The organism is Cupriavidus malaysiensis, from assembly GCF_001854325.1.
Lineage (GTDB): Bacteria > Pseudomonadota > Gammaproteobacteria > Burkholderiales > Burkholderiaceae > Cupriavidus > Cupriavidus malaysiensis.
In genome coordinates this window covers 3279676-3393882 of sequence record NZ_CP017754.1, presented here as the reverse complement: position 1 = coordinate 3393882, position 114207 = coordinate 3279676, and the positions used below count along the sequence as shown (strand labels likewise).

At 67.8% G+C, this 114207-nt stretch carries 91 protein-coding genes, 6 tRNA genes, 1 other RNA gene and 3 pseudogenes (1 of these 101 only partly in view); 72 read left to right on the top strand and 29 right to left on the bottom strand.

Going from position 1 to position 114207, the window contains the following annotated elements:
• Positions 1-127: 127 nt before the first annotated feature.
• Together BKK80_RS15295 and glpK are read right to left on the bottom strand one after the other, a co-directional pair.
• A complete protein-coding gene (locus BKK80_RS15295; RefSeq protein ID WP_418235862.1) occupies positions 128-1741 on the bottom strand; it encodes a glycerol-3-phosphate dehydrogenase/oxidase in 1614 nt (537 codons plus the stop codon).
• Positions 1742-1825: 84 nt separating this feature from the next.
• Positions 1826-3397, bottom strand: coding sequence for a glycerol kinase GlpK (gene glpK / locus BKK80_RS15290; RefSeq protein WP_071070133.1), 1572 nt, complete (start codon positions 3395-3397; stop codon positions 1826-1828).
• Between the two features lie 54 nt (positions 3398-3451).
• On the opposite strand from glpK, the gene BKK80_RS15285 reads away from it, so the two are divergent.
• Both BKK80_RS15285 and purU read left to right on the top strand, forming a co-directional pair.
• The gene (locus BKK80_RS15285) at positions 3452-4342 is read left to right on the top strand and encodes an NUDIX hydrolase (protein WP_071016477.1); all 891 of its coding nucleotides are present in this window, start codon (positions 3452-3454) and stop codon (positions 4340-4342) included.
• 50 nt (positions 4343-4392) lie between these two features.
• Positions 4393-5259 (top strand): formyltetrahydrofolate deformylase, encoded by an 867-nt coding sequence (purU, locus tag BKK80_RS15280; protein WP_071070872.1) that lies wholly within the window; start codon positions 4393-4395, stop codon positions 5257-5259.
• A gap of 109 nt (positions 5260-5368) precedes the next feature.
• On the opposite strand, the gene BKK80_RS15275 is transcribed toward purU, so the two are convergent.
• The gene (locus BKK80_RS15275; protein ID WP_071014158.1) at positions 5369-6139 is read right to left on the bottom strand and encodes a DeoR/GlpR family DNA-binding transcription regulator; all 771 of its coding nucleotides are present in this window, start codon (positions 6137-6139) and stop codon (positions 5369-5371) included.
• A gap of 181 nt (positions 6140-6320) precedes the next feature.
• Between BKK80_RS15275 and BKK80_RS15270 the strand changes: the two genes are divergently transcribed.
• The 6 genes from BKK80_RS15270 (at position 6321) to BKK80_RS15245 (ending at position 12470) form a co-directional block, all read left to right on the top strand.
• On the top strand, positions 6321-7436 hold the full coding sequence (locus tag BKK80_RS15270; protein ID WP_071014155.1) for an ABC transporter ATP-binding protein: 1116 nt from the start codon (positions 6321-6323) through the stop codon (positions 7434-7436).
• Position 7437: 1 nt separating this feature from the next.
• Positions 7438-8544 (top strand): ABC transporter ATP-binding protein, encoded by a 1107-nt coding sequence (locus tag BKK80_RS15265; protein WP_071070870.1) that lies wholly within the window; start codon positions 7438-7440, stop codon positions 8542-8544.
• Complete coding sequence (locus BKK80_RS15260; protein ID WP_071014153.1) at positions 8541-9434, top strand: carbohydrate ABC transporter permease; 894 nt, start codon at positions 8541-8543, stop codon at positions 9432-9434. The genes BKK80_RS15265 and BKK80_RS15260 overlap by 4 nt, the downstream gene beginning before the upstream one ends.
• Positions 9427-10248, top strand: coding sequence for a carbohydrate ABC transporter permease (locus tag BKK80_RS15255; protein ID WP_071014150.1), 822 nt, complete (start codon positions 9427-9429; stop codon positions 10246-10248). Before BKK80_RS15260 ends, BKK80_RS15255 begins: the two co-directional genes overlap by 8 nt.
• A gap of 15 nt (positions 10249-10263) precedes the next feature.
• Positions 10264-10572, top strand: coding sequence for a DUF2160 domain-containing protein (locus BKK80_RS15250; RefSeq protein ID WP_071014148.1), 309 nt, complete (start codon positions 10264-10266; stop codon positions 10570-10572).
• 167 nt (positions 10573-10739) lie between these two features.
• A complete protein-coding gene (locus tag BKK80_RS15245; RefSeq protein WP_071016473.1) occupies positions 10740-12470 on the top strand; it encodes an ABC transporter substrate-binding protein in 1731 nt (576 codons plus the stop codon).
• Between the two features lie 54 nt (positions 12471-12524).
• Here BKK80_RS15245 and BKK80_RS15240 read toward each other — a convergent pair whose 3' ends face one another.
• Both BKK80_RS15240 and BKK80_RS15235 read right to left on the bottom strand, forming a co-directional pair.
• Positions 12525-14504: a sensor domain-containing diguanylate cyclase gene (locus tag BKK80_RS15240; RefSeq protein WP_071070131.1), complete on the bottom strand. Its 1980-nt coding sequence runs from the start codon at positions 14502-14504 to the stop codon at positions 12525-12527.
• Between the two features lie 156 nt (positions 14505-14660).
• Entirely contained in the window at positions 14661-15533 is an 873-nt protein-coding gene (locus BKK80_RS15235; RefSeq protein ID WP_071070129.1) for a LysR family transcriptional regulator, read from the bottom strand.
• A 156-nt stretch (positions 15534-15689) separates the two neighbouring features.
• Here BKK80_RS15235 and BKK80_RS15230 point away from each other — a divergent pair, with 156 nt between their 5' ends.
• Entirely contained in the window at positions 15690-16292 is a 603-nt protein-coding gene (locus tag BKK80_RS15230) for a cysteine hydrolase family protein (protein ID WP_071070127.1), read from the top strand.
• 138 nt (positions 16293-16430) lie between these two features.
• On the opposite strand, the gene BKK80_RS15225 is transcribed toward BKK80_RS15230, so the two are convergent.
• From BKK80_RS15225 to BKK80_RS15210, 4 genes are all read right to left on the bottom strand, one after another.
• Positions 16431-16505 (bottom strand) — tRNA-Val (locus BKK80_RS15225).
• 126 nt (positions 16506-16631) lie between these two features.
• Complete coding sequence (gene dnaQ / locus BKK80_RS15220; protein ID WP_071014139.1) at positions 16632-17342, bottom strand: DNA polymerase III subunit epsilon; 711 nt, start codon at positions 17340-17342, stop codon at positions 16632-16634.
• A gap of 33 nt (positions 17343-17375) precedes the next feature.
• Entirely contained in the window at positions 17376-17813 is a 438-nt protein-coding gene (gene rnhA / locus BKK80_RS15215; RefSeq protein ID WP_071038566.1) for a ribonuclease HI, read from the bottom strand.
• A gap of 88 nt (positions 17814-17901) precedes the next feature.
• On the bottom strand, positions 17902-18708 hold the full coding sequence (locus BKK80_RS15210; protein ID WP_071014137.1) for a class I SAM-dependent methyltransferase: 807 nt from the start codon (positions 18706-18708) through the stop codon (positions 17902-17904).
• Positions 18709-18718: 10 nt separating this feature from the next.
• Between BKK80_RS15210 and gloB the strand changes: the two genes are divergently transcribed.
• The 15 genes from gloB to BKK80_RS15135 all read left to right on the top strand — a co-directional run bounded on the left by gloB (position 18719) and on the right by BKK80_RS15135 (position 38603).
• Positions 18719-19528: a hydroxyacylglutathione hydrolase gene (gloB, locus tag BKK80_RS15205; protein WP_071070126.1), complete on the top strand. Its 810-nt coding sequence runs from the start codon at positions 18719-18721 to the stop codon at positions 19526-19528.
• 142 nt (positions 19529-19670) lie between these two features.
• Positions 19671-21332: a transglycosylase SLT domain-containing protein gene (locus BKK80_RS15200; protein ID WP_071070124.1), complete on the top strand. Its 1662-nt coding sequence runs from the start codon at positions 19671-19673 to the stop codon at positions 21330-21332.
• Positions 21333-21461: 129 nt separating this feature from the next.
• Entirely contained in the window at positions 21462-23354 is a 1893-nt protein-coding gene (locus BKK80_RS15195) for a propionate--CoA ligase (protein WP_071070122.1), read from the top strand.
• A gap of 235 nt (positions 23355-23589) precedes the next feature.
• Entirely contained in the window at positions 23590-25953 is a 2364-nt protein-coding gene (locus tag BKK80_RS15190; protein WP_071070120.1) for a bifunctional salicylyl-CoA 5-hydroxylase/oxidoreductase, read from the top strand.
• Between the two features lie 2 nt (positions 25954-25955).
• The gene (locus BKK80_RS15185; protein ID WP_071070119.1) at positions 25956-26762 is read left to right on the top strand and encodes an SDR family NAD(P)-dependent oxidoreductase; all 807 of its coding nucleotides are present in this window, start codon (positions 25956-25958) and stop codon (positions 26760-26762) included.
• 103 nt (positions 26763-26865) lie between these two features.
• Positions 26866-27717 carry an enoyl-CoA hydratase family protein gene (locus BKK80_RS15180; RefSeq protein WP_071014120.1) on the top strand — a complete coding sequence of 284 codons (852 nt, stop codon included), beginning with the start codon at positions 26866-26868 and terminating at the stop codon, positions 27715-27717.
• 9 nt (positions 27718-27726) lie between these two features.
• On the top strand, positions 27727-28893 hold the full coding sequence (locus tag BKK80_RS15175; RefSeq protein WP_071070117.1) for an acyl-CoA dehydrogenase family protein: 1167 nt from the start codon (positions 27727-27729) through the stop codon (positions 28891-28893).
• Positions 28894-28997: 104 nt separating this feature from the next.
• Positions 28998-30671 (top strand): AMP-binding protein, encoded by a 1674-nt coding sequence (locus tag BKK80_RS15170; RefSeq protein WP_071070115.1) that lies wholly within the window; start codon positions 28998-29000, stop codon positions 30669-30671.
• Positions 30668-31087, top strand: coding sequence for an acyl-CoA thioesterase (locus BKK80_RS15165; protein ID WP_071014112.1), 420 nt, complete (start codon positions 30668-30670; stop codon positions 31085-31087). The genes BKK80_RS15170 and BKK80_RS15165 overlap by 4 nt, the downstream gene beginning before the upstream one ends.
• A gap of 138 nt (positions 31088-31225) precedes the next feature.
• Positions 31226-31639, top strand: a complete 414-nt coding sequence (locus BKK80_RS15160) for a RidA family protein (RefSeq protein ID WP_071070113.1) — start codon at positions 31226-31228, stop codon at positions 31637-31639.
• 428 nt (positions 31640-32067) lie between these two features.
• A complete protein-coding gene (gene carA, locus BKK80_RS15155; RefSeq protein WP_071014108.1) occupies positions 32068-33204 on the top strand; it encodes a glutamine-hydrolyzing carbamoyl-phosphate synthase small subunit in 1137 nt (378 codons plus the stop codon).
• Between the two features lie 47 nt (positions 33205-33251).
• Positions 33252-33932: a leucine efflux protein LeuE gene (gene leuE / locus BKK80_RS15150; protein WP_071014106.1), complete on the top strand. Its 681-nt coding sequence runs from the start codon at positions 33252-33254 to the stop codon at positions 33930-33932.
• Positions 33933-33988: 56 nt separating this feature from the next.
• Positions 33989-37246, top strand: coding sequence for a carbamoyl-phosphate synthase large subunit (gene carB / locus BKK80_RS15145; RefSeq protein ID WP_071038165.1), 3258 nt, complete (start codon positions 33989-33991; stop codon positions 37244-37246).
• 282 nt (positions 37247-37528) lie between these two features.
• Entirely contained in the window at positions 37529-38005 is a 477-nt protein-coding gene (greA, locus tag BKK80_RS15140; RefSeq protein WP_071016471.1) for a transcription elongation factor GreA, read from the top strand.
• A 94-nt stretch (positions 38006-38099) separates the two neighbouring features.
• Entirely contained in the window at positions 38100-38603 is a 504-nt protein-coding gene (locus BKK80_RS15135; RefSeq protein WP_071014102.1) for a DUF4149 domain-containing protein, read from the top strand.
• Positions 38604-38666: 63 nt separating this feature from the next.
• Here the strand turns inward: BKK80_RS15135 and BKK80_RS15130 are convergent, their stop codons facing one another.
• Positions 38667-39164 carry a YhbY family RNA-binding protein gene (locus BKK80_RS15130; protein ID WP_071014099.1) on the bottom strand — a complete coding sequence of 166 codons (498 nt, stop codon included), beginning with the start codon at positions 39162-39164 and terminating at the stop codon, positions 38667-38669.
• 175 nt (positions 39165-39339) lie between these two features.
• Between BKK80_RS15130 and BKK80_RS15125 the strand changes: the two genes are divergently transcribed.
• The 11 genes from BKK80_RS15125 to phoR all read left to right on the top strand — a co-directional run bounded on the left by BKK80_RS15125 (position 39340) and on the right by phoR (position 51601).
• Positions 39340-40005 (top strand): RlmE family RNA methyltransferase, encoded by a 666-nt coding sequence (locus tag BKK80_RS15125; protein ID WP_071014097.1) that lies wholly within the window; start codon positions 39340-39342, stop codon positions 40003-40005.
• 213 nt (positions 40006-40218) lie between these two features.
• Entirely contained in the window at positions 40219-42105 is a 1887-nt protein-coding gene (ftsH, locus tag BKK80_RS15120; protein ID WP_071014094.1) for an ATP-dependent zinc metalloprotease FtsH, read from the top strand.
• A 194-nt stretch (positions 42106-42299) separates the two neighbouring features.
• Positions 42300-43181 (top strand): dihydropteroate synthase, encoded by an 882-nt coding sequence (gene folP, locus BKK80_RS15115; protein WP_071070111.1) that lies wholly within the window; start codon positions 42300-42302, stop codon positions 43179-43181.
• Positions 43182-43230: 49 nt separating this feature from the next.
• A complete protein-coding gene (gene glmM / locus BKK80_RS15110) occupies positions 43231-44577 on the top strand; it encodes a phosphoglucosamine mutase (RefSeq protein ID WP_071014088.1) in 1347 nt (448 codons plus the stop codon).
• Positions 44578-44803: 226 nt separating this feature from the next.
• The gene (gene pstS, locus BKK80_RS15105) at positions 44804-45838 is read left to right on the top strand and encodes a phosphate ABC transporter substrate-binding protein PstS (protein ID WP_071070109.1); all 1035 of its coding nucleotides are present in this window, start codon (positions 44804-44806) and stop codon (positions 45836-45838) included.
• 119 nt (positions 45839-45957) lie between these two features.
• Entirely contained in the window at positions 45958-46923 is a 966-nt protein-coding gene (gene pstC, locus BKK80_RS15100; protein ID WP_071038168.1) for a phosphate ABC transporter permease PstC, read from the top strand.
• A complete protein-coding gene (gene pstA / locus BKK80_RS15095; protein WP_071014083.1) occupies positions 46920-47825 on the top strand; it encodes a phosphate ABC transporter permease PstA in 906 nt (301 codons plus the stop codon). The genes pstC and pstA overlap by 4 nt, the downstream gene beginning before the upstream one ends.
• 46 nt (positions 47826-47871) lie before the next feature.
• On the top strand, positions 47872-48660 hold the full coding sequence (gene pstB, locus BKK80_RS15090; protein WP_071014081.1) for a phosphate ABC transporter ATP-binding protein PstB: 789 nt from the start codon (positions 47872-47874) through the stop codon (positions 48658-48660).
• 70 nt (positions 48661-48730) lie between these two features.
• Positions 48731-49435, top strand: coding sequence for a phosphate signaling complex protein PhoU (gene phoU, locus BKK80_RS15085; RefSeq protein ID WP_071014078.1), 705 nt, complete (start codon positions 48731-48733; stop codon positions 49433-49435).
• Between the two features lie 17 nt (positions 49436-49452).
• Positions 49453-50163, top strand: coding sequence for a phosphate regulon transcriptional regulator PhoB (gene phoB, locus BKK80_RS15080; protein WP_071014076.1), 711 nt, complete (start codon positions 49453-49455; stop codon positions 50161-50163).
• Positions 50164-50260: 97 nt separating this feature from the next.
• Entirely contained in the window at positions 50261-51601 is a 1341-nt protein-coding gene (gene phoR, locus BKK80_RS15075) for a phosphate regulon sensor histidine kinase PhoR (RefSeq protein ID WP_071014073.1), read from the top strand.
• A gap of 136 nt (positions 51602-51737) precedes the next feature.
• Here phoR and ppk1 read toward each other — a convergent pair whose 3' ends face one another.
• Positions 51738-53816 (bottom strand): polyphosphate kinase 1, encoded by a 2079-nt coding sequence (gene ppk1 / locus BKK80_RS15070; RefSeq protein WP_071070107.1) that lies wholly within the window; start codon positions 53814-53816, stop codon positions 51738-51740.
• Positions 53817-54010: 194 nt separating this feature from the next.
• Here ppk1 and ppx point away from each other — a divergent pair, with 194 nt between their 5' ends.
• Complete coding sequence (gene ppx / locus BKK80_RS15065) at positions 54011-55543, top strand: exopolyphosphatase (RefSeq protein ID WP_071014068.1); 1533 nt, start codon at positions 54011-54013, stop codon at positions 55541-55543.
• Between the two features lie 102 nt (positions 55544-55645).
• Here ppx and BKK80_RS15060 read toward each other — a convergent pair whose 3' ends face one another.
• From BKK80_RS15060 to infA, 3 genes are all read right to left on the bottom strand, one after another.
• Positions 55646-56482, bottom strand: coding sequence for a GNAT family N-acetyltransferase (locus BKK80_RS15060; protein WP_083384115.1), 837 nt, complete (start codon positions 56480-56482; stop codon positions 55646-55648).
• Positions 56483-56648: 166 nt separating this feature from the next.
• Positions 56649-57122 (bottom strand): SixA phosphatase family protein, encoded by a 474-nt coding sequence (locus BKK80_RS15055; RefSeq protein ID WP_071014063.1) that lies wholly within the window; start codon positions 57120-57122, stop codon positions 56649-56651.
• Positions 57123-57291: 169 nt separating this feature from the next.
• A complete protein-coding gene (gene infA, locus BKK80_RS15050; protein WP_008641674.1) occupies positions 57292-57513 on the bottom strand; it encodes a translation initiation factor IF-1 in 222 nt (73 codons plus the stop codon).
• 549 nt (positions 57514-58062) lie between these two features.
• Here infA and BKK80_RS15045 point away from each other — a divergent pair.
• On the top strand, positions 58063-58578 hold the full coding sequence (locus BKK80_RS15045; protein ID WP_071014061.1) for a hypothetical protein: 516 nt from the start codon (positions 58063-58065) through the stop codon (positions 58576-58578).
• Positions 58579-58865: 287 nt separating this feature from the next.
• On the opposite strand, the gene BKK80_RS15040 is transcribed toward BKK80_RS15045, so the two are convergent.
• Positions 58866-58942: transfer RNA gene (locus BKK80_RS15040), tRNA-Pro, on the bottom strand.
• A 549-nt stretch (positions 58943-59491) separates the two neighbouring features.
• On the opposite strand from BKK80_RS15040, the gene BKK80_RS15035 reads away from it, so the two are divergent.
• Both BKK80_RS15035 and BKK80_RS15030 read left to right on the top strand, forming a co-directional pair.
• Positions 59492-60607, top strand: a complete 1116-nt coding sequence (locus tag BKK80_RS15035) for a GGDEF domain-containing protein (protein WP_236903687.1) — start codon at positions 59492-59494, stop codon at positions 60605-60607.
• 74 nt (positions 60608-60681) lie between these two features.
• A tRNA-Arg gene (locus tag BKK80_RS15030) sits at positions 60682-60758 on the top strand.
• 170 nt (positions 60759-60928) lie between these two features.
• On the opposite strand, the gene fabI is transcribed toward BKK80_RS15030, so the two are convergent.
• Positions 60929-61717 carry an enoyl-ACP reductase FabI gene (gene fabI, locus BKK80_RS15025; protein WP_071014056.1) on the bottom strand — a complete coding sequence of 263 codons (789 nt, stop codon included), beginning with the start codon at positions 61715-61717 and terminating at the stop codon, positions 60929-60931.
• Between the two features lie 246 nt (positions 61718-61963).
• Between fabI and BKK80_RS15020 the strand changes: the two genes are divergently transcribed.
• The 5 genes from BKK80_RS15020 (at position 61964) to BKK80_RS15000 (ending at position 68765) form a co-directional block, all read left to right on the top strand.
• A complete protein-coding gene (locus BKK80_RS15020) occupies positions 61964-63856 on the top strand; it encodes an extracellular solute-binding protein (protein WP_071038171.1) in 1893 nt (630 codons plus the stop codon).
• 26 nt (positions 63857-63882) lie between these two features.
• Positions 63883-64935, top strand: coding sequence for a microcin C ABC transporter permease YejB (locus BKK80_RS15015; protein ID WP_071014051.1), 1053 nt, complete (start codon positions 63883-63885; stop codon positions 64933-64935).
• A complete protein-coding gene (locus BKK80_RS15010; RefSeq protein ID WP_071014048.1) occupies positions 64932-66056 on the top strand; it encodes an ABC transporter permease in 1125 nt (374 codons plus the stop codon). The genes BKK80_RS15015 and BKK80_RS15010 overlap by 4 nt, the downstream gene beginning before the upstream one ends.
• Before the next feature lie 59 nt (positions 66057-66115).
• The gene (locus BKK80_RS15005) at positions 66116-67705 is read left to right on the top strand and encodes an ABC transporter ATP-binding protein (RefSeq protein WP_418235898.1); all 1590 of its coding nucleotides are present in this window, start codon (positions 66116-66118) and stop codon (positions 67703-67705) included.
• 364 nt (positions 67706-68069) lie between these two features.
• Positions 68070-68765, top strand: coding sequence for a C40 family peptidase (locus BKK80_RS15000; RefSeq protein ID WP_071014045.1), 696 nt, complete (start codon positions 68070-68072; stop codon positions 68763-68765).
• 91 nt (positions 68766-68856) lie between these two features.
• Here the strand turns inward: BKK80_RS15000 and BKK80_RS14995 are convergent, their stop codons facing one another.
• Positions 68857-69816, bottom strand: a complete 960-nt coding sequence (locus tag BKK80_RS14995; RefSeq protein WP_071070105.1) for a patatin-like phospholipase family protein — start codon at positions 69814-69816, stop codon at positions 68857-68859.
• Between the two features lie 257 nt (positions 69817-70073).
• On the opposite strand from BKK80_RS14995, the gene gltX reads away from it, so the two are divergent.
• The 4 genes from gltX (at position 70074) to BKK80_RS14975 (ending at position 72170) form a co-directional block, all read left to right on the top strand.
• Positions 70074-71480 carry a glutamate--tRNA ligase gene (gltX, locus tag BKK80_RS14990; protein ID WP_071070103.1) on the top strand — a complete coding sequence of 469 codons (1407 nt, stop codon included), beginning with the start codon at positions 70074-70076 and terminating at the stop codon, positions 71478-71480.
• A 299-nt stretch (positions 71481-71779) separates the two neighbouring features.
• A tRNA-Ala gene (locus tag BKK80_RS14985) sits at positions 71780-71855 on the top strand.
• 99 nt (positions 71856-71954) lie between these two features.
• Positions 71955-72030: transfer RNA gene (locus BKK80_RS14980), tRNA-Glu, on the top strand.
• A gap of 63 nt (positions 72031-72093) precedes the next feature.
• Positions 72094-72170, top strand: a tRNA-Asp gene (locus BKK80_RS14975).
• Between the two features lie 350 nt (positions 72171-72520).
• On the opposite strand, the gene BKK80_RS14970 is transcribed toward BKK80_RS14975, so the two are convergent.
• The 6 genes and pseudogenes from BKK80_RS14970 to trxA all read right to left on the bottom strand — a co-directional run.
• Positions 72521-73873 carry an MATE family efflux transporter gene (locus BKK80_RS14970; RefSeq protein ID WP_071014036.1) on the bottom strand — a complete coding sequence of 451 codons (1353 nt, stop codon included), beginning with the start codon at positions 73871-73873 and terminating at the stop codon, positions 72521-72523.
• Between the two features lie 84 nt (positions 73874-73957).
• Positions 73958-75745, bottom strand: a complete 1788-nt coding sequence (locus tag BKK80_RS14965) for an ArnT family glycosyltransferase (RefSeq protein ID WP_071038175.1) — start codon at positions 75743-75745, stop codon at positions 73958-73960.
• Between the two features lie 159 nt (positions 75746-75904).
• Entirely contained in the window at positions 75905-76168 is a 264-nt protein-coding gene (locus BKK80_RS14960) for a type B 50S ribosomal protein L31 (RefSeq protein ID WP_071014031.1), read from the bottom strand.
• 194 nt (positions 76169-76362) lie between these two features.
• A complete protein-coding gene (locus tag BKK80_RS14955; protein ID WP_071070101.1) occupies positions 76363-77214 on the bottom strand; it encodes a M90 family metallopeptidase in 852 nt (283 codons plus the stop codon).
• Between the two features lie 88 nt (positions 77215-77302).
• Positions 77303-78565: a transcription termination factor Rho gene (gene rho / locus BKK80_RS14950; RefSeq protein WP_071014025.1), complete on the bottom strand. Its 1263-nt coding sequence runs from the start codon at positions 78563-78565 to the stop codon at positions 77303-77305.
• 179 nt (positions 78566-78744) lie between these two features.
• Positions 78745-79089 (bottom strand): annotated as a pseudogene (trxA, locus tag BKK80_RS14945) (thioredoxin TrxA); the annotation flags it as partial.
• A 420-nt stretch (positions 79090-79509) separates the two neighbouring features.
• Here trxA and BKK80_RS14940 point away from each other — a divergent pair.
• The 3 genes from BKK80_RS14940 (at position 79510) to BKK80_RS14930 (ending at position 86469) form a co-directional block, all read left to right on the top strand.
• Entirely contained in the window at positions 79510-79779 is a 270-nt protein-coding gene (locus BKK80_RS14940) for a hypothetical protein (RefSeq protein WP_071014021.1), read from the top strand.
• A 124-nt stretch (positions 79780-79903) separates the two neighbouring features.
• Positions 79904-82843, top strand: a complete 2940-nt coding sequence (locus tag BKK80_RS14935) for a PD-(D/E)XK nuclease family protein (protein WP_071070098.1) — start codon at positions 79904-79906, stop codon at positions 82841-82843.
• On the top strand, positions 82840-86469 hold the full coding sequence (locus tag BKK80_RS14930; protein ID WP_071070096.1) for a UvrD-helicase domain-containing protein: 3630 nt from the start codon (positions 82840-82842) through the stop codon (positions 86467-86469). The genes BKK80_RS14935 and BKK80_RS14930 overlap by 4 nt, the downstream gene beginning before the upstream one ends.
• Before the next feature lie 239 nt (positions 86470-86708).
• Here BKK80_RS14930 and ffs read toward each other — a convergent pair.
• An RNA gene (gene ffs, locus BKK80_RS14925) (signal recognition particle sRNA small type) lies at positions 86709-86807 on the bottom strand.
• A gap of 177 nt (positions 86808-86984) precedes the next feature.
• On the opposite strand from ffs, the gene BKK80_RS14920 reads away from it, so the two are divergent.
• The 12 genes from BKK80_RS14920 (at position 86985) to BKK80_RS14865 (ending at position 101483) form a co-directional block, all read left to right on the top strand.
• Positions 86985-89486: an adenosylcobalamin-dependent ribonucleoside-diphosphate reductase gene (locus BKK80_RS14920; RefSeq protein ID WP_071014012.1), complete on the top strand. Its 2502-nt coding sequence runs from the start codon at positions 86985-86987 to the stop codon at positions 89484-89486.
• Positions 89487-89594: 108 nt separating this feature from the next.
• Positions 89595-91865, top strand: coding sequence for a DNA polymerase III subunit gamma/tau (locus BKK80_RS14915; protein ID WP_071038179.1), 2271 nt, complete (start codon positions 89595-89597; stop codon positions 91863-91865).
• Between the two features lie 76 nt (positions 91866-91941).
• Positions 91942-92274 (top strand): YbaB/EbfC family nucleoid-associated protein, encoded by a 333-nt coding sequence (locus BKK80_RS14910; protein WP_071014008.1) that lies wholly within the window; start codon positions 91942-91944, stop codon positions 92272-92274.
• A 61-nt stretch (positions 92275-92335) separates the two neighbouring features.
• A complete protein-coding gene (gene recR, locus BKK80_RS14905; RefSeq protein WP_071038180.1) occupies positions 92336-92950 on the top strand; it encodes a recombination mediator RecR in 615 nt (204 codons plus the stop codon).
• 55 nt (positions 92951-93005) lie between these two features.
• Complete coding sequence (locus BKK80_RS14900) at positions 93006-93911, top strand: LysR family transcriptional regulator (RefSeq protein ID WP_071014003.1); 906 nt, start codon at positions 93006-93008, stop codon at positions 93909-93911.
• 258 nt (positions 93912-94169) lie between these two features.
• Entirely contained in the window at positions 94170-95366 is a 1197-nt protein-coding gene (locus tag BKK80_RS14895) for a CaiB/BaiF CoA transferase family protein (RefSeq protein WP_071014000.1), read from the top strand.
• Entirely contained in the window at positions 95363-96337 is a 975-nt protein-coding gene (locus tag BKK80_RS14890; RefSeq protein WP_071070093.1) for a hydroxymethylglutaryl-CoA lyase, read from the top strand. Before BKK80_RS14895 ends, BKK80_RS14890 begins: the two co-directional genes overlap by 4 nt.
• Before the next feature lie 229 nt (positions 96338-96566).
• The gene (locus BKK80_RS14885) at positions 96567-97568 is read left to right on the top strand and encodes a Bug family tripartite tricarboxylate transporter substrate binding protein (protein ID WP_071016469.1); all 1002 of its coding nucleotides are present in this window, start codon (positions 96567-96569) and stop codon (positions 97566-97568) included.
• A gap of 213 nt (positions 97569-97781) precedes the next feature.
• The gene (locus tag BKK80_RS14880) at positions 97782-98825 is read left to right on the top strand and encodes an ABC transporter substrate-binding protein (protein WP_071013994.1); all 1044 of its coding nucleotides are present in this window, start codon (positions 97782-97784) and stop codon (positions 98823-98825) included.
• 127 nt (positions 98826-98952) lie between these two features.
• On the top strand, positions 98953-99765 hold the full coding sequence (locus BKK80_RS14875) for an ABC transporter ATP-binding protein (protein ID WP_071070091.1): 813 nt from the start codon (positions 98953-98955) through the stop codon (positions 99763-99765).
• Positions 99766-99795: 30 nt separating this feature from the next.
• Positions 99796-100587, top strand: a complete 792-nt coding sequence (locus tag BKK80_RS14870; RefSeq protein WP_071013989.1) for an ABC transporter permease — start codon at positions 99796-99798, stop codon at positions 100585-100587.
• A gap of 551 nt (positions 100588-101138) precedes the next feature.
• Complete coding sequence (locus BKK80_RS14865) at positions 101139-101483, top strand: hypothetical protein (RefSeq protein ID WP_157903242.1); 345 nt, start codon at positions 101139-101141, stop codon at positions 101481-101483.
• On the opposite strand, the gene BKK80_RS14860 is transcribed toward BKK80_RS14865, so the two are convergent.
• The gene (locus tag BKK80_RS14860; protein ID WP_071070088.1) at positions 101480-102901 is read right to left on the bottom strand and encodes a sensor histidine kinase; all 1422 of its coding nucleotides are present in this window, start codon (positions 102899-102901) and stop codon (positions 101480-101482) included. The two genes, BKK80_RS14865 and BKK80_RS14860, sit on opposite strands and share 4 nt — an antisense overlap.
• Positions 102898-103529 (bottom strand): annotated as a pseudogene (locus BKK80_RS14855) (winged helix-turn-helix domain-containing protein). Before BKK80_RS14855 ends, BKK80_RS14860 begins: the two are co-directional and overlap by 4 nt.
• On the opposite strand from BKK80_RS14855, the pseudogene BKK80_RS14850 reads away from it, so the two are divergent.
• A pseudogene (locus tag BKK80_RS14850) lies at positions 103458-104015 on the top strand (porin); the annotation flags it as partial. The pseudogenes BKK80_RS14855 and BKK80_RS14850 overlap by 72 nt on opposite strands.
• Positions 104016-104173: 158 nt before the next feature.
• Here BKK80_RS14850 and BKK80_RS14845 read toward each other — a convergent pair.
• Complete coding sequence (locus BKK80_RS14845; RefSeq protein ID WP_071013976.1) at positions 104174-105148, bottom strand: NADPH:quinone oxidoreductase family protein; 975 nt, start codon at positions 105146-105148, stop codon at positions 104174-104176.
• 187 nt (positions 105149-105335) lie between these two features.
• On the opposite strand from BKK80_RS14845, the gene surE reads away from it, so the two are divergent.
• The 5 genes from surE to BKK80_RS14820 are packed head-to-tail and all read left to right on the top strand — an operon-like array spanning position 105336 to position 109894.
• Complete coding sequence (gene surE, locus BKK80_RS14840; RefSeq protein ID WP_071013974.1) at positions 105336-106088, top strand: 5'/3'-nucleotidase SurE; 753 nt, start codon at positions 105336-105338, stop codon at positions 106086-106088.
• 37 nt (positions 106089-106125) lie between these two features.
• Positions 106126-107016, top strand: coding sequence for a protein-L-isoaspartate(D-aspartate) O-methyltransferase (locus tag BKK80_RS14835; protein WP_071013971.1), 891 nt, complete (start codon positions 106126-106128; stop codon positions 107014-107016).
• An 8-nt stretch (positions 107017-107024) separates the two neighbouring features.
• Positions 107025-107882 carry a peptidoglycan DD-metalloendopeptidase family protein gene (locus tag BKK80_RS14830; RefSeq protein ID WP_071038184.1) on the top strand — a complete coding sequence of 286 codons (858 nt, stop codon included), beginning with the start codon at positions 107025-107027 and terminating at the stop codon, positions 107880-107882.
• 6 nt (positions 107883-107888) lie between these two features.
• Entirely contained in the window at positions 107889-109052 is a 1164-nt protein-coding gene (gene rpoS, locus BKK80_RS14825; protein ID WP_071013966.1) for an RNA polymerase sigma factor RpoS, read from the top strand.
• The gene (locus BKK80_RS14820; RefSeq protein WP_071013963.1) at positions 109049-109894 is read left to right on the top strand and encodes a 3'-5' exonuclease; all 846 of its coding nucleotides are present in this window, start codon (positions 109049-109051) and stop codon (positions 109892-109894) included. The genes rpoS and BKK80_RS14820 overlap by 4 nt, the downstream gene beginning before the upstream one ends.
• Positions 109895-109951: 57 nt before the next feature.
• Here BKK80_RS14820 and BKK80_RS14815 read toward each other — a convergent pair whose 3' ends face one another.
• Positions 109952-110806, bottom strand: coding sequence for an endonuclease/exonuclease/phosphatase family protein (locus tag BKK80_RS14815; RefSeq protein ID WP_071038185.1), 855 nt, complete (start codon positions 110804-110806; stop codon positions 109952-109954).
• Between the two features lie 209 nt (positions 110807-111015).
• On the opposite strand from BKK80_RS14815, the gene rlmD reads away from it, so the two are divergent.
• Positions 111016-112320, top strand: a complete 1305-nt coding sequence (gene rlmD / locus BKK80_RS14810; protein ID WP_071070086.1) for a 23S rRNA (uracil(1939)-C(5))-methyltransferase RlmD — start codon at positions 111016-111018, stop codon at positions 112318-112320.
• A 109-nt stretch (positions 112321-112429) separates the two neighbouring features.
• Here rlmD and BKK80_RS14805 read toward each other — a convergent pair whose 3' ends face one another.
• Positions 112430-113131 carry a Bax inhibitor-1/YccA family protein gene (locus BKK80_RS14805; RefSeq protein WP_071013954.1) on the bottom strand — a complete coding sequence of 234 codons (702 nt, stop codon included), beginning with the start codon at positions 113129-113131 and terminating at the stop codon, positions 112430-112432.
• 341 nt (positions 113132-113472) lie between these two features.
• Between BKK80_RS14805 and ndk the strand changes: the two genes are divergently transcribed.
• On the top strand, positions 113473-113898 hold the full coding sequence (gene ndk, locus BKK80_RS14800; protein ID WP_071013952.1) for a nucleoside-diphosphate kinase: 426 nt from the start codon (positions 113473-113475) through the stop codon (positions 113896-113898).
• 88 nt (positions 113899-113986) lie between these two features.
• Positions 113987-114207: the 5' portion of a dual-specificity RNA methyltransferase RlmN gene (rlmN, locus tag BKK80_RS14795; RefSeq protein ID WP_071013949.1), read on the top strand. The gene runs 943 nt beyond the window's last position; the window shows 221 of its 1164 coding nt (coding positions 1-221); its start codon is at positions 113987-113989; the stop codon falls past the right edge of the window.

The following is a 114207-nucleotide window of genomic DNA, read 5'->3' as shown; positions in this document are numbered from 1 at the left end:
AGGGCACAGCGGAGCGGGCGCCGAAGGCTTTCCGCCGCCCGCTTCCCGCCGCCCGCTCCCCGGGGCGCTCGCGCAGTCGGGGCCTGCAGTCGGGGCGGCGCTGTCGGCGGCCGGGGAGGCGCGGTACTCAGTCGAGCATATAACCCGAGGCGAGCTTGCGGAAGTCCTCCACTTCGCGGGTTTGCCAGGCAGCATCGTGCTGCAGTTCCTCGGCCAGGATGGCCGCCACGCGCGGCGCGGCCGCGCTGGCGCCACGCGCATCGAGGAACAGGGCGCGATTGCGGCGCGCCAGCACGTCCTCGACGCGCCGCGCCATTTCGTGGCGCGCGGCGAAGCGGACGTGGGCGGCGGTCAGCCCGGAGCCCGCCATCAGCACCTCGTCCTGGCCAGGCAGTGCGCGCAAGGCTCCCAATTCGTTGCCGTAATAGCGATCGGGTGAGCCGCTGCCGGATGCCGGCAGGTCGGCCGGCAGGCCCTGTGCGCCATGCAACGCCAGTTCCGTCGTGATGCAGGGCGCAGCGCGCGCCACCAGCCCGCGCTGGATGGCGGTGTCCACCACGTCCTCCGCCATCTTGCGATAGGTGGTCCACTTGCCGCCGGTCACGGTGATCAGGCCGCCCTTGGAGACCAGGATGGTGTGCTCGCGCGACAGCGATGCGGTGGTGTTTTCCCCGGTCGCCTTGACCAGCGGGCGCAGCCCGGCCCAGACGCTGGTGACGTCGGCGCGAGTGGGCGAGCGGGACAGGTAGCGCGCCGCCGTTTCCAGGATGAAGTCGACGTCGTCGCCGGCGGCGCGCGGTTCGAGCGGCAGGTCCTGGCGCGGGGTGTCGGTGGTGCCGACGATGGTGTGGCCGTTCCAGGGCACCACGAACAGTACCCGGCCGTCGTCGGTGCGCGGGATCAGGATGGCGTCCTGGCCGGGCAGGAAGCTGCGCGGCAGCGTCAGGTGCACGCCCTGGCTGGGCGCCACCATGGTGCGGGCCTGGCCGTCCTCCATGCGGCGCACGGCATCCACCCAGACGCCGGTGGCGTTGATCACGCACTTCGCCTGCAGGGCGAAGCAGGCCTCGCCGAGCGCGTCCTGCACGGTGACGCCGGTGACGGCGCCGCCTTGCTGCAGCAGGCCGGTCACGCGCAGGTAGTTGACCGCGGTGCCGCCCACGTCGAAGAGGGTGCGCATCAGGGCGATCGCCAGCCGTGCGTCGTCGAACTGGCCGTCGAAGTACAGGTTGCCGCCGCGCAGCGGGCGTCCGCCCACGTGTTCGGCGAGCGTGGGCGCGGCGGCCAGCGTCTCGCGGTGGTTCAGCCAGCGGCTGCCGGCCAGCTTGAGGTTGCCCGCGAGCATGTCGTAGACCTTGAGGCCGATGCCGTAGAAGGGCTGGTCCAGCATCTGGTAGGCCGGCACGACGAAGCCGAGCGGCCACACCAGGTGCGGTGCGTTGCGGGCCAGCAGGCCGCGTTCGTGCAAGGCCTCACGCACCAGGCTGATATTGCCCTGCGCGAGGTAGCGCACGCCCCCGTGCACGAGCTTGGTGGCCTTGCTGGAGGTGCCTTTGGCGAAGTCCGCGGCCTCGACCAGCAGCGTGCGGTAGCCGCGCGAGGCTGCGTCGACGGCCGTGCCCAGGCCGGTGGCGCCGCCACCGATGACGATCACGTCCCAGCGCGGTTCGCGCGCGAGGCCGGCGAGCAGGTCGGCGCGGGCAGGGGGCAGGATCTGGGTGAAAGGCGTTGGCATGGTCACAGGTTCAAAACGGGTCAATCTTCGGGGAGTGCGGGTTGCTTCCCGGCCGCGCGCCGCAGGTGAGGGTGCGGTGCCGGGAGAGGGTCATGGCGCGCCGTCGGCCAAGTCCTCGCGGGCCCAGTCGCGGGCACGATCCACGGCGCGGTGCCAGCGCGCCAGGTGCTGCGCGCGCGCGTCGGCCGACAGGCGCGGCTCGAAGCGCTGCTCGACCTGCCATTGCCGGCTGATCTCGCCTTCGTCCTGCCAGTAGCCGGTGGCCAGGCCGGCCAGGTAGGCCGCGCCCAGCGCCGTGGTCTCGGTCACGCGCGGGCGCACCACGGTCGTGCCCAGCAGGTCGGCCTGCATCTGCATCAGCAGGTCGCTGCGCGAGGCGCCGCCGTCCACGCGCAGTTCGGCCAGGGAGATGCCGGCATCCTTCTGCATGGCGTCGAGCACGTCCACGCTCTGCAGGGCGATCGACTCCAGCGCGGCGCGCGCGATCTGCGGGCGTCCGGTGCCGCGCGTCATGCCGACCAGGGTGCCACGCGCGAACGCGTCCCAGTGCGGAGCCCCCAGGCCGGCGAAGGCCGGCACCAGCACGACGCCGCCGGTGTCTTCGCACTGGCGTGCCAGCGGTTCCACTTCCGCTGCGCTCCGGATGATCTGCAGGCCGTCGCGCAGCCACTGGATGGTGGCGCCGCCCATGAAGACCCCGCCTTCCAGGCAGTAGACGGTGCGCTCGCCGAAGCGCCAGCCCACCGTGGTCAGCAGGCGGTTGTGCGACGTCACCGGCTGGCTGCCGGTATTCATCAGCAGGAAACACCCGGTGCCATAGGTGTTCTTGGCCATGCCGGGCGACAGGCAGGCCTGGCCGAAGGTGGCGGCCTGCTGGTCGCCGGCGATGCCGGCGATCGGCACTTCGGCGCCAAACAGCCGGGATGCCGTACGCGCGACCTCGCCGCTCGAAGGTACCACCTCGGGCAGCACGCTGCGCGGGATGTCGAGCAGGGCGAGCAACTCGTCGTCCCAGGCGAAGCGATGGATATTGAACAGCATGGTGCGGGACGCATTCGACACGTCGGTGACGTGGCGCGCGCCGTCGGTGAGCTGCCAGACGAGCCAGGCGTCGACGGTGCCGAAGGCGAGTTCGCCGCGCTCGGCGCGTGCGCGCGCACCCTCGATGTGGTCGAGCATCCAGCGCAGCTTGGTGCCGGAGAAATAGGCGTCGACGATCAGGCCGGTACGCTCGCGGAACAATTCGCCGTGGCCCGAGGCCACCAGCGCCTCGCACATCGGCGCGGTGCGCCGGTCCTGCCAGACCAGCGCACGGCCGACCGGCTCGCCGGTGGCGCGGTCCCACAGCACGGTGGTTTCGCGCTGGTTGGTGATGCCGATGGCATGGAGCTGGCTGGCGGAGACGCCGGCGTCGTTCAGCACCTCATGCGCCACGGCGAGCTGCGATTGCCAGATCTCGTAGGGATCGTGCTCGACATGGCCGGGGTGTGGATAATACTGGCGGAATTCCCGCTGGGCCAGCCGCACCACGTTGCCGAAATGGTCGAACAGGATGGCGCGCGAACTGCTGGTGCCCTGGTCTAGCGCCAGCACGTAGCGTGGCTGTCCCTGCGGCAGGCCGGCGGGGTTCGGGGTTTGCGATGGCGTCGTGCTGTGCGTCATGCAAGCGGTCCTGTGAAGTCCTGAGCGTTCGCGCCAGTGCGCGGCGCGCGTTTCATGAAAGAGGCAGTCAATTTGTCCAAGCTTCCCGATTCCCCGGCCGGCACCGACGCGGTCGCCCGCATCGAGGCCGCGCTGGCGGCGCGCAGCCGCTTCGATGCCGCCGCCCACCTGCGGCTGATGGTGGGCGCCAGCCAGGTCGGCTGGCTGCCGCGCGCCCATGCCGAGATCCTGCTGGCCCAGCCGACCGTGCCCGCCGCGCTGGAGGCAAGGGGCGCGCACGAGGTCGCGCTGCTGCCGCGCTGCACGGATTTCGCCGCGCGCTCGGCGGCGCTGGCCGAACTGGCGCGCTGGCTGGCCGGCGCCGGCCACGTGCGCGGCTGGCGCGACGAACTGTTCGCCGTCACGCCGGCGTTGCAGGCGCCGGCGCTGGCCGTGGTCGAGCGCGCCGCGGCGCGTTTCTTCGGCCTGCTGACCTTCGCCTCGCACATGAACGGCATCGTCGGCGATGGCGATGGCCGGCGCCGCTTCTGGATCGCGCGCCGCAGCCCCGCCAAGGCGGTCGACCCTGGCATGTGGGATAACCTGGTGGCTGGCGGCATGCCCCATGGCAGCGACCCGCTGGCCACGCTGGTGCGCGAGTGCGAGGAGGAGTCGGGCATCCCGCCCGACCTGGCGGCGCAGGCGCAGGCCTGCGGGGTGATCGAGGTGCTGCGGGAATTACCTGAGGGGGTGCAGTGGGAGGCCGTCCATGCGTACGACCTGCTGCTGCCGGCCGGCTTCATTCCGGTCAATCGGGACGGCGAAGTGGCGGAGCACCGTCTTATCGAGCCGGGGCCATTGCTTGCTATCATGGCGGATGGCGCCATGACGGTCGACGCGACCCTGGTGACGCTGGATGCGCTCCGCCGCCGCGGCTGGGCGGCCTCCGGCACATCCCGCGCGTGAGCCGCGCGCTGCGCGGCCGGCCCGGCGGACATCCCAAAGAACAGAACACGATGAGCAACACCGGTTTCATTCTCACCATCTCCTGCCCTGACCAGCCCGGCATCGTGCATGCCGTGTCCGGCCTGCTGTTCCAGCATGGCTGCAATATCGTCGACTCCGCTCAGTACGGCGACGAGTACGCAGGCCGCTTCTTCATGCGCGTGCATTTCACCCCGCCCGCGGCCGGCCCCGACCTGGCGGCGCTGAAGGCGGCCTTCGCGTCGGTGGGCGAGCAGTTCGCCATGCAGTGGGACCTGTTCGACGCCAGCGTCAAGCCGCGCGTGATGATCATGGTGTCCAAGATCGGCCACTGCCTGAACGACCTGCTGTTCCGCGCCAAGGCCGGCGGACTGCCGGTAGAGATCGCCGCGATCGTGTCGAACCACCGCGACTTCTACCAGCTCGCCGCGTCCTACGACATTCCCTTCTTCCACCTGCCGCTGATGAACGCTTCGCGCGAGCAGAAGCTGGCCCAGGAGGGCAAGGTTTTCGAGGTGGTGCGCGAGCAGAACATCGACCTGGTGGTGCTGGCGCGCTACATGCAGGTGCTGTCCGACGACCTGTGCACCAAGCTGGCCGGCCGCGCGATCAACATCCACCACTCCTTCCTGCCCAGCTTCAAGGGCGCCAAGCCCTATTACCAGGCGCACGACCGCGGCGTGAAGCTGATCGGTGCCACGGCCCACTACGTGACGGCCGACCTGGACGAAGGCCCGATCATCGAGCAGGAGATCGAGCGTGTCGATCACAGCATGGATCCCGAGCAATTGACCGCGGTCGGCCGCGACGTGGAATGCGTGGCGCTGGCACGCGCGGTCAAGTGGCACGCCGAACACCGCATCCTGCTCAACGGCCACAAGACGGTGGTCTTCAAGTAAGCGGCAGGCGCCCGGACCATCCGTCCGGGACCGGACGGCGCGCCCTGCGCCGCCCGCATTGCCCGCGCGGCCGCCCGGCCGCGCCAGGCGGCCGGCGCCGGCCCGCGCCTCAAGGCTGGTCCGCGACCACACAGTTCACCTCGCTTTCGGCCAGCATCCGGTCGAAGGGCGCTTGCAGCGGCATGTCGGTGAAGAGCCGGTCGATCTGCGACAGGTGGGCCAGTTCCACCATGGCCTGGCGGTTGAACTTGCTGGCATCCGCCGCCAGCCATATCTCGCGCGCGTGCTCGATGATGGTCCGCGCCACCTTGACCTCGCGGAAGTCGTAGTCGCGCAGCGTGCCGTCGGCCTCGATGCCCGAGATGCCGATCAGGCCGATATCCACCTTGAACTGCCGGATGAAGTCGACCGTGGCTTCGCCGACGATGCCGCGATCGCGCGAGCGCAGCACGCCGCCGGCGACGATCACCTCGCAGTCGGGGTTATCGGCCAGGATGTTGGCCACGTTCAGGTTGTTGGTGATGACGCGCAGGCCCCGGTGGTGCAGCAGGGCGCGTGCCACCTCCTCGACCGTGGTGCCGATGTTCAGGATCAGCGAGCAGCCCTCCGGCACCGCAGCCGCGACCGCGCGCGCGATGCGCACCTTGCCTTCGGCGTTGAGCACCTGGCGCTGCCGGTAAGCGATGTTCTCGATGGTCGAGCCTTCGACCCGAACCCCGCCGTGGAAGCGCGCCAGCATGCCGTTTTCGGCCAGCAGGTTGACGTCGCGCCGCACGGTCTGCAGCGTCACGCCGAACTTGCGCGCGAGTTCTTCGATCGAGGCGAAGCCCTGGGTCCGGACTTCTTCGAGCAGGGCGGTTTGGCGTGGATTGAGCGTCATGCCCGCATTCTAGTTCAATCAGAAACGAAAACAAATGATGCGCTGCAAGATTGTTTTGCTTTCGTTTCTTTGCTAAAACGAGCGGGAAGCAGAAATACAAGAATCTTGCGCGAGCCCGACCGCGCAAACCGAGGCAGACATCAATGCCGCCAGCAGCGAGGCGGCGCGCGCAGGAGGCTGGATGCAGCTCAGACTGGAAGGCATTGCGCAGCAGGCAGGGTCGCAAGCCTATCTCTATCCGATGACAATTGCACCCGTGGCGGGTGCGGTCACGATTCTGCTGGGGGCCACCCAGGCCGGCAAGACCTCCTTGATGAGGGTGATGGCTGGACTTGACAGGCCGAGCGCCGGCAAGGTCCTGGTCGACGGCGTGGACGTGACCGGCGTGCCGGTGCGCCAGCGCAATGTGTCGATGGTCTACCAGCAATTCATCAACTACCCGTCGATGCGGGTATTCGACAACATCGCCTCGCCGCTGCGCTTGCGCGGCGGCGCCGATATCGCTGCGCGGGTCCGCTCGCTGGCGCAGCGCCTGCACATCGACCACCTGCTCGAGCGCTTTCCGTCCGAGCTGTCCGGCGGGCAGCAGCAGCGCGTGGCGCTGGCGCGCGCGCTCGCCAAGGACGCGCCGCTGATGCTGCTCGACGAGCCGCTGGTCAATCTCGACTACAAGCTGCGCGAGGAACTTCGCGAAGAGCTCAGCCAGCTGTTCGCCCACGGCGACGCCACCGTCATCTATGCCACCACGGAGCCGACCGAGGCCCTGCTGCTGGGCGGCCACACCGCCGTGCTCGATGCCGGCGAACTGCTGCAGTACGGGCCTACGCCGGAGGTGTTCCACTATCCCGACTCCCTGCGCGTGGCGCGCGCGTTCAGCGATCCGCCGATGAACCTGCTGCCCGGTGAACTGCATGGCGGGCGCGTGGCGCTGGGCGGCGACATCGTGCTGCCGCTGCCGGACGCGATGGCGCACGGCGGGCCGGTGACGGTCGGCGTGCGCGCCGGCGCGCTGCGGCTTGAAGCGGGGCCGGGTGCGGTCCGCGTGCCTGGCCGCGTCGCCCTGGCGGAACTGTCGGGCTCGGACACCTTCGTCCACGTCGATACCGCCGTCGGCAACCTGGTGGCGCAGTTCCCGGGCGTGGTCGATCTCGAACTGGGTGCCCAGCTCGCCCTGCATGTCGACCCGGACCAGGTCTACCTGTTCGACACGGCCGGGCGCCGCATCCATGCGCCGCGCCGGCCAGGCGGCCGGCCGGCACCGCTGGCGGCGGCGGTGGCCGCGGCGGGAGGATACTGACATGGCTCGCATCGATCTCGATCTCGCGCATTCCTACCTGGCGCAGCCGCATGCCGACGAAGACTACGCGCTGCTGCCGCTGCGCTTCACCTTCGAGGACGGTGGCGCGTACGCGCTGCTGGGTCCCTCGGGCTGCGGCAAGACCACGCTGCTGAACTGCATCTCCGGGCTGCTGCGGCCTTCGCACGGCACCATCGCCTTCGACGGGCGCGACGTCACCGCCGCCACGCCGCAGCAGCGCAATATCGCCCAGGTGTTCCAGTTCCCCGTCATCTACGACACCATGACGGTCGGCGAGAACCTCGCCTTCCCGCTGCGCAACCGCGGCGTGCCGCCGGACCAGGTGCGCGAGCGGGTCGGGCGCGTGGCCGAGATGCTGGACCTGTCGGCGTGGCTGGACCGGCGCGCCAGCGGGCTGGCTGCCGATGCCAAGCAGAAGATTTCGCTCGGCCGCGGCCTGGTGCGCAACGACGTCTCGGCGATCCTGTTCGACGAACCGCTGACGGTGATCGACCCGCACCTGAAGTGGCAGCTGCGGCGCAAGCTCAAGGAGATCCACCACGAGTTCAGGCTGACGCTGATCTACGTCACGCATGACCAGACCGAGGCCCTGACCTTTGCCGACCAGGTGCTGGTGATGTCGCGCGGCAAGACCGTGCAGGCGGGGCCGGCGGATGCCTTGTTCGAACGGCCGGCACACACCTTCGTCGGCCATTTCATCGGCTCGCCGGGCATGAACTTCCTGGCCGGGCAATGGCGCGACGGCGCCATCGAGATGGGCGGCCGCCGCTACACGCCGGAGCTGGCGCCGGCGCTGGGCCAGGCGCTGCAGGCGGCAGGCAGCTTCAAGGTCGGGGTGCGCCCCGAGTACCTGCGGCTGGCCGCGGCCAACGATCCGCAGGCGGTGCCGGTGGTGGTCGAGCGCGCCCAGGACATCGGCACCTACTGGCTGGTCACCGCCGCCGTGCACGAAGCCGGCGGCAAGGTCGCCACGCTGCGCGCCCGCATGGGCGGCGAAGCGGCGGCGCTGCGCGCGGGCGAGACCGCCTGGCTGTCGGCCTTCCATCGCCATACCTGCTACTACGTCAACGAGGAACTGGTGTCATGAGCACGCTCAAGCCCGTCAATCAGAAAGCCTGGCTGCTGGTGGTGCCGGTGGTGCTGTGCGTGGCCTTCTCGGCCATCCTGCCGCTGATGACCATCGTCAATTACTCTGTGCAGGACATCATCTCGCCCGAGCGCCGGGTCTTCGTCGGCACCGAGTGGTTCGCCACCGTGCTGCGCGACAGCGAGCTGCACGACGCGCTGCTGCGGCAGGTCGGATTCTCGCTGGCCGTGCTGCTGGTGGAGATCCCGCTGGGCATCCTGCTGGCGCTGTCGATGCCGGCCAGGGGCTGGCAGGCGTCGGCGGTACTGGTGGTCATCGCGCTGTCGCTGCTGATTCCGTGGAACGTGGTGGGTACTATCTGGCAGATCTTCGGGCGTACCGACATCGGCCTGCTGGGCGCCGCGCTCGACGCCATGGGCTTCGCCTACAACTACACCGGCAGTGCGCTCGACGCCTGGCTGACCGTGCTGGTGATGGACGTATGGCACTGGACACCTCTGGTCGCGCTGCTGTGCTACGCGGGACTGCGCGCCATCCCCGACGCCTACTACCAGGCAGCCAAGATCGACGGCGCCAGCCGCCTGGCCGTGTTCCGCTACATCCAGCTGCCCAAGCTGCGCGGCGTGCTGATGATCGCCGTGCTGCTGCGCTTCATGGACAGCTTCATGATCTATACCGAGCCCTTCGTGCTGACCGGCGGCGGGCCGGGCAACGCTACCACCTTCCTGTCGCAGTACCTGACGCAGAAGGCCGTCGGCCAGTTCGATCTCGGTCCCGCGGCCGCGTTCTCCATCGTCTACTTCCTGATCATCCTGCTCCTGTGCTTCGTCCTGTACAACTGGATGCAGCGCGCGGGCACCGCCGGTGCGGAGGACATGCCCAATGCCTGAAGCCAAGCAGCACGCCACCTGGTGGCGCAATGCCTTCCTGCTGGTCTACCTGCTGTTCGCCATCGTGCCGATCTACTGGATGGTGAACATGTCGTTCAAGACCAATGAGGAGATTCTCTCCACGCTGTCGTTATGGCCGGTGGACTTCACGCTGGAGCACTACCGGACCATCTTCACCGATGCCTCCTGGTATTCCGGCTACATCAACTCGCTGATCTACGTGGCGCTGAACACCGTGATCTCGATCACGGTCGCGCTGCCGGCGGCCTATGCGTTTTCGCGCTACCGCTTCATCGGCGACAAGCACGTGTTCTTCTGGCTGCTGACCAACCGCATGACGCCGCCCGCGGTGTTCCTGCTACCCTTCTTTCAGCTCTACTCGACCATCGGCCTGATGGATTCCCACCTGGGCGTGGCGCTCGCCCACCTGGTATTCAACGTGCCGCTGGCAGTGTGGATCCTGGAAGGCTTCATGTCCGGCGTGCCGCGCGAGATCGACGAGACGGCCTATGTCGACGGCTACTCCTTCCCGCGCTTCTTCCTCACCGTCTTCCTGCCGCTGATCAAGGCAGGCGTGGGCGTGGCCGCCTTCTTCTGCTTCATGTTCAGCTGGGTCGAGCTGCTGCTGGCACGCACGCTGACCTCGGTCAACGCCAAGCCCATCGTCGCCACCATGACGCGCACCGTGTCGGCATCCGGCATGGACTGGGGCGTGCTGGCCGCGGCCGGTGTGCTGACCATCGTGCCCGGCGGCATCGTGATCTGGTTCGTGCGGCACTACATCGCGAAGGGCTTCGCGATGGGTCGCGTCTGATGCGGAGGAAAGTCCATGTTCAGCTGGATGGTCTGGACCACGCCGGTGGCCGTCTTCTTTTCCTGCATCGTGGTGATGCTGGCCCTCATGACGCTGTGGGAGACGCGCGCGCCGTCGGTGCTGCGCAAGGGTTTCCTGCCCATCGCGACCACGCGCGGCGACCGTCTCTTCATCGGGCTGATGTGCGCCGCCTGGATCAACCTGGCCTGGGTCGGGCTGGGCGAGAAGATGGCGGGCTGGTTCTCGCTGGCCGATGAGCCGTCGGTATGGATCAGCTTCGTGGTGTCGATGCTGGTGCTGGCGCTGATCCTGCGCAAGGGCTGAGAGCCGCGGCAGCGGTCGCACGGCCGGCGCCGGAGCAGGGCGCGGCGGAGCAGGGTGGAGTAGAGATATCCGAGCCAATGGGCCTGGCGGCTTGTCCCTTCCCGGGGCCGCGGTCCAACGATACAGCGGGAAGGGGGAGTCACGAGGAGGCGTTCATGAAGGTGCAGATGAAGTTGGGCATGACGGCGTTCGCCTGCGCAGCGGCGCTGGCCTGCGGCCACGCGGCCTGGGCCGGCGAAGCCGATGCCAAGAAGTGGGTCGACAACGAGTTCCAGCCGTCCTCGCTGTCCAAGGACAAGCAGCTGGCCGAGATGAAATGGTTCATCGACGCTGCCGCCAAACTCAAGGCCAAGGGCGTCACGCAGATCAGCGTGGTATCGGAGACGCTGACGACCCACGAGTACGAATCGAAGACCCTGGCCAAGGCCTTCGAGGAGATCACCGGGATCAAGGTGACCCACGACATCATCCAGGAAGGCGACGTGGTCGAGAAGCTGCAGACCTCGATGCAGTCGGGCAAGTCCATCTATGACGGCTGGATCTCCGACTCCGACCTGATCGGCACGCACTACCGCTACGGCGCCATCCTGCCGCTGAGCGACTACATGAGCGGCGCGGGCAAGGAGTGGACCAACCCCGGACTCGACGTCAAGGACTTCATCGGCACCAAGTTCACCACTGCGCCCGACGGCAAGCTCTACCAGCTGCCCGACCAGCAGTTTGCCAACCTGTACTGGTTCCGCGCCGACTGGTTCGCGCGCCAGGACCTGAAGGACAAGTTCAAGGCCAAGTACGGCTACGAGCTGGGCGTGCCGACCAACTGGTCGGCCTACGAGGACATCGCCGAGTTCTTCACCAACGACGTCAAGGAGATCGACGGCAAGAAGGTCTTCGGCCACATGGACTACGGCAAGAAGGACCCGTCGCTCGGCTGGCGCTTCACCGACGCCTGGCTGTCGATGGCCGGTGCCGCCGACAAGGGCCTGCCCAACGGCTTGCCGGTCGACGAGTGGGGCATCCGCGTGGCCGCGGACAAGTGCACGCCGGTGGGCGCCTCGGTGGCGCGTGGCGGTGCCACCAACAGCCCGGCCGCGGTCTACGCGCTGACCAAGTACATCGACTGGATGAAGAAGTACGCGCCACCGCAGGCGATGGGCATGACCTTCTCGGAAGCGGGCCCGGTGCCGGCGCAGGGGCAGATCGCGCAGCAGGTGTTCTGGTACACCGCGTTCACGGCCGACATGACCAAGAAGGGCCTGCCGGTGGTCAATGCCGACGGCAGCCCGAAGTGGCGCATGGCGCCGTCGCCCTACGGCCCGTACTGGAAGCAGGGCATGCAGAACGGCTACCAGGACGTGGGCTCCTGGACCTTCTTCAAGAACACCGATCCCAACCGCCTCGCCGCGGCCTGGCTGTACGCGCAGTTCGTGACCTCGAAGACGGTGTCGCTGAAGAAATCGCTGACCGGGCTGACCTTCATCCGAGACAGCGATATCCACCACGAGTACCTGACCAAGAACGCGGCCAAGTACGGCGGCCTGATCGAGTTCTACCGCAGCCCGGCGCGGGTGGCATGGACGCCGACCGGCACCAACGTGCCCGACTATCCGAAGCTCGCGCAGCTCTGGTGGAAGAACGTGGCCACGGCTGTCACTGGCGAGAAGACGCCGCAGGCCGCGATGGACAACCTCGCCGACGAGATGGAGCAGGTGATGGGGCGGCTGCAGCGCGCCGGCATGGCGAACTGCGCGCCCAAGCTCAACCCGAAGGAGGATCCGGCCAAATGGCTGTCGAGCGAGCATGCGCCTTGGCAGAAGCTGTCCAACGAGAAGCCCAAGGGTGAAACCATCGCCTACGACAAGCTGCTGCAGGCATGGAAGGAAGGGCGGGTGCGCTGAGCCCCGGCCGGCGTGCCCCGCGCGGGGGCGCGCCGGCGGCGTGGCGGCCGGGCTTCAGGCCCGGTCGTGCACGACCTGCAAGGCGTAGCGCGCCTTGCCGCGCCGCTTGGCTTCGTAGAGCGCCATGTCCGCGCGCATGAACAGTTCGCTGGCAGTCTGGCCGTCGCCGGCCAGGTGCACGGCGGCGCCGACGCTGGCGGTGGCCATCAGTGTGCGGCCGGCGATCCGGTGCGCTTGCAGCGAACCCTGCACGATGCCCTGGGCGATCCGCTCGAGATCGGCCGGCGCGATCGCATTGCGCAGCACGATGGCGAATTCGTCGCCGCCGATGCGGGCGACTGCGTCGCCTTCGCGCACGCACGCCGACAGGCGCCTGCCGAACCCTGCCAGCAGTTCGTCGCCCACGGCGTGTCCGTGGCTGTCGTTGATGTGCTTGAAGTCGTCCAGGTCGACGAGCATCAGGGCGATGCTCTGGTCTGGCCCCTCGCCCGGGTTCATGGCTTCGGCCAGGCAGCGGTCGAAGCCTTTACGGTTGAGCAGGCCGGTCAGGTGGTCGCTGACGGTCTGCGCTTCCAGCGAGCGCAGCGCCTGGCGCTCGGCGGTCACGTTGCGGGCGAACATATAGAGGCCGACGACCGTATCGCGCGCGTCGTCCCAGGCAGGCTGGCAACTGACTTCCAGGCATTCGGTGCCGTCCGGGCTTTCCTGAGTGTAGGTCACGGCCCTGCCGGCGAACGCCTGCTCCAGGTGAGGCCGCACGGCCAGATAGGTCGGCATACCCCACAGTTCCCGCAGCTTGAGGCCGACGATCTGCTGCACCGGCAGCCCGAAATGGCGCGCATAGGCCTGGTTGACGAAGACGTAGCGCTCCTTCGCGTCGACCAGGGAGATGAAGTCCGGCACATGGTTGGCGATGGCCTCGATCCGCTTCTCGCTCTCGGCGGCCAGGTCCTTGGCAGCCTTGAGCGCGCTCTCGCGCTCATGAAGCTGGCGCACGACGCCGGCGAAGGCCGAGGCGAGCTGGCCGATCTCGTCCCGGCGCTGCGTCGGCAACTGGTTGAGCGCGTCGGCGTTGAGCGCCACGGCGTCGACGGCCCGATGGAAGTCTTCGAGCGGCTTGAGCAGGCGCCGCACCACCAGCCACATCAGGCCGGCAGCCCCCGCCAGCGTCAGCAGGCCGATCAGCAGCCACTTGTGACGCACGTCGATCAGCGGCAGGAAGGCTTGCTCGGCCGGCAGCACCGACACGACGGTCCAGCCGTTCAGGTCGAGACTGCGGCGCGTGACGACGGGGCGCGCGGGCCGCAGGAACTCCCAGGGTTTGGCCGCCGGTGTCGCCAGGCCACAGGCGTCGGCCGTGCCCTGCGCCGCCGGCAGCATGATCCTGGCCGGCTCGGCGTGCATCGCATAGCGCGGATTCTGCCCGGAGGACACCAGGCAATAGATGCCGCCGCTGCCGAGGCGGCCGTCGCGCAACTCGTGCAGGAAGTTGTCCTCGGCCAGGTTGAGCGCGCCGCCGACCACCGCTCGCAGCGTTCCGTCCGGCGCGCGCAGTGGCACGGCGAGCACCATGCCCGGTGCGCTGCTCATGCGCCCGTAGAGCAGGTCGGAGGTCGCCACGGAGGCGCCCGCCTCGAGTGCGCGGAAATAGTCGCGGTCCTTGACCTGCAGCCGTCGCTCCTGGGGCACGGCGGTGCTGAAGGCGACATCGCCGTCCGGCCAGGCCAGGAAGACAGCATTGAAGTCCTCCGGCGTGTCCACCATCCCGGAGGCGAAGACCCGCAGCGTCGCCGGCGGCTGGTCGAGCATCGGTTCGAGCTGGCGCGCCAGCCGGCGCAGCAGGTGGATGCGGCTGTCGAACTTGTCGTCCAGGTGCTGCGCGACGAGGTCGGTCTGCCGGGCCTGCTCGGTCTCCAGCAGCTGGCGCAGCGATGCATAGGCGTAATACTGGGAGGCCAGCACACGCACGCCGAGAATCAGCGTCACCACCAGCGCGGCGGCGAGAGCTACCCGGTATTTCAAAGAGTGCCGCATGCGTGCTTGCTTCGTGCTTCTTCTGGCCTGTGGGGACGCGGATCGAACGCGGCCGGTGCCGCGATCTGCCCATGCCTGCCGGCACGGAACCGACAGTCAAGATTAGCAGAAGCGAAGGAGCGCAGGTACAGGTGAAGGTCCGGCATCAAGGGCAGGTCAAGGGCAGGTGGCGAGCGTCTGCTGCAACCAGTCGATGACCGGACGGAAGCGCGAGTGGCCGCGGAATTCCGCCGGATAGGCGAGCCAGATCTCGCGCGTTACTTCCGGCACATCGTGCAGCTTCGCCAGGCTGACATCGTGAGCGGCCAGGTAGTGCGGCAGCAGGCCCGCACCCAGGCCGGCCCGCACCGCCTGCTGCACGGCATGCAGGCTGTTGGACTGGAAGGCGACCGGGCCGCCGCGCGCCTGCGGCCAGGCGCACTCGGGCAGGCCGAGGCCATCGTCCAGCAGCGCACAGCAGGGCAGGGCAGCGCTCGCGCTGGCATCCGGGCGGTGCATCGCCGCGTCGCGGGCGCGCACGTAGAAGCCGAATTGCACGGTGCCGGCACGCTGCGCCACGACATCCTCCTCCTGCGGGCGTGCCAGTCGCACCGCGATATGCGCGCGGCGGCGCGCCAGGCTGGCAACGCGGTTGTCCAGTTCGAGCCGTACCTGGATGGCTGGATGGGCGGCGTACAGGCCCGGCAGCCGCGGTGTGAGGAATTCGCTGCCGAGCGCGGCAGTGGCGGCCATCCGCACCTCGCCCGAGACGCCGGCTCCGGCGTGTTCGGTCTCCCGCAGCAGGCGATCCGCGCTGCGTTCCATCTGGCGCGCCGCCTCCAAGGCCGCGCGGCCGGTGCCGGTGAGGACGAAGGCGCCGTCGGTGCGCGTGGCGACCGCGCCGCCGAGCGCGGCTTCCAGGCGCCGTATGCGGCGGATCGCGGTGGCATGGGTGAGACCGAGTTCGCGTGCGCAGGCGGAATAGCTGCCGCAGCGTTGCAGTGCCGACAGGGTCAGCAGGTCATCCCAGCAGAGTGAACGTTTTTGCACAGCGATCGTGAGGGATTGGAGAATTGGCGTACAGCTTAGCGCAGCCTAAGATGGCTGCGAAGCGTCCCGGAAGGCGCCTGCCGCGCCTCTGGCCCGCGGTGGTGCGCGCCGCTATCCCTGGGCCGCCCCTGCCACCTGTACCAGGAGATCCTCGCTATGTCCCAAGCCTTCACCCTGCTCGATCTTGCCGGCGCCAGCCGCGCGCCGTCCGCCTGGGACGCCGCCGTGCTGCTGCTGATCGACCACCAGCGTGAATATGTCGATGGCCGGCTGCCGCTGAGTGGCATGCCGGCGGCGGTGGCCCGCTGCGCCGCGCTGCTGGCGCAGGCGCGCGAGCGGGGCGCACCGGTCGTCCACGTGGTCCACCATGGGCGCCCGGGTAGCGGGGCCTTCGATCCGAGCGGACCCTACGCGGCCATCATCGCCGACCTCGTTCCGGCTGCCGGCGAAGCCACCGTGGTCAAGGGGCTGCCGAACAGCTTCGCCGGCACCGACCTCGCCGCGGTGCTCGCGCGGGCCGGTCGCAAGGAACTGGTGGTGGCGGGTTTCCAGACGCATATGTGCGTCAGCGCGACGGTGCGCGCGGCGCTCGATCACGGCTATCGCAGCACCGTGGTGGCGGGCGCCTGCGCTACGCGCGACCTGCCGGATCCGCTCGGCGGGCCTGCGCTGCCGGCGGCGCAGGTGCATCGCGCCGCGCTGGCCGCGCTGCATGACCGTTTCGCCACCGTGGTGCCGGACGAGGAGGTCTGGCGGTAAGCGCGCAAGGTAGGGGGGGGCGCTTGCTCCTTCCTTCGCCAAAGCCGAAGCGCCCAGGCATGATGGCGCAAAACAAAAAACCCCGAGGCCTTCCGGCTTCGGGGTTTTTTGGCAACGTAAGGCGTTGCCAGCCAAATCTGGTGGGTGGTACAGGGATTGAACCTGTGACCCCTGCCGTGTGAAGGCAGTGCTCTACCGCTGAGCTAACCACCCCTGCTGCTGCGTTGTTGCTGTCGTGCAGCGGAGAAATGAGATTATGCAGAAGCCGCGGTATCTTGTAAAGCCCTTTCCGCAAAATTCTTGCGGCGCTGCGCCATTGGCACTTTGCCGCAGGTGGCTTCAGGCCGCCGGCACCTCCTGCCAGACGGTCTTGCCGCCGCTCGCTTTGTCGAGTTCCTTCAGCACTGCTGCATGGGCGGCCACCTCTTCCTCGCTGGCGCGCAGCACGGGCAGGTCGAGCGCGGACAGGTCCGCCGAGGCCACCGCGTGACCCGGTCCGTCGCCATCGTCGAGGGCATCGATGACCAGGGAGTCCTGGCCGCGCGTCATGGCGAGGTAGACCTCGGCCAGCAGTTCCGCATCCAGCAAGGCGCCGTGCAGCGTCCGGTGCGCGTTGCTGACGCCCAGCCGATCGCACAGCGCATCGAGCGAATTGCGCTTGCCGGGGAACATCTGGCGCGCTTCCTTGAGCGTATCGATCACGCCGCCGACGTGCTCGCGGAATGGCGGCAGGCCGAGCAGCTGGAATTCCATGTCGAGGAAGCCCAGGTCGAAGCTCGCGTTGTGGATGATCAACTCGGCATCGCGCACGAACTCGCGGATGGGCTCGACCACCTCGGCGAAGCGCGGCTTGTCCGAGAGGAACTCGAGCGTCAGCCCGTGCACGGCGATCGCGCCTTCGTCGATCTCGCGCTCGGGGTTGACGTAGAAATGCAGATTGCGCCCCGTCAGGCGCCGGTTGACCATCTCCACACAGCCGATTTCAATCAGGCGGTCGCCGGTGGCGGCATTCAGGCCGGTGGTTTCGGTATCGAGAACGATCTGTCGCATGGCGGGCATTCTACCGGAGCGCGCGGGCAGGCCTCAGGCCGCCAGCGAGGCGACGCCCCGGTTGGCCAGCGCGTCGGCGCGCTCGTTGCCGGGATGGCCGTTGTGGCCGCGCACCCAGTGCCAGCTGACCTGGTGGCGTGCGGCCTCGACGTCCAGCGACTGCCACAGGTCGGCATTCTTGACCGGTTTCTTGTCGGCGGTCTTCCAGCCACGCGCCTTCCACCCGGGCAGCCATTCGCTGATGCCCTTCTGCACATACTGGGAGTCGGTATAGACCTGGATGCGGCATGGGCGCTTGAGCGCCCGCAAGGCCTCGATCACCGCGGTCAGTTCCATGCGGTTGTTGGTGGTGCCGCGCTCGCCGCCGAACAGTTCCTTCTCGCTCGTGCCGGCCACCAGCAGCGCGCCCCAGCCGCCGGGGCCAGGATTGCCCTTGCAGGCGCCATCGGAATAGATCGTGACTTCTTGCAGTGCTTCCATGTGATTCAAGGTTCGTGCCGGCCCGCGCGCGGCCCGGCGATGTGGATTGGCGATAGGGATTGGCGTCAGGGCCGGGCGCCTAGGCGCCGCCGCGAGGCGTGCCGCCAGGGGCCTTGCCGTGGGTGCCGGTCGGGGTGGCCACCGGTGCCGCCACCGGCTTGAGGGACGCCTTGGCCGGCTTCCATGCCGGGCCGACCAGGCGCACGCCGCGCACCCGCTTGATCGCCGAGATCATGTAGACGGCGCCGAAGATCGGCCACCAGCGGTCGCCCGCCTTCTCCATGAAGGCCGCGCGCTGCAGCCAGCGCTCGGTGCGGTAGGGCGGGCAGTAGCAGCCGAAGCGGCCACGGATGATATCGAAGCCGAGCAGCTTGAGCCAATCCTTGATGCGCACGAAACCGATCGACTGCGCGTCGGTCGGAAGGAAGGGCTCGACGCCGATGCGGTTCAGGCCCTGGCGGGCCCCCCACAGGCTCATCGGGTTGAAGCAGGTGACGACCACGCGGCCCTCAGGCATCAGTACCCGCGCGACCTCGCGCAGCACCTCGTGCGGATACTCGCTGAACTCCAGCACATGGGGCAGGGTGACGAGGTCCAGGCTCTGTGTGTCGAAGGGCAGTTCGTCGAAACGGCACAACAGCTGACGCGCGTCGGGCTGGCCGCTGCGCGGACCGTGCGGACCGCCGTCCGCGTCCAGCGCAAGCGCCGAGAAGGGCATGCGGTTCTCGCGCAGGGTGTCGATCACCGGCAGGCCGAGCTGCACAGCGTGGTAGCCGAAGATGTCCGTCACCGTGCGATCGTACTGGCCCTGTTCCCAGCCGAGCATGTACTGCCCGGGTGGCGAGGCGAGCCAGCCTTCCCAATCTATAATCGGTCGGTCGGACATAGGAGCAAGTATGTTGAGAGTGGAGCCGATTCCTGCATTCCAGGATAACTATATCTGGGCGATCCACGATGGTCACTGCGCCGCCGTGGTGGATCCCGGCGAGGCGGGCCCGGTCGAGCGTTTCCTGGCACAGCATCGGCTGGCTCTGGGCGCTATTGTAATCACCCATCACCACGGCGATCACCAGGGCGGCGTCGCGGACCTGCTGCAGGCGCATCCGCTCGCGCCCGGCGGCGGCCCGCTGCCGGTCATCGGGCCGGCCGGCGAGCGCATCGGCGGCCGCACCCAGGCCGTGCGCGAAGGCGACGTGGTGGCACTGGCGGCGCCAGCGTTGCAGCTGCGCGTGCTGGACGTGCCCGGTCACACGGCTGGCCATGTGGCCTACGTGGCGGATGACTCCGCACTTGGCGACAGCGGTCCGGCCGTGTTCTGCGGCGATACCCTGTTCGCCAGCGGCTGCGGCCGGCTGTTCGAGGGCTCTCCGGCGCAGATGCTGGACTCGCTCGACAAGCTGGCGGCATTGCCGCCCGCCACCCGCGTCTACTGTGCGCATGAGTACACCGCCTCCAATGTGCGTTTCGCGCTGGCGGTGGAGCCGGCCAATGCGGCGCTGGCCGACTGGCAGGCACGCGTGCAGGATCTGCGCGGGCAGGGCCGGCCGACCGTGCCCACCACGATCGGGCTGGAGCGTGCGGTCAATCCTTTCCTGCGCTCGCGCGAGCCGGCGGTGCGTGCGGCGCTCGTTGCCCATGGGAGCCACCCCGGCAACGATGCGGCGGCTTTCGGCGCACTGCGCGGCTGGAAGGACGGCTTCCGCTAGGGTCCGCCCGGCCGCCATCGCGCCGGGCGCTTCCCGCGTCTCTCGACGGTTGCCCGGCTTTGCCGGGGGAGAATCTCATTGACGCCATAGCGCGTTTTTCATAGCATCAGGCAATTTTTTAGCGTCACGATTCGAGAAATTGATGAAAATTGGTCGATTCATGGCGGTGGTCGCCTGCGCTGCCTTGCTGGCAGCGTGCGCGGGCGCGCCGCCCGCCGCCGATACGGCCGGCACAGCGACCGCGCAGCGTGGCACGCCCGACCCGCTCAACAGCCTGACCACCGGCAAGGCAGCCGGCGGGCTGAACGCGGCCAGCGGCAAGCCGCCCGCAGGTGGCGAAGGCGGCGGCAGGGATTGGCTGAACGTCCAGCAGAACGATATCTGGGACCGTATCCGGCGCGGCTTCGCCATGCCCGACCTGGAAGGCACGCTGGTGGACGACCGCACGCAGTGGTATGCCCAGCGCCCCGAGTACATGGAGCGCATGATCAGCCGCTCGAGCCGCTACCTCTACCACATCGTCGAGGAACTCGAGCGTCGCAACATGCCGACCGAGCTGGCGTTGCTGCCCTTCGTCGAGAGCGCGTTCAACCCGCAGGCCGAGTCGAGCGCCAAGGCGGCCGGCATGTGGCAGTTCATCCCGAGCACGGGCAAGACCTACAAGCTCAAGCAGAACATGTTCCGCGACGAGCGCCGCGACGTGCTGGCCTCGACCGATGCCGCGCTCGACTACCTGGCGCGCCTGTACGACATGTTCGGCGACTGGCAGCTGGCGCTGGCGGCCTACAACTGGGGCGAAGGCGCCGTGTCGCGCGCGATCTCGCGCAACCAGGCGCGCGGGCTGCCGACCGACTACGCCAGCCTGAGCATGCCGAACGAAACGCGTTACTACGTGCCGAAGCTGCAGGCGGTCAAGAACATCATCAGCAACCCCGAGCTCTACGGCATCAAGCTGCCGGACATTCCCGACCATCCCTACTTCGTCACCGTCACTACCTCGCGCGACATCGACGTGGCGCTGGCCGCCAAGCTGGCCAACATGCCGCTGGAGGAGTTCAAGGCGCTCAACCCCTCCTTCAACCGCCCAGTGATCCTCGGCGCGGCCAACCCGCAGATCCTGCTGCCCTTCGACAACGCGGAGCGCTTCCAGTACAACCTCAATACCTATCGCGGCGGCCTGTCGAGCTGGACCGCCGTCACGGTGGACAACCGCGAGCGGGTGGAGGCGCTGGCGGCGCGGCTGAAGATCGATCCGGACACCCTGCGCGAGATCAACCGCATACCCAAGGGCATGCGGCTGAAGGCCGGCTCGACGGTGATGATCCCGCGTACCGAACGCAATGACGAGGACATCAGCGCCAGCGTGGCCGACAATGCCATGCTGGCCGTGGAGCCCGATCTCCCCGATGCCCGGCGCGTCGTGGTGCGCGCGGGGCGGCGCGACACGGTGGCGTCGATCGCGCGGCGCTACGGCGTCACCGCCAGCCAGCTGATGGGCTGGAACCACCTGCCCGGCACCAAGCTGGTGGCAGGCCAGAGCCTGGTGCTGATGGTGCCGGTGCGCGCCGGCGGCGCGCGTGCCGAGCCGGCGGCGCGGGGTGGTGCAGAGGTCGTGCGCGTGTCGGCGCACCCGCGTGCGGAAGCGCGGGCCGAGCCGCGCGGGCGCGCCACGGCGGCGCCGGCGCGCAAGGCCGCGCCGACGGCCAGGGGCGCCGCCGCCAAGGCTGCCCCCGCTCCCAGGGCCGCTACCGCCAAGGCGGCGCCGGCCAAGGCGTCGGCTGGCAAGGGCGGCAAGAAGCACTGACGGCCGCGGCTGGCGGCGCCTGCCTTGCGCTGGCGCAAGGAAGCGGCGGGTGCGGATCTTCCTGCGGTACGCGCGGCGGTGGCAAACTAGCGGCACAACCACAGCCGCCTACGCGCGGAGGAGACAGCCATGACCGCTAGCCGCGCCCTGCACGCGCGTTCCCTGGCCGACCCCGAGGGGTTCTGGGCCGAACAGGCCAGACGCATCGACTGGGAGACCCCCTTCGAACAGGTGCTGGACGACAGCCGAGCACCCTTCACGCGCTGGTTCGTCGGCGGGCGCACCAATCTCTGCCACAACGCGGTCGACCGCCACCTCGCCGAGCGCGCCGGCCAGACCGCGCTGATCCACGTTTCCACCGAAACCGGCGAGCGCCGCCGCTACACCTACGCGGAGCTGCACGACGAGGTCAACCGCATGGCCGCCATCCTGCAGGCTTTCGGCGTGGCCAAGGGCGACCGCGTGCTGATCTACCTGCCGATGATTCCCGAGGCGGCTTTCGCCATGCTGGCCTGTGCCCGCATCGGCGCCATCCATTCGGTGGTGTTCGGCGGCTTCGCCTCGGTCAGCCTCGCCGCTCGCATCGACGATGCGCAGCCGCGCGTGGTCATCAGTGCCGACGCCGGCTCGCGTGCCGGCAAGGTGGTGCCGTACAAGCCCCTGCTCGACGAGGCGCTGCGCCTGGCCTCGCACCAGCCCGAGCGCGTGTTGCTGGTCGACCGCGGGCTGGCGGCGATGGCGCGCACGCCGGGGCGCGACGAAGACTACGCCGCGTGGCGCGGGCACGTGGGCGCGGCGCGCGTGCCATGCGCCTGGCTCGAATCGAGCGAGCCGTCCTACGTGCTCTACACCTCAGGTACCACGGGCAAGCCGAAGGGCGTGCAGCGCGACACCGGTGGCTATGCGGTGGCGCTGGCGACGTCGATGGAGTACATCTTCTGCGGCAAGCCGGGCGATACCATGTTTACCTGCTCGGACATCGGCTGGGTGGTCGGGCACAGCTACATCATCTACGCGCCGCTGCTGGCCGGCCTGGCCACGCTGATGTACGAGGGTACGCCGGTGCGGCCAGACGGCGGCATCCTGTGGCAACTGGTGCAGGAGTACAAGGTGAACCTGATGTTCACCGCGCCCACCGCCATCCGCGTGCTGAAGAAGCAGGACCCGGCCTGGCTGAAGCGCTACGACCTGTCCAGCCTGCGCCTGCTGTTCCTGGCCGGCGAGCCGCTCGACGAACCCACCGCGGACTGGATCCAGCAGGGTATCGGCAAGCCGGTGGTGGACAACTACTGGCAGACCGAGACCGGCTGGCCGATCATCGCCATCCAGCGCGGCATCGAACCGCTGCCGGCCAAGCTGGGCTCGCCCGGCGTGCCCGCCTATGGTTACGACCTGAAGATCGTCGATGAGTCCACCGGCGAAGTCTGCGCGCCCGGGCAGAAGGGAGTGGTGGCCATCGACGGCCCGCTGCCGCCGGGCTGCATGAGCACGATCTGGGGAGATGACGAGCGCTTCGTCAAGACCTACTGGTCGTCGGTGCCAAACCGCCGCTGTTATTCCACCTTCGATTGGGGCGTGCAGGACGAAGACGGCTATGTCTTCATCCTCGGCCGTACCGACGATGTGATCAATGTGGCCGGCCACCGGCTTGGCACCCGCGAGATCGAGGAGAGCCTGTCCTCGCACGCGGGCGTGGCCGAGGTGGCCGTGGTCGGCGTGCAGGATGCGCTCAAGGGCCAGGTGGCGCTGGGAGTCTGCGTGGCGCGCGATCCGGCCAGGGTGGCTGACGCGCCCGGCCGGCAGGCATTCGAGACCGAGTTGATGAAGACTGTGGAGCAGCAGCTCGGTGCGGTGGCCAAGCCGGCGCGTGTGGTGTTCGTCAACGTGCTGCCCAAGACACGATCCGGCAAGCTGTTGCGACGCGCGATCCAGGCCGTGGCCGAAGGCCGGGCGACCGGCGACCTGACCACCATCGAGGATCCCGTCGCGCTTGAGATGCTGCAGGACGCCCTGAAGGCTTGAGCGGAGAGGGGCGCGGGCAGGGCTGACCGGCCTGCCCGCGCCGTCGCCTCCACATTGCGAGGGGGGCAGGCATCTGGCGATGGGGGCAAACAGGTCTTGCGTTTCCCGGTGATGCCTCCTAATATTTTAAACATGAAATATTTAGGCTTGATCTAGACGGTCAGGCTAGACGATCAAGGCGGGGTCGGCAGCCGGGCAAGCGGTATGCGGCGACCGGCGCACAAGGAGACAAGACATGCGTGTGCTGTGCATTGGTGGCGGTCCGGCGGGGCTCTATTTCGGCTTGCTGATGAAGCTGCAGGATCCGCGCAACGAGGTCATCGTGGTGGAGCGCAACCGCCCGTACGACACCTTCGGCTGGGGCGTGGTGTTTTCCGATGCCACCATGGACAACCTGAAGGAGGCCGATCCCGTCAGCGCGGCCCAGATCAACGAGGCCTTCAACCACTGGGACGATATCGACGTCCATATCGGCGGGCGCACCATCCGCTCGGGCGGCCATGGCTTCATCGGCATCGGCCGCAAGCGCCTCCTCAATATCCTGCAGGCGCGTTGCGAGGCGCTCGGCGTGCGCCTGGTGTTCGAGACCGACGTGACGGACGACCAGGCCCTGGCCGAGCAGTACGAAGCCGACCTGGTGATCGCCTCGGACGGCATCAACAGCCGCATCCGCACCCGCTACGCCGACGCCTTCCAGCCCGACATCGACACGCGCCGCTGCCGCTTCGTCTGGCTGGGCACCCGCAAGCTGTTCGACGCCTTCACCTTCGCCTTCGAGAAGACCGAGCACGGCTGGTTCCAGGCGCATGCCTACCGCTTCGACGACAACACCTCCACCTTCATCGTGGAGGCGCCCGAAGAGGTCTGGCAGGCCGCCGGCATCGAGCAGATGAGCCAGGAGGAGGGGGTGGCCTACTGCGAGCGGCTGTTCGCGCGCTACCTGGATGGCCACAAGCTGATCAGCAATGCCACCCACCTGCGCGGCTCGGCGATCTGGATCCGCTTCCCGCGCGTGATCTGCCAGCACTGGGTGCACTGGAACACGCTGGCTGGCGGGCGTCGCGTGCCGGTGGTGCTGATGGGCGATGCGGCACACACCGCGCATTTCTCCATCGGCTCCGGCACCAAGCTGGCGCTCGAGGATGCCATCGACCTGGCGGCCGAGATCGGTGACGCCGGTGCGGCTCGCCTGCCCGAGGCGCTGGCGCGCTACGAGGCCACGCGCAGCGTCGAAGTGCTGAAGATCCAGAATGCCGCGCGCAACTCCACCGAGTGGTTCGAGAATGTGGCGCGCTATGCGGAGCTGGCGCCCGAGCAGTTCGCCTATTCGCTGCTGACGCGTTCGCAGCGCATCTCGCACGAGAACCTGCGCCTGCGCGATGCCGGCTACGTGCAGGGCTTCGAGCACTGGCTGGCGCGCGCGGCAGGCATGCCGGCGGATGCCGCCGGCATGGGCGAAGGCAAGTCGCTGCCGCCGATGTTCACGCCCTACCGGGTGCGCGGCCTCACCTTGAAGAACCGCGTGGTGGTGTCGCCGATGGCCATGTACTCCTGCGTCGACGGCGTGCCAGGCGACTTCCACCTGGTGCACCTGGGCGCGCGCGCCATGGGGGGCGCCGGCATGGTGGTGGCCGAGATGACTTGCACCGCGCCGGATGCCCGCATCACCCCGGGCTGCCCGGGTTTGTGGAACGATGCCCAGCGCGATGCCTGGCGCCGCATCGTCGACTTCGTCCACGCCAACAGCGACGCGCGCATCGCCATGCAGCTCGGCCATGCCGGCCGCAAGGGCTCGACCCAGCTCGGCTGGCAGCAGATGGACCATCCGCTGCCCGAGGGCAACTGGCCGCTGCAGTCGGCCTCGCCGCTGCCTTATCTGCCGGGCATCTCGCAGGTGCCGCGCGAGATGACGGCGGACGACATGGCGCGCGTGCGCGATGACTTCGTCGCGGCCGCGCGGCGGGCGGCCGAGGCCGGTTTCGACTGGCTGGAACTGCACTGCGCGCACGGCTACCTGCTGTCCAGCTTCATCTCGCCGCTGACCAACCAGCGCGCCGATGCCTACGGCGGCTCGCTGGAGAACCGCCTGCGCTATCCGCTCGAAGTGTTCCGCGCGGTGCGCGCTGCATGGCCGCAGGAACGGCCGATGTCGGTGCGCATCTCGGCGCACGACTGGGTCGAGGGCGGTATCACGCCGGACGACGCGGTGGAGATCGCGCGTGCCTTCAAGGCCGCCGGCGCCGATATGATCGACTGCTCGTCCGGCCAGGTCAGCCCCGACCAGGCGCCGGTGTACGGCCGCATGTACCAGACGCCGTTCGCCGACCGCGTGCGCAACGAGGCAGGCATCGCCACCATCGCGGTGGGTGCCATCTTCGAGGCCGACCACGTCGACAGCATCATCGCCGCCGGCCGCGCCGATCTGTGTGCGATCGCGCGGCCGCACCTGGCCGACCCGGCCTGGACACTGCACGAGGCAGCGCGGCTGGGCTGGCGCGAGGCCGCCTGGCCCCGGCAGTACCTGGCGGGCAAGCGCCAGTACGAGACCAACCTGGAGCGCGCCGCGGCTTTCGAGGCGCAGGCGGCGGCGGGGAAATGACGATGGCAGCGGCACGGCAAGGCGGTGAACTGCAGGGGCGCCATGCGCTGGTGACGGGCGCCGGGCGCGGTATCGGCGCGGCGATCGCGCGCCGGCTGCTGGCCGATGGCGCCAGCGTGACCCTGCTCGGACGCAATGCCGGCGTCCTGCACGAGACGGCGGCCGCGCTGCGCGTGGAGTTGCCGGAGGCGGTGCTGGCGGTCGAAACGGCGGATATCGCCGACGCCGAGGCTGTCTCCCTTGCCTTCGCCGCGGCGAGCGGGCGCCTCGGCCCGGTGGCGGTACTGGTCAACAACGCCGGCCAGGCGCGCAGCGCCCCCTTCGGCAAGACCGACCTGGCCCTGTGGCAGTCCATGCTCGAGGTCAACCTGACCGGCACATTCCTGTGCGCCCAGGCGGCGCTGCCGGGCATGCTGGCTGCCGGCTGGGGGCGCATCGTCAACGTGGCCAGCACAGCGGGGCTGCGGGGCTATGGCTATGTCAGTGCCTATTGCGCCGCCAAGCATGGCGTGATCGGCCTGACGCGGGCGCTGGCGCTGGAGGTGGCAGCCAAGGGCGTCACCGTCAACGCGGTCTGCCCTGGCTACACCGAGACCGACATCGTGCGCGAGGCGGTCGCCAACATCGTGGCCAAGACCGGACGCAGCGAAGCCGAGGCGCGCGCCGAACTGGCGGCCGGCAATCCGCAGAAGCGGCTGGTGCAGCCGGAGGAGGTCGCCGACGCCGTGGCGTGGCTGTGCCGGCCATCGGCAGGCGCCATGACCGGACAGGCCATCGCGGTGGCCGGCGGCGAAGTGATGGCGGGCTGAGCGCCCTTGTGCGCCCAGAGCGCACGCCGCACCGGCCCCTTCCTTGCGGTGGGCCGGACCGACAGGACAAGCAGGACAGAACGGAACCACAGAGAGACCGCAAATGACCGATATCGCCCTCGACATGCGCCATCATAAGCGCCCCTTCGCCGACTACCAGCCGCGCCACTTCCTGTGGTCGGTGTCCGCCGACGGCAAGGTGGGCACGGTGACGCTGAACCGCCCGGAGCGCAAGAACCCGCTGACCTTCGATTCCTACGCCGAACTGCGCGATTTCTTCCGCGGCCTGTGCTACGCCAGTGACATCAAGACGGTGGTGGTTACCGGCGCCGGCGGCAATTTCTGCTCCGGCGGCGACGTGCACGAGATCATCGGCCCGCTGACACGCATGCGCATGCCCGAGCTGCTCGAGTTCACGCGCATGACCGGCGACCTGGTCAAGGCCATGCGGGCCTGCCCGCAGCCGGTCATCAGTGCCATCGACGGCATCTGTGCCGGGGCCGGCGCGATGATGGCGCTGGCTTCCGACATGCGCCTGGGCACCGAGGCGGCCAAGACTGCCTTCCTGTTCGTGCGGGTGGGCCTGGCCGGCGCCGACATGGGAGCGTGCTCGCTGCTGCCGCGCGTGATCGGGCAGGGGCGGGCCAGCGAATTGCTGTACACCGGCCGCAGCATGAGCGCGCAGGAAGGGCTGCAATGGGGCTTCTTCAATGCTCTGCACGCGCCGGAGCGGGTGCTGGCCGAAGCGCAGGCGCTGGCCGCCCAGCTTGCCGCGGGCCCGACCTTCGCCCACGGTGTGACCAAGAAGCTGCTGCACCAGGAGTGGAATATGGGCCTGGACGAAGCGATCGAAGCGGAAGCCGAGGCGCAGGCCATCTGCATGCAGACGCAGGATTTCCGCCGCGCCTACGAAGCTTTCGTGGCCAAGTCCAAGCCGGTGTTCGAAGGCGACTGAGGAGCATCCATGTCAGACAAGACCTATCTGGAACTGCCCTTCTTCGACGAGGCGCACCGTACGCTGGAGCGCGATCTCGATACCTGGTGCGAGGCTTCGCTGCACGTCGACCATGGCGATACCGATGCCGCCTGCCGCGCGCTGGTGCGTCAGCTCGGCGAGGCGGGCTGGCTGCGCTACTGCGTGCCGGCGGCGCACGGCGGGGCGCTGCCGGCGCTGGATTCGCGCGCGCTGTGCCTGCTGCGCGAGACGCTGGCGCGCCACGACGGCCTGGCTGATTTCGCCTTTGCCATGCAGGGCCTCGGTTCCGGCGCCATCACGCTGGCCGGCAGCGAAGCGCTGCGCGAGCGCTACCTGCCGCGCGTGGCGCGCGGCGAGGCCATCGCCGCCTTCGCGCTGTCAGAGCCGGAAGCCGGCTCCGACGTGGCCGCCATGCAGTGCAGCGCCCGGCTGTCGGAGGACGGCAGCCATTACGTGCTGGATGGCGCCAAGACCTGGATTTCGAATGGCGGCATCGCCGATTTCTACTGCGTGTTCGCCCGCACCGGCGAGGCGCCCGGCGCGCGCGGCATCAGCGCCTTCGTGGTCGACGCCGGCACACCCGGCCTGGAGATCGCCGAGCGCATCGAAGTGATGGCGCCGCATCCGCTCGCCACGCTGCGCTTCGACGGTTGCCGCGTGCCGGTGGCCAACCGCCTCGGCGAGGCGGGGCAGGGCTTCAAGGTGGCGATGATGACGCTCGATATCTTTCGCGCCTCGGTGGCTGCGGCGGCGCTGGGCTTCGGCCGTGCCGCGCTGGACGAGGCGCTGGCGCGCGCCGCATCGCGGCCCATGTTCGGCGGCGTGCTGGGCGACCTGCAACTGACGCAGGCGGCACTCGGCGAGATGGCCACCGCAGTGGATGCCGCCGCGCTGCTGACCTATCGCGCCGCCTGGCTGCGCGACGTGGCACAGCGCCGCACCACGCGCGAGGCGGCCATGGCCAAGATGGTGGCGACCGAGAACGCCCAGCAGGTGATCGACCGCGCCGTGCAGATGTTCGGCGGCGCGGGCGTCAAGGTGGGCTCGCGCGTGGAGGGCCTGTACCGCGAGATCCGCGCGCTGCGCATCTACGAGGGCGCCACCGAAGTGCAGAAGCTGATCATCGCGCGAGAAACGATGGCGCCACGCGGCTAGTGCCCTGAGTCAACGACTTTGTGATGCAGGGCGCCAGGCCGGCACCGCACATGGCGGCCCGGCCGGATACAGGATATCGATCGAGGAAAACGACGGAGACAAGCATGCCCACCAACGCCCCCAGCGATCCCTTCGCCCGCGACCGGCTGCCGCCGCGCGACGCCTGGCCCGAGTTCCTGTTCAACGACGACACCCAATATCCGCCGCGGCTGAACTGTGTGGCCGAACTGGTCGACCGCCATGTGCGCGAGGGACGGGGCGGGCGCATCGCCATCCGCTATCGCGGCGGCGACGGCCAGGTGCACTCGGTCAGCTATGCGGAACTGGCCGCGCTGGTCAACCGCATCGCGCACGTGCTGGTCGAGGACATGGGGCTGGTGCCGGGCAACCGCGTGCTGCTGCGCGGGCCCAACAACCTGATGATGGCGGCGAGCTGGCTCGCCACCGTCAAGGCCGGCTTGATCGCCGTGCCGACCATGCCCTTGCTGCGCGCGCGCGAACTCAAGCAGATCATCGACAAGGCCGAGGTCGGTGCCGCCCTGTGCGACGTGCGCCTGCGGGAGGAGCTGGAGGCCAACCTGGCGCCGGGCGAGCAGCATACGCCCAGCCTGCGGCAGGTGCGATGGTTCAACGCGGAGGCGGACGATCCGGCCTCCCTGGAAGCGGCCCTGGCGGGCAAGCCCGAAACCTTCGCGGCCTGTGACACGGCGGCCGACGACGTCTGCCTGATCGCCTTCACCAGCGGCACCACCGGCCAGCCCAAGGGCACCGTGCATTTCCACCGCGACGTGCTGGCCATGTGCGACCTGTTCCCGCGCCATGTGCTGAAGCCCGGGCCGGACGACATCTTCTGCGGCACGCCCCCGATCGCCTTCACCTTCGGCCTCGGCGGCATCCTCTGCTTTCCGTTGCGGGTCGGTGCCAGCACCGTGCTGGCCGAGCGGCTGACGCCGGAGTCGCTGCTGGAGCTGATCCAGGACTTCGGCGCCACCATCGTTTTCACCGCGCCGACCTTCTACCGGCAGATGGCGGTGCTGGCGCCGCGCTACCGCCTGGCCAGCCTGAAGAAGAGCGTATCGGCCGGCGAGGCGCTGCCGGACGCCACGCGCCAGAGCTGGAAGGCGGCAAGCGGCATCGAGATGACGGACGGCATCGGCGGTACCGAGATGATGCACATCTTCATCTCCAGCGCCGGCGCGGAAGTGCGCCCCGGCGCCATCGGCAAGGTGGTGCCGGGCTATGTGGCGCAGATCGTCGACGAGCAGATGCGACCGGTGCCGCCCGGCACCGTCGGGCGCCTGGCGGTGCGCGGCCCGACCGGCTGCCGCTACCTGGACGATCCGCGCCAGGCCAACTACGTCAAGGCGGGCTGGAACCTGCCCGGCGATACCTTCATGGCCGATGCCGATGGCTACTACTTCTACCAGGCGCGGTCGGACGACATGATCGTCTCGGCCGGCTACAACATCGCCGGCCCCGAGGTCGAGAGCGCGCTGATGCAGCACGAGGCAGTGGCCGAGTGCGGCGTCATCGGCACCGCCGATCCCGAGCGCGGGCAGGTGGTGACGGCCTTCGTGGTGCTGCGCCCCGGCGTGGCTGCGGACGAAGCGACGCGCACAGCCCTGCAGGAACACGTCAAGCGCGAGATCGCGCCGTACAAGTATCCGCGCCGCATCGAGTTCGTGGCGGCCCTGCCGCGTACCGAGACCGGCAAGCTGCAGCGCTTCCGCCTGCGGCAATTGGCCGAGCAGGGCGCCGGCGCGGCGGGGCGGCCGTGAGCGAGGTGTTCCGCAACACCGTGCGGGTGCGCTTCAAGGACTGCGACGCGGCCGGCATCGTGTTCTTCCCGCGCTACTTCGAGATGCTCAACGATTGCGTCGAGGACTGGTTCCGCGAAGCGCTGGCCTGGCCTTTCGAGGCGATGCACGGCAGCGATCGCTGCGGCGTGCCCACGGCGGAACTCAGCAGCCGTTTCGTCGCGCCGAGCCGGCTGGGCGAGACCCTGACGCGCGAGCTGCGCATCCGCCGGCTGGGTGGATCGAGCGCGCTGCTGGCGGTGCGCTTCGCGGGTCCTTCCGGGGACCTGCGCGTCGAGTTCGAGCAGCGCCTGGTCTGCGTGGACCTCGGGCGCGTGGCGCCGCGGCCATGGCCCGATGCGGTGCGGGCCGCGATGGGGTGCTATGTGAGCGCCTGAATCCGCTACGATCCGCGCCGCGCCGGCAAGCGCCGAGGCGCGTGCGGGCAGAAGCGGTCTCCATGCGGCCTCGGGCGCTGCGTTCAGATTCACCGAATACCGAAACCGAAAACCACACACCTGATACCTGGAAACGCTATGAAGATCCTGCAACCCCCCAACTGGGCCCCGCCGCGTGGGTACTCGAACGGCATCATGACGGAAATGCAGGTCGGCAGCCGGTTGCTGTTCGTCGGCGGCCAGATCGGCTGGAACGCGCAGTGCGAGTTCGAGACCGACGATTTCGCCGCGCAGACCGGACAGGCCCTGCGCAATGTCGTGGCGGTGCTGGCAGCCGGCGGCGCGCGTCCCGAGCACATCGTGCGCATGACATGGTATGTCAAGGACAAGGAGGAATACGTGGGTGCCTATCGCGGCATCGGCGAACACTACCGCGAGGTCATCGGCCGCCATTTCCCGGCCATGACGGCGGTCGAGGTCGCCGACCTGGTGGATTCGCGAGCCAAGGTGGAGATCGAGGTCACGGCGGTGGTGCCGCCGGGCGCAGGCTGAGGGCGCGCAGGCGGGGAGGGCGGGATGCCTGCGCGCGGTGCCGCATCGGGCATGCCGTCGGTTCGGGCGCCCGAACGGCGTGGCGGCTTTGCACTGATTTGGTGCGATCGGCCGCCGGCCTTTCTGCAAGTCCTTGAAAACTTGAGAAAATGGCCTGTCCGGGCTATAATTCGAAAGTTTCGCTTTCAGAACCCTTCACCCTAGCGCCTACCGCATTCCACCTTCCGCCGCCCCCTTCCCGCGTGGCCCGGATACACCTGCTTCGCCGTCGTCTTCCGCAAGATGGCGCTCGAGAAGAAGTGTTTCCAGGAGCATAGCGTGGCCGGTGCCGACTGCATGCCCGCTGGCCTGCCGTCAGGCCGGGATCCTCCGGGGGGCAGAGGCGTCGATCAGGTCGGTCACGGGGTGAATCCAGCAGGAGCCTACCCGTGTTACCGTCTTTCCCGTCCGCCATCCTCGCGCTTGCAGACGGCACGGTCTTTCGTGGCTATTCCATCGGCGCTTCCGGCCATACCATCGGTGAAGTGGTGTTCAATACCGCCATCACCGGTTACCAGGAAATCCTCACCGACCCCAGCTATTCCCGGCAGATCGTCACGCTGACGTATCCGCACATCGGCAATGTCGGGGTCAATGCCGAGGATGTCGAAGCCACGAAAGTCCATGCCGCCGGCCTCATCATCAAGGACCTGCCGCTGCAGGCCTCGAACTTCCGCAAGGAGCACACGCTCGGCCATTACCTGAAACAGGAAAAGGTCGTGGCGATCGCCGGCATCGACACGCGCAAGCTGACCCGCATCCTGCGCGAGAAGGGCGCCCAGAACGGCTGCATCCTCGCTGGCGAGGACAATGTGCAGAAGGCCATCGACCTGGCGCGCTCCTTCCCCGGCCTGGCCGGCATGGACCTGGCCAAGGTGGTCTCGGTCAAGGAATCGTACGAGTGGACCCAGAGCGAATGGGCGCTGGGCCGCGGTTACGGCAAGCAGGAAACGCCGCGTTTCCACGTGGTCGCCTATGACTTCGGCGTCAAGTTCAACATCCTGCGCATGCTGGCCGAGCGCGGCTGCAAGGTGACCGTGCTGCCGGCGCAGGCGAGCGCCGCCGACGCGCTGGCGCTGAACCCGGACGGCATCTTCCTGTCGAACGGCCCCGGCGATCCCGAGCCGTGCGACTATGCCATCGCCGCCACCCGTGAGTTCCTGGCGCGCGGCATCCCCACCTTCGGCATCTGCCTGGGCCACCAGATCATGGCGCTGGCAGTGGGTGCGAAGACGCTGAAGATGAAGACCGGCCACCACGGCGCCAATCACCCGGTCAAGGACCTGGATGACGGCCGTGTGGCGATCACGTCGCAGAACCACGGCTTCGCCGTCGATCCCGCCTCGCTGCCTGCCAATGCGCGTGTGACGCACGTGTCGCTGTTCGACGGCACCTTGCAAGGCTTCGCGCTGACCGACAAGCCGGCCTTCTGCTTCCAGGGGCACCCGGAAGCCTCGCCGGGTCCGCACGACGTGGCTTACCTGTTCGACCGCTTCATCCACCTGATGGAGAAGGCCCGCGCCTGAACGGCGGGGACGGGAAGCAAGGGACAAGGACGCAGGCAGGAACCACCATGAACGCATTCATGCACGCCACGCTCGGCATCACCGATTTCTGGACCTTTGTGCTCGGCACGGTATTCATCGTGCTGCTGCCGGGGCCGAACTCGATGTTCGTGCTGTCGGTGGCCGCGCAGCGCGGTGTGCGCGCCGGCTACAAGGGTGCCTGCGGTGTGTTCCTGGGCGATGCCATCCTGATGGTGTTGTCGGCCGCCGGCGTGGCCTCGCTGCTGAAGGCGAGTCCGGCGCTGTTCCACGTGGTCAAGTACGTGGGCGCCGCTTACCTGGGCTGGATCGGCCTGCAGATGCTGCGTGGCGCGCTGCGTGGCTGGCGCGCGCGCGGCGCGGCGGCGGCACGGCCGCAGGCAGCCGCGCCCACGCTGGCGCGCGAGGCCGATCCCTTCCGCAAGGCGCTGGTGATCAGCCTGCTGAATCCCAAGGCCATCCTGTTCTTCATTTCCTTCTTCATCCAGTTCGTGGACCCGGGCTTCGCCTTGCCGGCACTGTCCTTCGTCGTGCTGGGGCTGGTGTGCCAGGTATGCAGCTTCGCCTACCTGACCACCATCATCTTCATGGGCGCCCGGCTGGCCGAGGCCTTCCGTCGCCGGCAACGCCTGTCGGCCGGCATGGCGAGCGGCGTGGGCGCCATGTTCATCGGCTTCGGCGCCAAGCTGGCCACGGCCACCCTGAACTGAACACCTGACATCCGGCGCCGCGCGCAAGCGCGCCGCGCCTACAAAGAGAGCGTGCAATGCCAAAACGCACAGACATCAAAAGCATCCTGATCATCGGCGCGGGTCCCATCATCATCGGCCAGGCGTGCGAGTTCGACTACTCCGGCGCACAGGCCTGCAAGGCCCTGCGCGAGGAAGGCTTCAAGGTCATCCTGGTCAACTCGAACCCGGCGACCATCATGACGGACCCGAACACGGCGGACGTCACCTACATCGAGCCGATCACCTGGGAAGTGGTGGAGCGCATCATCGCCAAGGAGCGTCCGGATGCCATCCTGCCGACCATGGGTGGCCAGACCGCGCTGAACTGCGCGCTCGACCTGCACCGCAACGGCGTGCTGGAGAAGTACAAGGTCGAACTGATCGGCGCGTCGCCCGAGGCCATCGACAAGGCCGAGGACCGCCAGAAGTTCAAGGACGCGATGACCAAGATCGGCCTGGGTTCGGCCAAGTCTGGCATCGCCCATTCGATGGACGAGGCCGTGGCCGTGCAGGCGCAGATCGCCCGCGAGACCAGCACCAGCGGCTATCCGATCGTGATCCGCCCGTCTTTCACGCTGGGCGGCACCGGCGGCGGCATCGCCTACAACCGCGAAGAGTTCGAGGAGATCTGCAAGCGCGGTCTCGACCTGTCGCCGACCCGCGAACTGCTGATCGAAGAGTCGCTGCTGGGCTGGAAGGAGTACGAGATGGAAGTGGTCCGCGACAAGGCGGACAACTGCATCATCATCTGCTCGATCGAGAACCTGGACCCGATGGGCATCCACACCGGTGACTCGATCACCGTGGCGCCCGCGCAGACGCTGACCGACAAGGAATACCAGATCCTGCGCAATGCCTCGCTGGCCGTGCTGCGCGAGATCGGCGTCGATACCGGCGGCTCCAACGTGCAGTTCTCGATCAATCCGAAGGACGGTCGCATGATCGTCATCGAGATGAACCCGCGCGTGTCGCGTTCGTCGGCCCTGGCCTCGAAGGCCACCGGCTTCCCGATCGCCAAGGTCGCCGCCAAACTGGCGGTGGGCTATACGCTGGACGAACTGAAGAACGAGATCACCGGTGGCCTGACCCCGGCTTCGTTCGAGCCCTCGATCGACTACGTGGTCACCAAGGTGCCGCGCTTTGCCTTCGAGAAGTTCCCGCAGGCCGACAGCCACCTGACCACGCAGATGAAGTCGGTGGGCGAGGTGATGGCGATGGGCCGCACCTTCCAGGAGTCGTTCCAGAAGGCCCTGCGCGGCCTCGAAGTGGGCGTGGACGGCCTGGACGAGAAGTCGGCCGACCGCGACGAGATCGTCGAAGAGATCGGCGAGGCGGGTCCGGACCGCATCTGGTACGTGGGCGATGCCTTCCGTATCGGCATGTCGCTGGAAGAGGTCCATGCCGAGACCGATATCGATCCGTGGTTCCTGGCCCAGATCGAGGACATCGTCAAGACCGAGGGCCTGGTCAAGGCGCGCACGCTGGACAGCCTGTCCGCCGCCGAACTGCGCCTGCTCAAGCAGAAGGGCTTCTCCGACCGCCGCCTCTCCAGGCTGCTGAAGACGGATGCGAAGTCGGTGCGCGAAGCCCGCGTCGCCAAGAACGTGCGCCCGGTCTACAAGCGCGTCGACACCTGCGCGGCCGAGTTCGGCACCAACACCGCCTACATGTACTCGACCTACGAGGCCGAGCACGGCGAGTGCGAGGCCGACCCGACCGACCGCAAGAAGATCATGGTGCTGGGCGGCGGCCCGAACCGGATCGGGCAGGGCATCGAGTTCGACTATTGCTGCGTGCACGCAGCGCTCGCGCTGCGCGAGGATGGCTACGAGACCATCATGGTCAACTGCAACCCGGAGACCGTGTCGACCGATTACGACACCTCCGACCGCCTGTACTTCGAGCCGTTGACGCTGGAGGACGTGCTGGAGATCGTCGACAAGGAGAAGCCGGTCGGCGTGATCGTCCAGTACGGCGGCCAGACCCCGCTGAAGCTGGCGCTGGACCTGGAAGCCAACGGCGTGCCCATTATCGGCACCAGCCCCGACATGATCGACGCCGCCGAGGACCGCGAGCGTTTCCAGAAGCTGCTGCAGGAACTGGGCCTGCGCCAGCCGCCCAACCGCACCGCGCGTGCCGAGGACGAAGCGCTGCGCCTGGCCGAGGAGATCGGCTATCCGCTGGTGGTGCGCCCCTCCTACGTGCTGGGCGGCCGCGCCATGGAGATCGTGCATGAGCCGCGCGATCTCGAGCGCTACATGCGCGAGGCAGTCAAGGTGTCGAACGACTCCCCGGTGCTGCTCGACCGCTTCCTCAACGACGCCATCGAATGCGACGTGGACGCCCTGTGCGACGGCCAGCGCGTCTTCATCGGCGGCGTGATGGAACACATCGAGCAGGCCGGCGTGCACTCCGGCGACTCCGCCTGCTCGCTGCCGCCGTACTCGCTGGCGCAGGAGACGGTCGACGAGCTGAAGCGCCAGACCGCCGCCATGGCCAAGGCGCTGAACGTGGTCGGCCTGATGAACGTGCAGTTCGCCATCCAGCAGGCCGACGGCAAGGATACCGTCTACGTGCTGGAAGTGAACCCGCGCGCCTCGCGTACCGTGCCCTACGTGTCGAAGGCCACCGGCCTGTCGCTGGCCAAGATCGCGGCGCGCTGCATGGCGGGCCAGTCGCTGGACTCGCAGGGCGTCGCCGCCGAGGTGGTGCCGCCGTACTTCAGCGTCAAGGAAGCAGTGTTCCCCTTCAACAAGTTCCCCGGCGTCGACCCGGTGCTCGGACCCGAGATGCGCTCCACCGGCGAAGTGATGGGCGTGGGCAAGACCTTCGGTGAAGCGCTCTTCAAGAGCCAGCTCGCTGCCGGTTCGCGCCTGCCGGCCAAGGGCACGGTGCTGATCACCGTCAAGGACAGCGACAAGCCGCGCGCGGTCGGCGTGGCCCGCATGCTGCACGACCTGGGCTATCCGATCGTCGCCACCCGCGGCACCGCCTCGGCCATCGAGGCGGCGGGCATTCCGGTGCGCGTGGTGAACAAGGTCAAGGACGGTCGCCCGCATATCGTCGACATGCTCAAGAACGGTGAGCTGGCGCTGGTCTTCACCACGGTGGACGAGACCCGCACCGCCATCGCCGACTCGCGCTCGATCCGCATCTCGGCGCTGGCCCACCGCGTGCCGTACTACACCACCATCGCCGGCGCCCGCGCCGCGGTGGAAGGCCTGAAGCACATGCAGAGCCTGGAGGTCTACGACCTGCAGGGCCTGCACGCGGAACTCGCCGCCGGCGCCTGAGGTGCCTGCGCGGCTGCCCCGCAAGTCCTCGCCGGGAGCGGGGCGGGACGGGGAGGCCGTTGTGCCCCCCGTTCCGGGGGCCTGCCGGCAGCGATGGTTGCTGCCGGCAGGCGTCTTGGCCTAAACTAACGTGAAATTCGCTGATCGAACGGCGATGCCCGGCGTCGCCGGGTGTGCCGGTCGATCGAAACCGAAAGCCGCGGTTGAGCGGAAGTGCCCATGGCCAGCAGGCCGGGCACGGACCCCGCTCCGCTGCGGCTCATTTTTTTGCCGAACAAAGACATGAGCACCATTCCGATTACCAAGCGCGGCGCAGAACTGCTCAAGGAGGAACTGCACCGCCTGAAGGCCGTCGAACGTCCGGCCGTGATCAACGCGATCGCCGAGGCGCGTGCCCAGGGTGACCTGTCCGAAAACGCCGAGTACGACGCCGCCAAGGAAAAGCAGGCTTTTATCGAAGGCCGCATCCTCGAGGTGGAGTCGAAGCTGTCGGCTGCGCAGGTCATCGATCCGACCCAGCTCGACACCGACGGCCGCATCGTGTTCGGTGCCACGGTCGACCTCGAGGATCTCGAGTCGGGCAGTGCAGTGCGCTACCAGATCGTCGGCGACGATGAGGCCGATCTCGAGAGCGGCAAGATCTCGGTGAGCTCGCCGATCGCCCGTGCCCTGATCGGCAAGTTCGAGGGCGACGTGGCCACGGTGCTGGCACCGGGCGGCGAGCGCGAGTACGAAGTCATCACCGTCAGCTACGTCTGAGGCGCGGGCGGGCGCGGCCGGCTGCAATGCCGGCTGCTGCGCGCCACCGGGCCGACTACGATCACGCCACGCCGATAAACGCCGACACCCAGCCGTGTTCTCCGCCTCCTACGCCAGCCTGCCGCCATTGCCGCACCGCATCTTCCTGTTGCTGACCGTGATCTGGGCAGGCAGCCTGTGGACGGTGGGCTATATGGTGGCGCCGACGCTGTTCTCGATCCTGCCGAGCCGCGAGACCGCAGGCATGGTCGCAGGCCAGCTGTTCTACACCGAGGCCGTGCTCGGCGTGGTGGTCGGCGTGCTGCAGTTGGTGCTTTGCAATGTGATGATCCGGCGTGGCGCGGTCCGCTACCGTGCACTGCGCTGGCTGGTGCTGGCCATGTTGTGCTGCGTGCTGGCCGGCTATTTCGGTGTGCAGCCGTTCATGGAGGCGCTCAAGGCCAAGGCCCATGCACTGGGCGTGGGGGTTTCCGAATCGCCCTACCGTGGGGATTTCGGCATGCTGCACGGGATTTCCAGCGGTTTCTATCTGCTGCAGAGCGTGTTGGCCCTGGTGCTGGTCTGGCGCGCCGCGGCACCGCGTTCGGCCGGCGAGTGAGCGCAGTGTCCGTGCCGCCTGCGCGGCGCGGACGGCCGGGGCTGGCGCCCCGGCGGGCGGGCTTCAGCCCAGTGCCTTCTTCTTCTGGCTGGCCGGGCGCTGACGTGCGCGTTTGACGTTGCCGCCGGCGGTGACACGTTCATTGCCCAGTACCGTCACCTGCTTGCGCGTCGGGCGCCGGTTCGGCGCCGCGCTGGGCTTGCGGACCGTGACGGTGCGCGGGGCGGAGCCCTTGCGCTGAGCCTGGCGGGGCAGCTCGCCGGGCTGGTTTTCCTTCAGGCGTGCAGGACCCGGGCGCCACACCACCAGCAGCTTGCCGATGTGCTGGATCGGGGCGGCATCCAGCGCCTCGCAGATCGCCTCGTAGATGGCGATGCGGGCTTCGCGTTCGTCGCCGAACACGCGGATCTTGATCAGGTCGTGAGCCGCCAGGCTGCGGTCGATTTCCGCGAGCACCGCCGGCGTGAGGCCCTCGGCGCCGATCATCACGACCGGATTGAGGCCGTGGGCGCGGGAGCGGAGTTCGGAGCGCTGGGCGGGGATGAGTTGGAGTGCGGGCATAGGGTCAGGCGCCGGCGAGCGGCGCATACGGGGCCGGGGGCGGCCGGTCAAAGCGAATTGGCGCGTATTATCCGTCAAATCGGCCCGCATCGGCGGCAAAATCAGCAAAATTGAACGGGAAAGCCTGGGGCGGCCGGCCTCCGCGCGGTAGCTTTCCCGCTAATCGGTGTTTGGAATGGCCAAGAACAAGTTCAACCAGTCGTGGCTGCACGACCATATCAACGATCCCTATGTGAAGATGGCGCAACGGGAGGGCTATCGCGCCCGCGCTGCGTACAAGCTCAAGGAGATCGACGAGCAGGACAAGCTTATCCGTCCGGGTCAGGTCATCGTCGACCTGGGCGCGGCGCCGGGAAGCTGGAGCCAGTATGTGCGCAACAAGCTGGCGGCCTCGCCGCGCGCCAAGGATGGCCGTATCGACGGTGCTGTGGTGGCGATCGACCTGCTGCCGATGGAGCCGATCGCCGACGTGACCTTCATCCAGGGTGACTTCCGCGAGGAAGAAGTGTTCCTCCAGTTGGAAAAAGTGGTGCTCGATGCCTCCGGCGGTGCAAAAATCGACCTTGTATTGTCGGATATGGCCCCCAATCTGTCGGGAGTGGCTTCCGCCGATGCCGCCCGCATCGAGTACTTGTGCGATCTGGCATTGGATTTCGCCCAGGCGCACCTGAAGCCGGATGGCGCGCTGCTGGTAAAGTGTTTCCACGGCAGCGGCTACAGTCAGATCGTGGAGAAGTTCAAGCAGGTGTTCAAGGTGGTCGCGCGGCGCAAGCCGAAGGCTTCCCGCGACAAATCGTCCGAGACCTTCATCCTCGGGCGCTACCTGAAGACAGCCGCTTGATGCCAGATGCCTGCCGCCTGGCTTGGCCGCCAGGTGGATGCGGAGGCATCTCCGCAGCGCCGCGCCCGGCGCTGGCGGCATGGGACGGCGGCAAGCGAACGGGCGCTGGCCGCGAGGCTATGGGTGTCATAAATTCAGTGTTTCCCCCCGGGGGCGAGCGCTGCATTACAATGCAGCTATCCGTTGGCAAGGCAATCGCAAAGGAGTTCGGCCTTGAATAACAACCTGTTTCAAAAGGCGGCAATCTGGCTGGTGATCGCACTGGTCCTGTTTACCGTCTTCAAGCAGTTCGACAAGCCCCGCACTCAGGAGGGCGTCACCTACTCGCAGTTCATGGATGACGCCAAGAATGGCAAGGTGGGCCGGGTCGACGTGCAAGGCCGCAACCTGGTCGTGACTCCCAAGGAGGGCGCCAAGTACACCATCATCTCGCCGGGCGACATCTGGATGGTCGGCGACCTGATGAAGTATGGCGTCCAGGTGACGGGCAAGGCCGATGACGAGCCGAACGTGCTGGTACAGGCCCTGTACTACCTCGGGCCGACCTTGCTGATCATCGTCTTCTGGTTCTACATGATGCGGCAGATGCAGGGCGGCGGGAAAGGCGGTGCCTTCTCCTTCGGCAAGTCCCGCGCGCGCCTGATCGACGAGAACCAGAACGCGGTCACCTTCCAGGACGTCGCCGGCTGCGACGAGGCCAAGGAAGAAGTGGTCGAACTGGTCGACTTCCTGAAGGACCCGCAGAAATTCCAGAAGCTGGGCGGCCGCATTCCGCGCGGCGTGTTGCTGGTCGGCCCCCCGGGTACCGGCAAGACGCTGCTGGCGCGTGCCATCGCCGGCGAAGCCAAGGTGCCGTTCTTCAGCATTTCCGGCTCGGACTTCGTCGAGATGTTCGTCGGCGTGGGCGCGGCCCGCGTGCGCGACATGTTCGAGAATGCCAAGAAGCAGGCGCCTTGCATCGTGTTCATCGATGAAATCGATGCGGTCGGCCGCCATCGCGGCGCCGGCATGGGCGGCGGCAACGACGAGCGCGAGCAGACCCTGAACCAGATGCTGGTGGAAATGGATGGCTTCGAGGCCAACTCGGGCGTGATCGTGATCGCCGCCACCAACCGGGCCGACGTGCTGGACAAGGCGCTGCTGCGTCCGGGCCGTTTCGACCGCCAGGTCTACGTGGGCCTTCCGGACATCCGCGGCCGCGAGCAGATCCTGCGCGTCCATATGCGCAAGGTGCCGATCGGCAACGACGTCGACGCTTCGGTGATCGCGCGCGGCACGCCGGGCTTCTCCGGCGCCGACCTGGCCAACCTCGTCAACGAGGCCGCGCTGTTCGCCGCCCGCCGCAACAAGCGCGTGGTCGACATGCAGGACTTCGAGGATGCCAAGGACAAGATCTTCATGGGTCCGGAGCGCAAGTCGACCGTGATGCGCGAGGAAGAGCGCAAGGCCACGGCCTACCACGAGTCCGGCCACGCGGTGGTGGCGAAGCTGCTGCCCAAGGCGGATCCGGTGCACAAGGTCACCATCATGCCGCGCGGCTGGGCGCTGGGTGTGACCTGGCAACTGCCCGAGCATGACAAGTACTCGAAGTACAAGGACAACATGCTCGAAGAGATCGCCATCCTGTTCGGCGGTCGCGCGGCGGAAGAGGTCTTCCTCAATGCGATGAGCACCGGCGCGTCCAACGACTTCGAGCGCGCCACCAAGATCGCCCGCGACATGGTGACCCGCTTCGGCATGAGCGATTCGCTCGGCGCCATGGTCTATGTGGATACCGAGCAGGATGGCATGTTCGGCAAGATGTCCGCCAAGAGCGTGTCGGAAGCCACGCAGCAGAAGGTCGACGCCGAGATCCGCCACATCATCGACGACCAGTACGCGCTGGCCAAGCGACTGCTGGAAGAGAACCGCGACAAGGTCGAGGCCATGACGGCCGCGCTGATGGAGTGGGAAACCATCGACGCCGACCAGGTCAACGACATCATGGCCGGCAAGCCGCCGCGCCCGCCGCGCGGTGCTACGGGTACCAGCGGTGGCGGTGGCAGCACGCCCTCGGGCGGCTCGCCGGTGGCACCGTCCAACGCACCGGCGACGGCCTGAACGCCGCCTGACCGGTTCGTGCAGTACCGATGACCTGGAAGCCGGTGCCATGCGCACCGGCTTCTTGCATTCCGGCGGCCGCGCGCCTTGCACTTGTTGACTTGCTCGCGTGCCGCTTTCCCAACCGGCTACGGCCCGTGCGCTCGGTGCGCAGGGCGGCGGTCCGGCCCCCATCACAACCGCTTTGCCTTCCGATGTCGTCCAATCCGCTTCCCCCGGCTCCGTCGCACTTCCAGTGCGGACGATTCCGTTTCGACCTGGCCCGCCGCCCCTTGGTGATGGGCATCCTCAATGTCACGCCGGACTCCTTCTCGGATGGTGGCCAGCATGCCGGCCTCGATGCGGCGCGGCGTCACGCCGAACGCATGATCGCCGAGGGCGTCGATATCATCGATATCGGCGGGGAATCGAGCCGGCCGGGCTCGGCCGCGCTGCCGCTGGAGCAGGAACTGGAACGGGTGCTGCCGGTGGTGGAGGCGCTGCGCGATTGCGGCGTACCGCTCTCCATCGATACCTATAAGCCGGAGGTCATGCGTGCCGCACAGGACGCAGGCGCCGACCTGATCAACGACATCTGGGGCTTCCGCATGCCCGGCGCGGTCGAGGCGGTCGCCGGTGGCCAAACCGGACTGTGCGTGATGCATATGCAGCGCGATCCGCAGACCATGCAGGAGGATCCCGTTTATACCGATGTGGTGGCGGAGGTGCGCGATTTTCTCGCCGGGCGCGTCGCGGTCTTGCGCGCGGCCGGCGTCGAAACTTCCCGCATATCCCTCGATCCGGGGTATGGCTTCGGCAAGACACCGGATCATAATCTGCGTCTGCTCGCACAACAGCCCCGCCTGGCGGCGGACGGGCTGCCTCTGCTGGTGGGGCTGTCGCGCAAATCGACGCTCGGCGCCATCCTGGGCGGCCGACCCCCGCAGCAGCGCGTGGCCGCGAGCATTGCCGCTGCGGTCTGCGCGGCGGAACGCGGTGCATTCATCGTGCGCGTGCACGATGTGGAACAGACGGTGGACGCCCTCAAGGTCTGGTGGGCGGTCCGCCATGAGACGGTCGCCGGTGCGAACGGCTGAGGCGACCGGATCGACCGATAGCGAACACAGAATCCTGGAGATTGAGCCAATGACTCGCAAATACTTCGGCACCGACGGCGTGCGCGGCAAGGTAGGAGAACTGCCGATCACCCCGGACCTGGTGATGCGCCTCGGCCATGCCGCAGGCAAGGTGCTGGCCCATGGCGCGCGCCAGCATGCGCAGGGCCGCCCGACGGTGCTGATCGGCAAGGACACCCGTATCTCGGGCTATATGCTGGAGGCCGCGCTCGAGGCCGGTTTCACCTCGGCCGGCGTCAACGTGCTGCTGACCGGCCCGCTGCCGACTCCCGGCATCGCCTACCTGACGCGGGCGCTGCGCCTGTCGGCCGGCGTGGTGATCTCGGCCAGCCACAATCCTTACTATGACAACGGCATCAAGTTCTTCTCGGCGGATGGCGACAAACTGCCCGACGCGGTGGAGCTGGAGATCGAGGCCGAGCTGGAACAGCCGATGGGCTGCGTGCCTTCGGACGAACTGGGCCGAGCGCGGCGCATCGACGACGCGGCAGGCCGCTATATCGAGTTCTGCAAGAGCAGCTTCCCGTACGAACAGGACCTGCACGGCCTGAAGCTGGTGGTCGACTGTGCCCATGGCGCCGCCTACCATATCGCGCCGCACGTCTTCCATGAACTGGGCGCCGAGGTGATCGCCATCGGCAACCAGCCGGACGGACGCAACATCAACGCGGGCTATGGCGCGACCGCGCCGGAGAAACTTGTGGCCGAGGTCAAGGCGCGCGGCGCCGACCTGGGCCTTGCCTTCGATGGCGACGCGGACCGCCTGCAGGTGGTCGATGCCGACGGCCGTCTCTACAACGGCGACGAACTGCTGTACCTGATCGCGCGCGACCGCATCGCGTCCGGGCAGAAGGTGGAAGGCGTGGTCGGTACCCTGATGACGAACATGGCAGTGGAGCTGGCCTTCCAGCGCATGGGCATCGGCTTCGTGCGCGCCAAAGTGGGCGACCGCTATGTGCTGGAGGAACTGCACAAGCGCGGCTGGACACTGGGAGGCGAGGGCTCAGGCCACCTGCTGTGCCTCGATCGCCATAGCACGGGCGATGGCATTGTCTCGGCCTTGCAGGTGCTGGCAGCGCTGCGCCGCAGCGGCCGCCCGCTGGCGGAGCTGCTTGGTGGCGTGGCGCTGTTTCCCCAGACCCTGATCAACGTGCGCGTGGAGAAGGGCTTCGACTGGCAGAGCCACGCCGGCCTGCAGGCCGCCCGTGCCCGGGTGGAGCCGGAACTGGAGGGCCGCGGGCGGGTGTTGATCCGTGCATCGGGGACCGAGCCTGTGGTTCGCGTGATGGTCGAGGCCGAGCAGGCCGATGCCGCGGAACGCGCGGCCCAGACCTTGGCGCAGGCGCTTCGTTCCTGAAGCGGAGGCTGGTGGATGTGACGAAATGCCGGGTGCACCTGGCATTTCTTTTTTCCTATTTTAGCAATTAACCGTCAGAAAATAAGGGGTGAAACGGGGTGGCAGACTCGGCTGGGCAATACGTTTCAAGAAGATTTGATGCTGTCATGGAATTGTCATCTACGGGGCATAGAGTTCGACTTGTCAAAAATTTGTCATTCCCAACCCCCTGTTCTCTGGAGGACATATGAAGCTGGTCAAGACTGCCGTGGCAGGCATCGCATCGTTGTTGGTGGTGGGCACTGCGTTCGCGGCGGAAATTACCGGTGCTGGCGCGTCCTTCCCCGCGCCCGTCTATTCCAAGTGGGCCGACGCATACCAAAAAGCAACGGGTAACAAGGTCAACTACCAGTCCATCGGTTCGTCGGGCGGCATCAAGCAGATCGGCGCCAAGACCGTGGACTTCGGCGCATCGGATGCACCGCTGAAGGACGAAGAACTCGCCAAGCACGGCCTGGTGCAGTTCCCGACGGTGATCGGCGGCGTGGTGCCCGTGATCAACCTGCCGGGCATCAAGCCGGGTGAACTGGTCATCACCGGCGACGTGCTGGCCAACATCTACCTGGGCAAGATCAAGAAGTGGGACGATCCTGCCATCAAGGCGCTGAACCCGCACGCCAAGCTGCCGAGCCAGGACATCCTGCCGGTGCGCCGTGCCGACGGTTCGGGCACCACCTTCATCTTCACCAACTACCTGTCCAAGGTCAGCGCCGACTGGAAGGGCTCCGTGGGTGAGGGCACCACGGTCAACTGGCCGGGCGGCGGTACCGGTGGCAAGGGCAACGAAGGCGTGGCCGCCTTCGTACAGCGCCTGAACGGTGCCATCGGCTACGTCGAGTACGCCTACGCCAAGCAGAACAAGATGACCTACCTGAGCATGAAGAATGCCGCGGGTACGGTGGTGCAGCCGAGCGACGATGGTTTCAAGGCCGCCGCCGCCGGTGCCGACTGGAGCAAGACCTATTACCAGATCCTGACCAACGAGCCGGGCAAGACCGCGTGGCCGATCGCCGGCGCAACCTTCATCCTGGTCCATAAGAACCAGGAGAAGCCGGCACAGGGCACCGAAGTGCTGAAGTTCTTCGACTGGGCATACAAGAGCGGCGGCCATCTGGCCACCGAGCTGGACTACGTGCCGCTGCCGGAGTCGGTCGTGAACCAGATCCGCAATACCTGGAAGACCAGCGTCAAGGACGGCTCGGGCAAGGCGCTGTACAACTGATCAACGGATCGCGATCGGTTGAACGACGCCTGACCTCCCGGGACGCCCGCGCGTCCTGACGAGCCGGCCCGGTGCGCCGGGCCGGCTTCCCAACGAATTCACTGTTTCCACTCGACAACATGGCGACCTCGTCCGACCTCCCCGCCGTGCGCCCCCCAAGCCGGGCTGGCGACCTCCTGTTCGGCGGCCTGACCCGGGCAGCAGCCATCGTGACGCTGCTGCTGCTGGGCGGCATCATCGTCTCGCTGGCGATCAGCGCCTGGCCGTCGATCCAGACGTTCGGACTGCGCTTTCTCTGGGCTGCCGAGTGGGATCCCCCCGCGGATGTCTATGGCGCGCTGGTGCCCATCTACGGCACCATCGTGACCTCGATCATCGCGCTGATCATCGCCGTGCCGGTCAGCTTCGGCATTGCCCTGTTCCTGACCGAACTGTCGCCGGCCTGGCTGCGCCGCCCGCTGGGAACCGCGATCGAACTGCTCGCCGCGGTGCCGTCGATCGTCTACGGCATGTGGGGCCTGCTGGTGTTCGCGCCGATCTTTGGCGAGTATTTCCAGAAGCCGCTGGCCGCCACGATCGGGCAGGTGCCGGTGATCGGCAAGCTGTTCCAGGGCGCTCCGCTGGGCATCGGCCTGCTGTGTGCCGGCGTGATCCTGGCCATCATGATCATTCCCTACATCGCCTCCGTGATGCGCGATGTGTTCGAAGTGACGCCGGTCCTGCTGAAGGAGTCGGCATACGGTGTAGGCTGCACCACCTGGGAGGTGATGTGGCGCGTCGTGCTGCCCTACACCCGCGCTGGCGTGATCGGCGGCGTGATGCTCGGCCTGGGCCGGGCTCTGGGCGAGACCATGGCCGTGACCTTCGTGATCGGCAACACCAACCTGCTCGACAACGTTTCGCTGTTCTCGCCGGGCAACAGCATCACCTCGGCGCTGGCCAACGAGTTCGCCGAGGCGGGCGCAGGCCTGCACACGGCCGCGCTGATGGAGCTGGGCCTGATCCTCTTCTTCATCACCTTCGTCGTGCTCGCGCTGTCCAAGCTGCTGCTGCTGCGCCTGGCCAAGAATGAGGGGGCAAAATGAGCCAAACCAGCCAAGCCACGATTTCGACTTCCTCGATCCCGGCCGTCCACCAGGACGCCGACGCGGTACGTGCCCGCTTGCAGGCGCGCCGCCGCCGCACCAACCTGTTTGCGCTGGCCGCGTCGCTGGGGGCCATGGCCTTCGGCCTGTTCTGGCTCGCATGGATACTGTGGACCACCGTCACGCTCGGCGTGGGCGGCCTGTCGATGGACCTGTTCACGCAGATGACGCCGGCGCCGAACACGGCCGGCGGCGGCCTCGCCAACGCCATCTTCGGCAGCTTCGCCATGGTCGGGCTTGCCACGCTGTTCGGCACGCCGCTGGGCATCCTGGCCGGCATCTACCTGGCCGAGTACGGCAAGGCCGGTCCGCTGGCCAGCGTGGTCCGTTTCATCAACGACATCCTGCTGTCGGCGCCTTCGATCGTCATCGGCCTGTTCGTCTATGCGCTGGTGGTCACCCGCATGGGGCACTTCTCCGGCTGGGCCGGGGTCTGCGCGCTGGCCCTGCTGCAGGTGCCGATCGTGGTGCGCACCACCGAGAACATGCTGAACCTGGTGCCCAACGCCTTGCGCGAGGCCGCCTTCGCCCTGGGTACGCCCAAGTGGAAGATGGTGCTGTCGATCACGGTGAAGTCGTCCTATGCGGGCATCATCACCGGCGTGCTGCTGGCGGTTGCGCGTATCGCCGGCGAAACCGCGCCGCTGCTGTTCACCGCGCTGTCGAACCAGTTCTGGAGCTCCGACCTGAACAAGCCGATGGCCAACCTGCCGGTGACCATCTTCCGCTTTGCCATGAGCCCGTTCACCGAATGGCAGCAGCTGGCCTGGGCGGGCGTGTTCCTGATCACCATCGGTGTGCTCGCGCTGAATATCCTGGCGCGCATGATGTTCAAGAAGTAAGGCGCCAGCCGCGCCGATTGCCAACGAATTTCCGCGAGACAAGAGCATGACTTCGACCGTCATCGACATCCCCGACACCGTCCGTGCCAAGATCGACGTGCGCAACCTGAACTTCTTCTATGGTCAGTTCCATGCGCTGAAGAACATCAATATGTCGATTCCCGACCGCAAGGTGACGGCCTTCATCGGCCCGTCCGGCTGCGGCAAGTCGACGCTGCTGCGTACCTTCAACAAGATGTACGCGCTCTATCCGGAGCAGCGTGCCGAGGGCGAGATCAACATGGACGGCGAGAACCTGCTGACCAGCCGCCAGGACATCGCCCTGCTGCGCGCCAAGGTCGGCATGGTGTTCCAGAAGCCGACGCCGTTCCCGATGTCCATCTACGACAACATCGCCTTCGGCGTGCGCCTGTTCGAGAAGCTGTCGCGCTCGGAAATGGACGACCGCGTGGAGTGGGCCCTGACCAAGGCGGCGCTGTGGAACGAAGCCAAGGACAAGCTGCACCAGTCGGGCTATGGTCTGTCGGGTGGCCAGCAGCAGCGCCTGTGCATCGCGCGCGGCATCGCCATCCGCCCCGAAGTCCTGCTGCTCGACGAGCCGTGCTCGGCGCTCGACCCGATCTCGACCGGCCGCATCGAGGAACTGATCGCCGAGCTGAAGGACGAGTACACCGTCGTCATCGTGACGCACAATATGCAACAGGCGGCGCGCTGCTCGGACTACACCGCCTACATGTACCTGGGCGAGCTGATCGAGTTCGGCGAGACCGAGAAGATCTTCATCAAGCCGCATCGCAAGGAAACGGAAGACTACATCACCGGCCGTTTCGGCTGATCGCCATCGGCCCGTTCGATTCCGGTCCATGCCGCACGTGCGGCGACCGGTTCGCGGCCAGGAGGACACCATGACCGACAAGCACCTGTCTACCCAATTCGACGCCGACCTCAACGCCATCAACACCAAGCTGCTGCAGATGGGCGGGCTGGTCGAGTCGCAGATCGAGCGCGCCATGCGCGCGCTGGCCGACTTCGATGCCGACCAGGCCGACCAGGTCATCGCGCGCGAGCAGCAGGTCAATGCGATGGAAGTCGAGATCGACGCCGACTGCGGCAATATCATCGCGCGCCGCCAGCCGACCGCGCGCGACCTGCGCCTGGTGATGGCCATCTCCAAGACCATCACCAACCTCGAGCGCGCGGGCGACGAGGCGGACAAGATCGCCAAGCGCACCAAGCACATCATGGAGGATGCGGCGGGGCACAATATCAACTACTCCGAGGTCAAGCTGTCCGGCGACATGGCCATCGCGCTGTTGCGCCAGGCGCTGGATGCCTTCGCCCGCCTCGACACGGTAGCCGCCGCCCGCATCGTCAAGGAAGACAAGGCGATCGACGACGAATTCCGTGCCTTCGTGCGCAAGTTGATCACCTATATGATGGAAGATCCGCGCACCATCTCGGTGGCGCTGGATTTCCTCTTCGTGGCCAAGGCCGTCGAGCGCATCGGCGACCACGCCAAGAACATCGCAGAATTCATTATCTACATCGTCAAGGGAACCGACGTGCGCCATGCCTCGCGTGAGGACATGGAGCGCGAAGCGTTGAGCTGATCGGGAGAACATCGCATATGCCTAGCAGTATTCTTGTCGTCGAGGATGAACCGGCCATCGCCGAACTGATCGCGGTCAACCTCCAGCACGCCGGCCACTATCCGATTCGCGCGTATAACGCCGAGCAGGCGTTGTCGCTGATGAGTGACGTGCTGCCGGATCTCGTGCTGCTCGACTGGATGCTTCCGGGCAAGTCGGGCGTCAATTTCGCGAAGGAACTGCGCAACAACGATCGCACCAAGCAGATCCCCATCATCATGCTGACCGCGCGCAGCGAGGAGCAGGACAAGGTGATGGGTCTGGAGGCGGGCGCCGACGACTACGTCACCAAGCCGTTCTCGCCGAAGGAGCTGCTGGCGCGGATCAAGGCGGTGCTGCGCCGCCGCGCGCCGCAGCTGACCGACGACGTGGTCGCCATCAATGGCCTGCGCCTCGATCCAGCCACCCATCGCGTCACGGGCCAGGATACCGGCGGCGAGGCGATCAAGCTGGATCTTGGGCCGACGGAGTTCCGCCTGCTGCACTTTCTGATGACCCATCCGGAGCGCGTCCACAGCCGCTCGCAGTTGCTGGATCAGGTGTGGGGCGACCACGTGTTCGTCGAAGAGCGCACGGTGGACGTCCATATCAAGCGCTTGCGCGCGGCCCTGACGCCGGGCGGATACAGCAATATGATCGAGACGGTGCGCGGCAGCGGCTACCGCCTCGCGCGCGCTCCCGGCGCCTGACGGCCGAGGCCCGGCGGCTGCGCCGGCGCTCCGTTCATGGCACACTCCTGCGCAACTATCGTTTGGCGCGGCTGTCCGGCCGCGCCTTGAATGTCCGATGAACGTCATCTGGGCCCGTTCGGCGGCCATCCTGATCAGCGTGGCCGTCGCGTCGGCCGGGCTCTACCTCTGGCGCGGCCCGGTCTGGGCGCTGTCGCTGGGCTGCCTGGCCCTGCTCGGGCAACTGGGTTACTACCTCTATCAGATCAACCGCCTGTGGAAGGTGCTGGATGCGCCCGCCTACGGCGAGATCCCCAGCGCGCTCGGCCTGTGGGGCGAGGTGTATTACCGGCTGCACCGGCTGGTCAAACGCTGGCGCTTGCAGGTGCTGCAGGTGGAGCAGCAGCACCTGCGCTTCATCCAGGCCATCCAGGCCTCGCCCAATGGCGTGCTGATGCTCGATGATGCCGACCAGATCGAATGGTGCAACGACGTGGCTGAGCACCACCTCGGCCTGAACGCGCGGCGCGACGTGCGCCAGCGCATCACCCACCTGATCCGGCGCCCGGAGTTCGTCCAGTACCTGATGCGCCAGCGCTTCGATGACCCCCTGGTCATGCGAGACATGGGTTCGCACAAGCACGGCGTGATCGCCGTGCAGATCCTGCCGTATGGCGAGAATCGCAAGCTGGTGCTGACGCAGGACATCACCAAGCTGGAGAACACCGAGGCCATGCGGCGCGACTTCGTCGCCAACGTCTCGCACGAACTGAAGACGCCGCTGACCGTGCTGACCGGTTTCCTGGAGACCGTGCGCGACCTGCCCGTGTCGGAGGAGGACCGCCGCCGCTACGTGGACCTGATGCTGGTGCAGTCGATGCGCATGCAGCATATCGTCGAGGACCTGCTGGCGCTGGCCAAGCTGGAAAGCGACGCCCAGGCGCCGGGCTACGAGCCGATCCCCGTCAACGGTATGATCGCGCACCTGCTGCACGACGCCGAGGCATTGTCCCAGGGGCGCCACCGCATCACCAGCGACGTGGATGCCGGAGTGATCCTGCGCGGCTCGGAAACGGAACTGTTCTCGGCGCTGGCCAACCTGGTATCGAACGCCGTGCGCTACACGCCCGACGGCGGCCAGATCGGTATCCGCCTGGCCATGGACGAGGGCCATGCGGTATTTTCCGTCAGCGATACGGGCCTGGGCATCGCGCCCGAGCACATCCCGCGCCTGACCGAGCGCTTCTACCGCGTCGACCGCAGCCGTTCGCGCGATACCGGCGGGACCGGTCTCGGTCTGGCCATCGTCAAGCACGTGCTGTCGCGCCACCATGCCGACCTGCGTATCAGCAGCGAAGTGGGCCGGGGCAGCGTGTTCCGCGTCGTATTCCCGCTCGACCGCAGCGGGCATGAGGCCCAGCAGGTGCGTGGCGGCGATATGCCGCAGCGCGCAGCCTGAGGCTGGCGCGCCGATACGAGTCGACCGGCCGCGTCAGGAAGCGTGAGGCACGGGGGGCTGGGGCTGTAGAGGCTGACCAGGCGCCAGCAGGCAAGCGGGCCGCTCGCGCCTGCGGCCCGTCCGGGTTCAGCTGGGGTCAGCGATTGCCGAACAGCGCCAGCAGGTCGGTCTGGCTGACGTGCTGCAGCTTGGCCTTGGATTGCTTGTGCACGTATTCGCCATCACCCTGCATGATCCAGGCCGAGGCATTGTCGCGCAGGTGCACGCGCAGGCTTTCCTGGATCACGCGCTGCTTGAGCGCCTTGTTCTTGACAGGGAAAGCGACTTCGACACGGCGGAACAGGTTGCGGTCCATCCAGTCGGCGCTGGACAGGTAGACCACCTCCTCGCCGTCGGCCAGGAAGTAATAGACGCGGTGGTGCTCGAGGAAGCGGCCGACGATCGAGCGTACGCTGATATTCTCGGACAGCCCCGGCACCCCGGGCCGCAGCGCGCACACGCCGCGCACGATCAGATCGATCTTCACGCCGGCGCGCGACGCCTTGTACAGCTCGTCGATGATCGATGGCTCCAGCAGCGCATTCATCTTCGCCATGATGCGGGCACGCTTGCCGGCGCGGGCATTGCGGGCTTCGGCGCGGATGTGTTCCACCAGCTGGTCGTGCATGGTGAAAGGCGACTGCCAGAGCTCGTTGAGGCGGATGCTGCCAGCGGTGCCGGTCAGCAGCTGGAAGACGTGATGGACATCCTCGCAGATGGTCTCGTCGGCCGTCAGCAGGCCGAAGTCGGTGTAGAGACGGGCCGTGCGCGGGTGATAGTTTCCGGTGCCCAGGTGCACGTAGCGGCGCAGCTTATGGTCCTTGGACTTGATGCGCTCGCGGCGCACGATCAGCAGCATCTTGGCGTGGCACTTATGTCCGACCACGCCGTAGACCACGTGGGCGCCGGCATTCTCCAGCTGTTCCGCCCAGTTGATATTGGTCTCCTCGTCGAAGCGCGCCAGCAGCTCCACCACCACCGTGACTTCCTTGCCGTTGCGAGCGGCAGTCATCAGGGCTTCCATCACCAGCGACTCGTTGCCGGTACGGTAAACCGTCTGCTTGATCGCCACCACGTCGGGATCGTTGGCCGCAAGCTGCAACAGGTCGAGCACCGAACTGAAGCTCTCGTATGGATGGTGCAGCAGCACGTCCTGCTGGCGGATGGCGTCGAACATCGAGACGCCACCGGAGAAGGCCTTGACGGCGGCCGGTACGTGAGGAGGGAACTTGAGCGCGGGGCGGTCGACCAGGTCGGGGATCTGCATCAGCCGTACCAGGTTGACCGGGCCACTGACGCGGTACAGGTCCTGCTCGCCCAGGCCGGACTCCAGCAGCAGGCGGCGTGCCAGTTGCGGCGGGGTGTCGGATGAGACTTCCAGCCGCACCGTGTCGCCGAAGTGCCGTGTCGGCAGCTCGCCCTGCAGCGCTTCGCGCAGGTCGGTGATCTCGTCTTCCGAGACGAACAGGTCCGAGTTGCGGGTCACCCGGAACTGGTAGCAGCCGTGCACCTCGATGGCGGGAAACAGCTCGTGCACGAAGCCTTGCATGAAGGACGACAGCAGCACGAAGCCAAAGGGGTAGCCGGACAGCGATTCCGGCATCTTGACCACGCGCGGCAGGGCGCGCGGCGCCTGCACGATGGCCAGCTCGGCCTCCCGGCCGAAGGCGTCGGTGCCCGACAGTTCGACCACGAAATTCAGGCTCTTGTTGAGCACGCGCGGGAACGGGTGGGCGGGGTCGAGGGCGATCGGCGTCAGCACCGGGCCGAGTTCGCGCAGGAAGAAATCGCGCGCCCAAGTCCTCTGGGCGTCATTCCACGAGCCGGTCAGGTGGAAGAAGACACCTTCCTTTTCCAACAGTGGGAAAATCACGCTCTGCAGCATGTCATACTGCATGCCGACGAGCCGCTGGGTGCGTTCGGTGACGAGCTGGTAGGTCTGCTGGAAGGAGAGGCCGTCGGGCGTCATGCCGGACGGGTTGTCGCGCAACTGTTCCTTGAGGCCCGCCATGCGGATCTCGAAGAACTCGTCGAGATTGCTGGATACGATGCAGATGAACTTCAGTCTTTCCAGCAGCGGGACCTTGGGATCTGCTGCCTGCGCCAGGACACGTGCGTTGAATTCCAGGATGCCGAGCTCACGGTTGAGCAGCGTACCGGGCGGCGTCGTCGACATTGGCATGACCTTATTTTGGTAATGCTGCGACTTTTTCATAGAATCATGTCAGTTTGATGACATTGTGATTTTGTCATGCTCCGGTCATGAGCAAGACATATTTTGAGGGATTGGGCCATGGACAGGGAAGGTGCCGCAAGTGCCGCCGGTTGCCGGGCCACCGAGAATCCCACATCTGAGTTCCGCACACAACGATGAATGAATCCCCACGCTTGCTGGCCGCAGTCGACATGGGTTCGAACAGCTTCCGATTGATGATCGGGCGGGTGGACGAGACCATGACCGCATCGGGTCCGGCGAGTCAGATCTTCCAGGTCGACGCGCTGCGCGAGCCTGTCCGGCTGGCAGCCGGCCTGACCCCTGACAAGTATCTCGACCAGCCCGCGCGGCGACGCGGCGTCGATGCGTTGCGGCGCTTCGGTGACCGCTTGCGCGATTTCGCGCCCGGGCAGGTGCGCGCGGTGGCGACCAATACGCTGCGGGTGGCGAAGAATGCGCCGGAATTCCTGATCGAGGCAGAGGCGGCGCTGGGCTTCCCGATCGAAGTCATCGCCGGCCGCGAAGAGGCGCGCCTGATCTACCTCGGTGCCTCGCACGATGCCCCGGCGTGCCAGGGCAACCGGCTGGTGGTCGATATCGGCGGCGGCTCGACCGAGTTCATCATCGGCAGCGGCTTCCAGCCCAAGCTGATGGAGAGCCTGTACATCGGCTGCGTGTCGCACAGCCGGCAGTTCTTCCCCAGCGGCAATGTCGACGACTACGCGATGAAGCAGGCCGAGCTGGCCGCGCGGCGCGAGATCCAGGTGCTGGTGCGCCAGTATCGCGGCGCCGGCTGGCAGCAGGCGGTCGGTTCCTCGGGGACGGCGCGCGCGCTGGCAGAACTGATCGAGCTCAACGGCATGAACGACAACCCGGGCGAGCACGGCATCACCCGCGAGGGACTGGAGCGGCTCAAGCGCGCACTGGTCAAGGCGGAGAACGCCAACCGGGTCAAGCTGGCCGGGCTCAAGCCGGACCGCATCCCGGTGCTGCCGGGCGGGCTGGCGATCATGCTGGGCGTGTTCGCCGAACTGGACATCGAGCGCATGGATGTCACCGACGGGGCGCTGCGCCTCGGGGTGCTCTACGACCTGCTGGGCCGCAGTCATCACGAGGACATGCGCACCGTCACGGTCGACCAGTTCATGCGCCGTTATGCGGTGGACCGCGCGCAGGCCCAACGCGTGCGCAATGCCGCGCTGAGCCTGCTGGCGCAATTCCCCGAGCCGCCCGACGAACTCCGCGAGGACAATCTCGCCCTGCTCGGCTGGGCGGCAAGCCTGCACGAGATCGGCATGTCGATCTCGCACAGTGGCTATCACAAGCACTCGGCCTACATCGCCACGCACGCCGATATGCCCGGCTTCTCGAAGACCGACCAGGCGCGGCTGGCCGCGCTGCTGCTCGGGCACGCGGGCAAGCTCGGCAAGCTCTCCGGCAGCGGACGCTTCCTCGACTGGCGCATGCTGTTCAGCCTGCGCCTGGCCTTCGTGCTGTGCCGCCGGCGTACCGACTCGCCGCTGCCGCAGATCCGCGTGCGCCAGCGCGCCGATGCGCTCGACGAAGGTTTCGAGGTGCGGTTGCCGCGCGACTGGATCGATGGCAATCCGCTGATCGAATACAGCCTCGCCCAGGAGGCCGATGAGTGGGAGCGGGTGGGCAAGCGCTACAAGGTGGTCTACGCCTGAGCACGGCACCCGCCGCCGGGGCAGGGTGCCGGGGCCCGCAACGGGCCCGTTTCAGGCTCGTCCGGAGTCCATTGCCGAATGCGCAGGCCGGCCGTGCGCGGCTCAGCGGCTCAGGCCGAGGAAGTGGCGGGCGTAGCGCGGATTCATGTCGGCCACGCGCAGCAGGGTCAGGAAGTCCGCGACGTTGAAGTCGGGATCCCAGGCAGGCAGGCCGCAGATACGCGCGCCCAGGCGCAGGTAGCCCTTGATCAGCGCGGGCGGCTCGACGTCCAGATCCTGGTTCAGGTCGTCCACCGGCAGCGGGAGGCGCGGGAAGGCATGGTACTCGATCGGTGCCAGCGAGCGCTCGGCGAAGCGCCGGTACAAGCTGGCGGCATAGTGGCCGCCATCGCTCATCGGCACGCTCGCACAACCCAGCATCGACTCGATTCCCCAGCGCTGCAGGTACTCGCCGAGCCCGCCCCACAGCGCCATGATGACGCTGCCGGAGCGATAGTCGCGATGCACGCAGGAGCGGCCGAGTTCCAGCATCTTCGGGCGCAGGTGGGCCAGGCGCACCAGGTCGAATTCCGATTCCGCGTACAGGCAGCCGATGCGCTTGGCCTGGTGCGGCGGCAGCACGCGATAGGTGCCTACCACCTTGAGCGTGGTCTGGTCGCGCACGATCAGGTGATCGCAATAGGCGTCGAACATGTCGACGTCCAGCTCGGGCACGGTGGAGGTCAGGCGCGCGCCCATTTCCTCCGCAAAAACCTTGTAGCGCAGCCGTTGGGCTTCGACTACCTCGTCCTGGTGGCGCGCCCACGCCACGCTGAAAGCAGCCGGCTCATGCGCTGGTGCATCCGGTTGGCGATGAAGACGCCTCCGCGCCGTCTGGCCGTTCAGGCCATTGGGCAAGGCGTCGAAGAGCGGCTGGGTCGGCGTCGGCAGATCTCGCATCAGTATGTCCTTTCGATGACGTAACTGTTGCGAAGCAATGTAGAGAGGCCGGGTGACAGCGCCGTGAAGAGGTAATGACGGTTGCGTGACGCGGCGCCGGCCGAAGGCAATTCCGGTGCACGGGAGTGCATCGCGCGGCGGGCGATGCACTCGCCCTGGTGCCGGGTCAGAGGAATTCGGGGTTGACCACGGCGCGTAACACGACCTGCGCCTCGTTTTCGCGGGTCCGGCTTGCGAGCCACCAGATGCCGCTCTTGCGTACGCTCCAGTCCATCTCGCTGCCGGCCAGCAGCAGGCTGGCCACGCGGCCGAGCCAGGGCTGGTGCCCTACCACGATGGTGTCTGGGCCTTCCGGCCAGCCGACCGCGGCAAGCACGGTGCTGACGTCGGCGCCGGGCACCAGTTCGCGCACGATCTCGGGCTGTGGGGTCAGTGCGGCGGCAGTTTCGCGCGCGCGCACTGCCGGGCTGCAGAGCACGCGGATGCCGGGTGCGGCATGCGCGCGCAGCCATTTCGCACAGGCTTGCGCCTGCTGGTGGCCCCGCCGCGTCAGTGCGCGCTGCAGGTCGCCGTTACGGGTGAGGCCCAGCGGGCCGGCGGCCTCTTCGGCCTCGGCATGGCGCCACAGGATCAGGTTCATGACGTGACAGGCGTGCGCTGTGATCGTAACGGCCGAGTATGGCGAAACCGCCGCTCATGCGCAAGGCGCACGACCGCTTTCCCGCGGCCGGCAAGCCCCGCGGCTGAACCTGACGGCTGGCGGGCGCTGCTCCGGCGACGTGCCGGACGAAGCGCCCGCCGGCGAAGGATCAGGACTTGTGACGGAAGTTGATGCGACCCTTGGTCAGGTCGTATGGCGACATTTCCAGGGTCACGCGATCGCCGGCGAGAATACGGATGCGGTGCTTCTGCATCTTGCCGGACGCATAGGCCCAGATCTCGACGCCGTTTTCCAGCGTGACGCGATAGCGGTTGTCGGGGAGGGCTTCCGACACCACGCCGCCAAATTCAATCAGTTCTTCCTTAGCCAATCTGTCTTTCCTTTTCCGCAGCCTCAATGGGGCCGCATGAGTTGAGAGAAATGCATTCTATGCCGCGATTTCCCGATCGGCACGAGCCGCCGCATCGCGGCGCAACGCCCGCATGCAGCGCGGAGTGTCGTGAAATCGAGAAAAGGGCGGAATTGCCCCAGCCTGCAGGCCGGGTCCAGTACCGACGCGGCCGTGAAATGCGCACGGTGCTGCTGGGCAAGAAACAAAGCTGGCTCGCCGCAGCCGCGCCGTGGGGATGATGTCGTTTTCAGCGGGGGCGCCCGGTGACAGGGCACGCTGCGCCTGATGCTGGCGCCATTCAACATTGTATCACGAAGCCGGAGACTGGCTCGATAGGACTGGTGCGCGGCAACAAGCAGCTGCCGGGCGCCGGCCGGGCGTGCTGCCGGGGTGCGGTGGCGGCCGCTTGGCATTTTCCCGCGGCGACCTATATGTATCTATGAGGGCGGCGCGTTTGCCGAGCCGGGTTGGTGTGGCAGGTGCGCACGCTGTGCTGTCCCCGGGGGGATGCCGAGCAAGGAGGTTCATATGGAACTGCACCTGCATTCGCACCGCTTCGTCCACCGTATGCCGGACTGGCGGGCAGCGGCCTTTGCGGGGCTTGCCGCTGGCGTGGTCTATGTCGTGATGGAATTGCTGGCGGCGCGCTTTGTGCTCTATCGAGGGGCCTGGGACACGGTCAAGATGGTCGCGGCGATCATGCTCGGCAGCGGCGCGCTGAGTTCGCCCGATGCGTTCAGTTGGATCGTGGTGCTGGCTGCCGCCATCGTGCACTTCGGCCTGTCGATCGTGCTGGCGCTGGTGCTCGCCATGCTGATCGCCGCCTTCCGGCTGGATTCCGGTCAGGGCCTGGTCGCGCTGTCCGGCGCGCTGTTCGGCGTGGGAGCCTACCTGCTGAACTTCTATGTCTTTACCCGCTACTTCAACTGGTTCGATCAGGCGCGCGGCTTGGAGAGCTTGCTGGCGCATGCGGTGTTCGGGCTGGTTGCCGCCCTGGCGTACTGGCACCTCGAGCGCCGAGAGCCATTGACGTCATTGCCCTGAAGGTGGGCCGGCCTGAAAAGAGGTCGTGTAGGAGGGTGACGCCTCCTACACGCCAAACGGCAACGGGAGTGTGAGTGTGTTGCCGAGCGTCATTCTGCGATGCGAGCGGTGCAAATGTACCCCTACCGACGTTGGGGTTACTCCTTTTGGGGGTATGGGTCGAGCAAGTTGCTCAAGGGCAATGTCTTCCCGGGCGCCATGTCGTGTTTGGTAACGACCAAACATGGTGGCGGCCAAACAAAAACGGCTTGTACCAGCAGGTACAAGCCGTTGATTTGCAATAAAACTGGTCGGGGCGACATGATTCGAACATGCGACCCTCTGATCCCAAATCAGATGCGCTACCAGGCTGCGCTACGCCCCGAAGCCGGCAATTGTAGCCTCCGGCTCGGCTGGCGGTCAATTGCCATGTCGCTGGTGAGCACGGGACACTTGCCGGGAATCTCGACGGCATCGCGTGGGCAGCCGTTACGAGGCCGCCGCCGGCATGGCTTGACTTGGGCCCCGGCGCTGACATAATCCGCACACCGCTGCGCCGGCGATGCGATGTCCTGCTGCGCGGAGAGCGGAAAAGCTGGCGAAGGGACCAAGATAGAGAGAGTTCCACGACAACGCCAGGCGTCCGACACATCGTATCGTCGCGACTCGGACCAACCAGACGAACCGGCGCGCCATGACGCGCCGGCACGCCACCCACCCGGTGCGGCTTACCCGGGGGAAGGTGGCGGCATTGCGGTGCAGAGGCTCACGCCGGTAGCGGCGTCCGGCGGGGGGGGCGGGCGTCGCCGGAAGCGTGGCAGCTTCGCACTTGGAACGGGAAAACATGTCTCAGTCACAGTGGATCGTGCTCATTGCCGGCCTGTTCGGCCTGCAGATGGGCGTCGTGTGCCTGGCGTTGCTGCGCACGCCCGGCATGGGCGGTATCGGCCTGAAGCCCTGGGCGGCCGCCGGTCTTGCCGTGTGTGCGGCGGCCGTGGCCCTGGTTTCTCGCCAGTGGCTGCCGGGAGGGAGCCCGCAGGGCCTGGCCGAACTGATGCTGGTGCTGGCGCTGTCTGCCATGCTGTACGGGACCCGGCGCTTTTTCGGCAAGCGCGGCCATGGCTGGATCTGGGTGGCCCTGAACGCGGTCATCCTGGCGGCCGTGGGCTGGATGACGTTATCACGTGCTCCGGAGTATGTGGTGCTGCTCGGGCTCGCGGCGGCTGGCGCCGTTTACGCGCTGGGCCTGGCGCTGATCGTGCTTGCGCGCGTGGCCGGGAGGCGTGGTATCGGCCGGCTGGCGGCCTTGTCCTTGCTACTGATCGCACTGGCATCGACACTGGTCAGCTTGCTGCAAGCGTATGCCGCCGCGCAGGATGGCCGCCTGTTCTTGCCGGTCGAGGCGGGCAGTCTTGGCGTGCTGCATGTCTTTGCCGCCGCGGGCCTGTCCATCAGCTTTGCGCTGATGGCATACGATCGCCTGCGTCGCTTGCTGGAGCAGCGCGCGCGCCATGATGACCTGACCCAGGTACTCACGCGCGGCGCTTTCTGGGAGGACTTCGAGGCGGCCTGCGAGCAGGCTGAGCGCAAGGGGCAGCCGCTGACGGTCGCCTTTGTCGATCTCGATCACTTCAAGGCGATCAACGATCTCTACGGTCATCTCGCCGGCGACGGCGTCCTGCGGCATTTTGCCGGCTTGCTGTCGCGCAGCGTGCGCGCCGAGGACGTGGTCGGCAGGCTGGACGGAGAGGAGTTCGGTATCGTGATGCCGAACACCTCACTGGATCGCGGCCGGGCGGCAACCTTGAAACTGAGCACGCTGGTGCGCGGCACGCCTTGTCCTTCCGAGCCGGATGCCATCCATTACACGGTCAGCGTCGGTATGGCCGAGCGGCGGCCGGGGGAGGGCCCCGATGCCCTGATGCGGCGCGCCGACAGCGCACTCTACGAGGCCAAGACAATGGGGCGCAATTGCGTGGCGTCCGACGCCGGCCGGCCGCAGGACTCGCTGCCGCGTTTCGTGCGCGCTCGCGACAAGGCGCCGCACTGAGCGCTGCAACTGGTTTCCGCCATGCGTGCATCGCGCGCATGGCGACGTATCTCTGGGGTAGAATGCTGCCCTTCGCGTCCTTAGCTCAGTTGGATAGAGCACTCGCCTTCTAAGCGAGCGGTCAGAGGTTCGAATCCTCTAGGACGCGCCACCGATCATCATCCTTCGCCATTCGCGCCGCGTCTGCCGTGCAGGACGCGTGCGCATACTTCCGGCAAGCATTCCCGACGCAAGAGCCTTCCGGGGCAAGGAAAAAAGGCACCGGCTTGCGCGCGGTGCCCTCATGGTGGCTTGGCCGGCCCGCCAGGGCGGGCCGCGGCCTCATTCTTCGGCAGGCAGGCTTGCGCCCATCACGTTGAAGCCGCCGTCCACATAGGTGATCTCGCCGGTCACGCCACTGGCCAGGTCGGACAGCAGGAAGGCGGCCACATTGCCGACTTCCTCGATGGTCACGTTGCGGCGCAGCGGTGCCGCATCCTCGAAATGGCTCAGCAGCTTGCCGAAGCCCTTGATGCCGGAAGCCGCCAGGGTCTTGATCGGCCCGGCCGAGATGCCGTTGGCGCGGATCCCGCGCGGGCCGACCGAGGCCGCCAGATAGCGCACGCTCGCTTCCAGCGAGGCCTTGGCCAGCCCCATCGTGTTGTAATTGGGCACCACGCGTTCCGCGCCGAGGTAGCTCAGCGTCAGCAGCGAGGCCTTGTCCGACAGCAGCGGCAGCGCGGCCTTCGCCAGTGCCGGAAAGCTGTACGCGGAGATGTCGTGCGCGACGCGGAAGCCCTCGCGCGACAGGCCTTCCAGGAAGTCGCCGGCGATCGCCTCGCGCGGCGCGAAGCCGATCGAGTGGACCAGCCCGTCGAAGGTCGGCCAGTGCTGGCCGAGCGCGGCGAAGGTGGCCGCGATCTGCTCGTCGCTGCCGACGTCGCATTCAAACACCAGTTCGCTGCCGAATTCCTTGGCGAAATCGGTGATGCGGTCCTTGAAGCGTTCGCCGACATAGGTGAACGCCAGCTCGGCGCCTTCGCGCTTGCAGGCCGACGCGATGCCGTAGGCGATCGAGCGGTTCGACAGCAAGCCGGTGATCAGGATCCGCTTACCTGCCAGAAATCCCATAGATTCTCCATGATGGTGTCTCGGCCGGGCACGCTTTGTGCTGTACTCTTTGCACGGTACGCGCCGCGCGGCGACCGGGGCGGTGCGCGCGGACCGGCCGGCCCGAGTGTGGGGGGGCGGCCTGTACGGCCGCGTACTGGAATGTCCGGATGGCTGGGCGCCAGCCGAACGCATGTAAAATTGTCTCATAACTGGCGGGGCCGAAGATGCCCTGCCGCAGCGATCCTAGTGGAGGACCCCAGCGGGATGCCTATTCGTGCACCTTGGCCGTTCGATGCGGCGGGACGACGTTTCCTCGGCCGTACGGTCAAACGATGCGGGCTGGCGCTCCTGCTGGCAGTGCAGGCGGTGCCGGTGCTGGCGGCGCATGGCTATGCTCAGTACGGGGACCTCAAGTACGGTCCGGATTTCACTCATTTCGACTACGCCAATCCCGCGGCGCCGCGGGGCGGCACGCTGACGCTGGCCAACCCGGACCGGCGTACCAGCTTTGACAAGTTCAATCCGTTCACGCTGAAGGGCACGGCAGCGCCAGGGCTGAATGCCTTGATGTTCGAGTCGCTGTTGATCGCCAGCGCCGATGAAACCGCGAGCGCCTACGGGCTGCTGGCCGACGACGTGACGATGGCACCCGACCAGCTCTCGGTCACCTTCCACCTGCGGCCCCAGGCGCGTTTCTCGAACGGCGACCCGGTGCTCGCCTCCGACGTGAAGTACTCCTACGACATGCTGATGAGCAAGTCCGCCAGCCCGGGCTACCGCAGCATGTGCGAAGACGTGAAGGGCGTGGTGGTGCTCGGGCCGAGCACCGTGCGCTTCGACTTCAAGCAGCACAACCAGGAGTTGCCGCTGATCGTCGGGTCGCTGCCGGTGTTCTCGAAGAAGTGGACTGAAAAGGCGTCTTTTGCCGACATCACCTTCGAGGCCCCCGTCACCAGCGGTCCCTACCTGATCGAGCGCTACGATGCCGGACGCGGCATCATCTACCGGCGCGATCCCAGTTACTGGGGCAAGGATCTTGCCGTGCGCCGCGGCACCTTCAACTTCGACCGCGTGGTCTACCGCCTCTACAAGGACGAGACGGCCCGCCTGGAGGCATTCAAGGCCGGCGAGTTCGATGCCATCGTCGAGTATCGCGCCAAGAACTGGGCCAAGAGCTACGTGGGCAAGCGCTTCGACAACGGCGAACTGGCGAAGACCGAATTCCCGCACCACAATGGCGCCGGCATGCAGGGCTTCGTCATGAACATGCGCAAGCCGATGTTCCAGGATGTGCGGGTGCGCCAGGCGCTGTCGCTGGCGCTGGACTTCGAATGGCTGAACCGCCAGTTGTTCTACGGCGCCTACCGCCGGCTCGACAGCTGGTTCTCCAATACCGACCTGGCTGCCGCCTCGACCTTCGACGGGCGTCCCACGCCCGGAGAGCTCGGTCTGCTGGATCCGCTGCGCAGGCAGCTGGGGCCGGAAGTCTTCGGCCAGATCGTGGCCCAGCCGACCACCAACCCGCCGCGTTCGCTGCGCGACAACCTGCGCCTGGCGCAGCGCCTGCTGGCCCAGGCCGGCTGGACCTATTCCGATGGTGCGCTGCGCAATGCCAAGGGCGAGGCCTTCTCCTTCGAGTTCCTCGACGACGGCGGCGCCATGAGCCGCGTCATCACGGCCTACGTGCGCAATCTGGAGAAGCTCGGCATCCAGGTCGACCAGCGCACCACGGACTTCGCGCTCTACCAGAAGCGGCTGGAAGACTTCGACTTCGACATGGTGTCGATCCGCTATCCGGATTCGCAGAGCCCGGGCAACGAGTTGCGCGACCGCTTTTCCAGTGAGGCAGCCGGCACGCCGGGCTCGGACAACCTGTTCGGCCTGAAGTCGCCCCCGGTCGACAAGCTGGTCGACAACGTGCTGCATGCGCGCACGCGCGAGGAACTGATCAACGCCTGCCGTGCGCTGGACCGCGTGCTGATGCACGGCTACTACATCATTCCGCACTGGTTCAGCGCCTACCATCGTGTGGCCTACCGCAAGGAATTGTCATACCCCCAGCGCCTGCCGGCGTACTATACGGCGGAAGGCTGGATCCTCAGCAACTGGTGGCGCAATGACCTGGCGCCCGCGAAAGCCCAGGCGCAGACGAAGTAGGCGACCCGGAAGCGACAAGGAGACGTATGCTCGCCTATCTGTTCAAGCGCATCCTGCTGATGATCCCGACGCTGATCGGGGTGGTGACCCTGACCTTCGTCGTCGTCCAGTTCGTGCCGGGCGGCCCGGTCGAGCAGATGATGCTGGAGATGAAGGGGCGGGCCGGCGGTAGTGGCGAAGCCAGCGGCGGGGGGGCGGAATACCGCGGCCGGCACGGCCTGGGCCCCGAGCGGATCAAGGAGATCCAGGCGCTGTACGGCTTCGACAAGCCGCCACTGGAGCGCTACTTCCTGATGCTCAAGCGCTTCGCCCGCTTCGATCTGGGCCAGAGTTACTACCAGCACCGCAGCGTCTGGGAACTGGTCAAATCCAAGCTGCCGGTGTCGATCAGCATCGGTCTGTGGACGTTTTTCCTGACCTACCTGATATCGGTGCCGCTCGGCATCTCGAAGGCGATCCGGGCGGGCAGCCGCTTCGACGTGGTGACCACCATGATCGTGCTGGTCGGCTATGCCATCCCCGGTTTCGTGCTGGGGGTGCTGCTGCTGGTACTGTTCGGTGGCGGCACTTTCGTGCAGTGGTTCCCGCTGCGCGGCCTGACCTCGGACAACTGGGACCAGCTTTCGCTGCTGGGCAAGGTGACGGACTACCTGTGGCACCTGGTGCTGCCGATCACGGCCTCGGTGGTCGGCAGCTTCGCCGTGGTGACCATGCTGACCAAGAACGCCTTCCTGGAGGAAATCCGCAAGCAGTATGTGTTGACGGCGCGCGCCAAGGGCCTGGCCGAGGGCAGGGTGCTGTGGAAGCATATCTTCCGTAACGCCTTGATCCCGCTGGTGACGGGTTTCCCGGCCGCCTTCATCGGCGCCTTCTTCACCGGCTCCCTGCTGATCGAGACCCTGTTCTCGCTGGACGGCCTCGGCCTGCTGTCCTACGAGGCCGTGCTGCGCCGCGACTACCCGGTGGTGCTGGGCACGCTCTACCTGTTCACCCTGATCGGCCTGGTCACGCGGCTGATCTCGGATGTCTGCTACGTGATGGTCGACCCGCGCATCCACTTCGAGGCGATGCACCGATGATGTCTCTCTCCCGCATGCCGGCCAGCGGCCTGCCGCATTCCCTGTCGCCGCGCCAGCGCGCGTGGCAACGCTTCCGGCGCAACCGCCTGGGCTACTGGAGCCTGATCCTGTTCCTGCTGATGGTGGCGGTCAGCCTGGGCGCGGAGTTGCTGTCCAATGACCGGCCGCTGGTGGTGCGCTACCAGGGTCAGTGGTATTTCCCCATCGTCAAGACTTATCCCGAGACCACCTTCGGCGGCAATTTCCCCACGCCAGCGGACTATCTCGATCCCTATATCCTGGACAAGCTGACCAGCGGCGACAACTTCGCCGTCTTCCCGCCCAACCGGTATTCGCACGAGACGCTCAACTACTTCGCCAAGGAGCCGAATCCCGCGCCGCCCTCGGCCGAGAACTGGCTGGGTACCGACGACCGCGGGCGCGACGTGCTGGCGCGGCTGCTGTACGGTTTCCGCGTGTCGGTGCTGTTCGGTGTGGCGCTGACCGTCATCGGCGTGCTGGTCGGCACCCTGACCGGCGCCCTGATGGGGTTCTTCGGCGGGCGCTTCGACCTGGTCTCGCAGCGTCTGATCGAGATCTGGAGCTCGATGCCGGAACTCTACCTGCTGATCATCTTCGCCTCGATCTTCCAGCCAAGCCTGGCGCTGCTGATCATCCTGCTGTCGCTGTTCGGCTGGATGGGGCTGTCGGACTACGTGCGCGCCGAGTTCTACCGCAACCGCTCGCTCGACTATGTCAAGTCGGCGCGCGCGCTGGGTTTGTCGAACGTGCAGATCATGTGGCGCCACATCTTGCCCAACAGCCTGACGCCGGTGATCACTTTCCTGCCATTCCGCATGAGCGCGGCCATCCTGGCGCTGACCAGCCTCGACTTCCTCGGGCTGGGAGTGCCGCCGAGCACCCCCAGCCTTGGCGAGCTGCTGGCGCAGGGCAAGGCAAATCTCGACGCCTGGTGGATCTCTCTGTTCACCTTCGCCGTGCTGGTGGTGACGCTGCTGCTGCTGACCTTCATGGGCGATGCGCTGCGCGACGCCTTCGATCAGCGCCTGGGCATGGCCGCCTTGCGCGGCCGTGTCCAGCCCAAGGTGCCGGCTCCCGTCACCGCGGAGGTGGCACGATGAGCGTGGTGATGGAGAAGAAGCAGCGTCCGGCCCGGACCACGGCTGAGGGTTCCACGCTGATGTGCGTGGACCGCCTTTCGGTGACCTTCGGTCATGGCGAGCACGCCACGCGCGCGGTGCGCGAGGTCAGCTTCGACCTGCGTGCCGGCGAGCGCTTCGCACTGGTGGGCGAGTCGGGCTCGGGCAAGACGGTAACCGCGCTGGCCATGCTGCGGCTGGTCGAGGATGCCTACTACGACGGTGCCATCCGCTTCGAAGGACGGGACCTGCTGAGCATGTCGGACCGCGAAGTGCGCGCGATCCGCGGCGCCGAGATCGCCATGATCTTCCAGGAGCCGATGACGGCCCTGAACCCGCTCTATACGATCGGCAACCAGATCGTGGAGACCTTGACGCTGCACGAGGGACTGGATCGCCGCGCGGCGCGCCAGCGCGCGATCGCCCTGCTCGAGCGGACCGGCATTGCCGATGCGGAGCACAAGTTCAACAGCTTCCCGCACCAGCTGTCGGGCGGCCAGCGGCAGCGCGCGATGATCGCCATGGCGCTGGCATGCCGGCCCAAGCTGTTGCTGGCCGACGAGCCGACCACGGCGCTTGACGTGACCATCCGCGCCCAGATCCTGGAGTTGCTGCGCGATCTGCAGGCCGAGTTCGGCATGACGGTGGTGCTGATCACGCACGACCTGAACCTGGTGCGCTCGTTCGCGCAGCGGGTCGGCGTGATGGAAAAGGGCGTGCTGGTCGAACTGGGGGAGACGGCAACGGTGTTCGCAGCCCCGCAGCACCCCTACACCCGCCGGCTGATCGACAGCCGGCCCCGCCGCGACGTGATGCCGCTGGTGCCGCTGGCGCCGGTCCTGCTCGAGGCGCGCGGGCTTAGCGTGGACTATGCGCGCAAGCGTGCCGGATTCAAGGGCTGGTTCGGCAAGGAGCGCTTCTCGGCGGTCAAGCACGTCGATTTCCAGTTGCGCGAAGGCGAGACCCTCGGCATCGTCGGCGAGTCGGGCTCCGGCAAGACCACGCTGGTTCATTCGGTGCTGGCCTTGCAAGGCAAGAGCGGGGGGGATATCGAATTCCTTGGGCGCGGCCTCGAGCGGATGACCCGCCGCGAGCGCAGCCAGATGCGTTCGCGCCTGCAGGTGGTGTTCCAGGATCCCTTCGGCTCGCTGTCGCCACGCATGACCATCGAACAGATCGTCGGCGAGGGGTTGAGCCTGCACCAGCCGGGCTTGTCGGCGGAGGCGACGCGCCAGCAGGTGATCGAGGCCTTGCGCGAAGTCGGGCTCGAGCGCACCGCGCTGGGGCGCTATCCGCACGAATTCTCCGGCGGTCAGCGCCAGCGCATCGCCATTGCGCGGGTGCTGATCCTGAAGCCGCAGGTGCTGGTGCTGGATGAGCCGACTTCGGCACTCGATGTGTCGATCCAGCAGCAGGTGCTGACGCTGCTGGCGCAGCTGCAGCATAAATACAACCTCAGCTATCTCTTTATCAGCCACGACCTTGCCGTGATCCGCGCGATGGCGCATCGCGTGCTGGTGATGAAGGCGGGGGAGGTGGTCGAGTCGGGCGAAACCGAGGCTGTGCTTGGTGCGCCACAGCATCCCTACACCTGCAAGCTGATGGCGGCAGCGGCGATCGGCGGGATGTGATCTGTTGCGGTGCGGCGATTATCCGGGCGCGTTGTCTGGTTTCATACGCACGTCATGAAATTTCCGAGAAAGTAGATGCGAGTCTTGTCTTATCATCTTGATTCGCAAGGAAAAACCGGGGAATTTGTAACGAACTTTGACATGTCAATGACAACCTTATACCATCCCGCGAGAGGTTTTTTCGGGGGTGGCCTGCTGGCGGTTGTCTGACATCCGGGCCTGCGTTCCTGCACAGAGTTGGTGCCTGGTAACGGGCCCGCTTCTTGCGTCAGCTTCGTTTTCGCATTAGAGCCATCCCGGGTCAAATGGGGGTCTGGCGGCGTTTTTCGGCGCTGCCCGACGAATAATCAATTCAGGAGAACCAATGCAGCGAACGGTACTTCATTCCCTGGCGCGCGCCGCCGTTGGAATTGCCATTGCCTGCGGTGCGACTCTGTCGAATGGAGTGCTGGCGGACACCGTGTTCAAGGACCCGGATGCCCGCATCGACGCACGCGCCGAGTTGAGCGCAGACCAGCCGGCGGAAGGTAAGCGCAGCCTGCTGTCCTCTGTCATGAACTCCACCAGCAACGTCGCCAGCAAGGCCGGCGACCTGGTGATGAATGCGCTGGGCCTGATCGGCGTGCGCTACCGCTTCGGCGGCAACAGCCCCGAGTCCGGCCTGGACTGCAGCGGTTTCGTGCGCTACGTCTTCAACGACACCTTCGGCTTCATGCTGCCGCGCCGTTCGGTGGAGATGAGCCAGGTCGGTACCACTGTGGCGGCCAACGACCTGCGGCCGGGCGACCTGGTGTTCTTCAACACCATGCGCCACACCTTCTCGCATGTCGGCATCTACATCGGTGACAACAAGTTTGTCCATGCGCCGTCCACCGGCAGCAAGATCCGTGTCGACGACATGCGCGCCAGCTACTGGGTGACGCGCTACAACGGCGCGCGCCGCATCGACGACGTCAGCGTGCTGCGCACATCGGGCGGGGCTGACAACCTTGGCAATATGGTCGAGACGCTCAAGCGCTTCGATCCTAATGCCAGTGGACGCTCGCTCTACGGCGGCTGACCTGCACGCGCCACCATGAAAAAGGACTGCTCCGGCAGTCCTTTTTTGTTGGTCCGGCCGGTTGGCCGGGAAGGCGAGGCCAGCGTGGTGGCTATTGTGCTGCCACCGTTCCCGATGCGTGGTTTCGCGCTTGCTCGAGCTTGGCGCGCAGGGTCGGCATGGCGGCAGCTGCAGCCTGTTCCCCGGCCAGGATCGCGCGGTTGCGCGCGGCGAAATCGCTGCCGCTCATATCGGGAAGGTTGGGGCGGATGACGATGTCGGCGCGCGCCAGGGCCTGGCGGTTGATGGTCTGGCCCATGATGGCCGTGGTCTGCAGCAGCACGCCGCTCTGGCCGTCGCTGTTCTGGCTGGACGGGTCGGCGGAGATGTTCACGGCGATGACGAAGTCGGCCCCCATGCTGCGCACGGAGTCCACCGGTACCGGTTCGACGAGCCCGCCGTCGACATAGTCATGACCCTGGATCGTCACCGGCCGGAACACACCCGGCACACTGCTCGAGGCGCGCACGGCCTGGCCGGTGTTGCCGCGTCGGAACAGGATTGGCTGGCCGGTCTTCAGGTCCGTGGCCACGATGCCGAGCGGAACCTTCATCGCCTCGATGGGGCGATTGCCGACCAGCCGGTTGACGTAGTTCTGCAGGGCTTCGCCCTTGATCCACCCTCCGAAGCGGGTGCCGAAGGGCAGGGCCCAGTCGGCAATGGTCGCTTCGTCCATGTGCAGGGCCAGCTTGTTCAGTTCGAAGCCGCTCATGCCGGTGGCATAAAGGGCGGCCACCACGGCGCCGGCACTGGTGCCTGCGATCAGGTCGGCGCGGATGCCCTGCGCTTCCAGCGCCTTGATCACGCCGATATGGGCGAAGCCGCGTGCGGCGCCGCCGCCGAGGGCCAGTCCGATGCGCAGGGGGCGCGGCGGCACGGCTGGCGGTGTCGAGGTGGCCTGGCCGGCGGGAGCGGGACTACTGACCGAGGGCATGGTCGAGGGCTTGGGCCCGAAGGAGCAGGCGGCCAGCAGGGCGGCCGCACCGGCGCCGAGAAAACTGCGTCTTTGCATGAAACGGATGCGGATAGAAGGGCGGCGAGCACGTCCAGCGCTACGCAACGCGGATCGTGTGGTGCATCGGGCACCGCCAGCGGCTGCCGGCCGCCGGTTCCAGATTGAGACCGGCGCTAGCATAAATGATTCCTTGTGGGAGCGCCGTGCCGGCGGTCGGCGCCGGGGAGGGCGCAAGGCCTGCTTGCTATAATGCGGGCTTCCCTCCGATAGCCCGTTCGCCCGCGCGTGCGGGCGTTTCCGTCTTTTTCTCCCACATGACACAACGCGTCCGCACCCGCTTCGCGCCGAGCCCGACCGGTTTCATCCATCTCGGCAACATCCGCTCCGCGCTCTACCCCTGGGCCTTTGCCCGTCGTATGAAAGGGGACTTCATCCTGCGCATCGAGGATACGGACGTCGAGCGCTCCTCGCAGGAGGCGGTCGACGTGATCCTGGAGAGCATGGAGTGGCTGAGCCTGGACATCGACGAAGGCCCGTTCTACCAGATGCAGCGGATGGACCGCTACCGCGAGGTGCTCAAGCAGATGGTCGACGCAGGACTGGCCTATCCCTGTTATATGAGCACCGCCGAACTCGACGCACTGCGTGAGGCGCAGCGCGAGCGTGGGGAGAAGCCGCGCTACAACGGCTTCTGGCGTCCCGAACCGGGCAAGGTGCTGCCCGACCCCCCGGCCGGCGTGCAACCGGTGCTGCGCTTCCGCAATCCGCTGGAAGGGGCGGTCTGCTGGGACGATGCGGTCAAGGGGCGGATCGAGATCTCGAACGAGGAGCTTGACGACCTCGTGATCGCGCGCCCGGACGGTACGCCGACCTACAACTTCTGCGTGGTGGTGGACGATCTCGATATGCGTATCACCCACGTGATCCGCGGCGACGACCATGTCAACAACACGCCGCGGCAGATCAACATCATCCGCGCCCTCGGCGGCACGCCGCCGGTCTATGCGCACCTGCCTACCGTGCTCAACGAGCAGGGTGAGAAGATGAGCAAGCGTCATGGTGCAATGAGCGTGACCGGCTACCGCGACGAGGGCTACTTGCCGGAAGCCGTGTTGAACTACCTGGCACGCCTGGGCTGGGCGCACGGCGACGCGGAGATCTTCTCGCGCGACCAGTTCGTCGAGTGGTTCGACCTCGAGCATCTTGGCAAGTCGCCGGCGCAGTACAACCCGGAGAAGCTGGCCTGGCTGAACAATCACTACATCAAGGTGGGTGACAATGCGCGTCTGGCCGAACTGACCCGCCCCTTCATCGAGGCGATGGGCGCTACGGTCGAAGGTGCCGACCTGGCGGCTGTGGTGGCCCTGGTCAAGGATCGCGCCAACACGCTGAAGGAGGTCGCCCAGACCGCGCTGTTGTTCTATCGGGGCGAGCCGCAGCCGGACGCGGCACTCAAGGCCGAACACCTGAGCGCCGAAACCATCCCCGCCCTGCAGGCCCTTGCCACGCACCTGGCGGCGCTGCCGGAGTGGAAGCGCGAAGCGATCGGCGCGGCGTTCAAGGCGGTGCTGGCTGAATTCAGCCTGAAGATGCCGAAACTGGCGATGCCGGTGCGCCTGCTGGTGGCCGGGCAGCTGCAGACGCCCAGTATCGACGCGGTGCTGGAATTGTTCGGGCGCGAGACGGTACTGCGCCGGATCGGCGCCGGCCTGGCCGCCTGATCTGGCCGCTCAAGGTATTGAGAAAAAAGTCCCGGCAGGGGCTTGCATTCCTGCCTGGACTTGCGCATAATCTCGTTCTCCCTGCAGCGCGGTTCAAAACCAAGCGGGCTGACTGATTCGGTAAAACGGGTCTTCGTGATAGGGTGCTGAGCAGTATGGCAGCAAACACCGCAAAATGCAGATCACGAAAAAAGTTAAAAAAGGGGCTTGCAAAAAAGCGAGATTGATATAAAATGTTGTCTTCGCTGGAAACGATGAAACAAAAGCGAAGCGCAGCAAGCAGTAAATAGCAGTACCATGGGGCTATAGCTCAGCTGGGAGAGCGCTTGCATGGCATGCAAGAGGTCAGCGGTTCGATCCCGCTTAGCTCCACCAAAATGCCGATCCACACGTTGCGAGATGGGTGGATCAAAAAGATGGATAATCGGAAGGTTGATTATCTGTCGGACGAAACGAGTAACTAAACGAGTTTCTGTCCCCTTCGTCTAGAGGCCTAGGACATCACCCTTTCACGGTGAGTACAGGGGTTCGAATCCCCTAGGGGACGCCAAAAAATGGGCGTAATCAAACGCCTAGTTTATCGAAGCCAGTAAAGCTTCGATGAGCCGACTAAGGAGTGGTAGTTCAGTCGGTTAGAATACCGGCCTGTCACGCCGGGGGTCGCGGGTTCGAGTCCCGTCCACTCCGCCAAATCTGAACCCGCATGGTCATGCCATGCGGGTTTTTCTTTTTCTATCGTCCGCTTTTCCTCTCCCTGCCGCGTTTGTCGCCGGCTTCCTTTCCCCCTCTCTTTCTCCCCTCTCTTTCTCCTCACGTATTCCCGTTGCTGTCAGCTGGAGTCCATCAGGACATACGGGCCGGCCGCGCCTGGCCGGTGGCGTACGGCCGGCATTCGTCGTTTGGTCCGGCGCATTGCGCCGAGCGAGAGAGTGGTCGATCCTCCGTGACCGCTCGCCAGGAGGTGCCTACTGGACTGGCGTGTCCTTGCCGCAAGCCGGGAGGGGCATGGGCGGGCGCGTGCTCAGGAGGGGGGATCGGTGTCAGCGCGATTCGACGCGGCTGATGTGCATGAAGTAGCGCACCAGCAGCATCGCGGCGAGAGCCAGGCTGATGCTGTTGGCCATCCAGAAGCCTGCCGGTCCGCGCGTGAAGTCCGGTAACCCGTCGATCATTCCGAATCCCAGCAGGTAGCCGCCGCCGAGTCCCACGCCCCACAGCGACGCGGCATAGATGACGGTCGGGATCAGCGCGATCTTGTAGGCGCGCAGGATGAAGGCGGTCATTACCTGCACGGCGTCGAACGCTTGGTAAAGGGCGATCAGCGCGACCAGTGGCAGGGCTGCGGCAATGACGCCCGGATCTTCGGTATAGGCGTGGAGCACGCTCCTGCGCAGCAGCCAGAGCAGTGTGCCGCAAAGCAGCGCGAGCGTGGCGGCGAGGCGGATGCCGCTCCAGGCAAGCTGGCGCGCGCCGGCCCGGTCGCGTGCACCGATCGCCTGCGCGACGAGGGTGGAAGTGGCGATGGCCAGGGACAGCGGCACCATGTAGGCGACCGCGCTCAGGTTGGCGATGATCTGGTGTCCGGCCAGCATCACCGTGCCCATGCGGGTGATGAAGATCGACATCAGCGTGAATGACGTGATCTCGATCAGGTAGGTCAGGCCCATCGGAATGCCGAGACGAAGCAGCGCGCGGATATGATGCGCCGAGGGCCAGCTCCAGTGGCGGAAGATCTCGATCGGCCGGTAGGTGGCGTCCGCGTAGAGGATGCCGAGCGCGGCCAGGCACCAGGCCCAGGTGATCAGCGTCGATGCCAGCGAACAGCCCGGGCCCCCCATGGCCGGCACGCCGAGGCCGCCATGGATGAACCAGGCGTTCAACGGCACCTTGAGCAGAAGTCCGCCAAGCTGGAGCACGGTCACCATGATCGGGCGGGACAGGGCGTTGTTGAGGGCCGAATAGATGCGGAAGGCGAGCGCGGCAGGCAGGCCGAAGGCGGCGATGCGCAGGTAAGCGGTCGCCTTGTCCACGAGTTCCGGAGGTGCCTTGGCGAGCGCCAGCAGTGGCTCGGGGTGCAGCAGCAACAGTATCCCCGGAATGGCAAGGGCCAGGCCCAGCCAGGCCGCCTGGCGCACTTCCATGCCGATCTCCTGCGTGCGCCCACCGCCATAGAGCTGGGCGGCGATCGGCGCCAGCGCCTGCAGTACACCCATCAGGCTGATATAGATCGTGATGTAGATCGAGCCGCCCAAGCCGACCGCAGCGAGATCGGCGGCCGAAGCGCGGCCGGACATGACCGTGTCGGTCACGCCGAAGGCGATCACGGCAAGCTGGCCGACCAGCAGCGGGGCTGCGAGATGGGCGATTCTGCGGCTGTCCTGGAGCAGGCTCATCGGCGTGGCGCAGCGAGGCGAAGGTTAAGGCGATGGGGGGCGGCCGGAGGGGGCGGAGCCCCGACGCAGGGCCGGGCTGCCCGATCAGCGTGGCAGGCGCCGGGTACCAGGGGGCAGTGCCGGCCGGGGCGGTTGTGCCTGGCTGAGATCCACCAGCCGGTACATGCGGAAGCGTTCGTCGCGGTCGGCGGGGCGGCGGCCTTCCCAGATCAGGCGCCACTCGAAATGCGAGATGCTGGTCGGCTCGCCGAAGTCCATGGGATCGTAGCGCAGCAGGATATCGCAGCCATCGCCGGGCCCGCCGAAGCGCAGGTGGCCGAAGTAGGCAAACGAGGCGAGCTGGGCATCGCCCATACGGATCGGCTGCACGCAGCGGTAGGTGCTGGGCAGGGCCATCGAGGCGGCCTGCGCGACGTCCCGATAGGTCTTGCCGTAATTGATCGATGGTAGCCACAAGGTCATCGCCAGCACCCACATCAGGGTGGTGCCGGCGGCAGAGATCACCACCGGGCGCCAGATCTGCTTCGGCGCGCGCGACAGACGCCAGCGCACGATCAGGATCCAGGCCAGCGTCACCAGCAGCGCACAGAGGACCGCGCTGACTGTGAACTGGTGCTGGAAGCCGGGCAGCAGGCGGAACACGTTGGCGGCGACGCGTGGGGGCCAGCCGGTCGTCTTGGCGACCCACATGAACCAGACGAAGCTGCCGAAGATAGTGAAGAACAGCAGCGAGAACCAGTCGATTGCGTTGATCACGGCGCGCGTCAGCGTCGGCAGCGCAAAGGCGGCGAGCACCGCCATCGGCGGCAGCACCAGGATGAACTGGATATCGCCTGCCGAGCGCAGCAGCAACAGCAGGAACAGCAGCGGCAGCAGCAGCGTCAGCGGGATGGCGACGTGGGGTGCGCGGCGCATGCCCGACCAGGCCAGCCAGGACCAGGCCGCGATCGGCCATACTGGCCAGGTGTAGAGGAACAGGTTGCGGCCGAGGAAGCTCAGGACCGGCACGCTGGGCAGGCCGTAGGTGCGCCGGTCGTAGCGTGCCCATTCCCGGATGAAGGCGACCGCATCGTCGCGCGCGGCTGCCCCGAGGTAGGTGGCGGCCAGCCACGCCGCCACCAGCGCCAGGGCCAGCGGCAGGCCGATCGTCACCAGGCGCTTGAGCGGCAGCGGCTGGCAGGCCAGTCCGCCGGCCGCGATGGCCGCCAGCAGGACCAGCGGCAGCACCGGGCCGCTCGCCAGCGTCAGCGCGCCGAGTCCAAGGCCGAGCCAGAGGCTGCCCTGGACCGGCTTATCCAGGCTGCGCACGAGGCCGTAGAGGCTCATCGCGATGAAGCTGAGTTGACCCACCTGGGGCGTGGTCTCGTGGCCGCGCATGGCGAGGCCGACGCAGGCCAGGAAGATCAGCAGGGCCCCGTCCGCCAAGGTCCGGCCGTAGTCGCGCGCGTCCGGTTGCCCGCCGAAGGCGTAGGCGAAAGGCTGGACTTCGCTGCGGCGTCCGAGCAGGTAGGTGGCGTACCAGGTGAAGGCGCAGGTGGCGAAGTAGAAGAGGGCAGTGGCCAGGCGCGAGGCGTCGGCTGCGCCAAGCCAGCCGCCGAACAGGCGGATCATGGTGGCGCCCACCCAGAACACCAGCGGGCCGTCCTCGCTGTAGGGCCGGCCCACGATATTGGGCATCAGCCAGTCCTGCGTACTCCCCGTGGCCAGCTGCCACATCACGCCGAACCCCGCGGCATCCTCGTTCTTCCACGGATCGCGGCCGAACAGGCCGGTCAGGCCGTAGATGATGCAGATCGCCAGCAGCAAGGCGCGCGGCAGCGTGCCGGTGGCTGCTGCGGTCAGTTGGACGCGTGAGGTCTTGGCTTGGCTCATCAAGGGGTCATGCTCGCGGCGGGCTCGATCGACGTGGGGCCAGGAAAGCAAAAAGGCAGCCGACGCTGCCTTTTTGTCTGCGTTGCCCGGCGCCGGGACATGATGCGGTCCGAGACGGCGAAGCGCCTTGCTGCCGGGAACGTGAGCGGAAGCGCAGTTTTACTTCGCTGCCTTGCCCAGCTTGCTGCCGAACTTCTGGCGGAACTTTTCCACGCGGCCGGCGGTGTCCATGATCTTCTGGGTGCCGGTGTAGAACGGGTGCGATTCCGACGACACTTCGATCTTGGCCAGCGGATATTCCTTGCCGTCCTTCCAGGTGATGGTGTCCTTGGTCTGGATGGTCGAGCGGGTCACGAAGCTGAAGTCGTTCGACACGTCGAGGAAGACGACTTCGCGGTAATTGGGGTGAATGCCTTCTTTCATGGTGATTCCTTTCAGTTTGGGTAGCCAGTCCGTCTTGCCGTGCGCTGCCTGGCGCGCGTTGCCAAGCGCTTGCGGCGAACGAACCACTTGCCGATAACGGGCAAACCGTGATTATGGCAGAAAAACAAGAGCCGGGGCAAGGAATCCATGATAGTGCCGGCGCGTTGCCGCCGCCAGGGCGAAGGTATCTTGCATCAGGCGCCAGCGGGGTTTTGCCGGTAGAAGGCGGCCAACTGCGCGTAGACCCGGGGCCAGTACCGCAGCAGCCCCGCGGGGTCTACAAAAAATGCCTCGGACGCTACAGCGAAGAACTCCCCTGGCGCTTCGCAGCCGTAGGGGTCTATCGCGCGCAGCGCGGCGGGCAGGCGCTCCGGCCGTTTCCAGGCCCGCGCCGGCTGGGCGTCGCAGGCTTCGGCGAAGCGTTCATACTCGTCGAGAAAGACTTCCGCCCAGGCCTCGCGGTCGATGCCCGGGTGCAGCATCCGCGAGAACGGCGGTACGCCGTCCGCTTCGCCGTCGAGCATGTCGAGCTTGTGGGCGAACTCATGGATGACCACGTTGTAGCTGTCGTCCAGTTCGTCGCCGGCTGCCGCGCTGCCGGCGCCGGGGCTGCTCACGTCCGGCCAGGAGAGGATCACCGGGCCGTGTTCCCAGGCCTCGCCGGCAGCCTCCTCGACCACGCCGTGCACCAGTCCGATCTCGTCCTCCACGGTCTTGCGGATGACGAACTCGCCGGGGTACAGCACGATGCCGTGCCAGCCGCGGTACCACTCGATACCGAGGTGCAGGATGGGCACGCAGGCCTGCGTGGCGACGCTGGCCACCATCTCGTCGCTCAGCTGCAGTTCGTGAGCGGTGGAGAACTCCTTCTCGGCGATGAACAGCGTGGCCAGCTCGCGCAGCGCTGCCAGGTCCTCCGGGCGGTAGCGCCGCACGAAGGGCAGGGCCGCCACCGTCTGTACCCAGAGTGCGTCGGGGATGGCGTAGTGCGCGAGCTTGCGTTCGCGCGAGCGCGAGCGCAGGAAGCGGGTCAGTCGGTCGAGCATGGCGGAGCGTCAGGGTTGGCAGGCCGGCGGCCCAAAAAGAAAAAGCGTGCCGGAGCACGCTTCTTTTGGGCACGGCATCGGCTGAAGCTTAGCCGCCCCGGCGCATCATGTCGAAGAACTCGGCGTTGTTCTTGGTCGCCTTGAGCTTGTCGAGGATGAACTCCATCGACTGGACTTCGTCCATGTCCGAGATGAACTTGCGCAGCACCCAGATCTTCTGCAGGATTTCCGGCTTGATCAGCAGCTCTTCACGGCGCGTGCCGGACTTGTTGAGGTTGATCGACGGGTAGACGCGCTTCTCGGCGAGGCGGCGCTCCAGGTGCACTTCCATATTGCCGGTGCCCTTGAACTCTTCGTAGATCACGTCGTCCATGCGGCTGCCGGTCTCGATCAGCGCGGTGGCGATGATGGTCAGCGAACCGCCTTCCTCGAGATTGCGCGCGGCGCCGAAGAAGCGCTTCGGGCGCTGCAGCGCGTTGGCGTCGACACCGCCGGTCAGCACCTTGCCGGAGGCCGGCACCACGGTGTTGTAGGCGCGCGCCAGGCGCGTGATCGAATCCAGCAGGATCACTACGTCGCGCTTCAGTTCGACCAGGCGCTTGGCTTTCTCGATCACCATTTCCGCAACCTGCACGTGGCGGATGGCCGGTTCGTCGAAGGTCGACGCCACCACCTCGCCGCGCACCGAGCGCTGCATCTCGGTCACTTCCTCGGGACGCTCGTCGATCAGCAGCACGAACAGGTCGGTCTCGGGGTGGTTGTTGGCGATGGCGTGGGCGATATGCTGCAGCATCACGGTCTTGCCGGACTTCGGCGAGGCCACCAGCAGGGCACGCTGGCCGCGGCCGATCGGCGCGATCATGTCGATGATGCGGCCGGTGATGTTTTCTTCCGCCTTGATGTCGCGTTCGAGCGTGAGCGGCCGGTTCGGGTGCAGCGGCGTCAGGTTCTCGAACATGATGCGGTTCTTCACCGCTTCCGGAGGCTGGCCGTTGACCTTGTCCACCTTCACCAGCGCGAAATAGCGCTCGCCGTCCTTGGGCGTGCGTACCTCGCCTTCGATCGAGTCACCCGTGTGGAGGTTGAAGCGGCGGATCTGCGAGGGGCTGATGTAGATGTCGTCCGTGCTCGCGAGGTAGGAGGTCTCGGGCGAGCGCAGGAAGCCGAAGCCGTCCGGCAGGACTTCCAGGGTGCCGTCTCCGTAGATGGTTTCGCCCATCTTGGCGCGCTTCTTCAGGATCGCAAACATCAGTTCTTGTTTGCGCATCCGCTGTGCGTTGTCGATCTCGAGGGTCGCGGCCATCTCGAGAAGGGCAGACACGTGAAGCGATTTGAGTTCTGTCAGGTGCATAGACAAGGGGTTACACGGGTGCCCGGACGGGCAGGAACCAGAAGGGGGGAGGAAATGAGCGAACGCTCGGGGAAGTTGTTGGCGCCATCTTAGCACAAAGCTGCCGGCGCGCCAGACAGGCGCGCGCACGCAGGCAGATGGCCGCGGCCGGAACGCTTACGCGTCGGCCGCCACGTATGTCAGAGGTTGCCGTCCAGGAAGGCGGTCAGCTGAGACTTGGACAGGGCGCCGACCTTCTGCGCGGCCACCGAGCCGTTCTTGAACAGGATCAGCGTGGGGATGCCGCGGATGCCGAACTTGGCCGGCACCTGCTGGTTCTCGTCGACGTTGATCTTGGCGACCTGCAGCTTGTCGCCATAGTCCTTGGCCACTTCGTCCAGGATCGGGGCGATCATCTTGCAGGGGCCGCACCATTCGGCCCAGAAGTCGAGCAGCACGGGCTTGTCGGACTTGAGGACGTCGGCATCGAAGGAGGCGTCGCTCACATACTTGATTTGTTCACTCATGGCGGAAAACCTCTGGTTTCGCTCTTGTTTATGTCGATGGCTGGATGAGCCGAACCGCTACCTTACACGAGAATGCCACGGCGCGTTGCGCGCGGAGCGCATTACGCACGAAGGCTGGCCCGTTGCCGGCACCGTCGCGGGGGGCCGCTAGCGCCAATATGTTACCAGTTGGCGCGAATTCAAGACCTGCCTGCAGCGGCCACCGCCACGCACGGCCGTGCGTGGCGGCATGCTGCGCATTTTGCCCCCGATATGGCAGATCGTGCCAAACATTATCGCTATGGGCGTGACAGATTCTCTCAATCGACCTGAGGCTGCAGTGCCGGCGCGGTGGTGTACCCGGCACGCGCGGGCAGGCCGCCGCAGCGTAGAATGGTGAAATGGGCACTGCGCCGATTGCCGCCGTGCCGCTTTCCGGCAACTGACAAGGTCATCACCATGAACACCGATTCCCGCAAGCCCTCCGAGTCCGAATCGCGCGAGGCGCCTGCCGTCGAGCAGATGAGCGACGCGCTGGCGCACATCGATCGTGCGGTGGAGGCCGAGAGCATTGCCGCGGGCGCCGCCAGGGGCCTGATCTACAGCATCATCGAGACGCTGGGCGCCCTGGTCGGCGACCCCGACCTCCCCGAGCATGCGCGCAGCGGCTACCAGGGCCTGCTCGAGACTGCACGCGAGATCCGCGCGCGCGTCGAGGACGGTCGCTGAGGCGCTGCGGCACCGCCCGCTCCTGTTCCGTTCGCATCCGCCGCCGCCTGCGGGCCGCGGCGGTTGAACCGTTTGTCGACACCGCCCCTGCTCCCTCCGCCCGTGCGCGGGAGCGCCCGAGCCGATGATTTCCCTGCATTTCCGCCCCGGTCCCGACTTCCTGGCGCAGGCCGGCGCCTCGGTATGGCACTTCCTCGACCATTGCGGACAGGCCGCCGGCGCCCACGTGCTGGTGCCGACGGCCGCGCAGATTCCTGGCGTGAGGGCCGCGCTGGACGCCGCGGCGCGGGCCGCGGGCGCGCCGCGGCTGCTGCCGCGCGTGCTGACGCTCGGGCACTGGCTGCTCGACCTGCCGCCGGAGGCCCAGCCCGTGCGCAGCGCGGCCGCGCGGCTGCTCGCCGTACAGCAGGCATTGCGCGGCCAGGAATGGTTGCGGCGCGCCTTCGGCGCGCAGACCGAGGGGGCGGCCTGGGGGCTGGCGCAGACATTGCTGTCCATCTGCGACGAATTGAGCGCGCGCTGGCTCGAAGACGAAGCGGTGCGCGACGATGACGACATCCTGGGCGACGACCGCGCGCAATTGCTGCAGGGCGCGCTGGAACGGACCTACGCGCACCTGAGCGATCGTTTCCTGGGGGAGGAGGCGCGCATCGTGCTGGCCTTCTGGCAGGCGCTGTCGGGGCCGGACGATCCGCTGCCGGCGCGCCGGCGGGCGCTGCGCAACCTGGCCGAGCACGTGCCCGGCCCGGTGGTGTGGCTGGGGCCGACACCGCCGCAGCCGATCGAGGCGGCGTTCCTGCGCGAGGCGGGCGAGCTGGTGCCGGTGATGGAGATCGGCTACGACTGGTCGGGGCGCGCGCTGGCGTCCGGGGAGGAGGGCATCACCGGCTGGTACGAGACCCTGCTGGCACTCTGGCCCGAAGCCGTGCTGGTGCCGCGCGCACCGCGTGCCGATGGGGAAGACGAGGCAGCGGACGAGGCGGTCGGCGTCCCGGCCACCGGGGACGCGGGCCTGCCCTGGCGCATGCCGGGCGAGCTTCCCCCATTGCCGCCGCAACGTCCCAACCTGCGCGTGATCGGCAGCGCGCGCTTCGAAGACGAAGCCACGGCCGCGGCGGAGCAACTGGTGGCCTGGCTCAATGCCGGTCGGCGCCAGGTGGCCCTGGTGGCGCACGATCGCGTGGTGGCACGCCGCACGCGCGCGCTGCTGGCGCGCGCCGGCGCGCCGGTGCGCGACGAGACCGGATGGAAATTGTCCACCACGCGCGCCGCCGCAGCGCTGATGCGCTGGTTCGACCTGCTTTCCGGCGAAGGGGATACCGCAGCCCTGCTCGACCTGCTCAAGAGCCCGTTCTGCCTGCCGGAGTTTCCATCGCGAGGCGCGGCCATCGCGGTGCTGGAGCGGCAGATCCGGCGCGATGCCATCTCGGGAGGATGGCACCGGCTTACCCAGCTGTTCGCCGGCGCGGCGCGGCACGACCCGGCTACCGGCGACGACCTTGCCGAAGCAGAGCTGGCGGCGCGCCAGGGCGCACGCGCCCTGGTTGCCGCGCTCTCGGGCGAGGCGGCGCAGTGGCCGCGCGGCCGCGCCCAGCGGCCGGTCGCGCACTGGCTGGAGCGGCTGGACGCCATGCTCGACGCGCTTGGCATGCGGGCAGCGCTGGCTGGCGACGACGCCGGCCAGCAGTTGCTCGACGCCCTGGCGCGCCTGGACGAACTGCCGCAGGACGAGGCGGGCGCGCAAGCCTCGCTGGACCTGGGCGAGTTCCGCGCAATGCTGTCCGCGCTGCTGGAGGCAGTCGCCTACAAGGAGCCCTCGGCGAGCAGCGCGGCACGGATCACCATCCTGCCGTTGAACGGTGCGCGCATGCGGCGTTTCGAGGGGGTGGTGATCGTCGGCTGCGACGACGGCCAGCTGCCGTCGAGCGCGGCCGAGCTGATGTTCTTCTCCAACCAGATGCGGCGCGAGCTTGGGCTGGAGGACCGCGAGGTGCGCTTCGCCCAGCAGGCACGCGACCTGGCCGAAGTGCTGCTCAACAACGACGAGGTCGTGATGACCTGGCAGCGCCTGGGCGGGCGTGGCGAACCGAAGCATGTGTCGGGCTGGATCGAGCGGCTCTCGGCCTGCTGCCGGCGCGCAGGCGAGCCGATCGAAGCCGTTGCCGCGGCCCCGGTCCACGAGACGCGTGCCTTGCCGTCGGGCATGCCGGCGCCGGCGGCGCCGGCGCTGGTGCCGGCGCGCTGGAGTGCCCAGGCCTACAACATGCTGCGGCGCTGTCCCTATCAGTTCTTTGCCGGCCGCATGCTCGGGCTGTCGGGGCTCGACGCGGTCAGCGACGAACTGGAGAAGCGCGATATCGGCGATCTGCTGCACCGCGTCCTGCTGCGCTACCACACCGAGCTGCAGGACAGCGGCGGGCAGCCGCGCGACGCGCAAGGCCGGCTCGCGCTGCTGCGGCAGTGCACCGATGCCGTGTTCGGGCCGCTGGTGGCCGAGGACGGCAATGCGATCGGCTACTACCGGCGCTGGTGCGAGGTGCAGCCCTCCTATATCGAATGGCAGGCCGGCCGCGAGGCCGAGGGCTGGCGGTGGCGCGCCGGTGAACTCGATGCCGGCATCGACCTGGCCATGCCGGATGGTGAGCCGCTGCGCCTGAACGGACGCATCGACCGCCTAGACCAGCACCGGGATGGCGGCCATGCCGTGCTCGACTACAAGACGCAGAGCGCGGCGCGCCTGCGCAAGAAGGTGGGGGACGTGGAAGAAGACTGCCAGTTGCCGTTCTACGGCCTGCTGCGTGCCGATGCGGTCAGCGGTAGCTGGGTGTCGCTGGAGGGCGTGCAGGACGGGGCCGCGGCCGCCCAGCGCGAAGTGGCGCTGCCCGATTTCGACGCCGCCGTCGCCTGGCTGGAGCGGCAGTTGCGCCACGACGTGGTGCGCCTGCGCGGCGGCGCGCCGCTGCCCGCCATCGGGGATACGGCCGCCTGCACCTGGTGCGAGGCGCGCGGCCTTTGCCGCAAGGGCTTCTGGGAGTCGACCGCGCTGCCGGAGGCGATCCGATGAGCGTGCATGCCTATCTGCGTGACGGCCTACCGGTCGGCGAAGCCGAGTTCACCGCCGCTGCCTGCGATCCCGCCCGTTCGGTGGTGGTCGAGGCCTGCGCCGGCAGCGGCAAGACCTGGCTGCTGGTGGCGCGCCTGCTGCGCCTGCTGCTGGCCGGCGCGGCGCCGCACGAGATCCTCGCCATCACCTTCACGCGCAAGGCGGCGGAGGAGATGCGAGATCGCCTGCTGGAGATCCTTGCCCAGCTCGCGCAGGGGGCGGACGACGAGGTACTGGCGGCATTGCGGCTGCGCGGCCTGAGCGACGCCGAGGCGCGCGCCGCGCTGCCGCGCGCGCGCACCTTGCACGCACGCGTGCTGGCGGCGCCGGGACGCATGGCGATCGATACCTTCCACGGCTGGTTCGGTACCCTGCTGCGCGGCGCGCCGCTGTCCTCCGGCATCGTGCCGGGAGCGTCGTTGCGCGAGGATGCGCTGCGGCTCAGGCGCGAGGCCTGGGCGCCGTTCTGGCGCTCGCTCGGCGCGCCGCAGTATGCGGAGCTGCGCCAGGCCTACGAGACGCTGGTCGACGCCATCGGCGAATTCCAGGCGCGCGCCTGGCTCGATGCCATGTTCCACGCACGCAGCGAATGGTGGGCGCTGCAGGAGGCCGGTCCGCCCGAGCTGGCGCTGGCGGAGCAGCTCGGCGACGACGCGCGCCTCGACGTGGTGGCGCAGGCGCTGCTGGAAGACGGCTGGCTGGCCGACGGCCAGGCGTTGGCCACGCGCCTGGGCGGCGGCGGCAAGACCGAGCAGAACCATGCCGCGCGCCTCGAGGAGGGGCTCAGCGCGGTACGCGCCTGGCGCGAGGGCGGCGCGCACGAAGGCGAGCCGGCCGCCCAGGCCTTCGCGCGCCTGCGCGCCGCTTTCTTCACCGCGGCCGGCGCGCCGCGCGCGCTGCGCCGGACCAGCGGCCTGGCCAAGGCCGCCGGCGGCGAAGCGATGGTGGATGCCTTGCTGCAGGCGCATGCGGGACTGTGCGAACAGCTCGACGAACTGGCCGCGCGCCGCTGCGAGGCGGCCGTGCTGGCCTTGAACCTGGCCGTCTACCGCTTGGGCGATGCCTTGCTGCAGCGCTACCAGCAGCTCAAGCACGAGCAGCGCGCGATGGACTTTGCCGATCTCGAATGGCTGGCGGCGCGCCTGATGGCGGACGAGGAAACCGCCACCTACCTGCAGGTCCGCCTCGACGCGCGCTACCGCCATCTGCTGCTCGACGAGTTCCAGGACACCAATCCTCTGCAGTGGCGCATCCTGCAAGGCTGGCTGGCCGGCTACGCCGGCACCGGGCAGCGCCCGTCGATTTTCCTGGTCGGGGATCCGAAACAGTCCATCTACCGCTTCCGCCGTGCGGATGCGCGCTTGTTCGAGAGTGCGCGCGAGATGCTGCAGCGCGAGTTCGGCGCCACCGTGCTGCGCACCAATCGCACGCGCCGTAACCGTCCGGCGGTGCTGGACTGGGTCAATGCGGTGTTCGATGCCGCGCGCGAGCAGGGGCGTTACCCCCTCTACGAAACGCAGACCACAGCCTTGCCGGGCCAGGGCGGTCCGCTGTGGCTGCTGCCGCTGGTGGAGCCCGAGGCGGCTCCAGGCAAGGCGGAGACGGGCGAAGACGGAAGCTCGGAAACCGGCACGCAGGCCGGTGAGCCGCCCGATGCGCAGGCCGATGCCGGCGGGCATCGCGATACGCTGCGCGAGCCGCGCAGTGCCGGTGGCGACTCCCTGCGCCTCGAGGAAGGCAGGCGCGTGGCCGCCTGGTTGCAGCGCCTGCGCGCGACCGTGATGGTGCAGGACCACGCGGGTGAGCGCCCGGTGCGCTGGAGCGACATCTACCTGCTGGTCCGGCGCAAGAGCTATCTGCCCGACTACGAGCGGGCCCTGCGCGAGGCCGGCATTCCCTGCCTGAGCCCGCGCCGCGGCGGCCTGCTGGCCACGTTGGAAGCGCTCGACCTGTCGGCGCTGCTGGCTTTCCTGATGACGCCCGAATCGGACCTCGACCTGGCGCACGTTCTGAAAAGCCCGCTGGTCGGCGCCTCCGACGACGACCTGGTCGCACTCGCGCAGCAGCCGGGCGAGGGCGGCTGGTGGGCGCGCCTGCAGGCCGGTGGCGTACCCGAGGGTGCCTCCGCCGCGCTGGGCGAGGGCGTGGCGAGGCTGCGCGGGTGGCTGGCGATCGCGCCGCAGCGGCCGGTGCACGACCTGATCGACCACATCTACCACAGCGGCGAGGTGCGGCGCCGCTACGCCGAGGCCGCGCCGGCCAGCATCCGCGAGCAGGTGCTGGCCAACCTGGACGCTTTCCTGAAGCTGTCGCTCGATCTCGATGGCGGCCGCTATCCGAGCCTGCCGAAGTTCATCGATGAACTGCACGAGATCCGGCGTGGCGACGAGACGGAGAGCCCGGACGAGGGCGGCATGAGCGACGATCCCGAACAGGACGCGGCCGACGCCGCCGACGGCCGGGGGCTGGACGCCGTGCACATCCTGACCGTGCATGCCGCCAAGGGGCTGGAGGCGCCCTTCGTGGTGCTGCTCGATGCCAATCACAGCGAGCCCGCGGCCGACCGCAGTGGCATTCTGGTCGACTGGCCGCCACAGGCGCAGGTGCCGCGGCATTTCTCGGCCTACGGCAAGCGCAGCGAGCGCGGCCGCGCCCGCGCGCCGCTGTTCGAGACGGAAGCCGCGCTGGCCGAGCGCGAAAACTGGAACCTGCTCTATGTGGCCATGACGCGCGCGCAGCAGGGGCTGCTGGTCAGCGGTGTCAAGGGGCGCGCGGCGCGCGCCGCGGAGGAAGGCAACGATGCCGAGATCGCGGGCAGCTGGTACGTACGGCTGCAGGCGGCCGGCGTGGCCGAGGCGGTCGCGGCGCGTCCGGGCGAAGGCGCCTCGCCTGCCGGCGAAGGCGCGCGCGCGGCGCCGCAAGCCGTGCGCTACACGGACTTCCGCACGCGCTACCGCGATGCCGAGCGGCTGGCGGCACGGGCCGGGACCGCGGAGGCGGCAGAGGGCGCGGAAGGTGCGGAAGACGTAGTGCAGGAGGAGGCCATCGTCTTCGATGCCGCCGCCGCGCGGCATGGCGAACTGCTGCATGCGCTGCTGGAACGGCTGACGCGTTATCCGCATGCGTTCGGCGCGGTTCCCGCGGTGGAGACGGTGCTGCGCTGGTTCCCGCTGGCCGGCGTGGGCAGCGCGCAGGCGCGCGAGCTGTGGCGCCGGCAGGCGCAGGCCGCGGTGGATGCCGCGCGCGCGATGCTGGACGCGCCGGCGCTGGCGGCGCTGCTGTCGGGGCGCGGCGCGCTGAGCGCGCGCAATGAGGTCGAACTGTACGATGCGCGCGGCAGGCTGCTGCGCATCGACCGGCTGGTCGAATACCCGGAGCGCGTGGTCATCATCGACTACAAGCTGCGCCTGCTGCCCCAGGAGCATGCGGACTATGCCGCCCAGCTCGGGCGCTATGCGGCCGCACTCGGCCCGATGTTCCCGGGGCGGCGCATCGAAGCCGGAGTGGCCACGGCCGACGGCGAGTGGATTCCGCTCGAGCGCCTGCGCGCCGGCGCACGCCAGCCGCAGCAGGGCTCGCTGTTCTGAGGCGGTCGGCTGAGCCGCTTGGGCAGCCGCCTTGCAAACGGCGCTGGAAGTGCCATAGTGCTGTTGGGGCGGCTTGCCGGATACGCCAGGTGGCGAGAGCGGCGCTGCGAACGTGCGGAGCCCGCCGCGGCGATATCCGATGGACGTGCGGACGGCACAGCGCGACTTCGGGCGGGCAGGCTTGGAATGTGTTACGGGGGAGGTTGCCGGAAGGCGGGACTGCGGGAGGGACGGGGAAGGTGGACGAGCCTGGCCCTCGGCACTGGCGGAAAACGGCTATGGCTGCTTCGTTCCCGACCTGACCAGGTTGACCGCGCCGCCATGCGAGGAGGCCCGTCCGAGCGGCATTGTAACCCAGCGCGGCGGACTTGGGCCCCTTTGCAATGAAATTCTTGCCTGGCGCGGGGGGATCGGGCCGCGCCAGCGGCGCAGCATGAGAGGGGGCGGCGCGCCGAAGCGCCGGCCCGGTTGCGGCCGGCACGGTCACGGACGGCAGACGAGCTAGCGAGCGAACCATGAACGCCAACGAACAGATACTGCACGCGGCGCTGCCGCCGCAGGAGATCTCGGAACAGGTGCTGCGGGAAAAGTACGCCAAGGGGGAGGAGGACAGCGTCGGGCAGGTACGCCGCCGCGTGGCGCGTGCGCTTGCCGAGGCCGAGCCGCCTGCGCGGCGCGAGGCCTGGGCCGAGCGCTTCCTGTGGGCGCAGGAGAACGGCTTCGTCCCTGCCGGGCGCATCAATTCGGCAGCGGGGACCGGGATCCAGGCGACGCTGATCAACTGCTTCGTGCAGCCGGTGGGCGATTCGGTGTCGGATCCCGTCGCCGGCCCGGACGGGGTCAAGCCCGGCATCTACACGGCGGTGGCGCAGGCCGCCGAGACCATGCGGCGCGGCGGTGGGGTCGGCTACGACTTCTCCGCGATCCGGCCGTCCGGCGCGCTGGTGCGCGGCACGCATTCGCGCGCCTCGGGGCCGGTCTCGTTCATGAAGGTCTTCGATGCGTCCTGCGCCACGGTGGAGTCCGCCGGCGCGCGGCGCGGCGCGCAGATGGGCGTGCTGCGCTGCGACCATCCGGACATCGAGATCTTCATCCATGCCAAGGACCGCGGCGAGCTGAGCAACTTCAACCTCTCGATCGGCGTCAGCGATGACTTCATGCGCGCGGTCGAGGCCGATGCCCAGGTTGAGCTGGTACACGAGGCCGAGCCCGGCGCCGAGCAGATCGCCGCCGGCGCCTACCGCCGCGCCGACGGCCAGTGGGTCTACCGGCGCGTGCCGGCGCGCGCGCTGTGGGAGCAGGTCATGCATGCGACCTACGACCATGCCGAACCCGGCATCCTGTTCCTGTCGCATATCAATGCCGACAACAATCTCTATTACTGCGAGCGCATCGAGGCGACCAATCCCTGTGCGGAACAGCCGCTGCCAGCCTACGGCTGCTGCGATCTCGGTTCGATCGACCTGACCGCCTTCGTCGAGCGGCCGTTCGCGGCGGACAGCGCCTTCGATTTCGCGCGCTTCGCCGAGGTCGTGCAGGTGGCAGTGCGCATGCTCGATAACGTGCTCGATATCACCTACTGGCCGCTGCCGGAGCAGCAGGCGGAGGCGCGCGCCAAGCGCCGCGTGGGGCTGGGCTTCCTCGGCCTGGGCAGCGCGCTGGTGATGCTCGGCCTGCGCTACGACACCGAGCCGGCACGGGCGCTGGCCGCGCGCATCGCCGAAGTGCTGCGCGACGAGGCCTACCGGGCTTCGGCCGCGCTGGCCGGGGAGAAGGGCGCCTTCCCGCTGTTCGATGCCGATGCCTACCTGGCTGGCGGCTTCGTGGCGCGCCTGCCCGAACCGCTGCGCGCCGCCATCCGGGCCGGCGGCCTGCGCAATTCGCACCTGCTGTCGATCGCGCCGACCGGCACTATCACGCTGGCTTTTGCCGACAACGCGTCCAACGGCATCGAGCCGGCCTTCTCCTGGACCTACCAGCGGCGCAAGCGCATGCCGGACGGTGGTTACCAGTCGTTCGAGGTGGCCGACCATGCCTGGCGGCTGTACCGGCACCTGGGTGGCGACGTGGCGTGCTTGCCGGACAGCTTCGTCACGGCGCTGCAGATGTCGGCGCTGGACCACATGCGCATGCTGCAGGCCGTGCAGCCCTATATCGACACCAGCATCAGCAAGACGGTCAACGTGCCGGAGGACTATCCTTACGATGCCTTCCGCGACCTCTACCTGGAAGCCTGGAAGGCAGGCCTCAAGGGGCTGGCGACCTATCGCCCCAACCGTGTGCTGGGGGCGGTGCTGTCGGTCACGCCGCCGGCCGCGGCCGCCCCCCCGGCGCCGGCGGGCGGCGACGACCTGCTGCGCAGGCCCTTCTCGAGCCGGCCGGTCGGTGACCTGGAGGGGGTGACCTCGAAGATCGAGTACATGACCTATGAGGGGCGCAGGACCGTCTACCTGACCGTCAATTTCATGCGGGTGACCGGCACCGTAGGCGGCAGGCCCGCCACCATCGAGCGTCCGGTGGAATTCTTCATGCCGGCAGGCCAGCGCAGCGAGGGGCAGCAGTGGATCACTTCCACCATGCGGCTGCTGTCGATGGTGGCGCGCTCCGGGGGCTCGGTGGCCAAGGCCCTGGCCGATATGCGCAACGTGGTCTGGGACAAGGGCACGGTGCGCTATGGCGTGCTGGTGCGGCAGGACGGCAGCGAAGTGCCGCGCTTCCACGATTCCGAGGTGGCGGCGATCGGCTATGCGCTGCAACGCATCCTGATCCAGCGCGGCTTCCTCGATGAGGAGGGGCGTCAGGTGCCGGTGGCGCGGCTGGCCGAGCGGTTGACCGAGCGACCGGACGCGCCGGCCGGGCGGCGGCCGGCCGCGGGGCACGCGGCGGCCGGCCCGGTGCCGGCTGCGCCGGGCGTCGGCTCGGGCAAGCCCTGTCCGGAGTGCGGCGCACACGCCTTGCACAAGATCGACGGTTGCGCCAAGTGCGCCAACTGCGGCTACATCGGTGAGTGCGGCTAGCGTGCCATGCCGGCGTCACGGGCGGCGGCGGCAGGGGACGGCCGGCGGCGGTCCGGGCGGGCCTGGCCGGCGCCGGAAAGGGGGCCGCATTTTGCTACAATCGCCGCCATGAGTTATCAAGTTCTAGCGCGCAAGTGGCGCCCCCGGGATTTCTCCACGCTGGTCGGCCAGGAGCACGTGGTGCGCGCGCTCACGCATGCGCTGGAACAGCAACGGCTGCACCACGCCTACCTGTTCACCGGCACGCGCGGAGTCGGCAAGACCACGCTGTCGCGCATCCTCGCCAAGGCGCTCAACTGCACCGGGCCTGACGGCAGTGGCGGCATCACGGCCGCGCCTTGCGGGCAGTGCAAGGCCTGCCAGGAGATCGACAGCGGGCGCTTCGTCGACTACATCGAGATGGACGCCGCCTCGAACCGCGGCGTCGACGAGATGGCGCAACTGCTGGACAAGGCGGTCTATGCGCCGACAGTCGGGCGCTTCAAGGTCTATATGATCGATGAAGTGCACATGCTGACCAACCACGCCTTCAACGCCATGCTGAAGACGCTGGAGGAGCCGCCCGGACACGTCAAGTTCATCCTGGCGACCACCGACCCGCAGAAGATCCCGGTCACGGTGCTGTCGCGCTGCCTGCAGTTCAACCTCAAGCAGATGCCGCCGGGACACATCGTGTCCCACCTGGACCATATCCTGCGCGAGGAAGGCATCGAGCATGACGGCAATGCGCTGCGCCTGCTGGCCCAGGCGGCCCACGGCTCGATGCGCGACGCCCTGTCGCTGACCGACCAGGCCATCGCCTACAGCGCCGGCCAGGTCGGCGAAGAGGCCGTGCGCGGCATGCTGGGGGCGATCGACCAGGGCTATCTGGTGCAGATGCTCGACGCGCTGGCCGCCGAGGACGGCGCCGCGCTGCTCGGCATCGCCGACACCATGGCCGACCGCAGCCTGTCCTTCGCCGGCGCGCTGCAGGATCTCGGCTCCCTGCTGCACAAGATCGCGCTGGCGCAGGCCGTGCCGGCCTCGGTGCAGGACGAATGGCCGGAGGCGGCCGACGTGCGCCGCCTGGCCTCCGCCTTCGACGCGCAGGAAGTGCAGCTGTTCTACCAGATCGCCAACCTTGGCCGCAGCGAACTGGCGCTGGCGCCGGACGAGTACGCGGGCTTCACCATGACGCTGCTGCGCATGCTGGCCTTCCGCCCGTCGGCGGCGCCGGCCGCCACGCCGGTGCAGAGCGGCGGCGTACCGGCACCGCGTCCGCGGGCGGCCGCCGGCGCAGGGGTGGCGGCGGCGCCCGTGGCCCGTGCCGCGCCGGCCCAGGCTGTGCCGGCCGCCGAGACGTCCGCTGAGCCGGCGCCGGCTGCCGAGGCGTCTGCGCCGGCTGCTGCGGCTGCTGCGGTGCCCGCCGGCCCCGCGGCCGGCGCCATGTCTCCCGCGCGCGCCGCGCTGGCGGCGGCCCGCCAGGCCTCCGCCGCACGTGGCGGCGGCGCGCGCCAGCCGGCCTCGGCCCTGCAGGCGCCGGGTCCTGCCGCCGCCAGTACCACGGCGCCGGCAGCCAAGCCGGCACCCCAGCCGCTGCGTCCGCCCGGGGCTGCGCGCCCGGCGCCTGCGGCGGCTGCCCCCGCCATGCCGTCTGCACCTGTGGCCGCACCGGCCCCGGTTGCCGCGCCGGCCCGCAACCGTCCCGCGGCAGCGCCGGAAGCCGAGTTCGTGCCCCCTTGGGAAAGCGCCGGGGGCAGCGACGTGCCGCCTTGGGAGGAACTGCCCCCCGACCTGCCGCTGATCGGCCCCTACGGCAGCGATGCCGAGCCTTCGATGCCGCGGGCCCGTCCTGCCGCGCGCGCCGCCGCCGTGGAGGCGCGGCCGGAGCGGATGGCCGGCGAGCGCGCCGAGGGCCGGAGCCCGGAGACGAACATCGACCCGCCCGCGGGCAAGCCGCTCGCAGCCAAGCCGGCGCCGCGCCAGCCCGTCACCTTCGTCGAGGAAGGCGGCGTACCGCCGGTCTTCACCGGTGACTGGCCCGGCCTCGCGGCGAGCCTGTCGCTGAAGGGGCTGGCGCAGCAGCTGGCCTACCAGAGCGAGCTGGCGCGCGTGGTCGCCAACACCATCCACCTGCGCGCACCGGTGGCCGCCATCACCGAGGCCGGCGTGGTCGAGCGGCTGCAGCAGGCTTTGTCCGAACATTTCGGCCAGCCCGTGCGCGTGCAGTGCGAGGTCGGTGCCGTTGTCGAGACCGCCGCCGCGGCCGATGCCGAGGCGCGCGAGCAGCGCCAGCGCGAGGCCGAGGCCAGCATCGATGGCGATCCCTTCGTCCAGGGCCTGCTGCGCGAATTCGGCGGGCAGATCGTGCCGGGCTCGATCCAGCCGCGCGTCGGCTGACAGAGGATTTCCGGGGAGCGGCATCGGCCGGCTCCCGTTATCGTTTCAAACCCACCGTATTCAGGAGTACACCGCCATGATGAAGGGCCAACTGGCCGGGCTGATGAAGCAAGCCCAGCAGATGCAGGAAAACATGAAGAAGATGCAGGAGCAGCTCGCCCAGATCGAGGTCGAGGGCCAGTCCGGCGCCGGCCTCGTCAAGGTGACCATGACCTGCAAGAACGACGTCAAGCGCGTCTCCATCGATCCCAGCCTGCTCGCCGACGGCGAGGACAAGGAACTGCTGGAGGATCTCGTTGCCGCCGCCTTCAACGACGCGGTGCGCAAGGCCGAGGCCACCTCCCAGGAGAAGATGGGCTCGATGACCTCCGGCCTGCCGCTGCCGCCGGGCTTCAAGCTGCCGTTCTGAGCGTCGGCGGGCAAGCCATGCGCAGTCCAGCGAGGATGCCGGTGCGGACGGGGGGCGGGCGATGAAGGGCGCGCCGCCGACCTCGCTGCAGGCCCTGATCGAGGCGCTGCGGGTGCTGCCCGGCGTCGGGCCCAAGTCCGCCCAGCGCATGGCCTACCACCTGCTGCAGCACGACCGCGAAGGCGCGCGCCGGCTGGGCGATGCCCTGCGCGGCGCGGCCGATGGCATCCATCACTGCGCGCGCTGCAACACCTTCACCGAGCAGGATGTCTGCGAGACCTGCCTGGACGCGGGGCGCGACGCCTCGCTGCTGTGCGTGGTGGAAACACCCGCCGACCAGGTGATGATCGAACAGACCCTGACCTACCGCGGACAGTATTTCGTGCTGATGGGGCGGCTCTCGCCGCTGGACGGCATCGGCCCCCGCGAGATCCATCTCGACCGGCTGCTGGCACGCGCCACCGATCCCGCGCTCGGCGGCCCGGTGTCCGAGGTGATCGTCGCCACCAACTTCACCAGCGAGGGCGAGGCCACCGCCCACTATGTGGGCGAGATGCTCAAGGCCCGCGGCCTCAAGGTCACGCGCCTGGCGCGCGGCGTGCCGGTCGGCGGCGAGCTCGAGTACGTCGATGCCGGCACCATCGCGCGGGCGGTGATGGACCGCCGCACACTGTAGCCCGCTCCATGCCGATGCCCAGCCACCCGCCGGCCCCGGCCCAGCGCGCGCCGGCATGAATCTCGCGCGCTTCGACCTCGTCACGCTCGGCCTGTTCGTCGCGGTGGCCCGGCAGGGCAGTATCTCGGCCGGGGCGCGCCAGTCGCACCTGGCCGTGGCGGCCGCCAGCAAGCGCATCTCCGACCTGGAGGCCGCGGTCGGCGCGCCGCTGTTCTTCCGCCGGGCTTCCGGCGTCCAGCTGACCGAGGCTGGCCAGGCCTGTTTCCATCACGCCCTGACCATTCTGCAGGACGTCGAGCGCATGGCCGGCGTCATGTCGGACTACGCCAGCGGCGTGCGCGGGCAGGTGCGGGTCTGCGCCAATACCTCGGCCATCACCCAGTTCCTGCCCGACGACCTTGCCACCTTCATGCGGATGCACCCGACCATCCGCATCGAACTGGAGGAGCTCAACAGCAGCGAGATCGTGGCCGCGCTGGTGGAGAACCGCGCCGATGTCGGCATCTTCGCCGACCGCACGCCGTGCGAGGGGCTGGTCACGGTCGAATACCGCCAGGACGAGCTGGTGCTGGTCACGCCGCCGGGCCACCCGCTCTCCACGCGCGGACCGGTGCGCTATGCCGACACCCTCGAATTCGACTTCGTCAGCCTGCCGCAGGTGACTTCGCTGGCCGCGCGCCTGCTCGAGGAGAGCAGCCGGCTGGACCGCCCGTTCCGCCTGCGCATCCAGGTGCGCAGCTTCGACGCCATGTGCCGCATGGTGATGGCCGGCCTGGGCGTGGGTGTGCTGCCGCGCATCGCGGCCGAGCCGCACGTCAAGTCCATGGGTTTGTCGCTGGTGCCACTGCAGGATGCCTGGGCGCGGCGCTCGCTGCTGATCGGCATGCGTGACCCGGCCGGCCTGACCGTGTCGGGACGGCTGCTGATTTCCCACCTGTGCGGAGACCGGGCGCCGTTCTGAGCGCCGTGCAGCGTCCGGGCGCACGTCCGGGCTGAGCCGCTTCGCCGGGGCGGGCGCCTGCGCGGCCGCCCGGTCGTCCGATCGTCGGGGCCGTGGCGTCGACGGCCTTTCGCATTCCGAGAAAGCCCGCTTCACCGATTGCCGATTCCCCGCCCCGAAGGGCTGCGGCACACTGCGCCCCATTGCATCGGTGCCTCCGCCCGTTCCGCGCTGCGGATCGCGACGCGGCAAGCGCGCCCCACCCACCGCAGGAATCCCATGACGCGACAGATCCTCGAAGGCATCCGGGTACTGGAACTCGGGCAATTGATCGCCGGCCCGTTCGCCGCCAAGACATTGGCCGACTTCGGCGCACAGATCATCAAGGTCGAGCCGCCCGGCCAGGGCGATCCGCTGCGCAAATGGCGCATGCTGCATGAGGGCACCTCGGTCTGGTGGGAAGCCCAGTCGCGCAACAAGCAATCGGTCTGCGTCGACCTGCGCCAGCCGGAAGGGCAGGACCTGGTGCGCAAGCTGGCCGCCGGGGCCGACGTGCTGATCGAGAACTTCCGCCCCGGCACGATGGAGAAATGGGGACTGGGCCCCGAAGCCCTGCACGCGCTGAATCCGCGCCTGATCATGCTGCGCGTGTCGGGCTACGGGCAGACCGGGCCGAAGAAGGACGAGCCGGGCTTCGCCGCAGTCGCCGAGGCCATGGCCGGCCTGCGCCACCTGACCGGCGAGCCGGGCCGTGCGCCGGTGCGCGCCGGGCTGTCGCTGGGCGACACCATCGCCGGGCTGCATGGGGCGCTCGGCGTACTGCTGGCGCTCTACGAGCGCGATGCGCGCGGCGGCCAGGGCCAGGTGATCGACGTGGCGCTGTACGAGTCGCTGTTCAACCTGAGCGAGAGCCTGCTGCCCGAGTATTCGGCTTTCGGCGCCGTGCGCCAGCCGGCCGGCGGTGCGCTGCCGGGCATTGCGCCCTCCAATGCCTACCCCTGCGCCAGCGGCGAGTACGTGCTGGTGGCGGCCAACGGCGACGCCATCTTCAAGCGCCTGATGCACGGTATCGGCCGCCCGGACCTGGCCGAGGATCCGGCACTCGCGCGCAACGACGGCCGCGTCCAGCGCGTCGACGAGATCGACGCCGCCATCGCGGCGTGGACGCGCACGCAGACCGTGGAAGCCGCGCTGGCCGTGCTGCGCGCCGCCGAGGTGCCGTCCGGACGCATCTATACGGTCAAGGATATTGCCGAAGACCCGCACTACCGTGCGCGCGGGGTGATCGAGCAGGTCACCTCGGCCGGTGGCCTGTCGGTGGAGGTGCCGGGCATCATGCCCAAGCTCTCCGCCAGCCCGGGTGCGATCCGGGAGCGCGCGCCCCGGCTCGGCGAGCACACCGACACGGTGCTGGCGCAGGCCGGCTTCGACGCCGCCACCATTGCCGACCTGCGTGCACGCGGGGTGATCGCATGAATGCCGCCGCGTTCGTGCGCGGCGCGGCGCACGTCGAGATCAACGAAGTGGCGCCGCGCGACGGGCTGCAGATCGAGCCGCTGGTGGTGCCGACCGAGGCCAAGCTGGGCTTTGTCGACGCCTTGTCCGCCTGCGGCTTCGCCCGCATCGAGGCAACCTCTTTCACCTCGGCGCGGGCCATCCCCGCGCTCGCCGATGCCGAGGCCGTGATGCACCGCATGCAGCGCGTCCCCGGCGTGCGCTACACCGCGCTGGTGCCCAACCTGCGCGGGCTGGAGCGCGCGCTGTCGTGTGCGCCCGACGAGCTGAACCTGGTGATGTCGGCCAGCGAGACCCACAACCGTGCCAACCTGCGCATGACGCGCGCGCAGTCGCTGGCCCAGCTCGAAGCGATGATCGCCGAGGCGGGCAAGGCCGGGGTGCCGGCCAACGTGTCCTTGTCGACGGTGTTCGGCTGCCCCTTCGAGGGCGAGGTGGACGATGCCGAGGTGCTGGCGCTGGCGCAGCGCCTGGCCGAGGCCGGCGCGGCGGGCATCACGCTGTGCGACACCACCGGCATGGCCTATCCCGACCAGGTCGCGCACCTGTGCATGGCGTTCCAGGCGCGGCTGCCGGCCGCCGCCCTGACCATCCACCTGCATAACACGCGCGGCATGGGTCTGGCCAACGCGCTGGCCGCCTGGCAGGCCGGCGTGACACGCTTCGATGCCGCTGCCGGTGGGCTGGGCGGCTGTCCGTACGCGCCGGGCGCGAGCGGTAATGTCAGCACCGAGGAATTGGTCCATATGTTCGCCGCCATGGGCGTGGAAACCGGCGTGGATCTCGGCCGCCTGCTGCAGGCCGTGGCCGGGCTGCCGGACATGATCGGGCGCGATCCCGGCAGCCAGCTGCTGCGAGCCGGCCCGCGCCTGCGCACGCACCGGCCGCCGGATTGGCTGGCCGCGCATTTCGCTGCGGCCGGCGCCGCCTGAATCCCATGCTGCCCGCGGGAGCTTGCCCGCTGCGGCGGGTACCGCAGAGGAGCGCGCCCGGCGCCGGAGACGGCCGAGGGCCGGCTGGCCAAGGCTGGCGCAGGCAGGTGCAGGCAGGTGCAGGCAGGTGCAGGCAGACCAACAGATAAACAGACAATCAAAGAGACAGGAGACGCGCATGCAGACCCCGATTCCCGCAATTCCCGCTGCCAAGGCGCGGGCCGACGCGATGCTTGCCGGCCGTCGCCGGCGCCTGTCCGGTGCACTGGCATGGCTGGCCCTTGCCGGCGCCGGCAGCTTCGCCGCGCGGCCGGTTCTTGCCCAGGATGGTGCCTATCCGAGCCGCAACGTCACGCTGGTGGTGTCGGCCGCCGCCGGGGGCACCACGGACATCGCGGCGCGCATGATCGCCGAGCCGCTGGCCAAGGCGCTGGGCCAGCCGGTGGTGGTCGACAACCGGCCGGGTGGTGCCGGCAGCATCGCCGCGCAGCTCGTCGCTCGCGCCAGGCCGGACGGCTACACGCTGCTGCTGCAGTACTCGGGCTTCCACGTCATCACGCCGCTGCTGGTGAAGAACCTGAGCTGGGATCCGGTCAAGGACTTCGCGCCGGTGGCCAACGTGCTGTCGGCGCCCCAGGTGCTGGTGGTGCGGCCGGGCCTGCCGGTGAAGTCGCTCAAGGAGCTGGTTGCCTACGCCAAGGCGCACCCCGATAAGCTGAACTACGCCTCCTCGGGCAACGGCTCCCTGCAGCATGTCTCGACCGAGCTGCTCAAGCAGATGGCCGGCATCGAGATCACGCACGTGCCCTACAAGGGCACCGGCCCCGCCATGACCGATCTGCTCGGCGGCTCGGTGGACCTGACCATCACCACGCCGCCGCCGCTGATGGGGCATATCCAGGCCGGCAAGCTGCGCCCGCTGGTGGTGACGAGCAAGAAACGGCTGCCCAGCCTGAAGGACGTGCCATCGGCGCCGGAGGCGGGCTATCCCGACCTCGAGGTGTCGTCCTGGTTCGCCATGTACGCGCCGGCCGGTACGCCCAAGCCGGTGATCGACAAGCTGGCGGCCGAGATCGAGAAGATCATGCGCAGCGACGCGTTCCGCGCCAAGGCCGAGGAAATGGGGGCCGAAGCCCAGTTCATGGGGCCGCAGCAACTGGCGCAGTACCAGCGCGGCGAACTGGCACGCTGGGCCAAGGTGATCAAGAGCGCCGACATCCACGCCGAATGAGTGCGGAATGAGCGCGGAATGAATGCACCGAGGCAAGCCTTCCGAAAGGCTTGCCGGGTATCGTCAGCCTGGCCCGGCCGCGCGATGGCGTCGCCAGGCAGCGGCATTCGGCGCGACTAGGTGAATATCCCGATGCGGCTGGCAAGGCACTCGCGTAGCATCGCATTCTGCCGCGCAGCGGCGCTTCCGGGTACAAAACAGGTAGGAGAGAGCATGGATAACAAGAATTCACGCAGGCGCGTCCTGCTGGCGCTGTCATTGGCCGTGGCCGGCCTGTGCGCCGGGGGCAGTGCGATGGCGCAGGCCAAGCTGGAGAAGAGCAAGGTCACCATCGCCGTGGGCGGCAAGAACCTGTTCTATTACCTGCCGCTGACCATCGCGGAGCGCCTGGGCTATTTCAAGGACGAAGGCCTGGACGTGCAGATCGTCGATTTCGCCGGCGGCGCCAAGGCACTGCAGGCGGTGGTGGGCGGCAGCGCCGATGTCGTCTCGGGAGCCTACGAACACACGCTGGCACTGCAGGCCAAGGGCCAGCAGTACCAGGAGTTCGTGCTGCAGGGCCGCGCGCCGCAGATCGTGCTGGTGGTGTCGAACAAGACCATGCCCAACTACAAGTCGATCGCCGACCTGAGGGGCAAGAAGATCGGTGTGACCGCGCCGGGCTCGTCCACCAACATCATGGTCAACTTCGTCCTGGCCAAGGCCGGCCTGAAACCGAGCGACGTGTCCTTCATCGGCGTAGGCGCCAGCGCGGGCGCGGTGGCGGCGATGCGCTCGGGCCAGATCGACGCGATGGCCAACCTCGATCCGGTGATCTCGATGCTGACGCAGAAGGACGAGGTCAAGATCGCCTCGGATACCCGCACGCTGAAGGAAACGCAGGCGGTGTTCGGCGGCAATATGCCGGCCGGCTGCCTCTATGCGTCGACCGCTTTCATCCAGCAGAACCCGAACACCACGCAGGCCATGGCCAACGCCATGGTGCGCGCGCTCAAGTGGCTGCAGAAGGCGGGCCCGTCGGATATCGTCAAGACGGTGCCGGAAAGCTATCTGCTGGGTGACCGGGCGCTCTACCTGGCGGCGTGGGAGAAGGTGCGCGAAGCCATCTCGCCGGACGGCACCATGCCGGCCGACGGTCCGCGCACGGCCCTGAACACGCTGCAGCAGTTCGACGCCGAGATCCGCGGAAAGAACATCAAGCTCGACACTACCTACACCAATGCCTTCGTGCAGAAGGCCAACGCCAGGTACAAGTAAGGCAGGGCAGGGCGAGCAGGGCCGGTAAGCGCGCGCGGCGTGCTGCCGTGCCTGCGGCAGCCGCCGCGCCGTGCAGCCCCTTGCTCAGCACCCGGCGCCGCATGGCGGCGCATTCCGATGGAAATCCATGAGTACTCCCGCACTTTCCCTTGCTAACGTCACCTGCACCTTCGTCTCGCGCGACGACCGCAGCCAGCGCTATACCGCCGTCCGCGACGTGACCCTGGACGTGCAGCCAGGTGAGTTCGTTTCCGTGGTGGGTCCCACCGGCTGCGGCAAGTCCACGCTGCTCAACGTCGGTGCCGGCCTGCTGCAGCCCTCCAGCGGCGAGGTGCGCGTCTTCGGCGAGCGGCTGACCGGCATCAACCGGCGCGCCGGCTACATGTTCCAGGCGGAGGCGCTGATGCCCTGGCGCAGCGCCCTCGACAACGTCGCCGCCGGCCTCGAGTTCCGCGGCATGCCGCGCGCGCAGGCCCTCGAGCAGGGCGAGCACTGGCTGCGCCGCGTCGGCCTGGGCGGTTTCGGCGACCGCTATCCCCATCAGCTGTCGGGCGGCATGCGCAAGCGCGTCAGCCTGGCCCAGACCCTGGTGCTCGACCCCGACATCATCCTGATGGACGAGCCGTTCTCGGCGCTCGATATCCAGACGCGGCAGCTGATGGAAAACGAGGTGCTCGAACTGTGGGCCGCCAAGCGCAAGGCGGTGCTGTTCATCACCCACGACCTCGACGAAGCGATCGCCATGAGCGATCGTGTGGTGGTGCTGTCGGCCGGTCCGGGCACGCATCCGATCGGCGAGTTCACCATCGACCTGCCGCGTCCGCGCGACGTGGCCGAGATCCGCAACCATGCGCGCTTCGTCGAACTGCACGCCGCCATCTGGGACGTGCTGCGCGAGGAAGTGCTCAAGGGCTACGCCCAGCAGCGCAACGCGGCCTGAGGCCGCGGCAACAACCGAATCCGAACAGTCATGGCATTCCGCAAAGACTCGCAAGGCATGCTGCGCATCTGGCAGCTGCTGCTCCTGGTGGTGATCCTGGGCATCTGGCACGCGGCCACGCGCTCGCAGCAGGTTGCCTTCTTCTTCGGCGAGCCGCTGGTGGTCGCGCAGCGTATCTGGAGCTGGTTCGTCGTCGAGCGCGACATCTACCTGCATCTCGGCGTGACGCTGGCCGAGACCGTGCTCGCCTTCGGCATCGGCACCGCGAGCGGGCTGGGTGTCGGCTTGTGGCTGGCGCTGAGCCCGTTCGCCTCGGCCGTGCTCGATCCCTACATCAAGGCCGCGAATTCCATGCCGCGCGTGATCCTCGCGCCGATCTTCGGCGTGTGGTTCGGGCTGGGCATCTGGTCCAAGGTGGCGCTGGCGGTGACACTGGTCTTCTTCATCGTCTTCTTCAACGTCTACCAGGGCGTCAAGGAGGTAAGCCCGGTGGTGCTGGCCAACGCGCGCATGCTCGGCGCCAACCGGCAGCAGCTGCTGCGCCACGTCTACCTGCCGAGCGCGACCAGCTGGGTCTTCTCCTCGCTGCACACCTCGGTGGGCCTGGCCTTCGTGGGCGCGGTGGTGGGCGAGTACCTGGGCTCGGCCAGCGGCGTCGGCTACCTGATCCTGCAGGCGGAAGGGACCTTCGACATCAACACGGTGTTCGCCGGCATCGTCGTGCTGACTGCGTTCGCCCTGGTGCTCGACGGGATCGTCGGTCTCGGCGAGAAACGGCTGATGCGCTGGCAGCCGCGCAGCGGCGAGACCGAGAAACTGTGATCCCGCGCATGCGGGGCCGGCATGGCCGGCTCCGCATGCTGAGCGCCGCGCCCCGACCCGCAAGCGCCGGGGAAATTGTTATAAATTGCTCGCTTGCCCCCGGCTGGCGCCAGGCCGTCCGTAGAATCGAGTCTCCTTGAGTCCGATCTCCCCGGAGGTGCTTCGATGAACGCCTGGCACGGTGCGACGTGGCGGCGCTGAGCTTGCCGGCGCCACGCTCCGGCCGGCCGCTCCGGCGGCGCTGGCGGCGTGCGGGAGTGGTCGCACTCGTACTGCTGGGCCATGCCTGGCTGCTGGGTACCTTGCCCTGGCCGGGGGCGGCGGATCGCGCGATCGCGCCGGCGCAGCGGCGGCCCGCCTTGCAGTGGGTGCAGTTGCGCCCGTCGCCTGCGCCGCCGCCTGCCGTGCAGGCGGCACGACCGGCACCGGGCGCGACTCCGGCCCGGCCGGCGGCATCCGTGCGCAGTGTCGCGCCGGCACCGCCATCTTCGACCGCGATCATGCTGCCCCCACCGGGGCCTCCTGCGGCGCTGCCTGCGGATGGGCGCGCCGTGTCCCTGGTACGTCCCCGCCTGTCCTCCGAGCCCGTATCCGATTCCATGGCGCGCGGCACGGACCCGCTCCAGGAGAATCTTGCGCGGAGTGCCCAGCGCGGCGCGGCACGCTTTGCCCGGGGCGCCTCCGATGCGGCCGCGTCGGCATCGCAGCGCCTGGCTGCCGGCATGGACGCGGCCGGGCGTACGAGCGGCTATGAAGAAACCGGGTTCGCGGGTGGGCGTGGCGCGCGCGTGCAGGGCGCACTGGGCAGCTACTGCCTGCGCACCAAGGAATCCGGCCTCAAGGTCGATCCCTTCCGCCAGGAGCTGGCAGCGCCCACCAACTGTCCGCCGCGCTAGTCCCTTGCGTCAGCGCATCCGAGACCCGGCGGGAACAGCACGGTGACGGTCAGGCCGCCCCCCGCTGTCGGCGCCAGGTCGACATGCGCACGATGTAGCCGCGCGATCTCCCGCACGATCGACAGGCCCAGGCCGCTGCCAGGTCGTGCGGTACCGCTCTCGCCGCGATAGAAGCGGGAGCATACGCGCTCGCGTTCGCCGGCATCGATGCCCGGCCCGTTGTCGACGACCTGCAGCCAGGCACCGTCCCCGGCGTGCGTCGTGCCTTGTCCGACCCGCACCGTGACCTCGGCGTGCGGGCCGGCATAGCGGATGGCGTTATCGAGCAGGTTACCGAGCAGTTCCTGCAGCAGCTCGGCCTGTCCGTCGATAACAGCCGCCTGGGCGAGCTCGAAACCCAGGTCGACGCCATCGCGGCGTGCCAGCGGTGCCCACTCCAGCGCCACCGCCTGCGCCAGCGTGTCCAGCCGCAGCGGGCGCAACTCCGGCGCGTAGCCGCTATCGGGTTCCAGCCGGGACAGCGACAGTAATTGTTCCACCTCCTTGGCCGCCTGCCGTACCGAGCCGCGCACGCGCTCGAGATGGGCTCGCAGCGCCGCGGGGTCCTGTTCGCGCAGCGCGAGTTCCGCCTCGGCCTGGACGATGGCCAGCGGTGTCTTGAGCTGGTGGGCCGCGTCGGCGAAGAATTGCTTGCGCGCCTGCACCATGCGGTGCAGGCGCTCCACATACTGGTTGATCGCCACTACCAGCGGCTTGGCCTCGGTCGGCAGCGCCGCCGCTTCGAGCGGGGCCAGCTCGTCGGCGCCGCGCGCGGCGACCGCGCCGGACAAGCGCCGCAAGGGCCGCAGGCCCCGCCGCACGCCGAACCATACGATGGCCAGCGCGAGGGTCACCAGCATCAGTTCCTGCAGCAGCGAGCCGATCAGGATCTCGTGGGCGAGCTGTTCGCGCGGCTCGATGGTCTCGGCCACCAGCAGCCAAACCAAGCGCGCGCGGGCGGAGCCGACGTCGTGCAAGGGCAGCGTGATGGCTGCCATGCGCAGTGGCTCGCCGCGGAATTCGGCATCGTAGAACACGGTCTGGTAGAGCGGATGGTCGCTGCCCGGCGGCATCGGCAGCGCATCGTAGCCGGTCACGGTCTCGCCATGCTCGTCGCGCACCCGGTAGTAGATGCACGAGCCCGATTCGGACTCGAAGACCTCAAGCGCCAGGTAGGGCAGCTCCACTTCGATGCGGCCGTCGCGCAGGCTGACGCCTTCGCGCATCGCCTTGAGCGAGGCATCCAGCGTGCGGTCGAAGGCCTGGTGCGCGGCCGCGGTGGCGCGCCGGTCGGTCAACCAGGCATCGAGCGCGAGCAGGGTGAGCAGCGGCACCAGCAGCCACAGCGACAGTTGCAGCCGCAGGCTGGCGGCCTTCATGAGCCGGCGCCCGTCGCGCCGGGTTCGCGTGCCTCCAGCAGATAGCCCAGGCCGCGCAGCGTGACGATGGCGGCGCCGCTGCCGTCCAGCTTCTTGCGCAGGCGGTGTACGTAGATCTCGATGGCGTCCGCATTGACGGACTCGTCGATGCCGAAGATCTTCTCCGACAGCGCGGCCTTGTTGACGGCGCGTCCGTCGCGCAACAGCAGGACCTCCAGCACGGCGCGTTCGCGGCCGGTCAGCGCGAGCAGTTCGCCATGCGGCGTGAAGGCGCGGCTGATGCTGTCGTAGTGCAGCGGGCCGCAGCTCAGTTCGGTGCGGTCATGCCCATGGCTGCGCCGGATCAGCGCTCGCGCACGTGCCTCCAGTTCGGATAGGTCGAAGAGCTTGGCCAGGTAGTCGTCGGCGCCGAGGTTCAGGCCGCGCACGCAATCCTCGACCGAGCCGTGCGCGGTCAGGATCAGCACCGGCACCGGATTGCGCCGCTGGCGCAGCCGGCGCAATACCTCCAGCCCGTCGAGCCGGGGCAGGCCCAGGTCAGCGCGTAGTCCTGCGTGGACAGTACATGGTCGGCGCCACGGTGGCGCTGGGCGAGGTGGCCGGCAGCTTCCGCAGCGCGTCCAAGTATGACGTGGGGGTCGGCTACAGCACCGGCGGCTTTGCCGCAGTGGTCACCTGGGATCGCCAGAACGGCGCCGGCACCAGCACCACGCCGGCCGATGCCACCGACTATATCCAGGGCATCCATGCCGGCGCCAGCTACGACTTCGGCAGCCTGAAGCTCTATGCCGGCTACCGGAACTACAAGCGCGCATTCACCACCTCGGCGGCTTCGCAGCGCAGCGCTATGTACTGGGCCGGCGCCAGCTACGACTTCACGCCGGCCTTCACGCTGTACGGCGCGGTCTACAAGCAGGTCGTCAAGGAGAGCGGCGGCGATCCGATCATGTTCTCGCTGCGCGGCCAGTACGCACTGTCCAAGCGCACCACGGCCTATCTGTCGGCGGCCTATGCCACCGCGCAGCAGGGCCACAACGTGAGCGTGTCGCGCGACCTGGTCGGCTACGGCAACAACCAGTTCGCCGTGACGGCCGGCCTGCAGCACCGCTTCTGAACATAGACAGGTGTTGGGAGGCTGCTGACCGCCGGCGCGAGGGCTCGTGCGGAGGGCGGCAGCTTTTGAGGTGTCTTGCCTCGGCAGGGCGCGGATGCGAGTCCGCGCCCTTTATTTTTCCGGCCGGCGGGCGAGGGCCGCGCGCCGGTGGCCCGGCTTCAGGGCACGATGACGATCTTGCCGGTCACCTTGCGCGCTTCCATGTCCTTGAGCGCCTGCGGTGCCTGATCGAGGGAGTAGCGTGCCGAGATGTGGGGGCGGATCTTGCCTTCCTTCATCCAGCCGAGCATCTGCGCCATATTGGCCTGGTTGGCCTTGGGCTCGCGGCGCACGAACTCGCCCCAGAACACGCCGACCAGCGAAGCGCCCTTGAGCAGGGCCAGGTTCAGCGGGATCTTGGGGATCTCGCCGTTGGCGAAGCCGACCACCAGGTAGCGGCCGCGCCAGGCGATGGAGCGGAAGGCCGGTTCGGCGTAGATGCCGCCAACCGGATCGTAGATGACATCCGGACCCTTGCCATCGGTCAGCGCCTTGACGCGCTCGCGCAGGTCTTCGGTGCTGTAGTTGATCAGCGCGTCGGCGCCGTGCTCCTTGCACACTGCCAGCTTCTCGTCGGTCGAGGCGGCGGCGATCACGCGGGCGCCGATGGCTTTGCCGATCTCGATCGCGGCAAGTCCCACGCCGCCAGCGGCACCCAGCACCAGCATGGTCTGGCCGGCCTTGAGCTCGCCGCGGTCGACCACCGCGTGGTGCGAGGTGCCGTAGGTCAGGGTGAATGCGGCCGCGGTGTCGAAGTCGATGCCGGGCGGCATCGGCACCACGGCGCTGGCCGGCGCCTTGGCCTGCGAGGCGAAGGCGCCGTTGCCCAGGTAGGCGATGACCTTGTCGCCAGGCTTGACGTGGGTCACGCCTTCACCGACCGCATTGACCACGCCGGCCAGCTCGGAGCCCGGAGAGAAGGGCAGCGCCGGCTTGGCCTGGTACTTGTTCTGGATGATGAGCACGTCGGGGAAGTTGACCCCCGCGGCCTTGACGTCGATGACCACTTCGCCGGCGCCCGGCACGAGGTCGGGCAGGGTTTCGATCACGAGCGAGTCGGGCGGTCCCCAGGCTTTGCACAGTACGGCTTTCATCTTGTCTCCGGTGGTGATATCTCTGGTGGTATCGGTGGTGTGTCCGGCCCGGCCGCGCCAACGCGCCGCCGCGCAGTGCAGGGCAAGTGTAGCGCAGAATAGCACGGTCGTTCTGTTTCTTCCCGGGCCTCCGCCGCGCGGCGCCCGTGGTCCGCGATGCGGTCCCGCCTCGGGTACAATCGCGGCCATGCATATCCTTCTCGCAAACGACGACGGTTACCTCGCGCCGGGCCTGGCGGCGCTGCATGCCGCGCTGGCCCCGCTTGGCCGCATCACGGTGATCGCGCCCGAGCAGAATCACAGCGGCGCATCGAACTCGCTGACGCTGCAGCGGCCGCTGTCGGTCTATGACGCGCGGGAAGGGGTGCAGAAGGGTTTCCGCTTCGTCAACGGCACGCCGACCGACTGCGTTCACGTCGCCTTGACGGGTTTGCTGCAGGACAAGCCGGACCTGGTGGTGTCGGGCATCAACCAGGGGCAGAACATGGGCGAGGACGTGCTCTACTCGGGCACGGTCGCAGCTGCCATCGAAGGCTACCTGTTCGGCATCCCCTCGATCGCCTTCTCGCAGGTGGACAAGGGCTGGGACCAGCTCGACAGCGCGGCCCGCGTGGCGCGTACCATCGTCGAGCGTGTCATTGCCAATCCGCCCGCGGAGCCCTTCCTGCTCAACGTCAACATCCCGAACCTGCCGTACGAGCTGCTGCGCGGCCACCGCGCGACGCGGCTGGGCAAGCGCCACCCATCGCAGCCGGTCATCACGCAGGTCAACCCGCGCGGCGAAACCAATTACTGGATCGGTCCGGCCGGCGACGCGCGCGATGCCAGCGAAGGCACGGATTTCCATGCCACCGCGAACGGTTTCGTCTCGCTGACGCCGCTGCAGCTGGACCTGACGCATCGCGGCCAGCTGGATCAGCTCAGCCAGTGGCTGCCGTAGGCATTCCCACGGCAGCCGCACGCAGCCTGCAGTACCGATGAACTCCCCAACGCGTCGTCCGAAGTTTCCCCTGTCCTTGGATGCCGTGGTCGAGCGCAAGCCGGCCCCGGCGCGTACCGCTGGCATGCCGGCGGTGGGCGGCGCGCGTACCGCCGCCACGAGCAAGGTCCGGGCCAAGCCGGTGGCGCCTGCCGCCGTGCCAGGCAGCGCGGTGGAAGCGCGTGCCACCGCGGCCAGCGCCGGCGGCGGCGGCATGGCTTCGGAGCGCGCGCGGGGGGCGTTGGCGGCGCGCCTGCGCGCGGGTGGCATCCGCGACGAGCGGGTGCTGCTGGCGATCGGGGCGGTGCCCCGCCACCTGTTCGTCGATCCCGGCCTCGCCTCGCAGGCGTACGAAGACGCGGCACTGCCGATCGGCCACCAGCAGACGATCTCCAAGCCCTCCGTGGTGGCGCGCATGATCGAACTTCTGCGCGACGGGCTGGGCGCGGACCAGCCGCTCGGCCGCGTGCTGGAAATCGGCACGGGTTGCGGCTACCAGGCCGCCGTGCTGAGCCAGGTGGCGGCCGAAGTGTTCTCCATTGAACGCATCCGTCCGCTGCACGAACAAGCCAAGGCGAATTTGCGGCCGCTGCGTGTGCCAAACCTGCGGCTGCATTATGGCGACGGCATGCTCGGACTGCCGCAGGCGGCACCGTTCTCGGCCATCATCCTGGCGGCCGCGGGCATGGAGGTGCCGCAGGCTTTGCTCGAGCAACTCGCGGTCGGCGGCCGGCTGATCGCGCCGGTGGCCGTGGTGCCGCCGGCCGGCGGGCCCGGGCAGACGGTGACGCAACAGCTTCTGCTGATCGAGCGCCTGAACCGGCATCGCTTTCACCGGACCGCGCTTGAAGCCGTATTCTTTGTGCCCTTAAAATCGGGCACCATCTGAGTCGAACTATGCACAACATCGTGAAATCGGAACCCATCGCCCGCGCCGGACGCCTCGCGCTCGCGTCCTCGCTGCTCGGCTTGCTGGCGGCCTGCGCCTCGACGCCGATGCCGGCTCCGGTGGTCGACCGGACCTCGACCGCCGCCCCCGCAGCGCCGCTCGAGCCGCCGCCGCCCGGGTACTATCGGGTCAAGCGCGGCGATACGCTGTACCGGATCGCCCTGGAAAACGGCCAGTCCTATCGCGACGTGGCGGCCTGGAACAATCTGGCCAACGTGAACCAGATCGAGGTCGGCCAGTTGTTGCGGGTGGTGCCGCCCGGCGCCGATGCCGGCACGCCCCAGGGTGTCTCGACTGCGCCCGTCGCCGCCGCCGGCGTGCAGGCCCAGCCGATCGACCAGGCGCGGCCGCTGCCTCCCGCCGGCAGCACGCCTGCCGCCGCGACGCCGCCCGCACCGGTGCGCACGCCGCCGGTGGCGGCATCGCAGCCGGCGGCCGACGGCAGCATCCGGCTGGCCTGGCCGGCCAGTGGACAGGTGATCGCCCGCTTTGACGAAAAGGCCAATAAAGGCATCGATATCGCGGGCAAGCGCGGCGAGGCGGTAGTAGCCGCTGACGATGGCCGCGTGATTCATGTCGGCCCCTTGCGCGGCTACGGGAATCTTGTCATCATCAAGCACAACGAGACATATCTAACTGCATACGGCAACAACGACAAGATTCTTGTGGCCGAGCAGTCGACGGTACGCAAGGGTCAGAAGATCGCGGAAATGGGCAGCACCGACACCGACCGTGTCAAGCTGCATTTCGAGGTCCGGAAGGACGGGAAACCGGTTGACCCGATGCGTTACTTACCGCCACAGTGAGGTTGCATGCCACGCCAGAAAACTGTCTCATCCGGAACCGCCAGCAGGACCCGTCGTCCCAAGCAGCCGGAAGTGAAGGCTGGCGTGGCGGCGGCTGATCCTCAGGCCGAGCCTTTCGGCCAGGATGTGGACGCGGCGGCCGAACTGATTCCCCTGACCGAAGAGCCCATCGCCACCGGCGGTGGCGCCGTGCTCGGTGCCGGCGACATGCTCGGCGACGATGCCGAGGCCTCCCTCCACGACGACGACGCGGATCGGGACGACGAAGAAGAGGAAGAAGAGGAGGCCGAGCCCGCCGAGCACGACGATTTCCGCTCGGTGCTCCATACCGAACTGGCGGCCGATACCGTCCAGCACTACCTGAATCGCATCAGCATCAAGCCGCTGCTGTCGGCGCCCGAGGAACTGCATTTCTCGACGCTGGCCAAGGACGGCGACTTCTCCGCGCGCCAGGTGATGATCGAGCGCAACCTGCGCCTGGTGGTCAGCATCGCCAAGGGCTACCTGAACCGCGGCGTGCCGTTGCTCGACCTGATCGAGGAAGGCAACCTCGGCCTGATGCACGCGATCGAGAAGTTCGACCCGTCGCGCGGCTTCCGCTTCTCCACCTATGCCACCTGGTGGATCCGCCAGAGCATCGAGCGCGCGATCATGAACCAGGCGCGCACGGTGCGCCTGCCGGTGCACGTGATCCGCGAGCTGAACCAGGTGCTGCGTGCCAAGCGCCATCTCGAAAAGAGCGGCACCGACGGACGCGATGCGAGTCTCGAGGATATCGCCCACCTGCTGGGCAAGACGGCCGACGAGGTGCAGGACGTGCTGGCGCTCAACGAGCACACCACGTCGCTGGATACCCCGTTCGACCTGGACCCTGGCTCGAGCCTGCTCGACTTCCTTTCCGATGAGCACAATGCCGCGCCGGACCAGGAGGTCGCGCACCGCGAGCTGGAAAACCTGATGAAGCTGTGGCTTGCACGGCTTTCTGAAAAACACCGCTACGTGGTGGAACGCCGTTTCGGCCTGAACCATATCGAGCCGGCCACACTGGAGGAGCTGGCCGAGGAGATGGGGCTGACGCGCGAGCGCGTGCGCCAGATCCAGCAGGAGGCGCTGGTCAAGCTCAAGCGGCATTTCGCCTCGCAAGGCGTGCGCAAGGACGCTGTTCTGTGACCCCTGTATTGGTATTCGACATCGAGACCGTTCCCGATGTCGCCGGCCTGCGCCGGCTCAACGATCACCCCGATTCCCTCAGCGACGCCGAAGTCGCCGAACAAGCCTTCGCCGCTCGCCGCGAGAAGAACGGCAGTGATTTCCTGCCGCACTACCTGCAGCGTGTGGTGGCGATCTCCTGCGTCCTGCGGCGCAACCAGCGCGACGGCAGCGCGGTATTCCATGTCGGCTCGCTGGGCTCGCTCGACGATGGGGAGGCCGTGCTGATCCAGAAGTTCTATGACCTGATCGCGCGCTACAGCCCCCAGCTGGTGTCCTGGAACGGCGGCGGCTTCGACCTGCCCGTGCTGCACTACCGCGGGCTGGTGCACGGGATCGCCGCTCCCCGCTACTGGGAGATGGGCGAGGGTCGCGACGACGACAGCCGCGACTTCAAGTGGAACAACTACATCAGCCGCTACCACATGCGGCATCTCGACCTGATGGACCTGCTGGCCATGTACCAGCCGCGCGCCGCCGCGCCCCTGGACGACCTGGCCAAGCTGTGCGGTTTCCCCGGCAAGATGGGGATGGATGGCAGCAAGGTCTGGCAGGCCTACCAGGACGGCCAACTCGACGAGATCCGTGCGTACTGCGAGACCGACGTCGTCAATACCTACCTGATGTACTGCCGCTTCCAGCTGATGCGCGGTGGTTTCTCCGCCAAGGAATTCGATCGCGAGGTGGAGTTCGTCCAGGAATCGCTGGCAGAACTGCCCGGCCCGCAGTGGATGGAATACCTGCGCGCCTTCCGCGTGACGCCCCTGCACACGGGCGGCGAGGAAGAGGAAGCCGATTACTGAGCGGGCAACCCTCCGCGGCGGCTCGTTGCCGCCCCGGCTTCCCGCTGCCGGGCGGGCTCAGGCGGCCAATGTCAGGCGCAGCGGCTGGTGGTCGGACGCATCCGTCTGGCTGTTCACTTCGCAGCGCACCACGTCCCCGAGCAGATCTTCCGTGACCAGCATGAAGTCGCAGGCAAAGGGCGGCTCGGGCCACTGCGCTTTGTCATAGAGCGCGCAGGTCGGTGCATTGGCCTGGCCCGGATGGGTATGCCGCCAGGCGTCGCTCCAGTCCGGCGCGCCGTCGCCGAAGGGGGCGAGCAGCCGTAGCAGGGCGGGGTCATCGATGCGGCAGTTGAAGTCGCCGCAAAGGATGGCCGCGCTGGGCCTGGCCTCGGGCGTGAAGGGCCCGGGCGCGGCCTCGCCGGGACCCGGGTGGCGTGCATGGGCGCAGGCCTCCTGGTGCCAGGCGCGCAGCGCCTCGGCCTGGGCCAGCCGCTGCTTTGCCGAATAATATTCGAGGTGAGTGCAGATCACGCGCAGGGGACGATCGCCGGCCTCGAGCGTCACTTCCAGGGCCACGCGCGGCATCGATGCCACCGTGGGGTCGGCGGGCCAGGGCAGGGTGCGGCGGAAGACCTCGCGCACCGGCAGCCGGGTCGCGATCAGGTTGCCGAACTGGCGTGGGCCACCGCGGGCGTCGACGCGGTCCACGCCCGGTGCGAAGAGCAGGCGATAGCCGGGAAGCAGGGCCGACAGTTCGGCGACCTGGTCCAGGCCGGGGGCGCCGGCAAGGTCGCTGAAGCCGCGTGTGACCTCCTGCAGGCACAGCACGTCGGCATCTGCCATTCCTTGCAGCGTGCGGACCGTACGGCCCAGGTCGACCTTACCGTCGGCGCCCCGGCCCCATTGGATGTTCCAGCAGATCAGTTCCATCGCGTACTCCGCAGATCCAGGCCTGAGAATGGCGCGAGCGGACTCCGACTGGAATACAATCGCGCTTTCGCAAAACAATACGACAGCTTCCCCTGGTGTCCCAAGCCGTGTCTTCTTCCCAAGCCAAGCCTTCCTCGGGTGCCGCCGGCGCCGCACCCGCCGCTTCCGCGCCCGCGCCGGATCCCGTTGTCCAGATCGACAGCCTTGACATGGAGGCGCGTGGCGTCGGCCGCCTCGTCAACGAGGACGGCACGCCGGGCAAGGTGATCTTCGTCGAAGGGGCACTGCCAGGTGAAATGGTCAGCTATCGCAGCTACCGCCGCAAGCCCAGCTACGAGCAGGCGCACCTGGTCGAGGTCAAGCGGGAGTCGGTGATGCGGGTGAAGCCGGGTTGCCAGCACTTCGGCGTCTGCGGTGGCTGCTCCATGCAGCACCTGGATGGGCGTGCCCAGCTGGCGATCAAGCAGCGCGTGCTCGAGGACAATCTCTGGCACCTGTCCAAGATCCGTCCCGACGTAGTGTTCCGGCCCATCGCCGGCCCGGACTGGGGTTACCGCTACCGCGCGCGACTGACGGTGCGTCACGTCGCCAAGAAGGGCGGGGTACTGGTGGGCTTCCACGAGCGCAAGAGCAGCTATGTGGCCGACATGACGCGCTGCGAGGTGCTGCCGCCGCATGTGTCGGCGCTGCTGGTGCCGCTGCGCGAACTGGTGGCGGGGCTGTCGATCCGCGACCGCATGCCGCAGATCGAGCTGGCGGTCGGCGCCGATGTCACGGCGCTGGTGCTGCGCGTGCTGGAGCCGCTGAACGAGGCAGACCATGACCTGCTGCGCGCCTTCGCCGATCGCCACGGCGTGCAGTTCTGGCTGCAGCCCAAGGGGCCGGATACGGTAGTGCCCTTCTACCCGCTGGATCGGGAGCTGGCCTACACGCTGCCCGAGTTCGGTATCCGCATGCCTTTCAAGCCGACCGATTTCACCCAGGTCAACCACCAGATCAACCGCGTGCTGATCGGCCGGGCGCTGCGACTGCTCGAGGCGCAGCCCGGCGATCGCCTGCTGGACCTGTTCTGCGGTATCGGCAACTTCACCCTGCCGCTGGCAACCCAGGGGCGCTCGGTAATGGGCATTGAAGGCAGCGAAGCGCTGACCACGCGCGCGCTGGCCAATGCCAAGGCCAATGGACTGGATCACAAGACCGAGTTCGCCTGCCGCAACCTGTTCGAGGTGGAAGCCGCCGACATTGCCGCGCTGGGCCGTTTCGACCGCTGGCTGGTCGACCCGCCGCGCGAAGGCGCGCTGGCCGTCTGCAAGGCGCTGGGCGAACTGGCCCAGCAGGGTAGCGATGTACTGCCGCAGCGCATCGTCTACGTCTCCTGCAACCCGGCCACGCTGGCGCGCGATGCCGGGCTGCTGGTGCACGAGGCAGGCTACCGGCTGGCCGGTGCCGGCGTGGTGAACATGTTCCCGCACACCTCGCACGTGGAGTCGATCGCGGTGTTCGAGCGCGGCTGAGCCCGGCAGGCAAGGGTGGCCAGGGCCACCCGGACGAAAAAGAGCCGGCATGAAGCCGGCTCTTTTTTCTTTGTTGCCGGTGCATCCCGGGCCGGGCGCACCGAGCCCGTCAGTCGCGGTTGCCGCCGAAGATGCCCAGCAGAGCGAGCAGGTTGGCAAACACGTTGTAGACATCCAGGTAGATCGCCAGGGTAGCGGTCACGTAGTTGGTCTCGCCCCCGTTGACCACGCGCTGCACGTCGAACAGGATGTAGGCGGAGAAGATGCCGATGGCGATCACCGACACGGTGATCATCAGCGACGGCAGTTGCAGCCAGATATTGGCCACGCTGGCCAGCAACAGCAGGATCACGCCGACGAAGAGGAATTTGCCCAGACCGGAGAAATCGCGCTTGCTGACGGTGGCCACCGTCGCCATGGCGCCGAATACGGCCGCTGTGCCGCCGAAGGCATACATGATCAGCGCCGGTCCATTGGAGAACTGCAGCGTCGCATTGATCAGGCGCGACAGCATCAGGCCCATGAAGAAGGTAAAGGCCAGCAGCAGGACCACGCCCATGCCGCTGTTCTTGGTCTTCTCGATGCCGTAGAAGAAGGCGAAGGCGATGCCCAGGAACAGGATCAGCGACAGGCCGGGGCGCCCGGCCATCAGGCTGAAGCCGCTGACGACGCCGATCCAGGCGCCGAGCACCGTCGGGATCATCGAAATGGCCAGCAGCCAGTAGGTGTTGCGCAAGACCCTGTTGCGCACCGTGACATCGGTGACGCTCCCTGCATTGCCGAAACCGTAGGTGTTCAGCTTGTTGTCCATGGTGACTCCTGTCTCGAAAGGTGAGGCGCCGGGCGGGCCCGGGCGGGCTCAGTGGCAATGTGGCATCGCATGGCCCGAATTGCAAGGCCTGGGCAGCTTATACGGCACATCAGGGTGCTGCTGCCTTCACACTTGCTCGCATTGGAGCGAGAAAACTCGCAATCTGTTCCCGACAATCATGGCTATTCTTGAATGTATGGTAGAAGGCACAGGTGCGGGCGGCTGCACCGGCGCCCCGCTGACGGCCCGCGCGCCATTGCCGGATACGCCGTGCGTTCATTGTCTCGTGCTAGAATTGCAGGTTTAATCCATTTGTAACCCCTTCATTTTTCGGAGTTTTTATGGCGATCGAACGCACCCTCTCGATTATCAAGCCGGATGCCGTGGCCAAGAACGTCATCGGCCAGATCTACGCCCGTTTCGAAGCTGCCGGCCTGAAGATCATTGCCGCCAAGATGGTGCACCTGTCGCGCGGCGAAGCCGAGCAGTTCTACGCTGTGCACAAGGAGCGTCCCTTCTTCAAGGACCTGGTTGACTTCATGGTCTCCGGCCCGGTCATGATCCAGGCCCTGGAAGGCGAAAGCGCCATCAGCAAGAACCGCGACCTGATGGGCGCCACCGACCCGAAGAAGGCCGAGAAGGGCACCATCCGCGCCGACTTCGCCGACAGCATCGACGCCAACGCCGTGCACGGTTCGGACGCGCCGGAAACCGCAGCCGTGGAAGTGGCTTTCTTCTTCCCCGGCATGAACGTTTACAGCCGCTGATTGTCTCGCCTGTAGCCCAGGACTAGACTCAAAGCGACTCGTAACGCTTCAAACGCCTCAAGCAAGACGCAAGACCCAAGCTGCCCTCATGAACGATCTCGTCAACCTGCTCGATCTGGACGCGGACGCGCTCACCGCCTATTGCGGCGAGCTCGGCGAGAAGCCGTTTCGTGCGCGGCAGCTGCAGCGCTGGATCCACCAGTTCGGTGCCAGCCGCTTCGATGCCATGTCGGATCTCGCCAAGTCGCTGCGCGAGAAGCTCGCGACGCGGGCCGAGATCCGGGCGCCGTCCGTCATCGCCGATCATGA

Excerpts from the sequence above, each read along its gene's own strand:
- glpK (WP_071070133.1), bottom strand. The coding sequence starts at position 3,397 with ATGACGCACAGCACGACGCCATCGCAAACCCCGAACCCCGCCGGCCTG.
- BKK80_RS15285 (WP_071016477.1), top strand. The coding sequence starts at position 3,452 with ATGAAAGAGGCAGTCAATTTGTCCAAGCTTCCCGATTCCCCGGCCGGC.
- purU (WP_071070872.1), top strand. The coding sequence starts at position 4,393 with ATGAGCAACACCGGTTTCATTCTCACCATCTCCTGCCCTGACCAGCCC.
- BKK80_RS15275 (WP_071014158.1), bottom strand. The coding sequence starts at position 6,139 with ATGACGCTCAATCCACGCCAAACCGCCCTGCTCGAAGAAGTCCGGACC.
- BKK80_RS15270 (WP_071014155.1), top strand. The coding sequence starts at position 6,321 with ATGCAGCTCAGACTGGAAGGCATTGCGCAGCAGGCAGGGTCGCAAGCC.
- BKK80_RS15265 (WP_071070870.1), top strand. The coding sequence starts at position 7,438 with ATGGCTCGCATCGATCTCGATCTCGCGCATTCCTACCTGGCGCAGCCG.
- BKK80_RS15260 (WP_071014153.1), top strand. The coding sequence starts at position 8,541 with ATGAGCACGCTCAAGCCCGTCAATCAGAAAGCCTGGCTGCTGGTGGTG.
- BKK80_RS15255 (WP_071014150.1), top strand. The coding sequence starts at position 9,427 with ATGCCTGAAGCCAAGCAGCACGCCACCTGGTGGCGCAATGCCTTCCTG.
- BKK80_RS15250 (WP_071014148.1), top strand. The coding sequence starts at position 10,264 with ATGTTCAGCTGGATGGTCTGGACCACGCCGGTGGCCGTCTTCTTTTCC.
- BKK80_RS15245 (WP_071016473.1), top strand. The coding sequence starts at position 10,740 with ATGAAGTTGGGCATGACGGCGTTCGCCTGCGCAGCGGCGCTGGCCTGC.
- BKK80_RS15240 (WP_071070131.1), bottom strand. The coding sequence starts at position 14,504 with ATGCGGCACTCTTTGAAATACCGGGTAGCTCTCGCCGCCGCGCTGGTG.
- BKK80_RS15230 (WP_071070127.1), top strand. The coding sequence starts at position 15,690 with ATGTCCCAAGCCTTCACCCTGCTCGATCTTGCCGGCGCCAGCCGCGCG.
- dnaQ (WP_071014139.1), bottom strand. The coding sequence starts at position 17,342 with ATGCGACAGATCGTTCTCGATACCGAAACCACCGGCCTGAATGCCGCC.
- BKK80_RS15210 (WP_071014137.1), bottom strand. The coding sequence starts at position 18,708 with ATGTCCGACCGACCGATTATAGATTGGGAAGGCTGGCTCGCCTCGCCA.
- gloB (WP_071070126.1), top strand. The coding sequence starts at position 18,719 with ATGTTGAGAGTGGAGCCGATTCCTGCATTCCAGGATAACTATATCTGG.
- BKK80_RS15200 (WP_071070124.1), top strand. The coding sequence starts at position 19,671 with ATGAAAATTGGTCGATTCATGGCGGTGGTCGCCTGCGCTGCCTTGCTG.
- BKK80_RS15195 (WP_071070122.1), top strand. The coding sequence starts at position 21,462 with ATGACCGCTAGCCGCGCCCTGCACGCGCGTTCCCTGGCCGACCCCGAG.
- BKK80_RS15190 (WP_071070120.1), top strand. The coding sequence starts at position 23,590 with ATGCGTGTGCTGTGCATTGGTGGCGGTCCGGCGGGGCTCTATTTCGGC.
- BKK80_RS15185 (WP_071070119.1), top strand. The coding sequence starts at position 25,956 with ATGGCAGCGGCACGGCAAGGCGGTGAACTGCAGGGGCGCCATGCGCTG.
- BKK80_RS15180 (WP_071014120.1), top strand. The coding sequence starts at position 26,866 with ATGACCGATATCGCCCTCGACATGCGCCATCATAAGCGCCCCTTCGCC.
- BKK80_RS15175 (WP_071070117.1), top strand. The coding sequence starts at position 27,727 with ATGTCAGACAAGACCTATCTGGAACTGCCCTTCTTCGACGAGGCGCAC.
- BKK80_RS15170 (WP_071070115.1), top strand. The coding sequence starts at position 28,998 with ATGCCCACCAACGCCCCCAGCGATCCCTTCGCCCGCGACCGGCTGCCG.
- BKK80_RS15160 (WP_071070113.1), top strand. The coding sequence starts at position 31,226 with ATGAAGATCCTGCAACCCCCCAACTGGGCCCCGCCGCGTGGGTACTCG.
- leuE (WP_071014106.1), top strand. The coding sequence starts at position 33,252 with ATGAACGCATTCATGCACGCCACGCTCGGCATCACCGATTTCTGGACC.
- carB (WP_071038165.1), top strand. The coding sequence starts at position 33,989 with ATGCCAAAACGCACAGACATCAAAAGCATCCTGATCATCGGCGCGGGT.
- greA (WP_071016471.1), top strand. The coding sequence starts at position 37,529 with ATGAGCACCATTCCGATTACCAAGCGCGGCGCAGAACTGCTCAAGGAG.
- BKK80_RS15130 (WP_071014099.1), bottom strand. The coding sequence starts at position 39,164 with ATGCCCGCACTCCAACTCATCCCCGCCCAGCGCTCCGAACTCCGCTCC.
- BKK80_RS15125 (WP_071014097.1), top strand. The coding sequence starts at position 39,340 with ATGGCCAAGAACAAGTTCAACCAGTCGTGGCTGCACGACCATATCAAC.
- folP (WP_071070111.1), top strand. The coding sequence starts at position 42,300 with ATGTCGTCCAATCCGCTTCCCCCGGCTCCGTCGCACTTCCAGTGCGGA.
- glmM (WP_071014088.1), top strand. The coding sequence starts at position 43,231 with ATGACTCGCAAATACTTCGGCACCGACGGCGTGCGCGGCAAGGTAGGA.
- pstS (WP_071070109.1), top strand. The coding sequence starts at position 44,804 with ATGAAGCTGGTCAAGACTGCCGTGGCAGGCATCGCATCGTTGTTGGTG.
- pstC (WP_071038168.1), top strand. The coding sequence starts at position 45,958 with ATGGCGACCTCGTCCGACCTCCCCGCCGTGCGCCCCCCAAGCCGGGCT.
- pstA (WP_071014083.1), top strand. The coding sequence starts at position 46,920 with ATGAGCCAAACCAGCCAAGCCACGATTTCGACTTCCTCGATCCCGGCC.
- pstB (WP_071014081.1), top strand. The coding sequence starts at position 47,872 with ATGACTTCGACCGTCATCGACATCCCCGACACCGTCCGTGCCAAGATC.
- phoU (WP_071014078.1), top strand. The coding sequence starts at position 48,731 with ATGACCGACAAGCACCTGTCTACCCAATTCGACGCCGACCTCAACGCC.
- phoB (WP_071014076.1), top strand. The coding sequence starts at position 49,453 with ATGCCTAGCAGTATTCTTGTCGTCGAGGATGAACCGGCCATCGCCGAA.
- phoR (WP_071014073.1), top strand. The coding sequence starts at position 50,261 with ATGAACGTCATCTGGGCCCGTTCGGCGGCCATCCTGATCAGCGTGGCC.
- ppk1 (WP_071070107.1), bottom strand. The coding sequence starts at position 53,816 with ATGTCGACGACGCCGCCCGGTACGCTGCTCAACCGTGAGCTCGGCATC.
- ppx (WP_071014068.1), top strand. The coding sequence starts at position 54,011 with ATGAATGAATCCCCACGCTTGCTGGCCGCAGTCGACATGGGTTCGAAC.
- BKK80_RS15060 (WP_083384115.1), bottom strand. The coding sequence starts at position 56,482 with ATGCGAGATCTGCCGACGCCGACCCAGCCGCTCTTCGACGCCTTGCCC.
- BKK80_RS15055 (WP_071014063.1), bottom strand. The coding sequence starts at position 57,122 with ATGAACCTGATCCTGTGGCGCCATGCCGAGGCCGAAGAGGCCGCCGGC.
- BKK80_RS15045 (WP_071014061.1), top strand. The coding sequence starts at position 58,063 with ATGGAACTGCACCTGCATTCGCACCGCTTCGTCCACCGTATGCCGGAC.
- BKK80_RS15035 (WP_236903687.1), top strand. The coding sequence starts at position 59,492 with ATGGGCGGTATCGGCCTGAAGCCCTGGGCGGCCGCCGGTCTTGCCGTG.
- fabI (WP_071014056.1), bottom strand. The coding sequence starts at position 61,717 with ATGGGATTTCTGGCAGGTAAGCGGATCCTGATCACCGGCTTGCTGTCG.
- BKK80_RS15020 (WP_071038171.1), top strand. The coding sequence starts at position 61,964 with ATGCCTATTCGTGCACCTTGGCCGTTCGATGCGGCGGGACGACGTTTC.
- BKK80_RS15015 (WP_071014051.1), top strand. The coding sequence starts at position 63,883 with ATGCTCGCCTATCTGTTCAAGCGCATCCTGCTGATGATCCCGACGCTG.
- BKK80_RS15010 (WP_071014048.1), top strand. The coding sequence starts at position 64,932 with ATGATGTCTCTCTCCCGCATGCCGGCCAGCGGCCTGCCGCATTCCCTG.
- BKK80_RS15005 (WP_418235898.1), top strand. The coding sequence starts at position 66,116 with ATGTGCGTGGACCGCCTTTCGGTGACCTTCGGTCATGGCGAGCACGCC.
- BKK80_RS15000 (WP_071014045.1), top strand. The coding sequence starts at position 68,070 with ATGCAGCGAACGGTACTTCATTCCCTGGCGCGCGCCGCCGTTGGAATT.
- BKK80_RS14995 (WP_071070105.1), bottom strand. The coding sequence starts at position 69,816 with ATGCAAAGACGCAGTTTTCTCGGCGCCGGTGCGGCCGCCCTGCTGGCC.
- gltX (WP_071070103.1), top strand. The coding sequence starts at position 70,074 with ATGACACAACGCGTCCGCACCCGCTTCGCGCCGAGCCCGACCGGTTTC.
- BKK80_RS14970 (WP_071014036.1), bottom strand. The coding sequence starts at position 73,873 with ATGAGCCTGCTCCAGGACAGCCGCAGAATCGCCCATCTCGCAGCCCCG.
- BKK80_RS14965 (WP_071038175.1), bottom strand. The coding sequence starts at position 75,745 with ATGAGCCAAGCCAAGACCTCACGCGTCCAACTGACCGCAGCAGCCACC.
- BKK80_RS14960 (WP_071014031.1), bottom strand. The coding sequence starts at position 76,168 with ATGAAAGAAGGCATTCACCCCAATTACCGCGAAGTCGTCTTCCTCGAC.
- BKK80_RS14955 (WP_071070101.1), bottom strand. The coding sequence starts at position 77,214 with ATGCTCGACCGACTGACCCGCTTCCTGCGCTCGCGCTCGCGCGAACGC.
- rho (WP_071014025.1), bottom strand. The coding sequence starts at position 78,565 with ATGCACCTGACAGAACTCAAATCGCTTCACGTGTCTGCCCTTCTCGAG.
- BKK80_RS14940 (WP_071014021.1), top strand. The coding sequence starts at position 79,510 with ATGAACACCGATTCCCGCAAGCCCTCCGAGTCCGAATCGCGCGAGGCG.
- BKK80_RS14935 (WP_071070098.1), top strand. The coding sequence starts at position 79,904 with ATGATTTCCCTGCATTTCCGCCCCGGTCCCGACTTCCTGGCGCAGGCC.
- BKK80_RS14930 (WP_071070096.1), top strand. The coding sequence starts at position 82,840 with ATGAGCGTGCATGCCTATCTGCGTGACGGCCTACCGGTCGGCGAAGCC.
- BKK80_RS14920 (WP_071014012.1), top strand. The coding sequence starts at position 86,985 with ATGAACGCCAACGAACAGATACTGCACGCGGCGCTGCCGCCGCAGGAG.
- BKK80_RS14915 (WP_071038179.1), top strand. The coding sequence starts at position 89,595 with ATGAGTTATCAAGTTCTAGCGCGCAAGTGGCGCCCCCGGGATTTCTCC.
- BKK80_RS14910 (WP_071014008.1), top strand. The coding sequence starts at position 91,942 with ATGATGAAGGGCCAACTGGCCGGGCTGATGAAGCAAGCCCAGCAGATG.
- recR (WP_071038180.1), top strand. The coding sequence starts at position 92,336 with ATGAAGGGCGCGCCGCCGACCTCGCTGCAGGCCCTGATCGAGGCGCTG.
- BKK80_RS14900 (WP_071014003.1), top strand. The coding sequence starts at position 93,006 with ATGAATCTCGCGCGCTTCGACCTCGTCACGCTCGGCCTGTTCGTCGCG.
- BKK80_RS14895 (WP_071014000.1), top strand. The coding sequence starts at position 94,170 with ATGACGCGACAGATCCTCGAAGGCATCCGGGTACTGGAACTCGGGCAA.
- BKK80_RS14890 (WP_071070093.1), top strand. The coding sequence starts at position 95,363 with ATGAATGCCGCCGCGTTCGTGCGCGGCGCGGCGCACGTCGAGATCAAC.
- BKK80_RS14885 (WP_071016469.1), top strand. The coding sequence starts at position 96,567 with ATGCTTGCCGGCCGTCGCCGGCGCCTGTCCGGTGCACTGGCATGGCTG.
- BKK80_RS14880 (WP_071013994.1), top strand. The coding sequence starts at position 97,782 with ATGGATAACAAGAATTCACGCAGGCGCGTCCTGCTGGCGCTGTCATTG.
- BKK80_RS14875 (WP_071070091.1), top strand. The coding sequence starts at position 98,953 with ATGAGTACTCCCGCACTTTCCCTTGCTAACGTCACCTGCACCTTCGTC.
- BKK80_RS14870 (WP_071013989.1), top strand. The coding sequence starts at position 99,796 with ATGGCATTCCGCAAAGACTCGCAAGGCATGCTGCGCATCTGGCAGCTG.
- BKK80_RS14860 (WP_071070088.1), bottom strand. The coding sequence starts at position 102,901 with ATGAAGGCCGCCAGCCTGCGGCTGCAACTGTCGCTGTGGCTGCTGGTG.
- BKK80_RS14845 (WP_071013976.1), bottom strand. The coding sequence starts at position 105,148 with ATGAAAGCCGTACTGTGCAAAGCCTGGGGACCGCCCGACTCGCTCGTG.
- surE (WP_071013974.1), top strand. The coding sequence starts at position 105,336 with ATGCATATCCTTCTCGCAAACGACGACGGTTACCTCGCGCCGGGCCTG.
- BKK80_RS14835 (WP_071013971.1), top strand. The coding sequence starts at position 106,126 with ATGAACTCCCCAACGCGTCGTCCGAAGTTTCCCCTGTCCTTGGATGCC.
- BKK80_RS14830 (WP_071038184.1), top strand. The coding sequence starts at position 107,025 with ATGCACAACATCGTGAAATCGGAACCCATCGCCCGCGCCGGACGCCTC.
- rpoS (WP_071013966.1), top strand. The coding sequence starts at position 107,889 with ATGCCACGCCAGAAAACTGTCTCATCCGGAACCGCCAGCAGGACCCGT.
- BKK80_RS14815 (WP_071038185.1), bottom strand. The coding sequence starts at position 110,806 with ATGGAACTGATCTGCTGGAACATCCAATGGGGCCGGGGCGCCGACGGT.
- rlmD (WP_071070086.1), top strand. The coding sequence starts at position 111,016 with ATGGAGGCGCGTGGCGTCGGCCGCCTCGTCAACGAGGACGGCACGCCG.
- BKK80_RS14805 (WP_071013954.1), bottom strand. The coding sequence starts at position 113,131 with ATGGACAACAAGCTGAACACCTACGGTTTCGGCAATGCAGGGAGCGTC.
- ndk (WP_071013952.1), top strand. The coding sequence starts at position 113,473 with ATGGCGATCGAACGCACCCTCTCGATTATCAAGCCGGATGCCGTGGCC.